The 111180-nt window shown below is 68.1% G+C and carries 112 protein-coding genes, 1 tRNA gene, 21 pseudogenes and 1 riboswitch (2 of these 135 only partly in view); of the genes and pseudogenes, 86 read left to right on the top strand and 48 right to left on the bottom strand.

The features are described from left to right. A protein-coding gene (locus ACHMWU_RS23835; protein ID WP_396047756.1) for a LuxR C-terminal-related transcriptional regulator crosses the window boundary here: on the top strand, positions 1-293 show its final stretch. 439 nt of this gene lie to the left of the window's left edge; the window shows 293 of its 732 coding nt (coding positions 440-732); the start codon falls outside the window, past its left edge; its stop codon occupies positions 291-293. Positions 294-397: 104 nt separating this feature from the next. Here ACHMWU_RS23835 and ACHMWU_RS23830 read toward each other — a convergent pair. From ACHMWU_RS23830 to ACHMWU_RS23780, 11 genes and pseudogenes are all read right to left on the bottom strand, one after another. Continuing rightward, positions 398-2027, bottom strand: a pseudogene (locus ACHMWU_RS23830) (cation acetate symporter). After that, on the bottom strand, positions 2024-2362 hold the full coding sequence (locus tag ACHMWU_RS23825; protein ID WP_396047754.1) for a DUF485 domain-containing protein: 339 nt from the start codon (positions 2360-2362) through the stop codon (positions 2024-2026). The pseudogene ACHMWU_RS23830 and the gene ACHMWU_RS23825 overlap by 4 nt, the downstream one beginning before the upstream one ends. A gap of 196 nt (positions 2363-2558) precedes the next feature. Further along, positions 2559-2891, bottom strand: a complete 333-nt coding sequence (locus ACHMWU_RS23820) for a hypothetical protein (RefSeq protein WP_396049193.1) — start codon at positions 2889-2891, stop codon at positions 2559-2561. Positions 2892-3075: 184 nt separating this feature from the next. Next, a pseudogene (locus tag ACHMWU_RS23815) lies at positions 3076-4050 on the bottom strand (cation acetate symporter); the annotation flags it as partial. Further along, complete coding sequence (locus ACHMWU_RS23810) at positions 4047-4442, bottom strand: hypothetical protein (RefSeq protein WP_396047752.1); 396 nt, start codon at positions 4440-4442, stop codon at positions 4047-4049. The pseudogene ACHMWU_RS23815 and the gene ACHMWU_RS23810, both read right to left, overlap by 4 nt. After that, entirely contained in the window at positions 4439-5173 is a 735-nt protein-coding gene (locus ACHMWU_RS23805; protein ID WP_396047750.1) for a LytR/AlgR family response regulator transcription factor, read from the bottom strand. The genes ACHMWU_RS23810 and ACHMWU_RS23805 overlap by 4 nt, the downstream gene beginning before the upstream one ends. A 53-nt stretch (positions 5174-5226) precedes the next feature. After that, entirely contained in the window at positions 5227-5643 is a 417-nt protein-coding gene (locus ACHMWU_RS23800; protein WP_396049192.1) for a sensor histidine kinase, read from the bottom strand. A 27-nt stretch (positions 5644-5670) separates the two neighbouring features. After that, a pseudogene (locus tag ACHMWU_RS23795) lies at positions 5671-5742 on the bottom strand (hypothetical protein); the annotation flags it as partial. Between the two features lie 610 nt (positions 5743-6352). Beyond that, positions 6353-7234 (bottom strand): energy-coupling factor transporter transmembrane component T family protein, encoded by an 882-nt coding sequence (locus ACHMWU_RS23790; RefSeq protein ID WP_396047747.1) that lies wholly within the window; start codon positions 7232-7234, stop codon positions 6353-6355. Continuing rightward, entirely contained in the window at positions 7231-7935 is a 705-nt protein-coding gene (locus tag ACHMWU_RS23785; protein WP_396047745.1) for an energy-coupling factor ABC transporter ATP-binding protein, read from the bottom strand. The genes ACHMWU_RS23790 and ACHMWU_RS23785 overlap by 4 nt, the downstream gene beginning before the upstream one ends. Beyond that, positions 7932-8513, bottom strand: coding sequence for a biotin transporter BioY (locus tag ACHMWU_RS23780; protein WP_396047743.1), 582 nt, complete (start codon positions 8511-8513; stop codon positions 7932-7934). Before ACHMWU_RS23780 ends, ACHMWU_RS23785 begins: the two co-directional genes overlap by 4 nt. A 124-nt stretch (positions 8514-8637) precedes the next feature. Between ACHMWU_RS23780 and ACHMWU_RS23775 the strand changes: the two are divergent. Both ACHMWU_RS23775 and ACHMWU_RS23770 read left to right on the top strand, forming a co-directional pair. Further along, a pseudogene (locus ACHMWU_RS23775) lies at positions 8638-8724 on the top strand (TetR family transcriptional regulator); the annotation flags it as partial. Between the two features lie 64 nt (positions 8725-8788). Beyond that, positions 8789-9217, top strand: a complete 429-nt coding sequence (locus ACHMWU_RS23770; RefSeq protein ID WP_396047741.1) for a TetR/AcrR family transcriptional regulator C-terminal domain-containing protein — start codon at positions 8789-8791, stop codon at positions 9215-9217. Here the strand turns inward: ACHMWU_RS23770 and ACHMWU_RS23765 are convergent. Continuing rightward, positions 9207-9704, bottom strand: coding sequence for an acyltransferase (locus ACHMWU_RS23765; protein WP_396047739.1), 498 nt, complete (start codon positions 9702-9704; stop codon positions 9207-9209). The two genes, ACHMWU_RS23770 and ACHMWU_RS23765, sit on opposite strands and share 11 nt — an antisense overlap. Before the next feature lie 86 nt (positions 9705-9790). Between ACHMWU_RS23765 and gmd the strand changes: the two genes are divergently transcribed. From gmd to ACHMWU_RS23745, 4 genes and pseudogenes are all read left to right on the top strand, one after another. Next, positions 9791-10795, top strand: a complete 1005-nt coding sequence (gene gmd / locus ACHMWU_RS23760) for a GDP-mannose 4,6-dehydratase (protein WP_396047737.1) — start codon at positions 9791-9793, stop codon at positions 10793-10795. 52 nt (positions 10796-10847) lie between these two features. Beyond that, the gene (locus ACHMWU_RS23755; RefSeq protein WP_396049191.1) at positions 10848-11060 is read left to right on the top strand and encodes a GDP-mannose 4,6-dehydratase; all 213 of its coding nucleotides are present in this window, start codon (positions 10848-10850) and stop codon (positions 11058-11060) included. Positions 11061-11073: 13 nt separating this feature from the next. Beyond that, a pseudogene (locus ACHMWU_RS23750) lies at positions 11074-11673 on the top strand (GDP-mannose 4,6-dehydratase); the annotation flags it as partial. A 316-nt stretch (positions 11674-11989) separates the two neighbouring features. Beyond that, the gene (locus tag ACHMWU_RS23745) at positions 11990-12733 is read left to right on the top strand and encodes an alpha/beta hydrolase (protein ID WP_396047735.1); all 744 of its coding nucleotides are present in this window, start codon (positions 11990-11992) and stop codon (positions 12731-12733) included. Here ACHMWU_RS23745 and ACHMWU_RS23740 read toward each other — a convergent pair. Genes ACHMWU_RS23740 through ACHMWU_RS23730 form a run of 3 tightly spaced genes read right to left on the bottom strand, consistent with a single transcriptional unit; the run spans position 12728 to position 14988 of the window. Continuing rightward, the gene (locus ACHMWU_RS23740) at positions 12728-14014 is read right to left on the bottom strand and encodes a glycosyltransferase family 4 protein (RefSeq protein WP_396047733.1); all 1287 of its coding nucleotides are present in this window, start codon (positions 14012-14014) and stop codon (positions 12728-12730) included. The two genes, ACHMWU_RS23745 and ACHMWU_RS23740, sit on opposite strands and share 6 nt — an antisense overlap. Before the next feature lie 9 nt (positions 14015-14023). Continuing rightward, positions 14024-14224, bottom strand: a complete 201-nt coding sequence (locus tag ACHMWU_RS23735) for a hypothetical protein (RefSeq protein WP_396047731.1) — start codon at positions 14222-14224, stop codon at positions 14024-14026. Further along, positions 14221-14988, bottom strand: a complete 768-nt coding sequence (locus ACHMWU_RS23730; RefSeq protein WP_396047729.1) for an NAD-dependent epimerase/dehydratase family protein — start codon at positions 14986-14988, stop codon at positions 14221-14223. The genes ACHMWU_RS23735 and ACHMWU_RS23730 overlap by 4 nt, the downstream gene beginning before the upstream one ends. A gap of 157 nt (positions 14989-15145) precedes the next feature. Between ACHMWU_RS23730 and ACHMWU_RS23725 the strand changes: the two genes are divergently transcribed. The 5 genes from ACHMWU_RS23725 (at position 15146) to ACHMWU_RS23705 (ending at position 18756) form a co-directional block, all read left to right on the top strand. After that, positions 15146-15823, top strand: coding sequence for an acyltransferase family protein (locus tag ACHMWU_RS23725; RefSeq protein ID WP_396047727.1), 678 nt, complete (start codon positions 15146-15148; stop codon positions 15821-15823). After that, complete coding sequence (locus ACHMWU_RS23720; protein ID WP_396047725.1) at positions 15820-16152, top strand: hypothetical protein; 333 nt, start codon at positions 15820-15822, stop codon at positions 16150-16152. The genes ACHMWU_RS23725 and ACHMWU_RS23720 overlap by 4 nt, the downstream gene beginning before the upstream one ends. Before the next feature lie 3 nt (positions 16153-16155). Further along, positions 16156-16284 carry a hypothetical protein gene (locus ACHMWU_RS23715; protein ID WP_396047723.1) on the top strand — a complete coding sequence of 43 codons (129 nt, stop codon included), beginning with the start codon at positions 16156-16158 and terminating at the stop codon, positions 16282-16284. Positions 16285-16428: 144 nt separating this feature from the next. Next, a complete protein-coding gene (locus tag ACHMWU_RS23710; protein ID WP_396047721.1) occupies positions 16429-17031 on the top strand; it encodes an FkbM family methyltransferase in 603 nt (200 codons plus the stop codon). A gap of 18 nt (positions 17032-17049) precedes the next feature. Continuing rightward, positions 17050-18756: a methyltransferase domain-containing protein gene (locus tag ACHMWU_RS23705; RefSeq protein ID WP_396047719.1), complete on the top strand. Its 1707-nt coding sequence runs from the start codon at positions 17050-17052 to the stop codon at positions 18754-18756. A 181-nt stretch (positions 18757-18937) separates the two neighbouring features. On the opposite strand, the gene ACHMWU_RS23700 is transcribed toward ACHMWU_RS23705, so the two are convergent. The 5 genes and pseudogenes from ACHMWU_RS23700 to ACHMWU_RS23680 form a co-directional block, all read right to left on the bottom strand. Continuing rightward, positions 18938-19342: a hypothetical protein gene (locus ACHMWU_RS23700; protein WP_396047717.1), complete on the bottom strand. Its 405-nt coding sequence runs from the start codon at positions 19340-19342 to the stop codon at positions 18938-18940. Further along, positions 19333-20046: a lipopolysaccharide biosynthesis protein gene (locus ACHMWU_RS23695; protein ID WP_396047715.1), complete on the bottom strand. Its 714-nt coding sequence runs from the start codon at positions 20044-20046 to the stop codon at positions 19333-19335. The genes ACHMWU_RS23700 and ACHMWU_RS23695 overlap by 10 nt, the downstream gene beginning before the upstream one ends. Before the next feature lie 4 nt (positions 20047-20050). After that, positions 20051-20641, bottom strand: a complete 591-nt coding sequence (locus ACHMWU_RS23690) for a tyrosine-protein kinase family protein (RefSeq protein ID WP_396047713.1) — start codon at positions 20639-20641, stop codon at positions 20051-20053. Beyond that, on the bottom strand, positions 20638-21210 hold the full coding sequence (locus ACHMWU_RS23685; protein ID WP_396049305.1) for a hypothetical protein: 573 nt from the start codon (positions 21208-21210) through the stop codon (positions 20638-20640). The genes ACHMWU_RS23690 and ACHMWU_RS23685 overlap by 4 nt, the downstream gene beginning before the upstream one ends. An 88-nt stretch (positions 21211-21298) precedes the next feature. Then, positions 21299-21484, bottom strand: a pseudogene (locus ACHMWU_RS23680) (Wzz/FepE/Etk N-terminal domain-containing protein); the annotation flags it as partial. 692 nt (positions 21485-22176) lie between these two features. Between ACHMWU_RS23680 and ACHMWU_RS23675 the strand changes: the two are divergent. The 4 genes and pseudogenes from ACHMWU_RS23675 to ACHMWU_RS23660 form a co-directional block, all read left to right on the top strand. Beyond that, the gene (locus ACHMWU_RS23675; protein ID WP_396047711.1) at positions 22177-22947 is read left to right on the top strand and encodes an O-antigen ligase family protein; all 771 of its coding nucleotides are present in this window, start codon (positions 22177-22179) and stop codon (positions 22945-22947) included. Then, a complete protein-coding gene (locus tag ACHMWU_RS23670; protein WP_396047709.1) occupies positions 22944-23753 on the top strand; it encodes an FkbM family methyltransferase in 810 nt (269 codons plus the stop codon). The genes ACHMWU_RS23675 and ACHMWU_RS23670 overlap by 4 nt, the downstream gene beginning before the upstream one ends. A 163-nt stretch (positions 23754-23916) precedes the next feature. Next, positions 23917-24453, top strand: coding sequence for a DUF222 domain-containing protein (locus ACHMWU_RS23665; protein WP_396047707.1), 537 nt, complete (start codon positions 23917-23919; stop codon positions 24451-24453). Continuing rightward, positions 24372-25082: pseudogene (locus tag ACHMWU_RS23660) on the top strand (DUF222 domain-containing protein); the annotation flags it as partial. The gene ACHMWU_RS23665 and the pseudogene ACHMWU_RS23660, both read left to right, overlap by 82 nt. Positions 25083-25086: 4 nt before the next feature. Here the strand turns inward: ACHMWU_RS23660 and ACHMWU_RS23655 are convergent. The 3 genes and pseudogenes from ACHMWU_RS23655 to ACHMWU_RS23645 all read right to left on the bottom strand — a co-directional run bounded on the left by ACHMWU_RS23655 (position 25087) and on the right by ACHMWU_RS23645 (position 27966). After that, a complete protein-coding gene (locus ACHMWU_RS23655) occupies positions 25087-25641 on the bottom strand; it encodes a TlpA family protein disulfide reductase (protein ID WP_396047705.1) in 555 nt (184 codons plus the stop codon). 159 nt (positions 25642-25800) lie between these two features. Further along, a pseudogene (locus tag ACHMWU_RS23650) lies at positions 25801-27200 on the bottom strand (GuaB1 family IMP dehydrogenase-related protein). Between the two features lie 85 nt (positions 27201-27285). Beyond that, the gene (locus ACHMWU_RS23645; RefSeq protein WP_396047703.1) at positions 27286-27966 is read right to left on the bottom strand and encodes a class I SAM-dependent methyltransferase; all 681 of its coding nucleotides are present in this window, start codon (positions 27964-27966) and stop codon (positions 27286-27288) included. Between the two features lie 264 nt (positions 27967-28230). Here ACHMWU_RS23645 and ACHMWU_RS23640 point away from each other — a divergent pair, with 264 nt between their 5' ends. After that, a complete protein-coding gene (locus ACHMWU_RS23640; RefSeq protein ID WP_396047701.1) occupies positions 28231-28731 on the top strand; it encodes a hypothetical protein in 501 nt (166 codons plus the stop codon). Positions 28732-29054: 323 nt separating this feature from the next. On the opposite strand, the gene ACHMWU_RS23635 is transcribed toward ACHMWU_RS23640, so the two are convergent. Then, positions 29055-29858: an HAD family hydrolase gene (locus ACHMWU_RS23635; RefSeq protein WP_396047699.1), complete on the bottom strand. Its 804-nt coding sequence runs from the start codon at positions 29856-29858 to the stop codon at positions 29055-29057. Between the two features lie 170 nt (positions 29859-30028). On the opposite strand from ACHMWU_RS23635, the gene ACHMWU_RS23630 reads away from it, so the two are divergent. From ACHMWU_RS23630 to ACHMWU_RS23595, 8 genes and pseudogenes are all read left to right on the top strand, one after another. Next, positions 30029-30664: a hypothetical protein gene (locus tag ACHMWU_RS23630; protein ID WP_396047697.1), complete on the top strand. Its 636-nt coding sequence runs from the start codon at positions 30029-30031 to the stop codon at positions 30662-30664. Beyond that, positions 30631-30894 carry a hypothetical protein gene (locus ACHMWU_RS23625; protein WP_396047695.1) on the top strand — a complete coding sequence of 88 codons (264 nt, stop codon included), beginning with the start codon at positions 30631-30633 and terminating at the stop codon, positions 30892-30894. Before ACHMWU_RS23630 ends, ACHMWU_RS23625 begins: the two co-directional genes overlap by 34 nt. Positions 30895-30999: 105 nt before the next feature. Then, positions 31000-32141, top strand: a pseudogene (locus tag ACHMWU_RS23620) (TadA family conjugal transfer-associated ATPase). Between the two features lie 150 nt (positions 32142-32291). After that, positions 32292-32498, top strand: coding sequence for a hypothetical protein (locus ACHMWU_RS23615; RefSeq protein WP_396047693.1), 207 nt, complete (start codon positions 32292-32294; stop codon positions 32496-32498). After that, complete coding sequence (locus tag ACHMWU_RS23610) at positions 32476-32928, top strand: type II secretion system F family protein (RefSeq protein ID WP_396047691.1); 453 nt, start codon at positions 32476-32478, stop codon at positions 32926-32928. Before ACHMWU_RS23615 ends, ACHMWU_RS23610 begins: the two co-directional genes overlap by 23 nt. Then, the gene (locus ACHMWU_RS23605) at positions 32925-33623 is read left to right on the top strand and encodes a type II secretion system F family protein (protein WP_396047689.1); all 699 of its coding nucleotides are present in this window, start codon (positions 32925-32927) and stop codon (positions 33621-33623) included. Before ACHMWU_RS23610 ends, ACHMWU_RS23605 begins: the two co-directional genes overlap by 4 nt. Before the next feature lie 115 nt (positions 33624-33738). After that, positions 33739-34341, top strand: a complete 603-nt coding sequence (locus ACHMWU_RS23600; protein ID WP_396047687.1) for a TadE family type IV pilus minor pilin — start codon at positions 33739-33741, stop codon at positions 34339-34341. Then, on the top strand, positions 34338-34706 hold the full coding sequence (locus tag ACHMWU_RS23595; protein ID WP_396047685.1) for an Rv3654c family TadE-like protein: 369 nt from the start codon (positions 34338-34340) through the stop codon (positions 34704-34706). The genes ACHMWU_RS23600 and ACHMWU_RS23595 overlap by 4 nt, the downstream gene beginning before the upstream one ends. A 131-nt stretch (positions 34707-34837) precedes the next feature. Here ACHMWU_RS23595 and ACHMWU_RS23590 read toward each other — a convergent pair. The 3 genes and pseudogenes from ACHMWU_RS23590 to ACHMWU_RS23580 form a co-directional block, all read right to left on the bottom strand. Continuing rightward, positions 34838-35629: pseudogene (locus tag ACHMWU_RS23590) on the bottom strand (Zn-binding domain-containing protein); the annotation flags it as partial. Further along, positions 35514-36590 (bottom strand): DEAD/DEAH box helicase, encoded by a 1077-nt coding sequence (locus ACHMWU_RS23585; RefSeq protein ID WP_396047683.1) that lies wholly within the window; start codon positions 36588-36590, stop codon positions 35514-35516. The gene ACHMWU_RS23585 and the pseudogene ACHMWU_RS23590, both read right to left, overlap by 116 nt. Positions 36591-36660: 70 nt before the next feature. Further along, positions 36661-36921, bottom strand: a pseudogene (locus ACHMWU_RS23580) (DEAD/DEAH box helicase); the annotation flags it as partial. A 116-nt stretch (positions 36922-37037) separates the two neighbouring features. On the opposite strand from ACHMWU_RS23580, the gene ACHMWU_RS23575 reads away from it, so the two are divergent. The 4 genes from ACHMWU_RS23575 to ACHMWU_RS23560 all read left to right on the top strand — a co-directional run bounded on the left by ACHMWU_RS23575 (position 37038) and on the right by ACHMWU_RS23560 (position 40953). Further along, the gene (locus tag ACHMWU_RS23575) at positions 37038-37379 is read left to right on the top strand and encodes an STAS domain-containing protein (protein WP_396047681.1); all 342 of its coding nucleotides are present in this window, start codon (positions 37038-37040) and stop codon (positions 37377-37379) included. 101 nt (positions 37380-37480) lie between these two features. Next, positions 37481-39607 carry a sodium-translocating pyrophosphatase gene (locus ACHMWU_RS23570; protein ID WP_396047679.1) on the top strand — a complete coding sequence of 709 codons (2127 nt, stop codon included), beginning with the start codon at positions 37481-37483 and terminating at the stop codon, positions 39605-39607. Continuing rightward, entirely contained in the window at positions 39516-39881 is a 366-nt protein-coding gene (locus tag ACHMWU_RS23565; protein ID WP_396047677.1) for a sodium/proton-translocating pyrophosphatase, read from the top strand. The genes ACHMWU_RS23570 and ACHMWU_RS23565 overlap by 92 nt, the downstream gene beginning before the upstream one ends. Positions 39882-39966: 85 nt before the next feature. Beyond that, the gene (locus ACHMWU_RS23560; RefSeq protein WP_396047675.1) at positions 39967-40953 is read left to right on the top strand and encodes a methyltransferase; all 987 of its coding nucleotides are present in this window, start codon (positions 39967-39969) and stop codon (positions 40951-40953) included. A gap of 521 nt (positions 40954-41474) precedes the next feature. Here the strand turns inward: ACHMWU_RS23560 and ACHMWU_RS23555 are convergent. Next, positions 41475-43166, bottom strand: a pseudogene (locus ACHMWU_RS23555) (MFS transporter); the annotation flags it as partial. 111 nt (positions 43167-43277) lie between these two features. On the opposite strand from ACHMWU_RS23555, the pseudogene topA reads away from it, so the two are divergent. The 5 genes and pseudogenes from topA to ACHMWU_RS23530 all read left to right on the top strand — a co-directional run bounded on the left by topA (position 43278) and on the right by ACHMWU_RS23530 (position 51039). Continuing rightward, positions 43278-46046 (top strand): annotated as a pseudogene (gene topA / locus ACHMWU_RS23550) (type I DNA topoisomerase). A gap of 147 nt (positions 46047-46193) precedes the next feature. Then, entirely contained in the window at positions 46194-47213 is a 1020-nt protein-coding gene (locus ACHMWU_RS23545; RefSeq protein WP_396047673.1) for a low temperature requirement protein A, read from the top strand. A gap of 120 nt (positions 47214-47333) precedes the next feature. Continuing rightward, entirely contained in the window at positions 47334-48365 is a 1032-nt protein-coding gene (tmk, locus tag ACHMWU_RS23540) for a dTMP kinase (RefSeq protein ID WP_396047671.1), read from the top strand. Beyond that, the gene (locus ACHMWU_RS23535; protein WP_396047669.1) at positions 48362-49513 is read left to right on the top strand and encodes a DNA polymerase III subunit delta'; all 1152 of its coding nucleotides are present in this window, start codon (positions 48362-48364) and stop codon (positions 49511-49513) included. Before tmk ends, ACHMWU_RS23535 begins: the two co-directional genes overlap by 4 nt. Beyond that, a complete protein-coding gene (locus ACHMWU_RS23530) occupies positions 49510-51039 on the top strand; it encodes an alpha/beta hydrolase (protein ID WP_396047667.1) in 1530 nt (509 codons plus the stop codon). The genes ACHMWU_RS23535 and ACHMWU_RS23530 overlap by 4 nt, the downstream gene beginning before the upstream one ends. Positions 51040-51064: 25 nt before the next feature. On the opposite strand, the gene ACHMWU_RS23525 is transcribed toward ACHMWU_RS23530, so the two are convergent. Beyond that, positions 51065-51574: a DUF937 domain-containing protein gene (locus ACHMWU_RS23525; protein WP_396047665.1), complete on the bottom strand. Its 510-nt coding sequence runs from the start codon at positions 51572-51574 to the stop codon at positions 51065-51067. Positions 51575-51620: 46 nt separating this feature from the next. After that, positions 51621-51908 (bottom strand): chorismate mutase, encoded by a 288-nt coding sequence (locus ACHMWU_RS23520; RefSeq protein WP_396047663.1) that lies wholly within the window; start codon positions 51906-51908, stop codon positions 51621-51623. Positions 51909-52003: 95 nt separating this feature from the next. On the opposite strand from ACHMWU_RS23520, the gene ACHMWU_RS23515 reads away from it, so the two are divergent. The 7 genes and pseudogenes from ACHMWU_RS23515 (at position 52004) to ACHMWU_RS23485 (ending at position 58017) form a co-directional block, all read left to right on the top strand. Continuing rightward, a tRNA-Thr gene (locus tag ACHMWU_RS23515) sits at positions 52004-52077 on the top strand. A 144-nt stretch (positions 52078-52221) separates the two neighbouring features. Continuing rightward, positions 52222-52976 (top strand): annotated as a pseudogene (locus ACHMWU_RS23510) (ABC transporter ATP-binding protein). Positions 52977-52983: 7 nt separating this feature from the next. Continuing rightward, positions 52984-53421 carry a hypothetical protein gene (locus ACHMWU_RS23505; protein WP_396047661.1) on the top strand — a complete coding sequence of 146 codons (438 nt, stop codon included), beginning with the start codon at positions 52984-52986 and terminating at the stop codon, positions 53419-53421. After that, the gene (locus tag ACHMWU_RS23500; RefSeq protein ID WP_396047659.1) at positions 53418-53600 is read left to right on the top strand and encodes a hypothetical protein; all 183 of its coding nucleotides are present in this window, start codon (positions 53418-53420) and stop codon (positions 53598-53600) included. Before ACHMWU_RS23505 ends, ACHMWU_RS23500 begins: the two co-directional genes overlap by 4 nt. 78 nt (positions 53601-53678) lie before the next feature. Beyond that, positions 53679-55487, top strand: coding sequence for an ABC transporter permease (locus tag ACHMWU_RS23495; protein ID WP_396047657.1), 1809 nt, complete (start codon positions 53679-53681; stop codon positions 55485-55487). A 97-nt stretch (positions 55488-55584) separates the two neighbouring features. After that, a pseudogene (locus tag ACHMWU_RS23490) lies at positions 55585-56888 on the top strand (phosphoketolase); the annotation flags it as partial. 67 nt (positions 56889-56955) lie between these two features. Then, a complete protein-coding gene (locus ACHMWU_RS23485; protein WP_396047655.1) occupies positions 56956-58017 on the top strand; it encodes a hypothetical protein in 1062 nt (353 codons plus the stop codon). 15 nt (positions 58018-58032) lie between these two features. On the opposite strand, the gene ACHMWU_RS23480 is transcribed toward ACHMWU_RS23485, so the two are convergent. Next, positions 58033-59190, bottom strand: coding sequence for an acetate/propionate family kinase (locus ACHMWU_RS23480; RefSeq protein ID WP_396047653.1), 1158 nt, complete (start codon positions 59188-59190; stop codon positions 58033-58035). A 346-nt stretch (positions 59191-59536) separates the two neighbouring features. Between ACHMWU_RS23480 and ACHMWU_RS23475 the strand changes: the two genes are divergently transcribed. The 3 genes from ACHMWU_RS23475 to ACHMWU_RS23465 all read left to right on the top strand — a co-directional run bounded on the left by ACHMWU_RS23475 (position 59537) and on the right by ACHMWU_RS23465 (position 61749). Next, on the top strand, positions 59537-60082 hold the full coding sequence (locus tag ACHMWU_RS23475) for a GrpB family protein (protein WP_396047651.1): 546 nt from the start codon (positions 59537-59539) through the stop codon (positions 60080-60082). Positions 60083-60188: 106 nt separating this feature from the next. After that, on the top strand, positions 60189-60533 hold the full coding sequence (locus ACHMWU_RS23470) for a YciI family protein (RefSeq protein WP_396047649.1): 345 nt from the start codon (positions 60189-60191) through the stop codon (positions 60531-60533). Positions 60534-60696: 163 nt separating this feature from the next. Further along, entirely contained in the window at positions 60697-61749 is a 1053-nt protein-coding gene (locus ACHMWU_RS23465; protein ID WP_396047647.1) for an RNA polymerase sigma factor, read from the top strand. A 6-nt stretch (positions 61750-61755) separates the two neighbouring features. On the opposite strand, the gene ACHMWU_RS23460 is transcribed toward ACHMWU_RS23465, so the two are convergent. Continuing rightward, entirely contained in the window at positions 61756-62082 is a 327-nt protein-coding gene (locus ACHMWU_RS23460) for an ArsR/SmtB family transcription factor (RefSeq protein ID WP_396047645.1), read from the bottom strand. Positions 62083-62156: 74 nt separating this feature from the next. Here ACHMWU_RS23460 and arsB point away from each other — a divergent pair. The 7 genes and pseudogenes from arsB (at position 62157) to ACHMWU_RS23425 (ending at position 67256) form a co-directional block, all read left to right on the top strand. Next, a pseudogene (gene arsB / locus ACHMWU_RS23455) lies at positions 62157-63219 on the top strand (ACR3 family arsenite efflux transporter). Then, entirely contained in the window at positions 63216-63629 is a 414-nt protein-coding gene (locus ACHMWU_RS23450; protein WP_396047643.1) for an arsenate reductase ArsC, read from the top strand. The pseudogene arsB and the gene ACHMWU_RS23450 overlap by 4 nt, the downstream one beginning before the upstream one ends. Beyond that, a complete protein-coding gene (locus ACHMWU_RS23445; RefSeq protein WP_396047641.1) occupies positions 63626-64939 on the top strand; it encodes an NAD(P)-binding domain-containing protein in 1314 nt (437 codons plus the stop codon). Before ACHMWU_RS23450 ends, ACHMWU_RS23445 begins: the two co-directional genes overlap by 4 nt. A 157-nt stretch (positions 64940-65096) precedes the next feature. Beyond that, a pseudogene (locus ACHMWU_RS23440) lies at positions 65097-65342 on the top strand (MFS transporter); the annotation flags it as partial. A gap of 22 nt (positions 65343-65364) precedes the next feature. After that, positions 65365-66015 carry an MFS transporter gene (locus tag ACHMWU_RS23435; RefSeq protein WP_396049190.1) on the top strand — a complete coding sequence of 217 codons (651 nt, stop codon included), beginning with the start codon at positions 65365-65367 and terminating at the stop codon, positions 66013-66015. Beyond that, positions 66012-66503: an MFS transporter gene (locus tag ACHMWU_RS23430; RefSeq protein ID WP_396049189.1), complete on the top strand. Its 492-nt coding sequence runs from the start codon at positions 66012-66014 to the stop codon at positions 66501-66503. The genes ACHMWU_RS23435 and ACHMWU_RS23430 overlap by 4 nt, the downstream gene beginning before the upstream one ends. Positions 66504-66506: 3 nt before the next feature. Continuing rightward, positions 66507-67256, top strand: coding sequence for an acyl-CoA thioesterase (locus ACHMWU_RS23425; RefSeq protein ID WP_396047639.1), 750 nt, complete (start codon positions 66507-66509; stop codon positions 67254-67256). Here ACHMWU_RS23425 and ACHMWU_RS23420 read toward each other — a convergent pair. Next, the gene (locus ACHMWU_RS23420) at positions 67239-68408 is read right to left on the bottom strand and encodes a pyridoxal phosphate-dependent aminotransferase (RefSeq protein ID WP_396047637.1); all 1170 of its coding nucleotides are present in this window, start codon (positions 68406-68408) and stop codon (positions 67239-67241) included. The genes ACHMWU_RS23425 and ACHMWU_RS23420 overlap by 18 nt on opposite strands. A gap of 189 nt (positions 68409-68597) precedes the next feature. On the opposite strand from ACHMWU_RS23420, the pseudogene ACHMWU_RS23415 reads away from it, so the two are divergent. The 3 genes and pseudogenes from ACHMWU_RS23415 to ACHMWU_RS23405 all read left to right on the top strand — a co-directional run bounded on the left by ACHMWU_RS23415 (position 68598) and on the right by ACHMWU_RS23405 (position 71300). Beyond that, positions 68598-69702, top strand: a pseudogene (locus tag ACHMWU_RS23415) (DUF1800 family protein). Next, on the top strand, positions 69656-70006 hold the full coding sequence (locus ACHMWU_RS23410) for a DUF1800 family protein (RefSeq protein WP_396047635.1): 351 nt from the start codon (positions 69656-69658) through the stop codon (positions 70004-70006). The pseudogene ACHMWU_RS23415 and the gene ACHMWU_RS23410 overlap by 47 nt, the downstream one beginning before the upstream one ends. A 40-nt stretch (positions 70007-70046) precedes the next feature. Then, complete coding sequence (locus ACHMWU_RS23405) at positions 70047-71300, top strand: DUF1501 domain-containing protein (protein ID WP_396047633.1); 1254 nt, start codon at positions 70047-70049, stop codon at positions 71298-71300. 65 nt (positions 71301-71365) lie between these two features. Here the strand turns inward: ACHMWU_RS23405 and ACHMWU_RS23400 are convergent, their stop codons facing one another. Beyond that, a complete protein-coding gene (locus ACHMWU_RS23400) occupies positions 71366-71557 on the bottom strand; it encodes a hypothetical protein (protein WP_396047631.1) in 192 nt (63 codons plus the stop codon). Here ACHMWU_RS23400 and ACHMWU_RS23395 point away from each other — a divergent pair. From ACHMWU_RS23395 to ACHMWU_RS23380, 4 genes are all read left to right on the top strand, one after another. Continuing rightward, positions 71547-72518 carry an MFS transporter gene (locus ACHMWU_RS23395; RefSeq protein WP_396047629.1) on the top strand — a complete coding sequence of 324 codons (972 nt, stop codon included), beginning with the start codon at positions 71547-71549 and terminating at the stop codon, positions 72516-72518. The two genes, ACHMWU_RS23400 and ACHMWU_RS23395, sit on opposite strands and share 11 nt — an antisense overlap. 164 nt (positions 72519-72682) lie before the next feature. After that, a complete protein-coding gene (locus tag ACHMWU_RS23390; RefSeq protein WP_396047627.1) occupies positions 72683-73411 on the top strand; it encodes a sortase domain-bontaining protein in 729 nt (242 codons plus the stop codon). A gap of 4 nt (positions 73412-73415) precedes the next feature. Continuing rightward, positions 73416-74063 carry an orotate phosphoribosyltransferase gene (gene pyrE, locus ACHMWU_RS23385; protein ID WP_396047624.1) on the top strand — a complete coding sequence of 216 codons (648 nt, stop codon included), beginning with the start codon at positions 73416-73418 and terminating at the stop codon, positions 74061-74063. Next, positions 74060-74662, top strand: a complete 603-nt coding sequence (locus tag ACHMWU_RS23380; protein WP_396047622.1) for a TrmH family RNA methyltransferase — start codon at positions 74060-74062, stop codon at positions 74660-74662. The genes pyrE and ACHMWU_RS23380 overlap by 4 nt, the downstream gene beginning before the upstream one ends. A 45-nt stretch (positions 74663-74707) precedes the next feature. Here ACHMWU_RS23380 and ACHMWU_RS23375 read toward each other — a convergent pair whose 3' ends face one another. After that, positions 74708-75631: a hypothetical protein gene (locus ACHMWU_RS23375; protein ID WP_396047620.1), complete on the bottom strand. Its 924-nt coding sequence runs from the start codon at positions 75629-75631 to the stop codon at positions 74708-74710. 113 nt (positions 75632-75744) lie between these two features. Here ACHMWU_RS23375 and ACHMWU_RS23370 point away from each other — a divergent pair, with 113 nt between their 5' ends. After that, on the top strand, positions 75745-77109 hold the full coding sequence (locus ACHMWU_RS23370; protein ID WP_396047618.1) for an FAD-dependent oxidoreductase: 1365 nt from the start codon (positions 75745-75747) through the stop codon (positions 77107-77109). Positions 77110-77182: 73 nt separating this feature from the next. Continuing rightward, entirely contained in the window at positions 77183-78202 is a 1020-nt protein-coding gene (gene fbaA, locus ACHMWU_RS23365; protein WP_396047616.1) for a class II fructose-bisphosphate aldolase, read from the top strand. Between the two features lie 4 nt (positions 78203-78206). Here fbaA and ACHMWU_RS23360 read toward each other — a convergent pair whose 3' ends face one another. Further along, on the bottom strand, positions 78207-78590 hold the full coding sequence (locus ACHMWU_RS23360; protein WP_396047614.1) for a MarR family winged helix-turn-helix transcriptional regulator: 384 nt from the start codon (positions 78588-78590) through the stop codon (positions 78207-78209). Positions 78591-78709: 119 nt separating this feature from the next. Between ACHMWU_RS23360 and ACHMWU_RS23355 the strand changes: the two genes are divergently transcribed. Together ACHMWU_RS23355 and ACHMWU_RS23350 are read left to right on the top strand one after the other, a co-directional pair. Next, a complete protein-coding gene (locus tag ACHMWU_RS23355) occupies positions 78710-80176 on the top strand; it encodes an MFS transporter (RefSeq protein ID WP_396047611.1) in 1467 nt (488 codons plus the stop codon). A 22-nt stretch (positions 80177-80198) separates the two neighbouring features. After that, a complete protein-coding gene (locus ACHMWU_RS23350) occupies positions 80199-80612 on the top strand; it encodes a DUF3151 domain-containing protein (RefSeq protein ID WP_396047609.1) in 414 nt (137 codons plus the stop codon). Here ACHMWU_RS23350 and ACHMWU_RS23345 read toward each other — a convergent pair whose 3' ends face one another. The 3 genes from ACHMWU_RS23345 to ACHMWU_RS23335 are packed head-to-tail and all read right to left on the bottom strand — an operon-like array spanning position 80613 to position 82495. Continuing rightward, on the bottom strand, positions 80613-80831 hold the full coding sequence (locus ACHMWU_RS23345) for a hypothetical protein (RefSeq protein ID WP_396047607.1): 219 nt from the start codon (positions 80829-80831) through the stop codon (positions 80613-80615). Beyond that, on the bottom strand, positions 80831-81496 hold the full coding sequence (locus ACHMWU_RS23340) for a diacylglycerol/lipid kinase family protein (protein WP_396047605.1): 666 nt from the start codon (positions 81494-81496) through the stop codon (positions 80831-80833). Before ACHMWU_RS23340 ends, ACHMWU_RS23345 begins: the two co-directional genes overlap by 1 nt. Before the next feature lie 9 nt (positions 81497-81505). Further along, positions 81506-82495, bottom strand: a complete 990-nt coding sequence (locus tag ACHMWU_RS23335; RefSeq protein WP_396047603.1) for an EamA family transporter — start codon at positions 82493-82495, stop codon at positions 81506-81508. Between the two features lie 175 nt (positions 82496-82670). On the opposite strand from ACHMWU_RS23335, the gene ACHMWU_RS23330 reads away from it, so the two are divergent. Continuing rightward, positions 82671-83069 carry a CGNR zinc finger domain-containing protein gene (locus tag ACHMWU_RS23330; protein WP_396047601.1) on the top strand — a complete coding sequence of 133 codons (399 nt, stop codon included), beginning with the start codon at positions 82671-82673 and terminating at the stop codon, positions 83067-83069. A gap of 92 nt (positions 83070-83161) precedes the next feature. Further along, positions 83162-84445, top strand: coding sequence for an adenylosuccinate synthase (locus tag ACHMWU_RS23325; protein WP_396047598.1), 1284 nt, complete (start codon positions 83162-83164; stop codon positions 84443-84445). A gap of 74 nt (positions 84446-84519) precedes the next feature. Here the strand turns inward: ACHMWU_RS23325 and ACHMWU_RS23320 are convergent, their stop codons facing one another. Beyond that, positions 84520-84912: a nitroreductase family deazaflavin-dependent oxidoreductase gene (locus ACHMWU_RS23320; protein ID WP_396047596.1), complete on the bottom strand. Its 393-nt coding sequence runs from the start codon at positions 84910-84912 to the stop codon at positions 84520-84522. A gap of 127 nt (positions 84913-85039) precedes the next feature. On the opposite strand from ACHMWU_RS23320, the gene purD reads away from it, so the two are divergent. From purD to purQ, 8 genes and pseudogenes are all read left to right on the top strand, one after another. Further along, the gene (purD, locus tag ACHMWU_RS23315) at positions 85040-86311 is read left to right on the top strand and encodes a phosphoribosylamine--glycine ligase (protein ID WP_396047594.1); all 1272 of its coding nucleotides are present in this window, start codon (positions 85040-85042) and stop codon (positions 86309-86311) included. Then, positions 86308-87726, top strand: a pseudogene (gene purB, locus ACHMWU_RS23310) (adenylosuccinate lyase). The gene purD and the pseudogene purB overlap by 4 nt, the downstream one beginning before the upstream one ends. Before the next feature lie 48 nt (positions 87727-87774). Further along, the gene (locus ACHMWU_RS23305) at positions 87775-87993 is read left to right on the top strand and encodes a hypothetical protein (RefSeq protein WP_396049304.1); all 219 of its coding nucleotides are present in this window, start codon (positions 87775-87777) and stop codon (positions 87991-87993) included. Further along, the gene (locus ACHMWU_RS23300; RefSeq protein ID WP_396049188.1) at positions 87894-88160 is read left to right on the top strand and encodes a DUF3592 domain-containing protein; all 267 of its coding nucleotides are present in this window, start codon (positions 87894-87896) and stop codon (positions 88158-88160) included. Before ACHMWU_RS23305 ends, ACHMWU_RS23300 begins: the two co-directional genes overlap by 100 nt. A gap of 13 nt (positions 88161-88173) precedes the next feature. Next, positions 88174-89076, top strand: a complete 903-nt coding sequence (locus ACHMWU_RS23295; protein ID WP_396047592.1) for a phosphoribosylaminoimidazolesuccinocarboxamide synthase — start codon at positions 88174-88176, stop codon at positions 89074-89076. A 56-nt stretch (positions 89077-89132) separates the two neighbouring features. After that, complete coding sequence (locus tag ACHMWU_RS23290) at positions 89133-90914, top strand: long-chain fatty acid--CoA ligase (RefSeq protein WP_396047590.1); 1782 nt, start codon at positions 89133-89135, stop codon at positions 90912-90914. Beyond that, on the top strand, positions 90812-91054 hold the full coding sequence (gene purS, locus ACHMWU_RS23285; RefSeq protein ID WP_396047588.1) for a phosphoribosylformylglycinamidine synthase subunit PurS: 243 nt from the start codon (positions 90812-90814) through the stop codon (positions 91052-91054). The genes ACHMWU_RS23290 and purS overlap by 103 nt, the downstream gene beginning before the upstream one ends. Continuing rightward, positions 91051-91722, top strand: coding sequence for a phosphoribosylformylglycinamidine synthase subunit PurQ (purQ, locus tag ACHMWU_RS23280; protein ID WP_396047586.1), 672 nt, complete (start codon positions 91051-91053; stop codon positions 91720-91722). The genes purS and purQ overlap by 4 nt, the downstream gene beginning before the upstream one ends. Before the next feature lie 19 nt (positions 91723-91741). Here purQ and ACHMWU_RS23275 read toward each other — a convergent pair whose 3' ends face one another. The 3 genes from ACHMWU_RS23275 to ACHMWU_RS23265 all read right to left on the bottom strand — a co-directional run bounded on the left by ACHMWU_RS23275 (position 91742) and on the right by ACHMWU_RS23265 (position 93191). Further along, positions 91742-92062 carry a hypothetical protein gene (locus ACHMWU_RS23275; protein WP_396049303.1) on the bottom strand — a complete coding sequence of 107 codons (321 nt, stop codon included), beginning with the start codon at positions 92060-92062 and terminating at the stop codon, positions 91742-91744. After that, a complete protein-coding gene (locus ACHMWU_RS23270) occupies positions 91984-92748 on the bottom strand; it encodes a transposase (protein WP_396049187.1) in 765 nt (254 codons plus the stop codon). The genes ACHMWU_RS23275 and ACHMWU_RS23270 overlap by 79 nt, the downstream gene beginning before the upstream one ends. A gap of 110 nt (positions 92749-92858) precedes the next feature. Then, positions 92859-93191 carry a hypothetical protein gene (locus ACHMWU_RS23265; RefSeq protein ID WP_396043399.1) on the bottom strand — a complete coding sequence of 111 codons (333 nt, stop codon included), beginning with the start codon at positions 93189-93191 and terminating at the stop codon, positions 92859-92861. A 380-nt stretch (positions 93192-93571) separates the two neighbouring features. Here ACHMWU_RS23265 and ACHMWU_RS23260 point away from each other — a divergent pair, with 380 nt between their 5' ends. Further along, positions 93572-93883: a nuclear transport factor 2 family protein gene (locus ACHMWU_RS23260; protein WP_396047584.1), complete on the top strand. Its 312-nt coding sequence runs from the start codon at positions 93572-93574 to the stop codon at positions 93881-93883. Between the two features lies 1 nt (position 93884). Here ACHMWU_RS23260 and ACHMWU_RS23255 read toward each other — a convergent pair whose 3' ends face one another. After that, positions 93885-95168, bottom strand: coding sequence for an MFS transporter (locus ACHMWU_RS23255; RefSeq protein WP_396047582.1), 1284 nt, complete (start codon positions 95166-95168; stop codon positions 93885-93887). Positions 95169-95276: 108 nt separating this feature from the next. Here ACHMWU_RS23255 and ACHMWU_RS23250 point away from each other — a divergent pair, with 108 nt between their 5' ends. From ACHMWU_RS23250 to ACHMWU_RS23205, 10 genes and pseudogenes are all read left to right on the top strand, one after another. Continuing rightward, positions 95277-95744 (top strand): winged helix-turn-helix transcriptional regulator, encoded by a 468-nt coding sequence (locus ACHMWU_RS23250; RefSeq protein ID WP_396047580.1) that lies wholly within the window; start codon positions 95277-95279, stop codon positions 95742-95744. Positions 95745-95755: 11 nt separating this feature from the next. Beyond that, the gene (locus ACHMWU_RS23245) at positions 95756-95974 is read left to right on the top strand and encodes an SCO4848 family membrane protein (RefSeq protein WP_396047578.1); all 219 of its coding nucleotides are present in this window, start codon (positions 95756-95758) and stop codon (positions 95972-95974) included. A 14-nt stretch (positions 95975-95988) separates the two neighbouring features. Further along, positions 95989-96267: a GNAT family N-acetyltransferase gene (locus tag ACHMWU_RS23240; protein ID WP_396047576.1), complete on the top strand. Its 279-nt coding sequence runs from the start codon at positions 95989-95991 to the stop codon at positions 96265-96267. Positions 96268-96430: 163 nt separating this feature from the next. Next, complete coding sequence (locus ACHMWU_RS23235) at positions 96431-97828, top strand: DEAD/DEAH box helicase (protein WP_396047574.1); 1398 nt, start codon at positions 96431-96433, stop codon at positions 97826-97828. Between the two features lie 172 nt (positions 97829-98000). Further along, positions 98001-98224: riboswitch (cobalamin riboswitch) on the top strand. A 120-nt stretch (positions 98225-98344) separates the two neighbouring features. Next, positions 98345-99592: a ribonucleotide reductase N-terminal alpha domain-containing protein gene (locus tag ACHMWU_RS23230; RefSeq protein WP_396047572.1), complete on the top strand. Its 1248-nt coding sequence runs from the start codon at positions 98345-98347 to the stop codon at positions 99590-99592. Beyond that, on the top strand, positions 99589-100905 hold the full coding sequence (locus tag ACHMWU_RS23225; protein ID WP_396047570.1) for a hypothetical protein: 1317 nt from the start codon (positions 99589-99591) through the stop codon (positions 100903-100905). Before ACHMWU_RS23230 ends, ACHMWU_RS23225 begins: the two co-directional genes overlap by 4 nt. A 133-nt stretch (positions 100906-101038) precedes the next feature. Next, positions 101039-102040: pseudogene (locus tag ACHMWU_RS23220) on the top strand (ribonucleotide-diphosphate reductase subunit beta). Between the two features lie 14 nt (positions 102041-102054). Beyond that, positions 102055-103269 carry an Nramp family divalent metal transporter gene (locus ACHMWU_RS23215; RefSeq protein ID WP_396049186.1) on the top strand — a complete coding sequence of 405 codons (1215 nt, stop codon included), beginning with the start codon at positions 102055-102057 and terminating at the stop codon, positions 103267-103269. A gap of 17 nt (positions 103270-103286) precedes the next feature. Further along, on the top strand, positions 103287-104147 hold the full coding sequence (locus ACHMWU_RS23210) for an Fpg/Nei family DNA glycosylase (RefSeq protein ID WP_396047568.1): 861 nt from the start codon (positions 103287-103289) through the stop codon (positions 104145-104147). Between the two features lie 26 nt (positions 104148-104173). Next, positions 104174-104803, top strand: coding sequence for a hypothetical protein (locus tag ACHMWU_RS23205; protein ID WP_396047566.1), 630 nt, complete (start codon positions 104174-104176; stop codon positions 104801-104803). A gap of 6 nt (positions 104804-104809) precedes the next feature. On the opposite strand, the gene ACHMWU_RS23200 is transcribed toward ACHMWU_RS23205, so the two are convergent. Genes ACHMWU_RS23200 through ACHMWU_RS23190 form a run of 3 tightly spaced genes read right to left on the bottom strand, consistent with a single transcriptional unit; the run spans position 104810 to position 107329 of the window. Further along, positions 104810-106216, bottom strand: coding sequence for a hypothetical protein (locus ACHMWU_RS23200; RefSeq protein WP_396047564.1), 1407 nt, complete (start codon positions 106214-106216; stop codon positions 104810-104812). Next, entirely contained in the window at positions 106146-106784 is a 639-nt protein-coding gene (locus tag ACHMWU_RS23195) for a hypothetical protein (RefSeq protein WP_396047562.1), read from the bottom strand. Before ACHMWU_RS23195 ends, ACHMWU_RS23200 begins: the two co-directional genes overlap by 71 nt. Next, a complete protein-coding gene (locus ACHMWU_RS23190; RefSeq protein ID WP_396047560.1) occupies positions 106781-107329 on the bottom strand; it encodes a hypothetical protein in 549 nt (182 codons plus the stop codon). Before ACHMWU_RS23190 ends, ACHMWU_RS23195 begins: the two co-directional genes overlap by 4 nt. 193 nt (positions 107330-107522) lie before the next feature. Here ACHMWU_RS23190 and ACHMWU_RS23185 point away from each other — a divergent pair, with 193 nt between their 5' ends. From ACHMWU_RS23185 to ACHMWU_RS23175, 3 genes and pseudogenes are all read left to right on the top strand, one after another. Beyond that, positions 107523-108143, top strand: coding sequence for a hypothetical protein (locus tag ACHMWU_RS23185; RefSeq protein ID WP_396047558.1), 621 nt, complete (start codon positions 107523-107525; stop codon positions 108141-108143). Between the two features lie 9 nt (positions 108144-108152). Beyond that, positions 108153-110421: pseudogene (purL, locus tag ACHMWU_RS23180) on the top strand (phosphoribosylformylglycinamidine synthase subunit PurL). Positions 110422-110438: 17 nt separating this feature from the next. Then, positions 110439-110789: a sterol carrier family protein gene (locus tag ACHMWU_RS23175; protein WP_396047556.1), complete on the top strand. Its 351-nt coding sequence runs from the start codon at positions 110439-110441 to the stop codon at positions 110787-110789. A gap of 1 nt (position 110790) precedes the next feature. Here the strand turns inward: ACHMWU_RS23175 and ACHMWU_RS23170 are convergent, their stop codons facing one another. Then, on the bottom strand, positions 110791-111180 hold the 3' portion of the coding sequence (locus ACHMWU_RS23170; RefSeq protein ID WP_396047554.1) for a glycerophosphodiester phosphodiesterase. It continues 333 nt past the right edge of the window; only the last 390 of its 723 coding nucleotides appear in the window; its start codon lies off the right edge, out of view — the gene reads right to left on this strand; the stop codon is at positions 110791-110793.

Here is a 111180-nt window from a genome sequence, read left to right as displayed (position 1 = left end):
GCGACGCCTTCGCCGAGATGCGAATCATCGCTCGGGAGACGACCGATCCGGCGACCCGTGCGCGGATCGAGGCGTTGCTCGATCCGTCGACCGGCGCCGTGATCTTGACCGAACGGCAGCTCGACGTCATGGGCCTGGTCGCGATGGGCTGCCGCAATGCCGAGATCGCCGACCGGTTGGGCCTGGGCCGCGAGACCGTCAAGAGCTATCTGCGCAGCGCGATGGCCCGCCTCGGTGCCCGGTCGAGGCACGAGGCCGTCACGAACGCTCGCCGCGCCGGCCTCCTGCCCTAACGCTGAGGAGGGGGTTGTCGCCCTCCGGCGAGAGGGTTTCGGCCCTCGCCTGGGGCGGTAACCGCCTCCTGGTGGGGCCGTAACCCCCTCCTCAGCGTGGGGGGTCACTTCTCTGATCCGGCTCCGGTCATCGACCGGACGTCCAGCTCGACGTAGCGCGCTTCGGCATCGTGGTCGCGGGCCGTCACGGTGCCCAGCCAGCCGAAGAAGAAGCCCAGCGGGATCGAGATGATGCCGGGATTGGCCAGCGGGAACCAGCTGAAGTCGGCCCCGGTGATCATCGCGGTCTCCGAGCCGGAGACGACCGGCGAGAAGATCACCAGCCCGACGCACGAGATCAAGCCGCCGTAGATGCTCCACACCGCACCCCGCGTGTTGAACCGGCGCCAGAACAGGTTGAACAGCAGCGCCGGGAGGTTGGCCGACGCAGCGACCGCGAAGGCCAGTGCCACCAGGAACGCGATGTTGAGCTTCTGGGCCGGGATCGACAGCGCGATCGCGATGCCGCCGATGATGAAGGCCGCGATGCGAGCAACCTTGACCTCCTGCTTCTCGGTGACCTTGCCCTTCTTCCAGACGTTGGCGTACATGTCGTGAGCCACCGACGATGCAGATGTCAGGGTGAGGCCAGCGACCACCGCGAGGATCGTCGCGAAGGCGACCGCCGAGATGAAGGCGAGCAGCAAGGCGCCACCGGTCGAGCCGGATCCTCCGCCCACGGCCTCGGCCAGCAACGGAGATGCGAGGTTGCCGCCCGAGTCGACGATGTCCTGCTTCTTGTCGCCCTTGACGAGTGCAGCCGCACCGAAGCCCAGGACGAGCGTCATCAGGTAGAACGAACCGATCAGGCCGATCGCCCAGAGCACCGACTTGCGCGCCTGCCGGGCCGTCGGAACTGTGTAGAAGCGGATCAGGATGTGCGGCAGACCTGCCGTGCCGAGCACGAGGGCCAGGCCGAGCGAGATGAAGTCGATCTTGGCCTCGGTCGAGACGCCGTACTTGAGTCCGGGCTCGAGGAACGCCTTGCCGGCTCCGCTCTCCTCGGCGGCCGTCCCGAGCATGTCGCTGATGTTGAAGTTGAACTTCGCGAGCACCAGCACCGTGATCAGCACCGTGCCGACCATCAGCAGGACCGCCTTGACGATCTGCACCCAGGTCGTGCCTTTCATGCCACCGACCGTGACGTAGAAGATCATCAGCACGCCGACGCCGATGATCGTGAGGTTCTTGGTGGTCTGGCTGTCGGCGCCGAGCAGCAGCGCCACCAGCGCACCAGCACCGACCATCTGTGCGAGCAGGTAGAAGATCGAGACGACGACGGTCGAGGTAGCAGCAGCCGTGCGCACGGGACGCTGCCGCATCCGGAACGCGCAGCTGGTCGGCCATCGTGAACCGGCCGGAGTTGCGCAGCAGCTCGGCTACCAGCAGCAGGGCCACGAGCCAGGCGACCAGGAAGCCGATCGAGTACAGGAAGCCGTCATAGCCCGACAGTGCGATGGCTCCGGAGATGCCCAGGAACGAAGCGGCGGACATGTAGTCGCCGGCGACGGCGAATCCGTTCTGGACGCCGGAGAAGCTACGTCCGCCCGCGTAGTAGTCGGCGGCGGTCTTGTTGTTGCGGCTGGCCCAGAAGGTGATGCCGACCGTGATCAGCACGATCACGACGAACAGCGAGCCGGTCAGTGCCTGGTTGCCGTCGTCGCTCGCGGCGAGGAGCGTGTCTGCGGTCCTCATCGCTCGATCTCCTGCTCGTACTCCTCACGCAGGCGATCTGCGATGGGGTCCATGCGGGACGCCGCGAACCGGGCGTACCAGATCGCGATGCCGAAGGTCGTGACGAACTGCAGCAGGCCGAACACCAGGGCGACGTTGATGTTGCCGAACAGCACGTGGCCCATGAAGGCATCCGCGTAGTTCGACATCAGGACGTACAGCAGGTACCACGCCATGAAGGCGATGGTCAGGGGGACGACGAAGCCGAGGTACGAACGCTTCAGCTGGGCGAAGTCGTCTGACGCGTGGATGCGTTGATAGGCCGCATTGGCCTCGTCGGAGATCGTCTCGCGCATGGTGACACCTCTTCTGGTCCGGGACGGCGCGACATGCGCCTCCTGTCCAGAACGCTAGGGATGTTCGGGGGTGTGAGCCAGGTCACCGGGCAGCCGATGCGCCGGGGCGGGGATGCGGTGCGACGTGCGGTCGTGGACGGTCGATAAACGGTCGTTCTCGCACGACGAACGGCCCCGGTGTGGTGCCCCCGGCGGGTCAGGGGTGGCGGTCGACGTCGATGTGCTCGGGGGTGTGCAGCCGCACCATGGTGCGCGCGACGGTGCCCGGAACGGCCGAACGGGTCAGCAGTGACACCCCGATCATGAGGCCGAAGCCGACCGGGACCGACCATGCCGCAGGCTGGCTGATCAGCACACCGAGCCATCCGTCCGGCCCCCAGGCGATCGTCATGACGGGGGCGACACCCGCGCACAGCCCGCCGCCGACGAGACCGGCGATCGCGCCCGGGGCGGTGAGCCCGCGCCACCAGATGCCGAGCATCAGCAAGGGGCAGAACGTCGAGGCGGCGAGCGCGAAGGCGAAGGTCACCGAGCTGGCGACCGAGATCCGCTCCGACGACAGCGCCAGCGCGAGTGGCACCAGTACCCCACCGGCTGCCGCGAGTCGCAGCGCCGTGATGGTCGACAGCTTGCCCGCGTGCGATCCCTTGGCCGATGACTCCGGCGATCGACATCGTGAGTCCAGACGACGTCGACAAGAATGCGGCGAACGCGCCCGCCGTGAGGAGGGCGGCGAGCAGCTCGCCGGCGCTTCCGCCGATGACCCGCGACGGCAGCTCGAGCACCACCGCGTCGGTCCGACCGGAGTCGATCAGGTCGCTGGCGTAGATGCGGCCGAGGACGCCGTAGATCGTCGGCAGCAGGTAGAACGTCCCGAGCAGGGCGAGCACGATCAGCGTCGTGCGCCGGGCCGCGCGACCGTCCGGATTGGTGTAGAAGCGGACGACGACGTGCGGCAGGCCCATCGTGCCGAGGAATGTCGCGACCATGACCGAGTACGTCAGGTACAGCCCGGGGCCATCGGTCACCGTGAACGGGGCGAACCAGGCCTCGGATGCCACCGGCGATGGTCTGCCGTCGCGCAGCCACGCCTGAGCCAGGAAGAACACGGGGATCAACAGGGCTGCGAGCTTGAGCCAGTACTGGAACGCCTGCACGAACGTGATGCTGCGCATGCCGCCGGAGACGACGTTGATGACGACGATCACGGCGACCAGCACGGTGCCGACCCAGGTTGGCGCGCCCGTCACGGTGCGCAACGTCAGTCCGGCCCCCTGGAACTGCGGCATCAGGTAGAGCCACCCGACGGCCACGACCAGGACGCTCGCGACCTGCCGCACCCGCACCGACTGCAGCCTGACCTGGGCGAAGTCGGGGATCGTGTAGGCGCCCGACCGGCGCAGCGGGGCCGCGACGAAGACCAGCAGCATCACGTATCCGGTCGTCCAGCCGATGGGGTACCAGAGCATGTCGGCGCCGTGCGCGAGCACCAGGCCGGCCACGCCGAGGAAGGATGCGGCCGACAGGTACTCGCCGCCGATCGCAGAGCTGTTCCACACCGGGCTGACCGACCGCGAGGCGACGTAGAAGTCGCTCGTGGTGCGGCTGAGTCGCAGACCGAACGCACCGATGCCGAGCGTGGCCAGCGAGACGAGCGTGACCGCGACGACGCCGTACGTGGAGTTCATGGTCCGTCGGGCTCGACGAGCGCCGTGAAGTCGCGCTCGGCCCGTTCGGCCTGCCGGATGTACACCCAGCCGAGCAGGAACAGCCCCGGATAGACCGCCACGCCCAGGATCAGCCACGGGGCCGGAACACCCAGCACGTGGAACTCGGTGACGGCGTCGAAGCTCAGGAACACCAGCGGCAGCGCGCCGATCGACAGCACCAGCGTCAACGTCACCGTCAGTGCCGCGCGCAGCTGCGAGCGGATCAGCGACCGCATGTAGATCTCGCCGATCGCGGTGGACTCGTCGATCTCTTGGTGCACGCTGCGGCGCACATGAGCCGGCGCCGAAGTGAGCGGGTTGGTGACCCGGACCCGTCCGGTGTAGACCGGTGGCTCCTCGGGGTCGCTCACAGCGCCCGCTCGTGGATCAGGTCGCGCAGGGTCCGGGTGTGCCGGCGAGCCACCTGCAGCTTCCAGCAGGGTGTCGCCGGAGGGGACGACGACGCTGCACCGTCCGGCTTGCATGCGCACCTCGCGGACGTGGCGAGGTTGACCAGGAGGCTGCGGTGGATGCGCGCGAAGCCGGCCGCGGCCCATTCCTCGGCGAGGGTGCCGAGCGGGATGCGGACCAGGTGGCTGCTGCCGTCGGTGACGTGCAGCCGCACGTAGTCGCCCTGCGCCTCGGCGTGGGCGACGGAGGTGCGGGAGATGAAGCGCGTGACACCGCCGAGCTCGACGGCGATCTGCTCGTCGACCGACGGGTGGACGTGCTGGTCGTCGGCGCAGGCCCGCCGGACGCTCTCACGCAGTCGTTCCTCGCGGATCGGCTTGAGCAGGTAGTCGACGGCGTTCATCTCGAAGGCCTCGACCGCATGGGCTTCATGGGCCGTGACGAACACGATGCTGGGCGCGTCGCGGAACCGACCGAGCAGCCGGGCGATGTCGAGACCGCTGAGTCCGGGCATCGCGACGTCGAGGAAGACGAGATCGATCCCGCCCTGCTCGAGGATCCGCAGGGCGTCGGATCCGTCGTTGGTCGCCCGCACCGACGCGATGCGGTCGTCGCGCTCGAGCAGCCACACCAGCTCGTCGAGGACAGGCTGCTCGTCGTCGACGACCAGGGCATGGAGCGCGGCGGTCATGGGGTGATCCTTGCCGAGGGTGACCTGGGCCACAAGTCCTGATGGGGCGCTCGTCAGGTCGTGGGGTCGACGGCGGGCGAGAACTTCGGCACTCGCAGCGTGACCTTGGTGCCATGGCCTGGTGCGGTCTCGACGACGATGCCGTACGCGTTGCCGTAGACCGTGCGCATCCGTTCGTCGACGTTGGCGAGACCGACAGACGCGCTGGGGTTGCTGCCTGACAGGGCGGCCCGGACGATCTCGGGGTCGACGCCGGCACCGTCGTCCTCGATCGTGATGACGCACTCGTGACCTGCGTCCTTGGCCGTCAGGGTGATGGTCCCGTCGCCGGCGCGGCTCTCCAGTCCGTGCCTGACCGCGTTCTCGACGAGGGGCTGGACCGACAGGAACGGCAGGGTCACGTTGAGCACCTCGGGAGCGACCAGTGTCACGACGCGCAGCCGGTCGCCGAAGCGGGCCTTCTCCAGCACGAGGTAGCGCTCGATCGAGCGAAGCTCCTCGGCCAGTGTCGTGAACTCTCCGTGCTGACGGAACGAGTAGCGGGTGAAGTCGGCGAACTCGAGCAGCAAGCTCGCGGGCGCGTTCGGGGTCGGTGCGGACGAAGGAGGCGATCGCGCCCAGCGAGTTGTAGATGAAGTGCGGCGAGATCTGGGCTCGCAGGGCTCGCAGCTGCGGCCTCCATGAGCGCGGTGCGCGAGGTCGCCAGCTCGGCGAGCTCCAGCTGGCTCGACATCCAGCGCGCCACCTCGGTCGTCGCCCTGGCCAGTCCGGCGGAGGCCTCGTCGGCCATGATCACGACGCTGCCGACGACATGCCCCTCGATCGCGAGCGGCGCGACGATCATCGCGCCCGAGGCCTTGGTCGTCCCGCTGCCGATCGCCGCGTCCATCAGCTCGGCGACGTCATCGGGGCTGCCGGGGCCGTCCCAGGCCAGCGGACCGCGGGTGTCGGTGATCGCGACGGTGCGCGCGCCGAGCAGGGTCCGGACGTGCGGCAGCGCGCTGGCCGCGCTCTCGGCGTCGAGGCCGCGGCGCAGTGCGGGGGCTGCCAGCGACGTGGTGTGCAGGGTCTCGTACGTCGCCCGGTCCTCGGCCGTGCCGAGGCTGGGTCGCCGTGACAACAGCCACCAGCGGGCGAACCCTGCGCCGGCCACGAGCACCGCGGCGGCGATGATCGCGGTCAGCAAGTTGTCCATGCGTGGACGGTACCTGCAAACGTCGCCCTCGCGGGCGCGGTGGATCTGCAACCTGTGGCGGTCGTCTTCGCTCTGGCGCGGTGGTTTATCAACCTGTGGCGGTCGTCTTGGCCCTGGCGCGGTGGTTTATCAACCGCATTCAGCGGGATGAGGTTGCTGAGACACCGGCCCGGCGGGATGAGGTTGCTGAGACACCGGCCCGGCGGGATGAGGTTGCTGAGACACCGGCCCGGCGGGGCGGGGCCAGAAACAGTCAGTCGTCGGCGATGCCGCGCGCGTGCAGGGCGTCGCCGGTCTCGTAGGCCCGGGCGACGGTGCGGATCGCCATCGGCACGAGCAGCGCTCGGGGACTGCGTTCGAGGCCGCGGGCCTTGGCGGCGGCGCGGGTCTCCTGGGCGATCTCGAGGATTCCGGGGGATCGCGCGGATCATGAGCGAGAACGCGAGGGCGACCTTCTCGGGATTGACGCCGAAGCGGCGGAACGGTCCCAGCCCTCGGGTGATCGCGTCGAGCATTGCGTCGATGGGAGTCGTGCCGGTGAACACGAGGGCCGCGATCACCAGGGCCAGCAGGTCGCCGATGACATGGATCGCGGTCGGCCATCCGCGCTGCCAGACCTGGAACACCGTGACGAACGTGATGACCAGCAGCAGCGGTCGCATCGCCCGCAGGATCGAGCGCAGCGGCAGGCGCGCCCACGCGACCAGCAGCAGCGAGAACGCGACGAAGCCGAGGGCCGTCCACGGGCCTTTCGCCACGACCGTGACGACGCCGTAGAGCGCGAGCAGGCCGATCTTCGGGCCGGCCGGGATCTTGTGGAGCAGGGTCGTGCCGGGCCGGTAGGCGCCGAGCGGCGACGTGATCACGCGTCGACCAGCGAGCGGTAGAACGCGACTGCCTCGCGGGGGTCGCCGTCGAATGCGACCCGCGCGTCGTCGACGACGAGCACCCGGTCGCAGCGTTCGGCCAGGTCGAGGTCGTGGGTGACGAGCACGAGCTGCTGGGACAGCCCGAACAGGCGATCGGCGACGAGTCGGGTGTTGCGCAGGTCGAGCAGGGTCGTCGGCTCGTCGGCGACGACGATGCGTGGTTCGGTCGCGAGCACCCCGGCGAGTGCGAGCATCTGCTTCTGGCCGCCCGAGAGCGCGTGCACCGTCGTGCTGGCCTTGTCGGCGAGACCCAGCTCGGCCAAGATCTCGACGGCGCGGGCCTGCCGAGCCGCCTTGTCCTTGATCGAGCGTCGCAGCGACAGCGCGATGTCCTCGGCGCACGTGGGCATCACGAGCTGGGCGTCGGGGTTCGTGAACACGAAGCCGACCTGGCGGCGTACCGCCGGACCGTCCTTCTGGGTGTCGTGGCCGTTGACGACGACGCTCCCGGCCGTTGGTTCGACCAGCCCGTTGAGCAGGCGGGCGAAGGTCGACTTGCCCGATCCGTTGCTGCCGATCAGGGCGATGCGCTGCTCGTCCAGGTGCAGCGTCGTGGGGTGCAGCAGGACGAGGTCACCGTCTGGTGTGTCTACCGAGACGGTGACCTCGTCGAAGTGGATCGAGCTGGGCTCGCTCAACGGCGCGACGTCAGTTTCGGGAACGCGCGGAGCACCGCAGCGGCAACGATGGCGGCCAACACGCCCTTGACGATATCTGCCACGAAGAACGGGGTGGCGTAGCCCCAGGCGACGGCGAGGCTGACGTCGAACTTCCACGCCATGCCGAGGGTTCCGAGGGTGCCGACGACGGCAACCGTCACGATCGCGGCGGCGATCGAGACCACGACGACGAACGACGCCGGATCGCGGCGCGCGGCACGGTGGGCGACGAATCCGACGATCAGTGCCGCGATCGGGAAGGCGAGCAGGTAGCCGACGGTCTCGCCAGCCCAGACGGCAGGACCGGCGGCTCCCTTGGCGAAGACCGGCAGCCCGGCGGTGCCGACCGCGAGGTACAGCACCACGGTGAGGAAGCCCCGCAACGCTCCGAGGATCGAGGCGGCGAGGAAGATCGCGAACATCTGGAGCGTGAAGGGCACGTTGATCGATCCGACGGTCAGCTGTGCACAGACCGCGATGAGGGCGGCGAACGTCGCGACGAGGGCCAGGTCGGTCGTGCTCAGACCGGCGCTGCGCTTGAGGGTGGCATTGCTCATGGGTTCTGCTCCTGCACGGAAAAGTGGGGGAATCGCATTCCTGAACGGTGCTCAGGTGAACGGTGTTCAGGTTAACCTATAGACTTCGAGCGCTGTCAATGTGACGTACCCGACCGGAGGCCCCATGCGCTATCGCCGCACCGACATCGTCGAGCGTGCTGTCGACATCCTCGACCAGTACGGACTGTCAGACCTGTCGATGCGCCGCATCGCGTCCGAGCTGGGTCTGCAGCCGTCGGCGCTCTACCACCACTTCGGCAACAAGCAGGAAGCTCTTGGCAGCGGTCGCCGACGAGGTGCTCGAGCGCGGGACCCGGGCCGCACGACCCGACCAGGCGTGGGACGAGCAGGTCGGGTCGCTGAGCCGCGAGCTGCGCGACGCGATGCTGGCTTACCGCGACGGCGCCGAGCTCGTCGCGACAGTGCACGCCTTCGGGCTCGGCAGCCGCTCGCCGTCGACCCGGCTGGCCACCGCCATCGAGTCCGCCGGCTTCGACGAAGCCTTCGCGCAGACCGCCGCGATGACCGTCCTGCACTTCACCTTCGGGCACGTCTCGGACGAGCAGACCCAGCTGCAGGCCAACAGCGTCGGCGCGATCGACGCCGACCCGTTGACGCCGTCGGGCGCCGAGTCGTTCGACCTGGGGCTGGGCCTGATCCTCGACGGAATCCGGCAGCGCCAGCAGGTCGAGGTCAGTCGCTGAGGTCCTTGACCCGTCGAGCCGGAGCGCCGGCGTAGAAGCCGTTGGGCGCGCAGTCGCTCGTCACGACCGAACCGGCGCCGATGATGCAGCCCTCGCCGATCGTGACCCCCGGCTGGATGATGACGTTGACCCCGACCCACGTCCCGTCGCCGATCGTGATCGGCAACGACTTCTCGGCGCCCATGCGGCGTGCCGACGGGCCGACGTCGTGCGTCGTGGTGATGAGCTGGGAGTAGAAGCCGATACCGCAGTTGTCGCCGATCGTGATGCGCGCGCCCGCCTCGAACAGGACGCACCAGTTGATCGTCGTGTTCTCGCCGATCGACACGTTGGGGCTGCTGAACACGAACCGCGGGTGGATCTCCTTGCTGCGGGTGTCGACCCCCCATGCCCGCAGGAGGCGGTAGCGGACGCCCCGCGGCATCAGCTGGGCCGCGACGACGGAGTTGACGAAGGCGCGGACGACGACGCGCAGCACGTTCTTCACGGCGGCGACACTACCAATCGTCCCGGGCGGACGGGGTGTTCTGCGCGTGGTCGTCACCTCGGAGCGGTCGAGTCGTTAGGTAGGACATGAAGCGTGCGTTCATCACGGGGATCACCGGGCAGGACGGCTCCTACCTGGCCGAGCTGCTGCTGTCCAAGGGGTACGACGTGCACGGCCTCGTGCGCCGTTCGTCGTCGTTCAACCGTGGCCGGATCGACCCCATCTGGGCCTCCGAGCCCGCTGCGGCCGAGCACCTGCACCTGCACTACGGCGACATGACCGACGGTGTCAGCCTGGTCAACCTGATCCGCGACATCCGCCCCGACGAGGTCTACAACCTGGCCGCGCAGAGCCACGTCAAGGTCTCGTTCGAGATGCCCGAGCACACGGCTTCGGCCGATGGCGTCGGCACGATCCGGCTGCTGGAGGCGATCCGCGCAGCAGGTCTGACGTCGCGGTTCTACCAGGCGTCGACGTCGGAGATGTTCGGCGCGACCCCGCCTCCGCAGGACGAGAAGACGATGTTCTACCCGCGTTCGCCCTACGGTGCAGCCAAGCTCTACGCGCACTGGGTCACGGTCAACTACCGCGAGGCGTACGACATGTTCGCGGTGTCGGGAATCCTGTTCAACCACGAGTCGCCCAGGCGGGGCGAGACGTTCGTGACCCGCAAGATCACCCGGGCTGTCGCGCGCATCAAGGCCGGGACGCAGAAGGAGCTCGTGCTCGGCAACATCGACTCGGTCCGCGACTGGGGCTACGCCAAGGAGTACGTCGAGGGCATGTGGCGGATGCTTCAGCAGGACGAGGCGAGCGACTACGTCCTGGCGACCGGCACCGGCACGACGGTGCGCGAGTTCTGCGACCTGGCCTTCTCGCACGCCGGTCTCGACTGGCGCGACTACGTGACGTACGACGAGCGCTACGAACGTCCGACCGAGGTCGACGCCCTGCTGGGCGATCCGTCCAAGGCCCGTGAGGTGCTGGGCTGGAAGGCCGAGACGTCGACACCCGAGCTGGCGGCGCTGATGGTCGAGGCCGACATCGACGAGCTCGCGCGCGGAGGGGCACAGGTCGAGCCGGCACGATGACCTATCGTCCTACGGCTCTGATCCTGGGTGTTGCAGGCCAGGACGGCACCCTCTGGCCCGCCAGCTGATGGCGTCCGGCCGGCAGGTCGTCGGCACGGTGCGCCCGCGCAGGGGACTCGCCCGAGCGGCCTACCTGCACGGTGTCGACGTCGTGCCGCACGACGTCCAGGACACTCCAGGCTTCACCCAGCTGTTGCAGGTGTATCGACCCAGCGAGGTCTACAACCTGGCCGGCCTCACCTCCGTCGCGGCGAGCTTGGAGTGACCCCGACGGCGTCATGGCGGTCAACGGCGACGCGGTCGACGCGATGCTGGAGGCGATGCTGCGCTACCGGGACGCGACCGGTGCAGCACCACGGTTCTTCCAGGCCTCGAGCTCGGAGGTCTTCGGTCCGGGTCGGGTCGAGGCACATGACGAGTCGTCGCCGCACGATCCGCGCAACCCGTACGGCAGGTCGAAGAGTCGAGCGCATCGCTCCACCCAGCGAGCACGGGACGTCGAGGGGCTGCACGCGAGCGTCGGCATCCTGTTCAACCACGAGAGCCCGTTGCGGGGTGCGGGCTACGTGACGGGCAAGATCACCCGCGCGGCGGCCGAGATCGCGGCAGGGGTGCGTCCTCACGTGCGACTGGGCAACCTCGACGTCTCCCGCGACTGGGGCTGGGCCGATGACTACGTCGCGGCGATGGTCGCGATGGTGAGCCACGACCAGCCCGCCGACTACGTCCTGGCGACGGGGCAGCGGCACACCTTGGCGGATCTTCTCGAACGGGCATTCTCCGACGCGGGCCTCGACGACCCGTGGTCGTACGTCGTGCACGACCCCGAGCTGGTCCGGCCGGTCGACGGACCTGGTCCGATCGGCGACCCGGGGCGGGCCGAGCGAGACCTGGGCTGGCGGCACACCGTCGACTTCGACGAGATGGTCCGGCACATGGTCGCCGCCGACATCGTGCGGGTGCGTACCGGCATCGAAGAGAGCTCCGCGTACCTGCCGCCGAGCTTGTGTCGTCGCGCAGGGCAGGTGAGTCGTGCTGGATCTACGGCCCCCGTCGGTGCGCTACTGGGCGCTGGGCGTCGGTGCGGCAGTCGTCGCGTGCGCGATCTTGCTCGCCTACCTGCTGGGACCGTGGCGCGATGCGTACCTGGAGCAGAAGCGGGCGCAGCGTCCCGTCTCGCCGATGAGCCAGTTCGTGCCCGAGGGCGTCACGGGTCGTCAGAACCTCGCCTACGGCGACGACGACCGCGAGACGTTGGACGTGTGGTTCCCGGCCGATCTGGCCGCGACCGAGGCGCTGCCCGTCATCGTGTGGGTGCACGGTGGCGGGTGGATCGGCGGCAGCAAGGACGACATCGCGCCGTACGCCCAGATCTTGGCGAGCAGGGGGTTCACGACGATCGGCGTCAACTACTCGCTGGCCCCGGGGGAGCGGTATCCGCGCCAGGTGCAGCAAGCTAACACGGCGCTGGACTTCGTGACCCGTCGTGCCGGCGAGCTGCATGTCGACCCCGCACGCATCCTGTTGGCCGGCGACTCCGGCGGAGCGCACATCGCGGCCCAGCTCGCCGCCGGGATCACCGATCCGGCGACGGCTGACGAGCTGGAGCTCGTCCCGGCGGTGCAGCCGCAGCAGGTCGCCGGCCTGCTCCTGGCGTGCGGCGCCTTCGACCTTCGAGCGCTCGTCGACGATGTGGGCGGTGTGGTCGAGCAGTACGTCGATGCCTATCTCGGCACGACCCTGCTCGACTCGCTGCTCGGGAAGGCATCGGTCAATCGGGGGGTGACCGATGCCTTCCCAGCGACGTGGTTGACGGGGGGAAACGCCGATCCGCTGACGCCGCAGGTCAAGGCGTTCGCGGCGACGCTGCAGGACAAGGGCGTCGACGTCGAGACCCTCTTCTGGCCAGCGAAGCACTCACCGCCGCTGGGGTCATGAGTTCCAGTTCGATCTCGGCCTGACGGAGTCCCAGCAGGTGCTGGACGAGATGACGGCGTTCGCCCGCGCCGTCACCGCTCCGGGGCGGTGAGGATCGCCTCGAACGTGCGGGTGACCTGGTCGACGTCGAACTTCCGTTCGGCGGTGGACCGGGTCCGTGCGCCGATGTCGGCGACCCGGCCTGCGTCCTCGGCCAGCTCCGACGAGCCAGGCCGTCGCCGACTTGGCACCGACCTCGGTGGGGTCGACGACGATCCCACCACTGTCGAGGATGTCGAGCGCGGCGGGGTTGTCGTCGGGCATCAGGCCGAGGATCGGGCGTCCAGCTGCCATGTACGACAGCACCTTGCTGGGGATCGAGAACTTCGTGGCGTCGGGCTCGAGCAGCGCCACGAGGACGTCGGCAGAGCCGAGCACGTCCGGGAGGTTGTCGGCCGGCTGGAACGGCAGCACTCGCAGCGGCAGGCTCGGATCCTGGCGAGCGATCTCGGCGAGCGCATCGGCGGCCTCGCCCTCGGAGATGACCGCCATCGATGCTTCGACGCCGTTGTCGAGGGCGTGCCGCAGCAACGAGACCAGCAGATCGGGATTGTGCTTGCGCCCGATCGTCCCGGCGTAGACGAGCCGCAGCGCCTCCTCGTCCTCGAACAGGTGGGCCGAGCGCCGGTTGGTCCGGCCGACGGGGAACACCTTGTCGAGCGGCGCCCAGTTGGGCACGACCGAGACCCGTTCCGGCGTGACCCTCCAGCCCGGGTACACCGCGCGGAAGGCTTCGCCGATCGCGACGACATGGCTGGCCTTGCGCGCGCAGTACGCCTCCATCCGGCAGAACGCGCCCGCGCCGATCGCCGCCATGGGCCGCGGCAGCTTGCGGCGCAGCTCGTCGGCCAGGCCGTAGCTGTAGATGTCCTGGTGCCAGAAGACGTACGGCAGCCGGGTGCGCCGGGCGAACATCGCGAACATGAACATCGACAGCAGAGGCAGGTTGCAGGCGATCACGGCATCGGGTCGCTGCGCCCGCACATGCCGGATCCAGGCTCGGCCGTAGGCGATCTCGAACCTGAGCCTGGCCAGCGGGGCGTACTTCTGGAACGGCAGGCTCAGCACGATGCCGTGGAAGCTGAACGTCGGGCTGTCGTCGGGCTGACGATCCAGGTGCCCCTTGCCAGAGACGTACTGCTCGGCGAAGACGTGCTCGACGTCGTGACCGCGGCCGGCCAGTCGCCGCGACAGCTCGACCTGGAACGGGTGACCGGAGAAGTCGTGCAGCTGGATCTTCATGACCGGGTCCTAGCCGCGGGCTGCGAGCTGGTCGTAGATCCAGGAGTACGTCCGTTCGAGACCTGTGCGCAGCGAGATCGACGGTTCCCAGCCGTAGATGCTGCGGAAGAGCTCGTTGTCGCTGTTGCGGCCACGGACGCCCTGAGGTGCTGACAGGTCGTGGTTCTTGGTGACCGTGATGCCGGCGATGTCTTCGAGGATCGCGATCATCTGGTTGATCGTGACGGCTCGGCCGATCCGAGGTTGACGGGCTCGACGTTGTCGCCGGCCAGGATCTCCTGGGTGCCGCGCACGCAGTCGTCGATGTACATGAAGCTGCGGCTCTGCTCGCCGTCGCCCCACACCTCGATCGTGTGGTCTCCGCTCAGCTTGGCCAGGGCGATCTTGCGTGACAGTGCTGCCGGGGCCTTCTCGCGTCCGCCCTCGAACGTGCCGTCGGGGCCGTAGACGTTGTGGTAGCGAGCGACGCGGGTCTGCAGGCCGAAGTCCTCGCGGAAGTGTCGCGCCATCCGTTCGCTGAACAGCTTCTCCCAGCCGTAGCCGTCTTCAGGATCGGCGGGGTAGGCGTCGGACTCCTTGAGTGCCGTCACGTCGGGGTTGGTCTGCTTGTCTCCGGCGTAGACGCACGCCGAGCTGCTGTAGAAGAGTCGCTCGGTTCCGGCGTCGCGGGCGGCGACCAACATGTGGGTGCTCTGGAGCACCGAGAGCATGCACTCGGCCTTGTTGTTCTCGATGAAGCCCATGCCGCCCATGTCGGCGGCGAGGTTGTAGATCGCATGCGTGCCCACGGCGATCTTCTGGGCGTCGCCCAGGTCGGCGCAGTCGGCTTCGAGGTTCTCCGCGTCCGCGTGCACCTGGTACCACTGGTTCTGCGGCTTGACGTCGACTGCTCGGACCTCCCGACCCTGGGCCAGAAGATCCTTCACGAGGTGTCCGCCGATGAAGCCTCCGGCTCCGGTCACCAGAACGGTCATGCTGCTCTCCATCTCGCTGTCGGCCCCCGGTCGGCGGGCTCGTTCTGCATCCCCAACGAGCATTAGGGCATTAGGTCCCGAACTTTTCGGGACGGAAGGCCCGCGAGATGCGTAACCACGGTGGAAGTCGCGTCGTTGAACCGCCGTGGTGCCGAAGATGCCGACCTTGCCGTGGATGGACTCCATCCGCGCGCTGGCCTGTGCCGCCGTCATCGTGTGGCACGGCTTCTTGACGATCGTGCCGGTCGCGCCGACGAGCGGTCAGCAGCTCGTCAGCCTGCCTCTCGGCGCGGCGGCCAGGGAGGCAGTCGTGGTCTTCGTGCTGCTGTCGGGCTACCTGCTGGGACGGCACTGGCGCGGCGGCTTCTCGCGCGACGACCTGGGCGCGACGTTCCGCACCTACATGCTGCGCCGCACCTGGCGCATGGTGCCGGCCTACTGGGCCGCCTTGGCGCTGGCGGTGCTGCTGATGCTGGTCTTCGGGCTCGACCAGGCGCAAGGCACCCACTGGGACACCGGCCTGCCGCTGACGGGATGGCGGGTCGCGACCGACTTCCTGATGATCAGCGACGTGCTGGGCCACGTGCCGGTCAGCCACCAGCTTCTGGACCGTCCCGATCGAGTACCACCTCTACCTCATCGCGCCGCTCGTGATCCTGATCCGGCGCCGCACCCTGGTGCTGCTGATCGGGGCCGCGCTGACCGTCCTGGTCACGTTCGCGCTGCCGTACTTCCATGCGCCGTTCTTCATCTTCGCCTTCATCTGCGCGTTCTGGGTCGGTGCGAGGCGACAGGGGGCTGCGCGGCGCACGACTGGTCGACACGGCACGCATGATGGCTCCCGTGGTCGCGGTGAGCCTGCTGCTGGCCGTCGTCGTGATCGTCTTCGCCCCGCTGCCGCAGAGCCCCGGCCGCTACTTCGTGCTTGACGCCGTGGTGAGCCCGCTGTTCCTGGCCTGGATCTTCCACGCCGACGTCACGGGCAGCCAGTCGTTCCTGATCCGGATCCTGAGCTGGCGGTGGCTGCGCTGGCTCGGACAGCGCTCGTACTCGCACTACCTGGTGCACGCCGTGGTGCTCGAGATGCTCTGGCGGTTCGCCGTCCGGCCGCTCGATCTTTCCGGCGACACCGCCAACATCTGGGCCATGGTCGTCGTGGGCTGATCCGTGACCCTCGCCGCCGCCATGGCGTTCTACCGGGCGGTCGAGCTTGCCGACCGCCATCAGGTCGAGCCGTGTGGGCTCGTCCGCACACGGCCTGTACGCACCGATCGAGTGACCACGGAGGCCACGTGAACGACCAGGGACTCAAGAACCGCCTCCGCGAGGGCGCCAAGCTCGGCGTCCGCAGAGGTCTGCAACGCGCCGACCTGTCGATCGGGGCGCGATCCGTACGTCCGGCGACTAGTCCGGACCCTCGACAGCGCCGGCATCGACACGGTGCTCGACATCGGCGCGAACGTCGGCCAGTTCGGGCGGATGGTCCGCACCGCAGGATTCGGCGGCAGGATCATCTCGGTCGAGCCGCTTGCCACGGCCTACCGTCAGCTGTCACGGCGGGCCGCTGCTGATCCGCAGTGGCAGTGCATCAGCTCGGCGGTCGGCGCCGCGCCGGGTGCGACCCAGATCAACGTCTCGGCCAACTCCTACTCGTCGTCGTTGCTGACCATGACCCGCCAGCACCTGGCGGCAGATCCCGAGTCGCACGTCATCGGCACCCAGGACGTCGACGTCGTGACCGTCGCCGACCTGGTCGCCGCCCACGAGGTGGAACCGGCACGAACACTGCTCAAGATCGACACCCAGGGCTATGAGCAGCAGGTCATTGACGGTGCGGGAGCTCTCGTCGACGAGTTCGCTGCCATCCAGCTCGAGCTGTCGTTCGTCGAGCTGTACGAGGGTCAGCGACTGTACGGCGACCTCGTCGAGCAGATGGCGGGCCACGGGCTGACGATGTGGAGCATCGAGACCGGCATCTCCGACGACGCCGGACGGCTCCTGCAGTGCGACGGACTGTTCCTGAGGAGCAACCATGGGCGTTGAAGCTTCACGCCGGATCCGGTGTTGCGCCGGCTGTACCCCGAGGCCGCAGTCGGAGGGTTCTCCCGGCTCGACGGCCAGATCGAGTTCTACACGCGGATCAACGCGCTGGTCGACGAGAAGAGTCGGGTGCTCGACTTCGGCGCCGGACGTGGACACTGGGCCGTCGACCCGATGCCGGAGATGTCACGTCGGCTGCGGATGCTGCGGGGCCGGGTGGCGGAGGTCGTTGGCACCGACGTCGATCCGGCGGTCCTGACCAATCCGGCGCTCGACACCGCCCAGGTCGTGCCCCTGGGGGACAGGCTGCCGTTCGCGGACGACTCGTTCGACCTGGTGATCGCCGATCACGTGCTGGAGCACGTCAACGCAGATGATGCGCAGGACGTGGCCGACGACGTGCTGCGAGTGCTGCGGCCAGGCGGCTGGCTCGCGGCCAGGACGCCCAACAAGTGGGGCATGATCGGCATCGGAGCCCGGGCCGTCCCCAACCGCCTGCACGTGCGGATGCTGCGGCGGCTGCAGCCGGACCGCAAGGCAGAGGATGTCTTCCCGACCCGCTACACGATGAACACCCGCCGTGACCTGGGGCGGCTTTTCTCGGAGCACGCTGCACGTCTACGGCCACACGAGCGAGCCGACGTACTTCGGTCGGTCGCCGCTCGCCTGGCGACTGGCGGCAGGACTCGGCCGGCTCACCCCGCCACGGCTCGCACCGACGCTCATGATCTTCGTGCAGAAGCGGCCGTGAAGATCCTGGTCGAGGCGATGTGCGCCGAGTTCGGCGGCATCCGCACCTACGTGGAGCACCTGCTGGCGAGATGGTCCGAGGTGTACCCGGACGACGCTGCACGTGATCGTGCCAGTCGGCTCGTCGCTGCCCACCGCGGGGCACGTGCGGCACGAGGTCGCGGTGCCCCGACCGTCGACCCTCGGCCGTCCCTGGGCGCAGACCCGCTCGCTGCGTCGGCTGACCCATCGGCTGCGACCCGATGCTGTGCTCGCGACCCTGCCCTCCACGACCGTCCTGCATCCAGGACGTCCCCTGGCGGTCGTGCTCTACGACCTGCGGCACGAGCCGAGGCCCGAGCAGTTCAGCCGCAAGCGTCGGCTGCTGCGCCGGGTCTCGTACTCGCGCGGGTACCGACTGGCCGACGGCATCGTCTCGATCTCGCAGCGCAGTCTCGACGACCTCCACGCGGTCACCCGTCGACCTGTGCGATCCCGTCAGCTGTCGCCCATCTCGGCGCCGATCACGTCGAGCAGTGGCCCGCGCCGAGCGCGGTGGGGCCGTGCGTGACGTTCGCGCACCACACCAACAAGAATGTCGGCCTGCTCGTCGGGGGTTGGTCAGAGCTCGTCCGGCGCGGCCACGACGTCCCGCCCCTGCTGATGCTCGGGGTGCCCGGCGCGCAGCGCGACGAGCTGGTCGCGCAGCTGGCGGCACACGGTCTGTCCGATCACGTGCAGCTGGCGCCATTCCTGCCAGAGGAACGCTTCCAGCAGGTCATGGCAGAGGCGGAGATGATCGTGTTTCCCCACCGACTTCGAAGGCTTCGGACTGCCGGTCGTCGAAGGGATGCTCCTGGGATCACCCGTCGTGATCGGGCCCGAGCGGGCGACCAACGAGGTCGCCGGCGGGCACGCCACCGTCATGGCGGACTGGTCGGCGACCGCCTTGGCCGACGCCGTCGCGACCGCCAGCGGCCGGACGTCGGTCCAGCGTGACGAGGCCCGCGCGCATGCGGCCGAGTTCACCTGGGCGCGGACGGTTCGGCAGACGAGAGCGCTGCTGGAGCAGCTCGCGGCCGCAGGATCATCACGAGGCTCGTGACGGTCGCGACGAGGCCAGCGAGCAGCATGACGAAGCACGAGCCCTCGACCCCCCACGCGCGGCTCAGCGGGAAGATCAGGACGACGAAGACCCCGAACCCGGCGAGCCGGCCCACGTCGCCGACAGAGGACGTCCCATCCCCTGCAGCATGCCGGCCGTGAGGCGTCGCAGGCCGAGAAACAGCCCAGCCGTCACGAGGATGCGGGTCGCAGGGACCGCTGCGGCAGCCTCCGAGCCAAAGGCCGGCTCGAGCCCCGGATCGATCACGAGCTGGATCGCTGCGACGACGGCCAGCCCGATCCCGCTGCCGATCACGAGCCACCGTCGGCAGTGCGCTCGCTGGGCTGCAGGATCGGCGATCGACGCGACGGTCGGGGCGCAGACGCTCGTGAGCGCCAGCATCACCAGCACCGGGCCGGTCTCGAAGGCCAGTGCCACGACGTACAGCCCCAGCTCGGTGTGCGACAGGATCAGGCCCACCGCGGCTGGTCGATTCCGAGGTTGTCGATCGGTGCCGCTGCGGTGACGAAGGCTCGCCGCGCGTACGAGCGCAGCGTCGTCAGGGCGGGGACGTACGGGGACGCCGGGGGACCGCCTCGGCGCACGAGCCAGACACCGATGACCGCGACCGCGAACCAGCTGACGAAGAACAGCACCAGGATGCCGATGATCGAGGCGTGGCCGATCATCGCGACGACGATGATCGCTGCGGTGTCGCTGAGCCCCGGGACGGCCTGCAGCACCGCGAGCTCGTTGAAGCGCTGCGCGCCGGTCAGGCAGGCCAGCGCGAGCACCGCCACCATGATCGAGGCGATGCCGGTCATGGCGAGCAACGCCTCGGCGAGCGGCTCGGTCAGATCGGTCGCGAGCCGGGAGGCGGCCAGGATCCCGACCGCCCCGAGCAGCGCGATCAGTGCGGTCTTCCTCAGGTAGCGGCTGAGGTAGGCGTCCAGCAGCGCGCGCGGCTCGGCGTCGCCGCGGGCGATGAAGTACGCGAAGGCCTGGGGCAGACCCCACGGTCCGACCTGGCTGATCAGCAGCACCGTCGCGACGATCAGCGCGACCTCACCACGATCCTCGACCCCCAGAAGCCTGACCGTGAGCGGCCCGGTGACGACCAAGCCGGCCTGGGTGATCAGCGACGAGGCAAGAACCCGCGTCGCCGGGTGCCGGAGGCTCGGCACGAGGCTACGACTTGACGCGCTTGGCGGTGCGGTCGGACGGCTGGTAGGTGCTGTAGCCGTACTGGTCGTAGTCGCCCTGCCCCTTGGTGGGTGCCCGGTTGAGGATCACGCCGAGGACGTTTCCGCCGACGTCGCGCAGGCCCTTGACGGTGTCGGCCAGCGGACCCTTGCGGGTGTGGCGGTGGCGGCTGACGACGATGGATCCGTCGACCAGCGAGGTCAGCTGGCGGGCATCGGCGAACATTCCGGCCGGGGGACTGTCGAGGATCACGATGTCGAAGTCGTTGGCGAGCTCGTCGAGCACCTCGGCCAAGGCGTCGGTCGACAGCACGTCCGCAGGATTGGGCGGCAGCGGGCCCGACGACAGCAGCATGAAGTTGTCGTCGTTGACCGGCTGGAGGGCCTCCTCGATGCTCGCCCGGCGCAGCAGCACCGACGTGACGCCGACCGAACGTTCGAGGCCGAGCCGTTCGGCGAGCATCGGACGCCGCAGGTCGAGGTCGACCAGCGCGACCCGCAGACCTGTCGCGGCGTAGACGGCAGCGAGGTTGGCGCACACGAACGACTTGCCCTCACCAGGTCCGGTCGAGGTCACCAGGAAGCTTGCGGGGCTGGCGGTCGAGCGAGGCGAACTGCAGGTTGACCCGGAGCTGGCGGAACGCCTCGGCGGCCGGGGTGTTCTCGTTGAACGAGATCAGGGTGCTGGGTGCTTCGCCGTTGCGGCCGCGCTTCTTGACCGACCGGGTCGGGATCGGGCCGAGTGTCGCGAGGTCGATGTCCTCGAGGTCGCCGACCGTCTTGACGGTGTCGTCGAGCAGGTCGCGCAGGGCAGCCAGGGCGATGCCCAGCAGGAAGCCGGCGAACAGCGCGGCGATGATGTTGAGGCCGATCTTCGGCGACGTCGGAGAGGTCGGCAGGGTCGGGGGTCTCCATCGTGCTGACCGTGATGGGCGATGACTCGCCGTCGGCGACGTCGACCTCGGCGACGACCCGGTTGTAGTTGCTGATGATGGAGTTGGCGATCGCGCTGGCGCGTTCGGCCGACTCGTCGGTCACGACGATCGTGACCAGGACGGTCCCGAACTCGACGGAGGTCTTGACCTGGCTGGAGATCTCGGCCGGTGAGACATTCAGGTTGAGGTCTTGGATGACGGCTTCGGCCATCTTCTCCGAGGAGGCGATCGCCGCGTAAGCTCAGCACCTTCTGCTGGGCGTAGATGCCGGCGCCCAGAGCACTGCTGATGTCTTGGTTCTGGCCGGAATTGGAGACGAAGACGCGCGCACGGGACTCATAGGTCGGGGTGATCAGGAGCGTGATCACGGTGGCCAGCACGACCAGGACGGCCATCGTGACAGCGATCACCCGCCAGCGCCCGGCGATACGGCGGACGTAATCGGTCAGCGTCACGAGCGGTGTCCTCCTCAACGGCCAGAACATATCGGGCCTGCGGGACAAAAGTATGTCACTGAGCGGGACTTAAGGCCTAGGATAGGCGTGCAGTTGGCCCTTCTTTTTTGCCCGCTGTGCGCTCAGCACAGTGCAGCCCGTCCGCAAGCACCGTCTCAGGAGCGTCGTGTCCCTTGCCATGGTGAGTCGGCTGGACCCGGATGCTCGGCTGCGTTGCGCTGCCCTGGGTGTCAGCGCCTGCGCGTTCATCGCGCTGACCTTCCGGCTCTCGGCGTCCTTGGCACTCCTGATCAGCGCGGTCCTGGCTCTGGTCGCCCTCGTGATCGGCCTGCACAGCAACCGGCTCATCACTGCGCTGGTGCCGTTCGCGATCGTCGCTGTGCTGCTGCCGCTCAACGGCCTCCGACCGACGACCGGGGTGTCGATCGGCGACATCGCGCTCGTCCTGGCGGGTGTTGCGACGCTGCCGTTCGCGCGCCGCGCCACACCACCGGGCACCGTCATGGTCGTCCTGCTGGGCACGTTCCTGGTGACGGCCGGGGGGCTGCTCGGCATGACGGCCTCGCAGGACTGGGCCGGGACGGGGCAGATGCTCAAGTTCATCGCCGGTGCCCCCATGGTCATCATCATCGTGACGTTCATGAACCCGCGGCAGAAGGTCGCGATCATGCTGCTGCTGTTCTACGCGCTGGGCGGGTTCATCAGCTTCCGTCGCGGCGCTGATGGGGCGCAACGACCCCGCGCTGCAGCGGGCGTCGGGCTTCGGGGCCCACCTGGGGCACCTAGGACTCGCCGCGATGTTCGGCGCCTTCGTGTTCCTGGGCTGGTTCCTCTCGACGTCCAGCTACCTCGTCCGGATCGTCTCGGCCGTCATGGGTGCCGTGTGCGTCTACGGGATGCTGCTGACCGGTATGCGCTCGGCGGTGCTGGGCGTCGTGCTGGGCGTCATCTTCATCGCCTGCTGCGCCCGGCTCAAGGGCATCGCGCTCGCGATCGGCGGGGGCATCCTGGGCTTCGCGCTGCTGTTCGCGTTGATGCCGTACCTGCCGGCCAGCGAGAACCTGCTGCGCATCGTCGGCCGCGGCGAGCGCCAAGGTCTGCTGAGCGCCAGCAACGACGCCCATGTGCAGGTGTTCTGGGATTCGCTGCACGTCATCGGCACCCATCCGTGGACTGGCGTCGGATTCGGCGAAGCCTTGGCGGCGCACAACCTGGTGCTGCAGACCCTCAACCTCGGCGGGCTGATCGCGCTGGTGGGACTACTCGTCATCTGGGTGACGTTCTTCCTGGTCGCCTTCGACCGGTTCCGGGTCGGGATGACCAAGGCCAACGCGATGCAGACCTGCCTTCTGGCGGCCGTGATCGGCTACTTCGTGATCGCCCAGTTCGAACCGTTGATCTGGGACCGCCATCTGTGGTTCTTCATCACCCTCACGTTCTTTCGCCCAGCGACCAGATCGGGTCACGGGGCCGGCCGAAGGAGCCGAGCATGAGCCAGCGCCCGCGCACGTCTGAGAACCTCGCGCAGCGAGTCGTCCGCCGCATCGGCTGGGCGGTACGCGATGCCTGGCCCGACCGGGCTGTGCGTCGCCACGTGCAGGGGGTCGACCTGTGGCTCCCGTGGTCGCACCGACTGCCTGACTACGCTCGACTTGCACCGTCGTACGGTCAGAACCTGGTCGATCTCGCGGCGCTGCTCGCCGTCGACGGCATACCGCTGACGGTCGTCGACGTCGGCGCCAACGTCGGCGACTCGACCCTGCAGATCCTGAACGCCGTGCCGTCACGGGTGCTGTGCGTCGAGGCCGACGGGTTCTTCCTCGACTACCTGCGGCGCAACGTCGGGGACGATCCGCGGGTCACGATCGAGGCGTCACTGCTCGAGCCCGACTCCGGTGCCGAGGCCGTGCAGATGGCGCCGGTGCGCGTCGGCGGGACGACCCGGTTCGAGCCGGGCACCTCGACCGAGACCGCACCGACCGTCTCGACCGTCGAGCTGCGCCGACGTCATCCCGAGCTCGACCGGCTGCGGCTCGTGAAGTCCGACACCGACGGCTATGACGTCACGCTCGTGCCTGCCCTGGCGCGCACCTGGTCGGACTCCCGGCCGGTGCTGTTCTTCGAGTACGACCACGTCCTGTCGCGGCTTGCGGGCAACCACCCGTTGGTCGTCTGGGACGAGCCTGGCCGCCCTGGGGTACAGCGAGGTCGCGGTGTGGGACTACAGCGGTCAGCCGCTGGGACGGCTGGCCTTGGACGACGTGGCGATCGCGGCGACGGTGCTGGACAGCCGGCCTGATGACGACTCCCACATCTACTGGGACGTCGCCGTCGCCCACCAGGACGACGCAGTGGCACTTGCTGCGTTGCGCCAGCTCGTCCCTGGCACCCTGATCTGACCCCTGTGGACAAAGTCGTTGCACCGGAAATCGGGTGTCGGTGGCTGTTTCTAGGTTGGAGGTATGGCCACAGTCCTCGACCCCGCAGACGCGCTCCTCGAGCAGATCGCGTCGCTGGAGGTCGCGCGTGCTCAGGCCGAAGCCGCCGTGGCGGCCAGGATGTTGCAGTTTCAAGACCTGCGCCGCCGCGAGGCCGAAGCCATCGCTGATCCCGAACGACGCCGGTTGACCGCGGCCTATGCCGCTGACGAGCTGTCCCAGGTGCTGCTGCAAGCGCCCCGCAGCGTGCAGTGCCGCCTGGCCGACGCCCGCCGGGTCCGCAACCGGTTGCCGTTGACGTGGGAGGCCTTCACCGCCGGCAAGATCGACGGGTACCGCGTCCGGCTGATCGCCTCAGCTCTCGACAAGCTTCGTGACAACCACTCGGTCATCGAGCCGACCACCGCGTCGGCTCCTATGCCTCGACCCACACCCCGGCCCAGGTCAAGGGCTGGCTCAATCGGTTCGTCGCCCGGGTCGAGCCCGAGGCCGCCCAGGCCCGTGCCAAGGCCGAGCACGCCAAGCGCGCCGTGTGGGTCAAGCACCAAGACGACGGCATGAGCTATCTGACCGCCTACATCAAGACCACCGACGCAGCGCGGATCGATGCGATGCTCACCGCGATGGCCAAGAACAAGAAGGCGCGCGGGCGCACCCTCGACCAGATGCGGGCTGACATGTTCGTCGAGCGCTTCTTCTCCGCTGGTACTGGTTCCGCTGGTACTGGTTCCACCGGCACAGGCTCCCGCGGCGACAGCACGATCAGCCGCCGAGCGGTCATCGGTGTGGTCGTCCCGGTTACCTCACTGGCCGGTCTGACGAATGAGCCCGGTGAAGCTGTGGACGGGTCGTACGCCCTGCCAGCCGACATGGTCCGCGACCTCGCCGACGAGCCCGGCACGATCTTCTACCGTATCCTGAAGAATCCTCTCGGCAAGATCCTCGACATCACTGAGATCGGTTACCGGCCCTCCACCAAGCTGCGCCGAGCCGTCGAGCTGCGTGACCGCACCTGCCAGTTCGCCACGTGCACCCGACCAGCCACCGACTGCGACCTCGACCACCGCATCCCCTGGCCGCACGGACCCACCGCCGCTGAGAATCTCCACACCTTGTGCCGCCGACATCACCAGATGAAGACCCACCTCGGCAGCATCAACCTCGGCAATCCTGAAGACGACGCTGCCTGACGGTCTAGCCCTCGCTGATCACGTCATCGAGCAGGCCGGAGAGTGTCGCTTTGGTCAGCGTGGGGTCGGCGATCCTGACGGCGACCTTGCCGTGGCTGTCGATGATCCACGTAGTGGGAACAGCCTGGGTCGGCAGACTGTCGTTGAAACCCATCTCGAGGCGCCCTGACTGGTCGGCGAAGTTCGGGTAGGTGATGTCGTGGTTGCGGTTGAATGCGGAGGCTTCGTCTGCTTTGGCGTCGTTCACGATGCCGACGAACTGCACGTCCTGGTCGGCGTACTCGGCAGAGACCTTGCTGAGCAGAGGCGCCTCCGCACGGCAGGGTCCGCACCACGGCCCCCACAGGTTCACGACCATCGTCTTGCCGGCGAAATCGGCAGTGGACAGGATGTTCCCGGACAAGTCCTCACCGGACAGGACGGGTGCGGTCTTCCGTTCGGCCGGCTCAACCACGGTGATGTAGGGGTCCAGCGGCGCCGATGGACTGGCTGACGTGCCGGTCGAAGAACACCCCGCCACCACAACAACCACCAACCCGGTCACCATGAGACGCAGCACCGTGCCACCCTAAGCGGACTGCTCCACATGACCAACGAAAGGGCTCTGCACACCATCGAACCTCTCGTCCCACCCACAACGAGCGAAGCGAGCAGGCCGCCCCGTGCGAGCGAAGCGAGCACGGAAGCGAGCGGCGAGGCACGAGCCGCGTGCGGCCTACTACCAAGAAACGTTCAGCGGGCGTCCTTCGTCGTAGCCGGCTGAGCTTTGCAGGCCGACGGTGGCGCGTTCGCGGAAGTCGGGGATGGACCGGGCTCCGGCGTAGGTGGCGCTTGACCGGACGCCGGCGATGATGGAGTCGACGAGGTCTTCGACGCCGGGGCGTTCGGGGTCGAGGAACATGCGGGACGAGGAGATGCCTTCTTCGAACAGGGCCATGCGGGCTCGTTCGAATCCGGCGGCGTCGCGGGTGCGGTTGGAGACGGCGCGGGCCGAGGCCATGCCGAACGACTCCTTGTAGGGACGCCCGTCGGGACCGACCTTGAGGTCGCCGGGGCTTTCGAGCGTCCCGGCGAACCACGATCCGATCATGACGCTTGCCGCCCCGGCGGCGAGGGCGAGGGCCACGTCGCGGGGGTACCGGACACCGCCGTCGGCCCAGACGTGCGCACCGAGCTCGCGGGCGGTGTCGGCGCACTCCAGGACGGCTGAGAACTGGGGGCGTCCGACGCCGGTCATCATGCGGGTCGTGCACATCGCGCCGGGCCCGACGCCGACCTTGACGATGTCGGCACCGCGGGCCACGAGGTCACGGACGCCGTCGGCCGAGACGACGTTGCCTGCCGCGATGGGGATCCGGCGACCGGTGCTGGCGGCGTGGGCGTCTCGGGCGGCGACGACCAGCGGTAGTGCGTCGAGCATCTTGACCTGGTGGCCGTGAGCGGTGTCGACGACGAGGACGTCGATGCCCATCGCCAGCAGCGCGGCGGCCTTGCCCTCGACGTCGCCGTTGATGCCGACGGCGGCGCCGATCACGACTGGCCGTTCGGGTCGATCGCCGGGTCGTAGATCGTCGATCGCAGGGCGGACTTGCGGGTCAGGACGCCGACGAGCTGGTCGCCGTCGACGACGGGCGCGAAGTCGATGTGACGGGCCGACATCTCGTTGAAGCTGGTCTGGGGATCGGCGCCGACCTTGAAGGTCAGCATGTCGGTCGACATGACTTCGCGGACCTGGGCGAATCGGTCGATCTCGGCGCCGTCGCGCTCGGTCACGACACCCAGCACTCGACCGTGCTCGACGACCACGACGGCTCCGTGGGCCCGCTTGGGGATCAGGCTCATGGCTTCACCGACCGTCGTGGTCGGCCCGACCGTGACGGGCGTGTCGTAGACCGTGTGGGCGTCCTTGACCTGCTTGATGGTCGCTTCGACGATGTCGAGCGGAATGTCTTGGGGGATGATCGCGATGCCGCCGCGCCGGGCGATCGTCTCGGCCATGCGCTTGCCTGAGATCGCCGTCATGTTCGCGACGACGAGCGGCAGGGTCGTGCCGGTGCCGTCCTCGGTGCTGAGGTCGACGTCGAAGCGGCTCGTGACGTCGGAACGTCCCGGCACCATGAACACGTCGTTGTACGTCAGGTCGTACGAGGGCGTCAGGTCATTGAGGAACTTCACCCTGCAACTCTACGGGGGCGCTGGGCGGTCAGCGGAAGTCGAGCAGCATCGTGTCGGGCGGCTCCGCTTCTTGGCTCATGCTCGACTTGTCGACGCGGGCGCGGGTGCAGAACGTCTCGTGGCGCAACCGCAGGAATCCGGTCTGGCCGGCGTAGCTCATGAACAGCTCGCGTACTTGTCCGAGCGCTGTCTCACCGACGGACGGGTGCTTGGTCGCTGCAGCGAAGCGGAGCAGGCCCGGCAGGTCGAGCTTCTCCCACGAGCCGAGCGCATGGCTCTCAGGTTCACGGAACAGTCCCGAGGCGCTGAACGTGTCGACCGAGGCGGCACCGGCCTCGCGGGCGCCGATGATCTCGCGCAGCTTGCGCATCCAGGGAATGGAGTCGTCGTGACGTCGCGAGATCGTCGACAGCAGGCCGTCGGGACGCAGCACCCGGGCGTACTCGGCCAGCGCCGTCGGCGACTCCCGCAGCTCGGGGACGATCACGGCGTCGAAGGCGTCGCCGACGAACGGCAGTCGCTCACCGCTGCTGCGGACGTACTGGATCTCGGGGTGCCGGCTCTGGATCACGTCATCGCCGGCGACGACGACCTCGTGGCCTTGCTCGGCCAGCCGGTAGGCGAGTGATCCGTCGCCGAGGTGCAGGACGCAGGACAGGCGATCCCCGACCAGCCACTTGGCCGTGCGGTCTTCCGGGGAGTCGTTCATTGTGTGAAGGCTACCGCTACCCGTATGAGGCGGCCGGTACGCTTCGGGCGTGTCCGATCCGTTCATCTCGGCTGCCCTGCTCGAAGGCATCCCATCGACCTATGCCGGCGCCCGCGACGGTCTCGACGGAATTCTCCGTGACCGCGGGCTCCGCCGCAGCACCCCCGACGACACGGCGCGTGCGTTGCTGCTCGGCGCCGCCGCGACCGCGAGTCTCGAAGGCAGCACCTACGACGTCGACGAGCCGCGTCGGGTGGCGGCGACGTGCTCGCCCGTGGCGCGGTGCGTTTGTCGACCGAGCTGCTGGGCCTGCTGCCGGTCTGGAACCGTGCCCCTGTCCAGGCCCTGGCGCGCATCCATGCGTTGGCCGCGGCTGGTTCGGTCGACGATGCGGATCTCGGCCGTCCGGTCAATCCCGATGGTGTCGCCCGGCTGACCGAGCTGGCCTGGATGCTGGGCCAGCCCACCGAGGCGCCCGGGCTGGTCGTCGCGGCCCTCGTCAATGCCGAGATCACGTCGGCCGGTGCCTTTGCGACCCACAACGCGATCGTCGGCCGGGCCGCCGAACGGCTCGTGCTGGTGGCCAAGGGCGTCGACCCGGCATCCGTCCTGGTGCCCGAGGCCGGCCACGCCGCCGAGCCGGAGGGATACCGATCGGCGCTCGCGGCATACGGCAGCGGCAAGCCGACCGGCGTCCACCAGTGGCTGATGTACGCGGCGCAGTCGTTCACCCGGGCGGCCGAGGCCTCACCGCTCGCCCGCTAGGGCGTCCGCCGCAGAGCAGCTGGCTCTACACAGAGCGATGGCGCCGACTCTCGGAGGAATCGACGCCATCTGGCCAGCAATGCTCGGCTACCATGCGTGCAGGATCTGAGTCGTCGCGGCTCCATGGTTCCTGAGTGGGCTGGAGTCCTGCGAGCGGCTTTCCCATTGAGACGGGTGATCGCCGCGTGGGTACCGGATGCTGTGCCGCTGTGGAGTTGTCATGTACAACTGACTCCTGTCTACGCCGACGGCTGGCGAAACAAAACCCCTACTGACGCGTAATGTTCTGCGCCTTCGTTCACAAGCGGCTGATGTGATCGCCGTCAGGCGCTCGGCCGGAACTTGCGGCGAGATGCCACCGCGACGGCGATCGCACCTACGGCGCTGACGGCGGCCGTCGCTGCTGCGGCCTTGCCGACCTTGGTCGACAAGCCGAGGCGGGGTCGCAAGGCGACCGGTTTCGCGAACACCAGGATCGGCCAGTCCTTCTCCTGCGCGATCTTGCGCAGCGCCTTGTCGGGGTTGACCGCGAAGGGGTGGCCCACGGCCTCGAGCATCGGCACGTCGGTCTCAGAGTCGGAGTACGCATACGACTCCGACAGGTCGTACCCGCGCTCCTCGGCCAGCTGCTGCATCGCGACCGCCTTGTGCGGTCCGTAGGCGTAGAAGTCGACCTCGCCGGTGTACCGGCCCTCGTCGGCCACGAGCGTCGTCGCGATGACGTGGTCGACCCCGAGCATCGCGCCGATGGGCTCGACGACCTCGGCACCGGACGCGGAGACGATGATGACATCTCGTCCGGCGGCCTGGTGCTCCTCGATCAGGCACACCGCCTCGTCGAACACGATGGGGTCGATGATCGAGTGCAGCGTCTCGGCGACAGCCTGACGGACGACCTCGACATCCCAGCCCTTGACCATCTGAGTCAGGTAGGCGCGCATCTTCTCGAGCTGGTCGTGGTCGGCGCCGCTGATCGAGAACATGAAGTTCGCGTAGGCGCTGCGCAGCACGGCACGTCGGTTGAGCAGGCCGCCGTCGTAGAAGGGCTTGCCGAAGGCAAGCGTGCTCGACTTGGCGATGATCGTCTTGTCCAGGTCGAAGAATGCGGCGGTCCGTGTGGGGCTCACCCCTTCAGGATAGGGCGGTCCACAGCATCGTGGGGCATCTCGGCCTGTCCACAGGCCGTCGTCGGCCGCTTCCGGCCACGTACCGCACGTCGGCATCGTCGAGACATGACCGAGGTGAGACCGCCCCTGATCGCAACGGCTGACGAGGCGCTGCGCGACCGCGCGCAGCGGTGGTGTGCCGCCATGGGCTCGACTCCAGACTGGCCCACGACCTTGCCGGCGTCCGGCGCACGTGGCGGCAGGCCTCGGGCGTCGTCGTCGGCGAAGATCTCGTCTCCGAGGTCGCCGACGCCGGGCTCGCGCGACGCGAGCACGTCATCGTCCTGGCCCGCGAACCGTCCGCGCACTGGCCGGCCGCCATCGCGCTGGGGGCCGAAGTCGTGTGCGGTCCCGACGAGGAACGCCGCATCCTCGACGTCTTGGCCGCTGCGCTCGACGGCCGTGACGAGGCGTGCGTCGTGAGCGTCATCGCCGGGTCCGGGGGAGCAGGCGCATCGACCCTGGTGGCGGCGCTCGCCGTGACGGCAGCTCGACGAGGTCTGCGGTCGCTGGCGGTCGACGCCGATCCGCTCGGCGGAGGTCTCGAGCTGCTGCTCGGTCCGAGCGCAGCGACGGTCTGCGCTGGCCAGACTTCGCCGCCACCCGCGGACGGATCGACGTCGGCTCGCTCGTCGACGTGCTGCCACAGCACCGCAGCGTCTCCACCCTGTCGTGGGGCCGGGACGAGCGGGGGCCGCTGCCGGAGTCGTGGCCCGGCGTGCTCGCGGCGGCGGTGCGCGGATTCGACCTGCTCGCCGTCGACCTGAGCCGGCACCACGACGATCAGACGGCCGGGCTGCTGGGCCGCTCGATGTTGACCCTCGTCGTGGTTCCTGAGGAGATCAGCGCGGTGTCGGCTGCGTCGGGTGTCCTCGCGCAGGTGCGGCGATCTGCACCGGCCGTTGCCGTGGTCAGCGTGGCCAGGCGGGGGCGGGATCGGGCCGGTCGCAGTGTCCGAGGTGCTCGGGCTGCCTGTGCTCGCACGCATCCGACCTGATCATCGGCTGCGTGCTGCGATCGACCGCGGGCACGGTCCTGGCCAGTCGAGATCGCTGCGCCGTTCGGCATCGACCGTGCTCGACGCTCTGGGGCTGGAACGGTCGTGACGGTGCCACCGCTGGTGGAGCGGGTGCGGCGACGGCTCGCGGCGGAGACTTCCGAGCCGACCCCGCACAGCGTGGCCGCGGCGCTGCGCGCCGAGCAGCAGCTGGCGGGCAGCGAGACCGTGCTCGCGCTGGTCGACCAGCTGCGGAGCGAGTCGTGTGGCGCCGGGCTGCTCGATCCGCTGCTGGCACGTCCCGGGGTGACCGATGTGCTGGTCAACGGGCCCGATGCGGTCTATGTCGACTGCGGGGCGGGCCTCGAACGTACGTCGGTGCAGTTCGCCGACGAGGCGCAGGTGCGACGGCTGGCCCAACGGCTTGCCGCGCAGGCCGGGCGGCGGCTCGACGACGCCAGCCCGTGGGTCGACGCCCGCCTGGTCGACGGCACCCGGCTGCATGCGGTGCTGTCACCCGTCGCCAGGCCTGGGACCATCGTCTCCCTGCGGGTGCCGGCCCGCCGGTCGTTCACGCTCGACGGCTGCACCAGGCCGGTTCGCTCTCGACCGAGGCATGGCACTGCCTGCGAGACCTGGTGCGGTCGCGCGCAGCGTTCGTGATCTCCGGCGGGACCGGAACCGGCAAGACCACACTGCTCGCGGCACTGCTGGCCGAGGTCGATCCTGGTGAACGCATCGTCGTCGTCGAGGACGCGACCGAGCTGCGACCCCAGCACCCGCACGTGGTCGGTCTGGAGGCGCGGCCAGCCAATGTCGAGGGGGTCGGCCTCGTGACGGTCCGCGACCTGGTCCGTCAGGCGCTGCGCATGCGGCCCGACCGACTGGTCGTCGGCGAGGTGCGCGGGGCAGAGGTCGTCGACCTGCTGGCAGCGCTCAACACCGGGCACGAAGGCGGCTGCGGGACGGTGCACGCCAACTCACCTGCCGACGTCCCGGCCCGGTTCGAAGCCCTGGGGGTGGCGGCCGGGCTGCCTCGCGCCGCAGTGCACAGCCAGCTGGCAGCGGGCATCGACGTGGTCGTCCACCTCGGGCGACGCGCCGACGGGCTTCGCGTCGTCGAGCAGGTCGGCGTCATCCGCCGCGCCTCGACAGGCTCCGTCGAGTGCGTGACGGCGCAGACGTTCGGCGTCGGCGGCTCGGTCGGTGGGCCGGGGCGTGATCGACTGCGCCAGGTGCTCCGGTGACCTGGCTGGCTGCTGGATCAGCTGCTATCGCGATGCTGTTGTGGCGACCGTCGAGCCGGTGGCTGCTGCGCGGTCGCCTGGGGTGTCGGACGATCTGCCCTGACACGTCGACTGCCCGCGCTGGCAGTGGCCGGGCTCGCGCTGATCGGCGTGAGTCGACTGCCCGGGCCGAGGCTCGTCCTGGCCGTGACGCTGCTCGGCCTCGGCGTCTTCGGGGTTCGCCAGGTCCGTGCGGCACGGGCACGCGACAGCGTCCGAACCAGGCGTCGGATCACCGCCGAAGTACTGGCGCTCATGGCGGCCGAGCTGCCGGACCGGTCAGCTTCCGGTGCAGGTGCTGACCGGGTTGTCCCGTGAGCACGCGTTCCTGGTGCCGGCGGCGCAGGCAGCCGATCTGGGTGCCGATGTCGCCGCGGCCCTGCGCGATGCGGGGAGCGCGCCCGGCCGAGAGGCCCTGCGCGACCTCGGGGCGGCCTGGCAGGTCGCCGACCGCGCAGGCGCACCGCTCGCAGCAGTCCTCGGTCGGCTGGAGCAGTCGGTGCGAGACGATCACGACCTCGAACGCGAGATCCAGGCCGGCGTAGCGCCGGCTCGGGCGACCGGCCGGCTCATGGCGATCCTGCCGGTCGTGGGTCTCGTGCTGGGGTCAGGTCTCGGCGGTAGCCCGTTCTCCATGCTGACGAGCACGTGGCCAGGATCGATGTGTGCGGCGGCGGGCTGCGCCCTGGCCTGCCTGGGAGTCGTGTGGATCGAGCGCATCGCCACGTCGGCAGAGCGACCACCGTGATCTCGGCGCTGCTGGCAGCCATGGCGATGTGGTGCCTGGTCTCTCGACCACCTGTGCAGCGGATCAGGTGGATGCGTGGCGCCAGGCGCGCCGGAGTGCAGGTCGACCTGCGGATCGTGGCGGCGTCACTCGTGCCGATCGCTGGCGTCATGCTGCTGGGACCAGCACCCGGTCTGATGCTGGGCGCGGCGTCGGCACCCGTGGTGTGGCGTGCTGTCGGACGGCTGGAGTCTGCGGCAGACAGGCGTCGGGCAGCTGAGCTGGCTGCGGCCCTGCCCACGGCGCTCGACCTCATGGTCGCTGCGCTGGAGGCCGGCCGGCCACCGGTCCTCGCGCTGTCGGTGGTGGCTGAGGCGACGGTGCCGCCGCTCGGACCCGAGCTTGCCACCGTGGCGAGTCGTCTGGCGATCACCGCCGACCCGCAGACCGTCTGGTCGGCGCTCGCCGCCGATCCGGTCCTCGGCGCATTGGGCAGAGCATTTGCCCGGGCTGAGGGATCCGGGATGCCGGTAGCCGAGGTCGTGGCGGGTGTCGCGGCTGAGCAGCGCCGTGAGCTGGTCGCACGTCGTCGTCAGCACGGTCGCAAGATCGCCGTGCAGACCGCGGGTCCGCTGGGGGCCTGCTTCCTGCCGGCGTTCTTCCTGATCGGCATCGTGCCGACGATCATGTCGTCATTCGCCTCGTTCCTGCCGTGATGTCCACAGGGCGTCCCAGCACCCGAGTTGTCCCCAGGGCCAAAGTTCGTTCGCAGAAAGCCGACGCAGCAGCACATCTTCTCGATGACATTCACCCATCAGGAGAGGACGACACATGGTCAAGCTGCGCAAGAGGAATGAAGCCGGCATGAGTACGGCGGAGTACGCCGTAGGCACGGTGGGGGCGTGCACGATCGGCGGGGTGCTGGTCAAGATCGGCCAGTCCGAGTGGTTCGGCGACTTGGTCAAGGACCTGCTCGACAACATCCCCCAACATCCTGCCGTTCTGACCCGTCCCGGGGCGGCACCCAGGTGCCGCCCCGGCCCACCGAGAGGGGATTGCATGAGATCAGTCCGAGCACCTCGCCAGCGACGAGAACACGGCATGGTCACGGCCGAGCTCATGACGATCGCGCCGTTGGGCGTCGCCTTCGCCTTCCTGATGCTGTGGATCGTGTCGCTGGGCGTGACCCAGGTGCGCATCGCGGATGCGTCCCGCGAGTCGGCCCGCATGGTGGCCCGCGGTGAGTCGATCGACGCCGTGCGGAAGGCGGCTCGGCAGCATGCGCCGGCCGGTGCGACGGTGCAGGTCGAGGACGATCACGACCTCGTGGTGGTGACGGTCCGGGTCGAGTCGCGCATGCCGGTGCCGTTCTTCTCTGGCATCGGATCACGCACCCTCGAGTCGACGTCGGTCGCGCTGCGGGAGCAGCCGTGAACGCAGCTGACGAACGGGGTGCGGTGGCCGTGCACGCGGTGTGGATCGCGTTCGCGTTGATCGTGGCCACCTGGGTGGCGGTGCAGGCGACCCAGCCGTCGCGCCTGAGCCACCGGGTGGCTTCCGCTGCCGATCTTGCCGCGTTGGCCGGCTCGCAGGCCAGTGCGCGCGGCGACGACGGTTGTGCTGCGGCACGGTCCGTCGCCCGACGCAACCACGCCCGGCTGGTCGCCTGCCGGATGGACCTCGACGTCGCGACCGTGAGGGCCAGGGCAGCGAGCCCGACGTGGTGGGAGGAGCGGTGGGTCTCGGAGCAGAAGGCACGTGCCGCGCCGGCCGAGTATGTACCGGCTAGGAGTCCTTGAGCAGCGCGTCCAGGCTTGACCGCCCCGGCCTTGTCGAGCGGCTCGTTGCCGTTGCCGCACTTGGGTGACTGGACGCACGACGGGCAGCCGGAGGGGCACTCGCACGCAGCGATCGCGTCGCGCGTCACCTGCAACCACCTCGCCGCCATCTCGTAGCCGCGCTCGGCGAAGCCCGCGCCGCCCGGATAGCCGTCGTAGACGAAGACCGTCAGCGTCCCGGTGTCAGGATGCAGGGCGGTCGAGACGCCGCCGATGTCCCAGCGGTCGCACGTCGCGAGCAGGGGCAGCAAGCCGATCGCGGCGTGCTCGGCGGCATGGGCGGCACCCGGGACGTCATCAGACTCCAGCACGTCGGCGACTGCGGCGGCGTCGAGCGTCCACCAGACGGCCTTGGTGTGCAAGGTGCGGGCGGGCAGGTCGAGCAGGCCTCGCCCAAGACCCGTCCGCCGGTCGTGCTGCGCTTGAGGTACGAGATGACCTGGTTGACGACCTCGACCGCAGCCGAAAGAGATCGCCGCATCGCCCCAACGCACTGTGCGATCGGTCGCGATGACGGCGATCTCGGTGGTCGAGCGCGCGGAGGTCGAGTAGTCGGGGTCGGCGCGGTGGACGATCGCGGCGCCGTGCTCGACGTCGTACTCGTCGACGACGTGGATGTCGCCTTGGTGCACGTAGACCGCACCCTCGTGGACCGTCGAGTCGGCCGACCCGGCATCGACGGTGCCGATCAACCGACCGGTGGCGGCGTCGACGATCTGGACCGGCGCGCCGCCGCTCGAACGGATGTCGGCCAGGTCGCTGGCGCGTTCACGCTTGGTCCAGAACCAGCCGGCCTGGCGCTTGCGCAGCCAGCCGGCTGCCTCCAGAGCCGCGACGCCCTCGGCCGCCCGGGGCCCGAACAACGCGAAGTCGTCCTCGGTCAGCGGGATCTCCTGGGCGGCGGCAGCGAGGTGAGGTCCCAGGACGTACGGATTGTCCGGGTCGAAGACCGACGCCTCGACCGGCGCTCCGAGGAGAGCCTCGGGATGGTGGACCAAGAACGTGTCGAGCGGCTCGTCCCGTGCGATCAGGATGCCGATCGAGCCGCCCGACCGTCCGGCCCGGCCGCAACTGCTGCTGCAGCGCAGCGCGGGTGCCCGGAAATCCGACCGTGATGACGGCATCGAGCCCGGCCACGTCGATGCCGAGCCGAGCGCGTTTGTGCTGGCCAGACCGAGAAGGTCGCCGCTGCGGAGCCGCTGCTCGAGCTCGCGTCGCTCCTCGGGCAGATATCCGCCGCGATACGTCGCGACCCGGCCCACGAGCCTGGGTCGACCTCGCCCAGACGTCGTTGCGCCGTGGCGGCGACTGCCTCGGCGCCGCGCCGCGACCGGACGAAGGCAAGGGTGCGCACCTTGCCGATGACCAAGTCGGTGAGCAGCTACCGGCCTCGGTCGTCGCCGAGCGGCGGACCACACCTTCCTTGTCATCGCCGATGCCCGGGATGATCGGCGGCTCCCAGAGCGCGATCGTGCGGGCGGCGTGGGGCGAGGCGTCGTCGGTGACCGGGACGACGTCCAGGCCGGTGAGCCGGGCAGCGAACACCTCAGGTTCGGAGACCGTCGCCGACGACAGCACGAAGACCGGATCTGCCCCGTAGTGCGCGCAGATCCGCCGCAGCCGCCGCAGCACGTGAGCCACGTGGGCCCCGAACACGCCGCGGTAGTGGTGGCACTCGTCGATCACGACATGGGTCAACCCCGCCAGCAACCGGGTCCAGCGCGGATGCGCCGGCAGGATCGAGTGGTGCAGCGTGTCGGGATTGGTCAGCACGTAGTTGGCGTGATCGCGAGCCCAGGAGCGCTCCTCGCGCGAGTTGTCGCCGTCGACGGTCGCGGCGCGCACGCAACGCCGACGCCCCCGCGAGGCGTCGGTACTGGTCGGCGGCCAGGGCCTTGGTCGGGGCGAGGTAGAGCACGGTCGGCATCCGGTTGCCGCGCAGCGCGCTGCCCGTCCGTCCGGCCTGCAGCTCGGTGAGCGCCGGAACCTGGAACACCAACGACTTTCCCGATGCGGTTCCCGTCGAGATGACGGTATGGCGGCGGTGGTGCAGATGGTGCAGCGCCTCGGCCTGATGACCCCACAACGCGGTGATGCCTTCGGCGGCGTACAAGGCCCGTACGTCGGCGTCGACCCACTCGGGCCACGGCTCGACGACGGCCTCACGGGCCGGCACCTGCTCCACGTGCGTCACCCGTTCGCCGTAGCGCAGCACGAGGTCAGCGGGATCCACGTGCCGAGTCTCGCAGAGAGCAACAGGCGAGGTGCCAATGGTCGTGGTTGAATGCGTGCATGGAGCTGGCACTGACGTCCCGTACGGATGGTGATTTCGAGATCATCGAGGTCGGTGGCGAGATCGACGTCTACACGGCGCCCCGGTTGCGCGAAGGCATCGTCGCCGCCGTCGACGCGGGGCACACCCGGCTCATCATCGACGTGCGGAAGGTCGACTTCCTCGACTCGACGGGCCTTGGAGTCCTTGTCGGCGCGCTCAAGCGCGTGCGCGCAGACGGCGGATCGCTCGACATCGTGTGCACGCAAGAACGCATCCTCAAGATCTTCCAGATCACGGGCCTCGACAAAGTCTTCGGGCTACATGCGTCCCTCGAAGAGGCACAATCCGTCGCGAAGTGAGCGAGATCACACACCAGGGGTCCCTCGGCATGTAACGTGCGTCACGCGGTCTGCCCGCCAGTCCGCAGCAAGTTCATGTCTGAACCTCTGGAGGATTGTTCATGGCGAATGTGACGCTCGTTGCGGCAGCCGGCGACTTGGAGCTTCGCGGACGGCAACACCTACTGGGTGATTGGGGTCGCGGTTGTCGGAGTCATCGCGCTGATCATGGCCGGGTGTTCCGGGCCGAAGTGCTGAAGGCATCCGAGGGCACCGCGAAGATGCAGGAGATCGGCCAAGCCGTCCAAGAGGGGGCGGCAGCGTACCTCGGACGCATGTTCAAGACGCTCGCCGTGTTTGCCGTGCTGGCCTTCGGCATCTTGTTCCTGCTGCCGGGCGACGCCGAGATCCGGATCGGCCGGTCGATCTACTTCCTGCTGGGTGCCGGCTTCTCGGCGATGATCGGCTACATCGGCATGTGGCTCGCGACGCGCGCCAACATCCGCGTGGCCGCCGCCGCCCAGAACGAGGGCCGCGAAGCTGCCATGAGGATCGCCTTCCGCACCGGCGGGACCGTCGGCATGCTGACCGTCGGGCTCGGCCTGGTCGGTGCGGCATCCGTCGTGCTGATCTACGAAGGCGATGCCCCGCGGGTGCTCGAAGGCTTCGGCTTCGGCGCGGCGCTGCTTGCCATGTTCATGCGAGTCGGCGGCGGCATCTTCACCAAGGCCGCCGACGTCGGCGCCGACCTGGTCGGCAAGGTCGAGCAGAACATCCCCGAGGACGATCCACGCAACGCCGCCACGATCGCCGACAACGTGGGCGACAACGTCGGTGACTGCGCTGGCATGGCCGCCGACCTGTTCGAGTCGTACGCCGTCACGCTGGTCGCCGCCCTGATCCTCGGCTCGGTCGCCTTCGGCCAAGAAGGCCTCGTGCTCCCGCTCGTCATCCCGGCGATCGGTGCGATCACAGCTCTGCTGGGCGTCTACTTCACGCGTCCGCGCGCCGGCGAAGGTGGGCTCAAGACCATCAACCGTTCGTTCTACCTGTCCGCCGTGATCTCCGCAGTCGCGTCGAGCGCCTTCGCCTGGTTCTACCTGCCGTCGTCGTTCGACGGGCTCAACGGCGCAGGCGGCACGACGTCGATCGAAGAGCTCTTCAGCCAGACCGGTGTGCCGCTGCAGACCGCTGTCGACAGCGATCCGCGACTCATCGCGATCATCGCAGTGCTGATCGGCATCGTGCTGGCCGCCGTGATCCTGGCGCTCACGGGCTACTTCACCGGCACCGAGACCCGTCCGGTGCAAGACGTGGCCAAGACGTCGCGCACGGGTGCGGCGACCGTTGTCCTGTCCGGGCTGTCGGTCGGTTTCGAGTCGGCGGTCTATACCGCGCTCGTGATCGGCGCAGCGGTGTTCGGCGCCTTCCTGCTCGGCAGCGGCTCGATCATCGTGTCGCTGTTCGCCGTGGCGCTGGCCGGTTGCGGTCTGCTCACGACCGTCGGCGTCATCGTCGCGATGGACACGTTCGGCCCGGTCAGCGACAACGCCCAGGGCATCGCCGAGATGTCGGGCGATGTCGACGAGGCCGGCGCGCAGATCCTGACTGAGCTCGACGCCGTCGGCAACACCACCAAAGCCATCACCAAGGGCATCGCGATCGCCACGGCCGTCCTCGCGGCCACGGCCCTGTTCGGTGCGTTCACCGATGCGATCAAGGACTCGATCGCCGACCTCGGCGAAGCCGGGTACCAGTCGACGTTCAAGATCGGCGACCTGTTGGCGACGCTGGGAGTCTTCAACGTCGCCGATCCAAGCAACCTGGTCGGGCTGCTGATCGGCGCTGCGGTCGTGTTCTTGTTCTCGGGCCTGGCGATCAACGCCGTGGGTCGCGCGGCCGGTGCCGTCGTGTTCGAGGTGCGCCGCCAGTTCCGCGACATCCCCGGCATCATGGAGGGCACGGGTCGTCCCGAGTACGGCAAGGTCGTCGACATCTGCACCCGTGACTCGTTGCGTGAGCTGGCGACGCCAGGCGTCCTGGCGATCTTCGCGCCGATCGCGGTCGGCTTCGGTCTCGGCGTCGGACCGCTCGGCGCCTACCTGGCCGGTGCGATCGCGACAGGCACCCTCATGGCCGTGTTCCTGGCCAACTCCGGTGGTGCCTGGGACAACGCCAAGAAGCTCGTCGAGGACGGCAACCACGGCGGCAAGGGATCGTTCGGCCCACGAGGCGACGATCATCGGTGACACGGTCGGCGATCCGTTCAAGGACACCGCCGGTCCGGCGATCAACCCGCTGCTGAAGGTCATGAACCTGGTGGCACTGCTGATCGTCCCGCTGGTGATCAAGTACTCGTACGGTGACGATGCGAGCGACGCGCTGCGTTACTCGATCGCGGGCATCTCGGTCGTGATCATCGTGGTGGCGGTCGGCATCGCGCGGTCGCGTCCCATCGCCCTCGACCCGTCCGAGGTAGCTGGCGACAGCGAGGACGTCACCGAAGAAGAGGCACCCGTCTAAGACCTGCGAGTGGTGCACGGTGGCTTGATCTGCGTTCCGAGGTCGACCATTTTGCGCCACTCGCGGGGTCTGGGAGGGTTGCCTCGTGCTTCCTTCCTCTGTGACCTCGCTGCTTCGCCTCGCCCTGACCCGGGCCGGATTCACCGTCGACGCCGTGTACGCGTTGCTGGGAGACGACGCCCATCGGGCGCTCGGACGCAATCAGAGCGTCCCGGCCCTGCGAGCCACCCGAGGGGGCGGTGACCTCGCGACGCTCGTGCGCCTGTTCGCCCTGCAGGTTCCGGTCGACCGATCCGCCGCCGACGCCGCACTGCCAGGACTGGTCGAGCCGCTGGCCGCCGCCGGGATGCTGACCGCGAGTGCCGGTGAGGTCACCGCACTCGTCGACATTCGTCCCTACGGCGACGAGGACCACGACTGGTGGATCGTGTGCGACCCGACTCCCGGTCTCGACGGACGACAGGCGCCCATGGACCCGTCATACGTCCTCGGCATCAGCGAGGCATCGTCGTCGCTGGCGCAGCTCACGATCCGTGAACCCATCGGCAAGGCGCTCGACCTGGGCACGGGGTGCGGCGTGCAGGCGCTGCACCTCGCTCAGCACGCCCGGCAGGTCGTCGCGACCGACGTCAACCCGCGCGCTCTGGCGATGGCCCGGCTCACCGCCGAGCTCAACGAGGCCGGCATCGACGTCCGCGACGGCAGCCTGTTCGACCCGGTCGCCGGCGAGACGTTCGACCTGATCGCGACCAATCCGCCGTTCGTGATCTCGCCTCCCGGCAGCCAGGTGCTGGTCTACCGCGACTCCGGCATGCCCGGCGACAGCGTCGTGCGACACCTCGTCGAGAACGCCGACGCCCACCTCAACCTCGGTGGCTGGTGCCAGATCCTGGCCAACTGGGCCCACCGTCGCGGGCACCGACTGGGAGGACGAGCTGGGGCAGTGGCTGGTCGGACGTCCGCTCGACGCGTGGATCCTGCAGCGCGAGCTCGTCGACCCGGCGGCCTATGTCGAGATGTGGCTCGCCGACGCAGGCCTCGCCACCGCCCAGGACTACATCCAGCGCTATGACGCCTGGCTCGACTGGTTCGACGCCGAGGGCATCGAGGCGATCGGCTTCGGCTGGCTGAGCCTGCGCAAGACCGATCAGACGCCGGTTCACCGGCTCGAGGAGTGGACCGGCGAGATCGCCCAACCGGTCGGTCGAGGCATCGAGGCCTGGGGCCGTCGGACCGATGCCCTGCGTGGAGCCGACGATGCCGCCCTGCTCGACCGGCCGCTGCGTCAGGCCTTCGACCTCGTCCAGGAGACCAGGGGTCCCGCGGGTGCGGACGATCCCGAGAGCATCGTGATCCGGTTGCAGCACGGCGTGCGGCGGAGCCGCCAGCTCGACACGATCGAAGCCGGTCTGGTCGGCGCGAGCGACGGCGAGCTGACGTCGGGACAGATCCTCGACGCACTGGCGTCACTGCTCGACCGCGACCCGGCCGAGCTGCGCCAGACCTACGCGTCGTCGGTGCGCGGCTGGCCGAAGAGGGATTCTTGGTCTGATCGATCTCGACCATGCGCTGCATGCAGACCAGGTCGAGCCACTCGCCGAACTTGATGCCGACCTGAGGGAAACGGCCGACCTCGACGAAGCCGTGCTTGGCGTGCAGCGCGATCGAGGCGGTGTTGGAAGCCTCGATCGCCGCGATCAGGCAGCGGACGTCGCCGCTGGCCTGGGCGCGCTCGACCAGGGCCGCCAGCAGCGTGTTGCCGATGCCGCGCCCGTGGTGGTCGACGTGCACGTAGAGGGTGTTCTCCATCGTGTGGCGGTAGCCGGTGCGAGGACGCCACGGACCGTAGTAGGCGTAGCCGGCGACCGCGCCGTCGAGCTCGCAGACCAGGATCGGCAGCGCGGCCTGCTGCTGCGCCGCGAACCACTGCGCGCGGTTGTCGAGGTCGACCGCGTGCTCGTCCCAGTTGGCGGTCGTGTTGACGATGGCCTCGTTGTGGATGGCCAGGATCTGCGGCAGGTCGGCGGCCACGGCGTCGCGGATCATGATGCGGTCTCCTCGCGGTGTGCTGGTTCTTCGGGCTGGTGTACTGCGGCGACGGGCTGTGCCTCGACCGGCTGGGGCCGGAACGCCGGGATCAACCGACCGCTCAGCGACACGATCGCGATGCCGGCTGCGACTGCGCCGCCCAACGCGAATCCACCCCAGGCGCCGACCTCGTCGATCGCCGAGCCCACCACGGGAGCGCTGACGGCGCCGCCGAGGGTGAAGGCCGTGCCCTGCCAGCCCATGGCCTCGCCGCGGCGATGCTCGGGCACGAAGCTTGGCGATCCACTCTCCGGCGGCGGTCATGGTCGGCGCGCACAGCAGGCCAGCGGGGATGACCCACAGCGACAACGACCAGACTTGGCTGCCGAGGCCCACCGGGATCGTGGTGAGGCCCAGGGCCAGCAGCAGGTAGGTAGGCCGGATCGAGGTGTGCCACGCGCCGTAGACCAAGCCGCCGACCAACGAGGACAAGCCCCACAGGCCGTACGCGATCCAGACCGAGCCCACCTCGTCGAGCTCGCGCAGCTGCGCGACGATGCCGAGGTCGGTGGCCATCAGCGCGATCATCGCGCCAGCAGAGATGAAGAACAAGAAGCCCAACGGCACCGACATCCACTTCGTGACGTCGTCGGACACCGGAGCATCGGCGCTGGGTGCGGACTTGGTGGGCGGGTTGAGCCACAGGAACAGCAGTCCGGCGATGCCTTCACACAGGCCGATCGCGATGAGCGCCGGACCACCGCCAGCGGTCGTCACGATCACGGCGCCGACAGCGGGACCGATGATGAAGCTGGCCTCGGCGATGACGCTGTCGGCCGAGAACGCCGTGCGGCGCTGGTCTTCGTCGACCATGACGGTCAACGCGAGCCGCACGATCGAGAAGATCGGGATCAGGAAGATGCCCATCAGGAAGGCCAGCGGGATCAGCCAGGCGTACGACGCGATCGTCGCGAGCGGGTAGAGGATGACCACGGCGATGACCGACGGCACGACGGCCCGTCGCATGCCGAGCCGGTCGATCAGGCGTCCACGCCACGGGGCACCGATCGCCATGCCGACCGTGCTGGATGCTGCGATGACGCCGGCCTGGGCGTAGGTGCCGCCCAGCTCGTCGACGACGTGCAGGGTGAGCACCAAGGGTGCTGCCATCGCGGGGATGCGTGCGAAGAACGCCGCGATGTACAAAGAGCGGATGGACCGGTCCGCCCACAATCGCGCATATCCTGAAAAAGCCACAGACTATCTTCGCATCGACTTCAGACACTGTTTGACCGCTGCTGCGGAGAACCTGTCGCACATCACACCAGGCCGTGCGGTGCGCGAAGGCTTGACATCACGCGTTAGCGTATGCCCGACCGCCCACTACAGGAGTTCCTCTTGACCTCGCTCGTCATCGTCGAGTCCCCCAACAAGGTCCGCAGCATCGCTGGCTACCTCGGGGACGGCTACGTCGTCGACTCGTCCGTCGGCCATATTCGCGACCTTCCGCGCGGTGCCGACGAAGTGCCGGCAGCGTTCAAGGGTGAGCCGTGGGCCCGTCTGGGCGTCAACGTCGACTCCGACTTCGAACCCATCTACGTCGTCTCTGCTGACAAGAAGTCGCAGATGACCAAGCTCAAGAAGCTGCTCAGGACGCCGACGAGCTCGTGCTCGCGACAGATGAGGACCGCGAGGGCGAGGCCATCGCGTGGCACCTGTACGACGAGCTGAAGCCGAAGGTGCCGGTCAAGCGCATCGTCTTCAACGAGATCACCAAGGACGCGATCCAGTACGCCATCACGCACCCCCGCGACATCGACATGGACCTCGTCGACGCGCAGGAAGCCCGCCGCATCCTCGACCGCCTCTACGGCTACGAGGTCAGCCCGGTGCTGTGGAAGAAGGTCATGAGCGGCCTGTCGGCCGGTCGCGTGCAGTCCGTCGCGACCCGGCTCGTGGTCGAGCGCGAGCGCGAGCGCATGGCGTTCAAGGTCGCGTCGTACTGGGACCTCGAGGCGACGTTCGACGCCGGTGAGGGCTTCGACCCGCAGCAGTTCCCGGCCAAGCTGTTCAGCATCGACGGCAAGCGCATCGCGTCGGGCAGCAACTTCGACAACACCGGCGCGCTGACGTCCGACAAGGTCGCCCACCTCGACGAGGCGCAGGCCGGTGCCCTGGCCGACGCCCTGGCCGAGCAGCCGTTCACGGTGCGCTCGGTCGAGGAGAAGCCCTACACGCGTCGTCCGTACGCGCCGTTCCGCACCACGACGTTGCAGCAGGAAGCCTCCCCGCAAGTTCGGCTTCGGTGCAGCCCGCACGATGCAGGTCGCGCAGCGGCTGTACGAGGGCGGTCACATCACCTATATGCGTACCGACTCCACGACGCTGTCGCAGACCGCGCTGACCGCAGCCCGGGCGCAGGTGCTCGAGCTGTACGGCCAGCCCTACCTGCCCGAGAAGCCCCGCGTGTACGCCAGCAAGGTCAAGAACGCGCAGGAGGCGCACGAGGCGATCCGACCGGCGGGCGAGAAGTTCACGACGCCGAAGCAGACCGGGCTCAGCGGCGATGAGCTGCGGCTCTACGAGCTGATCTGGAAGCGCACGATCGCCAGCCAGATGAACGACGCCAAGGGCAACTCGGTGTCGATCCGCATCGGCACCACCGCCAGCACGGGCGAGGACGTGGTCTTCGGCTCGTCAGGACGCACGATCACGTTCTACGGCTTCCTCAAGGCCTACGTCGAGTCCAATGACGACGCCGATGCCGAGGGCGACGACCAGCAGACCAAGCTGCCCAACCTGTCGGAGGGCAACACGGTCACTGCGGCCGAGCTCGGCAAGGCCGGCCACGAGACCAAGCCGCCGTCGCGATTCACCGAGGCCTCGCTGATCAGCGAGCTGGAGACCCGCGAGATCGGGGCGCCCCTCGACGTACGCGTCGATCGTCGGCACGATCCAGAACCGCGGCTACGTCTACAAGAAGGGCACCGCGCTCGTCCCGGCCTGGATCGCGTTCAGCGTCATCCGGCTCATGGAGCAGCACTTCGGCCGGCTCATCGAGTACTCGTTCACCGCCGAGCTCGAGGACGTCCTCGACGAGGTGGCCGGTGGTCGCGAAGAACGGGTCAACGTCCTCAACGGCTTCTGGACAGGATCAGGCGAAGGCGACACAGGTCTGAAGCGGCTCGTCGAGAACTTGCCGACATCGACGCACGCGGTCTTGCGACGTTCCCGCTGGGCGAAGACATCAACCTGCGCGTCGGTCGCTACGGCCCGTACGTCGAGGGGCCGCCGTTCACCGAGGACGCCGAGGGCAAGAAGGTCCCGACGCGCGGCAACGTGCCCGACGACCTGCCGCCAGACGAGCTGACCCTCGAGAAGGCCAAGGGAGCCTTGGCCAATCCGTCAGGCGTCGAGCGCGTGCTCGGCACGCACCCCGAGACGGGTCTCGAGATCACCGCCAAGAGCGGCCGCTTCGGCCCGTACGTCACCGAGGCGTTGCCCGAAGGTGCGAAGAAGGCCGACAAGCCGCGCACCGCGAGCCTGTTCAAGAGCATGGATCTCGACACCGTCACGCTCGAGGATGCCGTGCGCTCGTTGACGCTGCCCCGGGTCGTCTACGTCGAGGACGGCGTCGAGGTGACCGCGCAGAACGGTCGCTACGGCCCGTACCTGAAGAAGGGCACCGACTCGCGGTCGCTCGAGCGTGAGGAGCAGCTGCTCACGATCACCGAGGACGAGGTCAAGGCGATCTACGCCCAGCCCAAGACCTACGGACGCAAGGCCGCTGCGGCGCCGCTCAAGGAGCTCGGCAACGATCCAGTCAGCGGCAGCCCGGTGGTCGCCAAGGACGGTCGCTTCGGCATGTACGTGACCGATGGCGAGTACAACGCGACGCTCCGCAAGGACGACTCGTTGGAGACCCTGACCCCGGAGCGGGCCTTCGAGCTGCTGGCCGAGCGTCGGGCCAAGGGGCCGGCCAAGAAGGGCGCGAAGAAGACCACCAAGAAGTCGACCGCCAAGAAGGCCACGACCAAGAAGACGGCTGCCAAGAAGACGACGACGAAGAAGGCTGCCACCAAGACGACGGCAACCAAGAAGACAACCGCCACCAAGGCAGCCGCCAAGAAGGCCTGACGACCAGCTGGTGGTGCAGGATGGGCGCATGGTGCCCCCATCCTGCGGCCAGTTCGTCCGCGCGACCCGCACGAGCAGCACCGCGTCGCCTCGCCGCTCGAGCTCTTCACTGACCTTTGCTACGTCGTCGCGATCGCGCAGGCCGCGTTGGGACTTCACCACGAGATCACCCACGGGACAGCCGGACACGGGCTGGTGTGGTTCTGCGTGGCGTTCTTTGCGATCTTCTGGGCCTGGCTCAACTTCGCCTGGTTCAACTCCGCCTACGATCCCGACGACACGGTTCACCGCGTCCTGACGCTGCTGCAGATATTCGGCTCGCTGGTCGTGGCGGCCGGGGTGCCGCGGATGTTCGACCAGGAGTTCACGCTCGTGGTCGTGGGCTACGTCATCATGCGCATCGGGCTGGTGCTGATGTGGTTGCGCGTCGCGCAGGGACATCCTGACGGTCGACGGACGGCGCTGCGGTACGTCTACGGCTTGATCGCGGCGCAGGCGGCGTGGGTCGTGGCGCTGCTAGCGACGGGTGGAGACCTGCCGATCTGGTTGTTCTTGGTGCTCGCGGTGATCGACTTCGCGGTGCCCTCATGGGCCGAGCAGACGGCAACGACGCCGTGGCATCCGCACCATATCGCCGAGCGTTACGGATTGTTCTTCATCATCGTGCTCGGCGAGACGATCCTGTCGGTGACCTTGGCCTTGCAGGCCGCGTTCGACGGCGAGCGGCCACCGGCCGAGCTCTGGTTCGTCGTCGCTGGCGGCGTGCTGGTGACGTTCAGTGCGTGGTGGCTGTACTTCGCCCGCGAGAACGGCGACGTCCTGACGAGCAACTCGGTCGGCTACCTCTGGGGCTTCGGGCACTACCTGATCTTCGGTGCAGCGGCCGCCGTCGGCGCCGGCCTGGCGGCCCGGGTCGAGTTCTACGACCACCACGTCGAGGTCTCCGACCTGGTCAGCAGCGCCTTCGTCACCGGTCCCATTGCAGTCTTCCTCGCCGCACTGTGGCTCATCAGCATCCGGCTGCACGACTCATCGATCCGCACGGCTGGACCGTTTGGGCTCGCGATCGCGGCGCTGGTCGCGGTGACGTTCGTGCCGAAGTCCGAGCTGTGGGCCGGGCTCATCTGCGTGGCCCTGCTGGTCGTCGAGCTTGCGGTTGACCGCTGACGACCGCGAACGTTGATCTCGATCTTGTTCCGACCTAGCCTGTCGACGGGGATCGCCGTGTCAGTGCCAGGTCCTAGCATCGGGGCATGTCCGATCTGCCTCCAGAAGCTTCTCGACCGGGTGCGGTCGATCTGCCTGGCACTGCCCGAGGTCTACGAAGAGACCGCCTGGATCGGCGTGCGCTGGCGGGTCCGCAAGCGCACCATCGCGCACCTGTTGTCGGTCGACGAGCGGGAGACTTCCGTGCTCAAAGGAGCTTTCGATGTCGATGGCGAGGTCGTCGCCGTCACGTTCAGGGTGCCCGGCGAAGAGCCTGGCGCTGCGAGAGACCGGCTATCCCTTCGCCTATGCGGGCTGGGGACGCGATGTCATGGCGATGCACGTGACCGAGCAGACCGACTTCGACGAGCTGGCCGAGCTGATCACCGAGAAGCTTCTGCCTGCTGGCCCCGGCCAAGCTGGTCGCCCGGGTCGAACGCCCTTCAGCCCTCGACGGATAGGCTCGGCTCCATGGATCCGCTCTTCACCGACCACGGTGTGTTTCTGGCGCTGGAGGGCGGCGAAGGTGCTGGCAAGTCGACTCAGGCGGCGCTGCTCGTCGACTGGCTCGAAGGCCTCGGGCAGCGGGTGCTGCTGACCCGTGAGCCGGGTGGCACCGAAGTCGGTCAGATCTTGCGTCGCATCGTGCTGTCCAACGAGACCGGCGAGCTGTCGCCACGCACCGAGGCGCTGATCTACGCCGCCGACAAGGCCGAGCACGTCGACCGGGTCGTGCTGCCTGCCCTGGCTGAGGGCACCGTCGTGCTGACCGACCGTTACGTCGACTCGACGCTGGCCTACCAGGGTGCCGGTCGCGCCCTCGATATCGCCGAGCTGGAGCCGATCGCGCGCTGGGCGACGTCCAACCTCCGTCCGCACCTGACGATCGTGCTCGACATCGACCCCGAGATCGGCCACACCCGGTTCGAGGGCGCCGACCGGATCGAGTCCGAGCCCCTCGAGTTCCACCAGCGAGTCCGCCAGCACTTCCTCGACCTCGCCGCCGGCGACCCCGAGCACTACCTGGTCGTCCCCGGCGGAGGCACGCCCCAGCAGATCCACGACCTCATCCGTGCGGCAGTTGAGCCGTGGCTGAAGCAGGCCGTGCGGTGACCGCCACCGACGTGTGGTCCGACCTCGTCGGCCAGGAGCCGGTCGTCGAGACGCTGCGCGCAGCCGTCGCCTCGGCCGGCGGCGACGGTCGTTCGATGACCCATGCGTGGCTCTTCACAGGCCCGCCAGGTTCGGGACGATCCAATGCCGCACTGGCCTTCGCGGCCGGTCTGCAGTGCGAGCTCGGCGGATGTGGCCAGTGCCAGTCGTGCACGACGGCGCGGGCCGGCAGCCATCCCGACATCACCGTCATCACGACCGAGGGACTCTCGATCGGCGTCGACGACATCCGCGAGTACGTGCGAGCGTCGTCGTTGCGCCCGGCACTCGGCCGTTGGCAGCTGTTGATCGTCGAGGATGCCGACCGGTTGACCGAGAAGGCGGCCGGTGCCTTGCTCAAGGCGATCGAGGAGCCGTCCAAGCACACCGTCTGGATGCTGTGCGCCCCCTCGGCCGAAGACGTCATGATCACGCTGCGGTCGCGCTCGCGGTCGGTGATCCTGCGGACGCCCGGCACCGCCGCTATCGCCCGGTTGCTGGTCGAGCGCGACGGCATCGAGCCGTCGATGGCGCAGGCCGTCGCAGCCGCGTCACAGGGGCACATCGGTCGAGCCAGGGGGCTGGCCCGAGATCCGGCCGCGCGCGAACGGCGCAAGCTGATCTTGTCGATACCGGCCTCGATGCACGACTTGGGCGACTGCCTGCGGGCTGCAGCGCAGATCAATGAAGAGGCTCAGGCCAGGGCCAAGGACTACTGCGATCCGCAGGACGAGAAGGAGATGGAGAACCTTCGCGCGGCCTGGGGCGTCGAAGAGCGCGGGCGCCGACCAGCCGGTTACGCCGGAGCGCGCTCGACGCTGGAGAAAGATCAAGACCGCCGCCGCAAGCGGATGGCCCGCGACGCGATCGACGGGGTGCTGCTCGACCTGCTGTCGTTCTGCCGCGACGTCCTGGCTCGCCAGTGCGCCACCGGCATCGACCTGGTCAACGCCGACGTCGCCCGTGACATCGACGAGATGTCACAGGTGTGGACGCCTGAGTCGACGATTGCCGCGATCGATGCCATCGTCGAGTGCAGGACCGCGTTGACTGCCAATGCCGCTCCGCTCCTGGCTCTCGAACGCATGATGATGGGACTTCGCCGGTGACCCGTGCCCGCACGACTGTCATGCTGTCCCTCGCGCTGGCCCTGCTGATCGGCATCGCGGTCTACGCCGCTTTCGCAACCCGCAACGGCACGGCGTTCGTGAAGCCCTCGCCGGTCGACGAGCCGGCGCCCCAAGGTCTGCAAGCGTTCTACACCCAGAAGCTCGACTGGTCACGGTGCGGTTCCGGTGCCGCGCAGTGCGCCTGGGTCAAGGTCCCGATCGACTACGCCGCTCCTGACGGCGAGACGACCCGCATCCGGGTCAAGGTGCATCCCGGCGACGGCGCGACCCGCAGCCTGCTGGTCAACCCCGGCGGGCCCGGCGGATCAGCGATCGACTTCTCCAACACGATGTTCAACCGGCTACCCGCCGAAGTTCTCAAGATGTACGACGTCGTGGGCGTCGACCCCCGTGGAGTCGGTCTGAGTTCGCCGCTGGAGTGCCTGTCCGACAAGCAGTTCGACGAGTTCATCGCGACTGACTCGACGCCCGACGACGCCGCCGAGCTCGCGGCCATGCGGCAGAGCAGCACCGAGCTGGGCCAGGCCTGCCAGCAGAACTCCGGGCCGCTCGCTGCCCACGTCTCGACCGTCGAGGCAGCCCGCGACATGGACATCGTGCGGGCGTTGCTCGGACGCAGCGAGCTCGACTGGTTCGGTGCCTCCTACGGGACGCTGCTGGGTGCTGTGTACGCCGATCTGTTCCCCGCCCAGGTCGGTCGGATGGTCCTCGACGGTGCGGTCGACCCCAGCGAGACCCCGGTCGAGGGCAGCTTCGCCCAGACCGAGGGCTTCCAGCGCGCGCTCGACGCCTACGCCAAGGACTGCGTCAAGTCTGACGACTGCCCCCTCGGCGACGACGCCGACGCTGGCATCGACAAGATCGTCGACCTGCTCAAGCAGCTCGACGGCGCTCCTATCGAGGTCGGCGACCGCACCCTGACGGAGAGCAAGGCGTTCTACGGCATCGCGGTGACGTTGTACGACCAGGAGACGTGGTCGATCCTCAGCGATGCGCTCAAGGCCGCCTTCGATGGTGACGGCGGTCTGTTGCTGCAGCTGTCAGATGCCTACTTCAGCCGCAACAGCGATGGGTCGTTCGCCAGCAACGCCGGCCAGGTCATCTACGCGATCAACTGCCTCGACGCAGGGCAGGGGATGACGATCGAGCAGACCAAGGCCGAGATCCCGCGGTTCACGAAGGAGTCGCCGGTGTTCGGCCCGGCGCTCGTGTGGGGTGCGTTGGGCTGTGCTGACTGGCCCATCGAGGCGACCAACCCGATCCCGAAGATCGACGCCGACGGCGCAGCGCCGATCCTCGTGATCGGCACGACCCGCGACCCGGCCACCCCCTACGAGTCAGCCGAGGCGCTGGCCGACCAGCTGACGTCGGCTGTGCTGCTGACTCGTGAGGGCGACGGGCACACGGCGTACTTCTCTGGCAACAGGTGCATCTCCGACGCGGTCAACACCTATCTCCTCGAGGGCAAGGCGCCCGCCGAAGGAACGACCTGCAAGGAGTCGTAGCCGTCGTCAGCGTCCCGCCCTGGGGCTAACGGCCGAAGATCGCGCCGAGGATCGACCCGATGTCAGGCGAGCTCGCCTTGGCCTCGGAGTTGGCCTTGCTGACGACGTCCTTGACCGTGCCGGTGTCTGCCTTGCCGCCGCTGGTGGCCTTCTTGGCCAGGAACGCCATGACGAGCGGTGCGACGATCGCCAGGATCTTCTGCACGTCGCCGCCGGACACGCCGTCCTTGTTCTTGGCGATCGCGTCGGAGACGTCGGGTGTCGACCCGCCGAGCACCTTCTCCAGGATGCCGCTGCCGAGAGCGCCGCTGATCAGTCCGCCGAGGTTGCCCAAGGGGTTGGCATCGGCGTGCGCCCCCAAGGCGTTGGCGAGAGATGCGGCGCCGTCGTCGCTCTGCACGTTCTTGTCCATGCCGCCGAGGAGAGCCGGCAGGCTGTCCTGGATGACGGACTCGACCTGGTCGGGCGAGACGCCCACCTGGTCGGAGATCTGCTGGAGCGGGAGCTGGGTGAGGATGTCGTCTACGAGAGCCATGTCAGCACACTAGTGCTCAGATGACGGGCCAGACCAGAGCCAGATGTCAGCCGCGGACGTCCTCGTGGTGGCGGATGACCTCGGCGACGATGAAGTTGAGGAACTTCTCGGCGAACGCCGGATCGAGGTCGGCCTCGATGGCCAGCGCCCGCAGTCGGGTGATCTGACGTTCTTCGCGAGCCGGGTCGCTCGGCGGCAGGTCGTGGTCGGCCTTCAGGCGGCCCACCCGCTTGGTGTACTTGAAGCGTTCAGCCAGCACGTGGATGAGGGCAGCATCGATGTTGTCGATGCTTGCGCGGATCTCTTCGAGTTCAGCCTGCGTCGCGTCAGTCACGCGGGTGATTCTACGGGGGTGGGTCGGTGACGCGTGCTCGCGACCACCCGGTAGACTTTCTTTTCGGTTCACCGGGCGATCCTCGGCGAACCTTGGCCGCCTTAGCTCAGTCGGTAGAGCGTTTCACTCGTAATGAAAAAGGTCGTCGGTTCGATTCCGACAGGCGGCTCCCCGAAAGTCAGACCCTCGGTCCCCGGTCTGGTCCGTCCCCTTCGTGCCGGACCGCGCGTGATCGCCACGTCCTCGACGTCGCGCCGATGCCCCCGGACTCAACTACTGTGTGTGCCTCGACGTCATCACGACGAGGAGACTCATGACCGCCTCAACGCAGACACCGGTCCGGGCCGCAGCCGCCCGTGCCGTCGACGCCCGCAAGACATATGGCGAGGGCGATGCCGCTGTCCACGCGCTCGCTGGGGTGACGGTCGACTTCCCTGAGCGTGAGTTCACCGCGATCATGGGGCCGTCCGGGTCAGGCAAGAGCACGCTGATGCAGTGCGTCGCCGGGCTCGATCGCCTGACATCGGGCTCGGCCTATATCGGCGACACCGACATCTCGAAGCTGAACAAGAACCAGCTGACGCTGCTGCGACGTGACCGGCTGGGGTTCATCTTCCAGCAGTACAACCTGATTCCGTCGCTGAGTGCCCGCGAGAACATCTTGCTGCCGCTGACACTGGCCGGCACCAAGGCCGACGACGCGTGGTTCGACGAGATCGTGCGGACAGTGGGGCTCACCGATCGGCTCGACAACCTGCCGAGTCAGCTCTCGGGCGGCCAGCAGCAACGGGTCGCGGGTCGCTCGCGCCCTGGTGCCCAAGCCCGACATCATCTTCGCCGACGAGCCGACTGGCGCCCTCGACTCCCGCACGGGCATCGAGATCCTGACGTTCATGCGTCGTGCGGTCGACGAATCCGGACAGACGATCGTGATGGTCACCCCACGACCCGCACGCCGCGTCGTACGCCAACCGGGTGCTCTTCCTCGCCGACGGGCAGATCGTCGACTCGATGGACGACCCGACATCGGACCGCGTGCTCGACCGCATGAAGCGGTTCGAGGGCTGATCGCGCCGTGATCAAGCTCGTCCTGAGCAGCGTGCGCCACAACCTCGGGCGCTACCTCGCGACGCTCGTGGCCATCATCGCCGGCGTGGGCTTCTACACCGCCGTCAGCGTCATCTCCGACGGCGTCATCGACTCCCTCGAGGGCAACATCGATGACCAGTACGGCAACGTCGACGTGGCTGTCGTCCCGGACGACCCCGCGACGGTGGAGAGCACGGGCGCACAACCCGACCAGCTCAAGGTGCCGCAGTCTGCGGTTGACCAGCCGTCGCGCTCCCGGGGGTCGACGGAGGGGCCGGCATCCTCACGGCGCCCGTCGCCTTCCAGAACGGCAAGGGCAAGCCGTTCGCCACCTCGGCCACTGGGCGGTTGTGGATCACTGACAAGGATCTCAACCCGCTCTCAGTCGTCGACGGTGAAGCGCCCAGCGCTGCCGGTGAGGTGACCGTCGACCAAGGGCTCGCGGGCGACGAGCACCTGAAGGTGGGCGACCAGGTCACCTTGCTGACGCTGGCGGGCGGCCAGCCGGTCCAGGTGGTCGGCATCACTGAGTTCGGCGACTGGACGCCCTTGACAGCGGCGGGACCGTCTCGATCGGTGAGGCGGACGCCTTCGCCTGGCTGAGCGGGGAGGCAGGAGTTCAGCCCCTTCTACCTGCGCGGCTCGAACTCGCCCGGTTACCTCGTGGCTGAGGCCGGAAAAGTGGCGCCTGACGGCTTCTCCGTCCAGACCGGCGACGAGTTCCGTGAGGACCAGCGTGCGGCGAACGGGTCGTTCGCCCAGACGCTGAAGAAGGCACTGCAGGCGTTTGCAGTGCTCGCCCTGCTCGTCGGTGGGTTCGTCATCTACAACACGTTCAGCGTCATCGTGGCCCAGCGCCTGCGTGAGCTCGCGGTGCTGGCCGCCATCGGTGCGACTCCTCGTCAGCTCAAGCGGTCGCTGCGGATGGAAGGACTCGTCCTCGGCGTTCTCGGGTCGGTCCTCGGTGTCGTGGCGGGCTACCTCCTGACGCTGGCGTTGCAGGGTGTCCTCGAGCCCACCGGTAACAGCCTGCCTGGCGGAATCTCCTTCAGCTCCTCGAACCTCGTCAGCGGCCTGATCCTCGGCACCGTCATCACCGTGATCTCGGTGATGATCCCGGCGCGGCGCGCGGGACGGACGGAGCCGATCGAGGCGATGCGGGACGCCGCCACCGAGTCGGCGTCTTTGGGGCGTCGTCGCGCGATCATCGCCCTGGTCCTGGGAGTCGTCGGGCTGGCTGGGATGCTCATCGGCTCGAGCCTTGCGTCCATCGGCGGGGGTGCTGTCGCATTCGTCGCCTCGGTGTTCGTGGGGGCTCCGTACCTCGCCCGACTGGGCGCTCGGGCGGCTCGCCCGCTGCTCGAGCGCTTCGGCCTGGAGGGGCGCCTCGCAGTCGACAACTCCATCCGCAGTCCAAAGCGGACCGCGACCACCGCGAATGCCCTGCTGATCGGCGTCTTTCTGGTGACTCTCGTCGCCGTGGCCGGGGCCAGCATCCGCGACTTCGCCGTCCAACAGGTCAACGACGTCCAGTCGGCCGACTACCTGGTGGTCAGTCAGGGCGGCACCATCGACGACGCCTTCGTGACGAAGCTCAGCGCGATCAAGGACGTCAACGAGGTTGTGCCCTTCAAGCGCGTTGCGGCCACGGTCGACGGGACGGCCTCGACCATCTCATCCGGTGATGTGGCCGAGATGAAGAAGATCGCCAGCATCACAGTCGACAAGGGCAGCCTCGACGACCTGGGGGTCGGAACCATCGCCGTGCTCGACCTCGGTGACGGCAAGGCACCCAAGGTGGGCAGCGCCGTGACGGTGAAGGACGCCCAGGGCAAGAAGGTGGATCTGCGGGTCGCGGCAACGCTTTCGGCGACGCAGGACACCGGTCAGACCGGCAGCATCGTCGACGCGAAGACCTTCACGACGCTGGCTGGCGACGCTGCCCCCACAGTCGCGTTCGTCGACGTGGCCTCAGGCGCTCAGGGCAGCACCAAGAACGCGATCCAGGACCTCGCCGACCAGCGGCCGGACATCACGGCGCAGGAGGGCAATGCGGTCGGCAAGCTCATCGGGACGGTCTTCGACTTCCTGATCAAGGCTGTGACCGGGCTGCTGCTGATGAGCGTCCTGATCGCCCTGATCGGGATCATCAACACCATGTCGTTGTCCATCCTGGAACGCCGCCGTGAGCTCGGGCTCCTGCGCATCATCGGCATGACCGACAAGCGGGTGCGCCGGATGATCACCCTCGAGTCGATCGTGATCTCGCTGCTCGGCACCCTGGGTGGTCTCCTCACGGGCCTGATCGTGTCGCTGCTGCTCGTGCTGTCGTTCAACCGGCTCAGCGAGGCCACGATCACCCCCAGCATCCCGTGGACCGAGCTCATCTCGATCCTGGTGGCCGGGATGCTGCTCGGAGTGCTCGCAGCCCTGCTGCCGGCGCGTCGTTCGACCAAGATGGAAGTGCTGGACGCAATCGCCAGCAGCTAGATGGTGGGCATCGGTCATCGAGTCGGTCTGGCGGTTGCGCAGTGGCCGAGTGGGTGGAAGATTGCGATGCGACAGCAGATCACACCTTGGGGGATCCATGGCCAGTGACATCAAGCCAGTGCTCGACGCCGCAGAGCTGGATCTGATCGACCGGTGGTGGCGTGCTGCCAACTACCTGTCGGTGGGCCAGATCTACCTGCTCGACAACCCCATGCTCGAGCGGGGACTCGTCGCCGAGGACATCAAGCCGCGCTTGCTGGGGCACTGGGGGACCAGCCCAGGCCTGAACCTGGTGTACGCCCACCTCAACCGGCTCATCCGCACCCGTGACGTCAACGCGATCTTCTTGGCCGGTCCGGGGCACGGTGGTCCGGCGGCGGTGGCGAATGCCTACCTGGAGGGGACCTACAGCGGCTCTATCCCCGCATCGGGCTCGGCACCGACGGGATGCGGGCCCTGTTCCGGCAGTTCTCGTTCCCCGGTGGCATCCCGAGCCATGTCGCGCCTGAGACCCCAGGATCGATCCACGAGGGTGGCGAGCTCGGCTACGTCCTGTCGCACGCATATGGCGCGGCGCTGGACAATCCCGACCTCGTGGTCGCTGCGGTCGTAGGCGACGGAGAGTTCGAGACCGGCCCGCTCGCCGCGTCGTGGCACAGCAACAAGTTCCTCAACCCCGTCACCGACGGTGCCGTCCTGCCGATCCTGCACCTGAACGGCTACAAGATCGCCAACCCCTCGGTGCCCGCCCGCATCCACCGACACGAGCTCGAGAGTCTTCTTCGGGGCTACGGACACGAGGTGATCACGGTCGAGGGGGATGATCCGGCCGACGTGCACCAGCAGATGGCTGCGGCGATGGACCGCGCTCACGACACCATCAGCGAGATCTGGCGCGCCGCCCGCGAGGACGGAGACGTCGAACGCCGACCGTGGCCCATGATCCTGATGGTCACTCCGAAGGGCTGGACCGGTCCCAAGGTCGTCGACGGTCTGCCGGTCGAGGGAACCTGGCGCGCTCATCAGGTACCGCTGGCTGGTACCCGCGAGAACGACGAGCACCGAGCCCAGCTCGAGGAGTGGATGCGCTCGTACCGTGCCGAGGAGCTGTTCGGTCCCGACGGGGTCTTGGACGAAACGCTGAGAGACCTTGCTCCGCGAGATACCCGCCGGATGAGTGCCAACCCCCACGCCAACGGCGGCCTGTTGACCAAGCCGCTCGTTCTCCCTGACTTCCGCGACCGCGCCGTCGAGGTGACGGCGCCGGGTGCCTCTATCCACGAGCCGACCAAGGTGCTGGGCGAGTACCTCATCGACGTCGTGCGGGACAACCCGACCAACTTCCGGATCTTCGGACCTGACGAGACCGCGTCGAACCGGCTCAACCCGGTCTACGAGGTCACCGACAAGGTGTTCGCCGGCCGCATCCTGGAGACCGACGAGCACCTCAGCCACGTCGGGCCGCGTCATGGAGATCCTGTCGGAGCACACGTGCCAGGGCTGGGTCGAGGGCTACACGCTGACCGGGCGCCATGGCCTGTTCAGCTGCTACGAGGCGTTCATCCACCTGGTCGACTCGATGTTCAACCAGCACGCCAAGTGGTTGAAGACGACGCGGGACATCCCATGGCGACCGCGCGTGCCGAGTCTCAACTACCTGCTCAGCTCGCACGTGTGGCGACAGGACCACAACGGCTTCTCGCACCAAGACCCTGGCTTCATCGACCACGTGGTGAACAAGCGGGCCGAGGTCGTCCGCGTCTACCTCCCGCCGGACGCCAACACGTTGCTGTCGACGATGCAGCACTGCCTGGAGAGCCAGCACTACGTCAACGTCGTCGTGGCGGGCAAGCAGCCGTCTTACGACTGGCTGACGGCCGACGAGGCCGATCTGCACTGTGCGCGTGGTGCAGGTATCTGGGAATGGGCGTCGAATGACGAGGGCAGGCCCGACGTGGTCATCGCATGTGCCGGTGACGTCCCGACGCTGGAGGCGCTCGCCGCGGTGAGCATCCTTCGGGCGAAGCTGCCGGAGCTGCGGATCAGGTTCGTCAACGTCGTCGACCTGATGAGGCTTCAGGACGAGACCGAGCACCCCCACGGCATGGCCCAGCGCGACTACGACAACCTCTTCGGCACCGACGTGCCCGTGATCTTCGCCTACCACGGCTACCCCTGGCTCATCCACCGATTGACCTACCGACGAGCCAACAACGATCACCTGCACGTCCGCGGCTACAAGGAGGAGGGCACGACGACCACGCCCTTCGACATGGTGATGATGAACGACATGGACCGGTTCCACCTGGTCATGGACGTCATCGACAGGACGCCTGGACTCGGCTCCAGAGCGGCGTCGTTGCGGCAGGAGATGGTCGACACCCGACGGCGGGCGCGGCAGTACACGCGGGATCATGGCGACGACCTGCCGGAGGTCCGCGACTGGGAGTGGACGTCCCACGGGGAGCGCCCAGAAGCGGGGAGCTCGCCGTCGGTCACGGCTGCGGCGTCGACCAGCGCTGACTTCTGACGACGAGGTTGGCACCTATTCGGGGCTGATCGTGGCCATGACGTCGCGGGCAATCGCGAGCTCTTCATTGGTGGGGACCACCAGCACCTGCACGGGGGAGCCATCCGTGGAGATCCGCCGAGGCTCGACGCCCTCGGCAGCATTGCGGTCTGGGTCGACGACGATTCCGAGGGGCTCCAGGCCCTGCAGGCACGACGCCCGGATGCCAGAGTTGTGCTCGCCGACCCCGGCGGTGAACGTGATCACGTCGGCGCCCGACAGGACGGCAAGGTAGGCGCCGACGTACTTGCGAAGACGGTGCACGTAGACGTCGCGGGCGGCGAGTGCTGCCCGGTCACCGGCGTTGGCCGCTCGGTCGATGTCACGGAAGTCGGTCATCCCCGACATCCCCTGCATCCCTGATCGGTGGTGCAGCAGATCTTCGACACCGTCGACGTCGAGCCCGCCGTGACGGAGCAGGTGCAGAATTATGCCGGGGTCGAGGTCGCCGGCTCTGGTCCCCATCACGAGACCCTCTAACGGCGTCATCCCCATGGAGGTGTCAGCCGGGCGGCCACCCCTGATCGCCGAAGCGGACGCTCCGTTGCCCAGGTGCAGGACGATCTGGTCGATCTCGTCGACGGGCCGGCCGACGAAGTCTGCTGCGACACCGGCCACGTACCGGTGGCTGATCCCGTGAGCCCCGTAGCGGCGGATGCCGTGCGCCTCGGCCAGCTCGTCGGAGAGGGCATACGTTGCGGCAGCAGCCGGGAGATCGGCGAAGAAGGCGGTGTCGAAGACCGCGACTTGAGGCAGGTCCGGGTAGCGCTCCCGCGCGCGGCGGATACCTGTGGCAGCCGGTGGATTGTGCAGTGGTGCCAGCTCGGCGAGATGGTCGATCGTCTGCAAGACCTCGTCGTCGAGGATCACGGGGTCGACCAACGCCGTCCCGCCGTGGACGACCCGGTGGCCAACTGCGATCAGCGACTCGGTGGCCACGCCGTGCCGCTCGAGGTCGGCATGCATGTCATCCAGGGCGGCGCCATGGTCAGGCACGGTCTCGCCGATGCGCTCGACGATGCCCCGGACCTCAGCGTGCCCGCTTGCCGGGTCGACGACCTGGTACTTGAGTGATGAGGACCCGGCGTTGATGACCAGGACGAGAGCTGGCTCGACGTGGGGGTGCAGGTCCATGATCCGAGCCTGCCCTGTGGCGGCCGTAGAACAGCGACCTGCGACGGCGTGTCGCATTGTGGCAGGTGTCGGTCGACTCACTACCCTCCAGCAGCCGGCAATCCCCCTCGTGCCCAGCCACGCGAGGGGGGTTCCGGATTCTCGCTGAAATGACGGCAGCTGTGGGTTGAGGCGCGTTGCATTGAGATCTACTATCCGAAGTAGATGACATCGGACGTCACAGGTGTCCGGTCGGGGCGTCAGGACAACGTCGTTGCGCACGACGTGACTTACCGTCCGGGCTGCGGGGCCGTGCGGGCTCAGCGCACGGCCCCGCGTTCACGTGGCGCAGCGCTAGCATCGAATGGTGCCTGTTGACGTCGTCCCGTACTCGTCGTCGTGGCCACTGCAGTTCGAGCAGGTTGCCGATGACCTGCGGAGAGTGCTGCAAGCGGTTCCTTCGGCAGTCGTCGAGCACGTCGGTTCGACGTCGGTGCCCGGCTTGGCGGCCAAGCCGATCCTCGACATCGACGTCATCGTCGCTGCCCGTGACGTCGAGGCTGCGATCGCCGCGCTGGCCTCGGTGGGCTACGTCCATCGCGGCGACCTGGGCGTCGTCGACCGGGAGGCGTTCGAAGCCCCCGACGACCGCCCACGGCGGAACGTCTACGTCTGCATCGCAGGAACCCTCAACGTCCGCAACCACCTCGCTGTTCGAGATGTCCTGCGGGAGCGGGCAGACCTGCGTGACGAGTATGCGTCCGTCAAGCTCACGCTGGCGGCCGATCCCGGCATCGAGATCGACACCTACATCGCCGGCAAGTCGGGGGTGCTGCAGAAGGTGCTTGCCGCATCAGGTCTGACGGTCGACGAACGTCTGCAGATCCTGCGCCTCAACGACCCCTCTGCCTGATCGGATCGTCGTCGATCTCGAAGCGGATGTCGAGAATTGGCAGGCGGTTCCGTCCCAGGTGTGAAGGTGACCACAATGGGTCGCACCAGCATCGAGGAGAACCATCATGGCCAAGTACCTGTTGCTCAAGCACTACCGCGGCGCTCCGGCGGCGGTCAACAACGTCCCGATGGACCAGTGGACGCCCGATGAGATCTCGGCGCACATCCGGTACATGCAGGACTTCGCCGACCGGCTCCAAGCAGCCGGGGAGTTCGTCGACGGTCAGGCGCTGGCACCCGAGGGCCAGTGGGTGCAGTACGGCGGCGAGGGCAAGCCGCCGGTCACCGACGGGCCGTTCGCCGAGACCAAGGACCTGATCGCCGGCTGGATGATCATCGACGTCGACAGCCATGATCGTGCGGTCGAGCTCGCCGGGGAGCTGTCCAGCCGCCCCCGGTGCAGGTGGTGAACCGATCCACGAGTGGCTCGAGCTGCGTCCGTTCCTGACCGAGCCGCCGACCATCACGGAATGAGCCTGACGGTGGACGAGGGCCTGCTGCGCAGTCTCGTCCCGGAAGTCTTGGCGGTCCTCGTCCGCCGCGGAGCTCGATTTCGCGGCGGCCGAGGACGCTGTGCAGGACGCGTTGGTCGAGGCGGTCCGCGCGTGGTCCGACGATCCGCCGCGCGATCCGAAGGGCTGGCTCGTGACGGTCGCGTGGCGCCGATTCATCGACGCGACCCGGTCAGAGGTCGCTCGGCGGCGCCGGGAGGACCTCGTCGACGACGAGCCGCTGCCAGGACCGGTGTCGGGCGTCGACGACACGCTCCAGCTCTACTTCCTGTGTGCGCACCCCTCGCTGACCGCGTCATCGGCAGTGGCGTTGACACTGCGTGCCGTCGGCGGTCTGACGACTCGTCAGATCGCCGAGGCCTACGTCGTGCCGGAGGCCACGATGGCCCAGCGGATCAGCCGGGCCAAGCGGACCGTCTCCGGTGCGCGGCTCGACCAGCCGGGTGACGTGGCCACGGTGCTGCGCGTCCTCTACCTGGTGTTCAACGAGGGCTACTCGGGTGACATCGACCTGGCGGCGGAGGCGATCCGGCTGACCCGGCAGGTGGCCGCGTCGATCGACCATCCAGAGGTCGCCGGGTTGCTGGCATTGATGTTGCTGCACGACGCACGCCGTCCGGCCAGGACGTCGACAGGAGGCACCCTGGTGTCGCTGGCCGATCAGGATCGCAGCCTCTGGGACACCCGGACGATTGCCGAGGGAGTCGAGATTCTGCAGCGCGCACTAGCCCGCGAGCGGCTGGGCGAGTTCCAGGCGCAGGCGGCGATCGCGGCGCTCCACGCCGATGCGCAGAGAGCCGAGGAGACCGACTGGGTGCAGGTCGTCGAGTGGTACGACGAGCTCGTGCGCCTGACGGACAGCCCGATCGTCCGGCTCAACCGCGCCGTGGCGGTCGGCGAGGCGGACGGGCCACGTGCCGGGTTGGCGGCACTTGCTGCGCTCGACGACTCGCTGCCCCGCTACCGGGCCGTCGAGGCCTATCTGCGCGAGCGGGACGGCGATGTGCTGACAGCCGCGCGGCTATACGTCGAGGCCGCGAGCCGGGCGTCCAACCTGGCCGAGCAGGAGCACCTGACCCGTCAGGCCGCGCGCCTCAACGCTCGCCGGGGCTAGCGGTGGTCAACGTTGCGGCCAGCTCTTCGAGCGATCCTGGAACGAGGGCGTAGTCAGCCAGACGCCGCGCTTGGTCCGGCTGAGCAGCCCCGCGTCGACGAGGATCTTGAGATGGTGGCTCACGGTCGGCTGGCTGAGGCCGACGGGTTCGGTCAGATCGCACACGCAGGCCTCGTTGCCGTCGTGTGCCGCGACCATCGAGAGCAGCCTGACGCGGGTCGGGTCGGCCAGCGCCTTGAACTTGGCCGCCAGCGTCACGGCGTCCTCGGCGGAGATCGACTCGGTCACCAACGGTGCGCAGCAGGCGCTCAGCGCGGTCTGGGTCGTGGGCATGCCTCGATCGTACCCAACGCATTGACATTCGTCGATGGATTGCTATCGTCATCCCATCGACAAACTTCGATGGGATGACAGTGACGCACTCTCCACGCCTCTCCACGCTCGACCGGTTCCTGCCCGTCTGGATCCTGGGCGCCATGGCTGCCGGCCTGCTGCTCGGTCGTGCCTGGCCCGGCATCGCCGACGTCCTCGACGCGGTCACGATCGGTTCGGTCTCGCTGCCGATCGCGGTCGGCCTGCTGGTCATGATGTATCCGGTCCTGGCCAAGGTCCGTTATGACGAGACAGGCACCGTGCTCGGCGATCGTCGCCTCATGGCGGCCTCGATCGTCCTGAACTGGATCGTCGGCCCCGCCCTCATGTTCGCGCTCGCCTGGCTGCTGCTGCCCGACCTGCCCGGAGCTTCGCACCGGACTGATCATCGTCGGCCTGGCGCGCTGCATCGCGATGGTGCTGATCTGGAACGACCTGGCCTGCGGCGACCGCGAAGCCGCAGCTGTTCTCGTCGCGGTCAACAGCGTCTTCCAGGTCGTGGCCTTCGGCGCCCTCGGCTGGTTCTACCTGCAGGTGCTGCCCGACTGGCTGGGCCTGTCGACGACCAGTGCCGAGTTCTCGGTCGCCACGATCACCGTGAGCGTCCTGGTGTTCCTGGGCATCCCCCTCGTTGCCGGCTACCTGACGCGCACGCTGGGCGAACGTCGCTGGGGCCGCGAGGCGTACGAGGCGCAGTTCCTGCCGCGCATCGGACCGTGGGCGCTGTACGGCCTGCTGTTCACGATCGTCGTCCTGTTCGCGCTGCAGGGCGATGCCGTGACCAGCCAGCCGCTCGACGTGGCGCGCGTCGCGCTTCCCCTGCTGCTCTACTTCGCGGCGATGTTCGGGCTCGGCATGACCGCCGGCTGGCTGCTGAGCCTCGGCTACCGGCGCTCCACGACGCTCGCCTTCACCGCAGCCGGCAACAACTTCGAGCTGGCGATCGCAGTGGCCATCGCGACCTTCGGCGTGACCTCCGGCCAGGCACTCGCCGGAGTCATCGGCCCGCTCATCGAGGTGCCCGTCCTGGTCGGGCTCGTCTACGTCGCGCTGCGCCTGCGGCACCTGCTCGACACTCCCGAGAAGGTGAACCGATGACCCGGCCCGCCGTGCTGTTCGTCTGCGTGCACAACGCCGGCCGTTCGCAGATGGCCGCAGCATTCCTCGCTGCCGTCGCGGGTGACCGCATCGAGGTGCTGTCGGCGGGCTCGCAGCCCGGCGCGACAGTCAACCCGGTCGCCGTCGCCGCCATGGCCGAGGTCGGCATCGACATCGCCGCAGCACAACCCAAGATCCTGACGCCGGACGCCGTCCAAGCATCCGACGTCGTCATCACGATGGGCTGCGGCGACGAGTGCCCGTACTTCCCTGGCAAGCGCTACGAGGACTGGGTGCTCGACGACCCCGCCGGCCAAGACCTCTCGTTCGTCCGTCGCGTCCGCGACGACATCTCGACCCGGGTCGATGCGCTCGTCGACTCACTCATCCCGAAAGAGGACGCCTCATGACTCAGCCCAGCTCTCTACCCGTCGTCGTGATCGGCGCAGGCCCCATCGGACTGGCTGCGGCCGCCAACCTCGCTGCCTACGGCGTTCCGTTCGTGGTCCTCGAAGCAGGTTCGTCCGCAGGGTCTGCGGTGTCCGGTTGGGGGCACGTCAGGCTGTTCTCGCCGTGGTCCGAGCTCGTCGACCCGCGCGCACGCCAGCTGCTCGACGTCACCGGCTGGGACGCTCCGCCCCTCGACGAGTACCCCACCGGAGCGGAGTGGGTCGACACCTACCTGGCGCCGCTCGCAGCCGCCCTGGGGCACGTTCTTCCCGAGCATCGGGTGATCGCCGTCTCCAAGGCTGGACGTGACGTGCTGGTCGACGCCGATCGCGACACGACCCCCTTCATCGTCCACGTCGAGGGGCCAGACGGTCCTCGACAGCTCGCAGCGCGCGCCGTCATCGACGCATCAGGCACCTGGCACGGACCCAACCCGCTCGGCAGCGACGGGATCGCGGCATCGGGAGAACGCGCGCACGCCGACCGCATCTCCTACCGGATCCCCGACCTGGCTGACACGACAGCTCGTGCCCGCTATGCCGGCAAGCACGTCGTCGTCGCCGGGACCGGCGCCTCGGCGAAGACTGCGATCGTGGGACTTCGCGCGCTCGCCGCGGCAGACGGGACGCGGGTGACCTGGTTGATCCGTCGCGGCAGCGCATCGCCAGCCTATGGCGGAGAGGAGGCCGACGAGCTCGCACAGCGCGGTGCACTGGGCAGCGATGCACGCCGAGCCGTCGAGGACGGGGCCGTGACGACGGTGACCGGGTTCCACCCCGTCGCGGTCACCGCAGACGGCGACGGAGGGCTGCGGATCGAGTCGGCCGACGGCAAGGCCGTCGATGCGGTCGACGAGGTCATCGCGCTCACCGGGTTCCGGCCCGACCCGACGGTGCTGGCAGAGCTGCGCCTCGACCTCGATCCTGTCCTCGGCGCACCTCGCGACCTGGCCCCGCACATCGACCCCCGCTTCCACTCGTGCGGATCCGTCCAGCCGCACGGAGTGGACCTGCTGTCCCACCCCGGAGACCGACGTCTTCGTCGTCGGCATGAAGTCGTACGGCCGCGCCACGTCATTCCTCGCGCTGACCGGCTTCGAGCAGGTCCGTTCGATCGCCGCCCACCTCGCCGGCGACGAGGCTGCAGCGGCCGCAGTCGAGCTCACCCTGCCGGAGACCGGGGTGTGCGGTGGCGCAGGAGACTTCGGCGACAGCCAGCCGGTCGGGGGCTGCTGCGCGAGCGTGTGACGACGTCGATCTCGGCGACGTGAGCCTGGTCGCGTTGCGCGCGGCAACCGTCAGGAGCGCGGTCGCCAGCGACTAGGGTGCAAGCGGAGGCGAACACACGTGGCGAGCAGTACCCAGCTGAAGAGCGGCAAGATTCCATGGGCAGAACGGCCGTGGGCCAGCGAACGACGAGGCCGGATCATGGTCATGATCCTGGCGTTCTCCGGCATCCTCGCCGCGCTGATGCAGACCATCGTGATCCCGTTGGTCGGCGACCTGCCCGAGCTGCTCGACACGTCCAGCAGCGATGCGTCATGGGTCATCACCGCGACTCTGCTGTCGGCTGCGATCACGACACCGATCAGCGGCCGCCTCGGTGACATGTTCGGCAAGCGCCGCATCCTGATCGTCTGCGTCGTGATCCTGACGATCGGCAGCGTCATCTGCGCCGTCAGCAGGCTATCTGCCGGTGTTCCTCGTCGGTCGGGTGCTGCAAGGTGCCGCGATGAGCGTCGTCCCCCTCGGCATCAGCATCCTGCGCGACGAGCTGCGACCCGACCGGGTGCCGACGGCGATCGCCCTGATCAGCGCGACGCTCGGCGCCGGAGCCTCCATCGCCTTGCCCTTGTCGGCCTACCTCGCCCAGAACTTCAACTGGCACATCATGTTCTGGGCTGCTGCGGGCGTCAGCGTCATCGCGCTCGTGCTCATCGTGATCTTCCTGCCAGAATCACCGACGACCAATCCGGCCCGTTTCGACCTCGTGGGAGCGGCCGGCCTGTCGGCTGGACTCATCCTGTTGCTGCTGCCGATCACGAAGGGCTCGACGTGGGGCTGGGACAGTCCGATCGTCATCGGCATGCTGGCGTCCAGCGTCGTCGTGCTCGTGGCCTGGGTCTGGTTCGAGACCCGCGTCGACAACCCCATGGTCGACATCCGGGTGTCGTCCTCGCGGCCTGTGCTGCTGACCAACATCGCCTCGGTGCTCGCCGGCTTTGCGATGTTCACCAACAACCTGATCCTGCCGCAGCCCTGCAGTCGCCGGAGTCGACGGGGTACGGGCTCGGGCAGACGATCTTCGTGGCTGGCCTGTGCCTGGCGCCTGGCGGATTCGTCATGATGCTCCTGTCACCCCTGGCGGGACGCCTGTCGACCCGGCATGGCCCGAAGGTGACGCTCATCGCCGGCCTCGCGATCATCACCGCCGGGTACACGCTGGCGTCGTTCTTCATGTCCGAGGTCTGGGAGCTCGTGCTGCTGTCGGCGATCAACGGTGCCGGCGTCGGACTGGCTTATGCCGCGATGCCAGCCCTCATCATGTCGGCTGTGCCCTCGACCGAGTCTGCGGCCGCCAACGGGCTGAACACCCTGATGCGTTCGATCGGCACCTCGGTCTCGAGCGCGGTGCTCGCGGTCCTGCTGACGTCGATGACCCGCGACGCAGGCGGCTTCCAGGTGCCGACCGAGCAGGCGTTCCGGCTCAGCTTCGTCGTCGGCGCGGGGGTTGCGGCGTTGGGAGTCATGGTCGCGTTCTTCATCCCGGTCAAGAAGTATGAAGTCGAAGAGGTGCGCCCACGGGTGCGCCAGCTGATCGAAGAAGGGTTCTGACACGTGGTCGAGCACGAGATCGCGATGCGGTGGGGCGACATCGACTCCTACGAGCACGTCAACAACGTCCGGTTCCTCGACTACGCCGCCGAGGGCCGCGAGCGCTTGATGCGTGACGGAGCGCTGGCGGAGGACTCGCGGGTCGCCGCAGTCACGATCGACTACCTCGTGCCGGTGCTCCTGAGCACGCGGCCAGTCGTCGTGACCAACGAGCTCGACGGCGACGTGCTGCGGCAAGAGATCTGTGTCGACACCGAAGGCGGTCGGGTCGTCAACGCCCGGGTGGTGAGCCGGTTCGGCTCGATCCCGTCCGCGGCACCGGCCAGCCAGGTGTCGGATGCGGTGCAGGTGCCGGTCGCGATTCGGCTGCACGACATCGGCCCCGGCGGCGTCGTGACCCCGGAGCGGACCGCCGACGTCGTGCAGGAGCTGCGGATCGCTCAGCGAACGGCGGCAGATCCCGACCGGGTGTGGGGAAAGAGTGTCGTCGCCTCGGTCGCGATCGACTTCCACGGCCCCATCCGTCATGGCGTGCCAGACCTGTCGGCACGCTGCTGGACGTCACGGGTCGGCATCTCCTCGTACACAGCCGAGGCCGAGATCAGCGACGGTCGCGGCGTCCTGGTGCGAGCATCGAGCGTCATGGTCGGCTGGGATCCGCTGACCGGGAGCTCGCGGCCCATGACGGAGCAGGAACGGGCCGTGCTCGTCAGCGCGCCAGCACCTGCAGGCGGCTCAGCGCCTCGGCGATGACAGCAGGTTGCTTGCAGAACGCCCAGCGAACCAGTGGCCGACCCGGATTCCTCTCGGCTCCTGAGCTGTCTCTGCTCCCTGGCTTGTCGAAGGGTCGTAGAACACCTGGTGCGGGATCGCGACGACCCCGGCGACATCGGGCAACGAGCGGCAGAACTCGATGCCGTCGCTGAAGCCGAGGGGCCGGATGTCGGTCGTCGCGAAGTAGGTGCCCTCGGGCACGAACACCTCGAAGCCGATGTCGGCCAGTCCTTCGCAGAGCTGGTCGCGCTGCGACTGCAGCTGCGACTTGAGTCCGGCGTAGAAGGCCTCATCGGCTTCCAGCGCCTGCGCGATCGCGGGCTGCAACGGTGATCCCGAGGTGTAGGTGAGGAACTGCTTGACGCCGAGCAGCGCGTCGACGAGGGTTGCCGGTCCCGTCGCCCAGCCCACCTTCCACCCCGTGAACGAGAACGTCTTCCCGCCGCTGCTGATCGTCAGGGTGCGCTCGGCCATTCCCGGCAGGGTCGCGATCGGGATGTGCGGCACGTCGTCGAACGTCAGGTGCTCGTACACCTCGTCACTGATCACGACCAGGTCGTGCTCGATCGCGAGGGCGGCGACGGCTTCCAGCTCGTGGCGACGCAGCACCGCCCCCGTCGGGTTGTGCGGCGAGTTGAGCAGGATCGCGGTCGTGCGTGGCGACACCGCGGCCCGCAGCTCGTCGATCGGCAGCCGGAAGTCGGGAGCCCGCAACGTCACCGGTCGACGTACGGCGCCGGCCATCTGCATCATCGCGACGTACGAGTCGTAGTACGGCTCCAGCACGATGACCTCGTCGCCCGGGTCGACCAGGCCGAGCAGGGCTGCAGCAATCGCCTCGGTGGCGCCTGTCGTGACGGCGACTTCGGCGTCGGGGTCGACGGTCAGCCCGTAGAAGCGGTGCTGGTGCGCTGCGATGGCGTGGCGCAGCTCGGGCACACCTGCTCCGGGCGCGTACTGGTTGCGGCCGCTGCGCAATGCCTCGACGGCATGCTCGACGACCTGGTCGGGCCCATCAGTGTCGGGAAAGCCCTGCCCGAGGTTGACCGCCCCGGTCCTGGCGGCGAGAGCGCTCATCTCGGCGAAGATCGTCGTGCCGAGCCCGGCGATCCGGGCGCTGGAAGTCTTCACGTCCAGACTCTAGCCGCGGCCGACCCGCGATGATTTTTCTGGCCGGAATGGCAGACGCTGACGGCGCCTCAGCATATTCTCGGGGAAGGTCAGATCGCGCAGGACCCGTCGGTGGGCTGGGAGTCCTTCCGGAGCAGCAGTTCTCGCGCGGTCGAGGGAGAGACCAAGGGGAAGCTTGTGAGTACTCGCATGTCTGCGGCGACCACGCCGCGTCTGCTGCGTGCGTCCGATCTGCATCTGGTGCGCCGTTTCACGTTCGGCGTCAACGAGCAGGCCTGTGCGGACTTCCGCTGGTCGAAGACCGCCAAGAAGTGGTTCGACCGCCAGCTGGCACCCAGCCGGATCTCCGACAAGCGAGCCGACGTGATCGCCGGGTGGTTCCCGCGCCTCAAGGACTCGCCCGAGGCAGCGTGGGCGAATGCCAAGAAGGGCAGCTTCAACAGCTGGGAGTACGGCCTCAGCTTCGCGCAGTACACGACAGCCAGACGGATCATCTCGCGCCGCCAGGTGCACGAGGTGATGACCGACTTCTGGTCCAACCTGCTCTACATCCCGGTCGGCGAGGACAGGTCGTTCCCGTGGCGGATGTCGTACGACAAGGCGATCCGCGCCCATGCCCTCGGCACCTACCGGGGACTGCTGCGCGCCACGATCGTCCACCCGGCGATGTCGGGGTGGCTCAACAACTCGGTCAACACCAAGCACGGGATCAACGAGAACCTCGGCCGTGAGCTCCTCGAGCTCTACACGGTCGGCCGCGCCAGCAGGTACACCGAGGACGACGTCAAGAACTCGGCGCGCATCCTGACCGGGTTCAAGGTGCGGGTCTTCGACGGCTACGGCGCGAGCGTACCAGCCCCGGGACCACTTCGTCGGCAAGGTCAAGGTGCTGGGCTTCACGCACGCCAACACCAACCCCGACGGCCGCGCGGTCGTCAACGCCTACCTCGACTACCTCGCCCGGCATCCGGCCACGGCTCAGAAGATCGCGCGGAGGCTGTGCGTCCGCTTTGTCTCGGACAATCCTTCGGCCTCGATCGTCAACGCCGTCGCCAAGGCGTACCGGACCTCCGACACCAACATCAGGACGACGTTGCGCGCGCTCGTCAACCATCGCGACTTCCAGGCCTCCAAGCGCACCAAGGTCCGCACGCCGGTCGAGGACGTCATCAACACGATCCGGGTGCTCGAGCTGCGACCGACCGGGGTGTCTTCTCGACGACTCGCTGCTGCGGCAGTCGATCTGGATGTCGCAGGGACTCGGTCAGTACCTGCACTCCTGGCCACGCCCTGACGGCTTTCCCGAGACCTCGTCGACCTGGACCTCCCCGGCACGGGTGCTCCGGGGCTGGGACATCCACTACAGCCTGGCCGGGAAGTGGTGGAGTCCCAAGCAGTACTACACACCGGCTCGGGCCAAGCAGCTGCCGACGGCCTGGCCACGGACGCTGGGACAGCCGTCGACCACCAGTCGCGGATGCTGCTGGGCCGCGCGTCGACGGCAGACCTGCGCGCGTCGGTCGCCTCGGCGCTCAACCGCAGCCAGGCCTCGAAGTTCCGATCCGCCAAGGAAGTCAGCGACTGGACCTGGACCGTGATCCGCGGCAACGTGCTCAACGCTCCCGACGGGATCGTGCGATGACTGCTCCGCAGGAGTGCTGCGCTGACTACGAGGTCAGCCGCCGCTCCGTCCTGAAGGCAGCTGGCCTCGCGGGGATGGCCGGTGTCGTCACGTCGATGTTCGGCGACGTCATGACGTCGACGGTGTTCGGCAGCGGCGAGTCCAACATCCTGGTCGTGGTGTCGTTGCGTGGCGGAGCGGACGGGCTCTCGATGGTCGTGCCGCACGCCGAGCCGGCCTACTACGCAGCCCGGCCGACCACGGCCATCGCACCGAGCAGGCTCTTGTTTCCCGATGCGACGTTCGGTCTGCATCCGGCATTCGCAGCCCTCTCGCCGGCGTGGCTCCTCGGCCAGGTCGCGGTCGTCCACGCAACCGGCATGGCCGTCCCGAACCGCAGCCACTTCGAGGCGATGGAGGCGGTCGAGGACGCCGATCCCGGCACTGCGGCGCGGGTCGGCTGGCTCAACCGCATGATCGGCGGTCTGGCGACGAGCCCCGACCTCTTCGACGGCGTCAGTCTCGGCAACGCGATCATGCCGACCGCACTTCAGGGGCCGTCCCCGGCCCTCGCGACCGAGGAGTTCGCCTCCTTGAGAGGTCCGTTCGCCACTGACCCGGTGCTGCGCAAGCGGATCACCGACAGCCTGCACACCCAGTACCGCAAGCACGGTGGCCTGGTCGGTCGGGCCGGGGTCGGTGCGCTCGCCCTGACCCAGCGAGCCTCGGCGATCGCCGGCACGATCGACGATGGCCCGCACTCCGGCGCCCTCTACCCGAAGGACTCGTCGCTGTCCGAAGCGCTGAAGACCACCGCCGGGCTCATCCGCGCCGGTGTCGGTGTCAAGGCGGTCGCGGTCGACTCGGGAGGATGGGACCAGCACGTCGAGCTCGGCTACCGCGTCGACATGACGATCAAGGACCTCGCCAAGAGCCTCGCCGCCTTCTTCGTCGACCTCGGACCGCACGCAGGACGGGTCACCGTCGTCACCGTCAGCGAGTTCGGCCGACGGCTGCAGGAGAACGGTGCCGGCGGCGTCGACCACGGCTACGGCAACATGATGCTCGTCATGGGCGGCGGCGTGAAGGGTGGCCGGTACTACTCGCGGTGGCCCGGTCTCAGCGCCGGCAAGCAGGTCGATGGCGACCTGGCCGTCACGACCGACTACCGCAGCGTCCTGGCCGAGATCCTGCGATCGAGGTTCAGCGCACTCAACACCTCGAAGATCTTCCCAGGACTGTCCTACGATCCCTTGGGGTTCATGTCCTGAGTTCCGCCCCCGGCCGGGCCTACCATGACGAGATGACCGAACTCCGGCGTACGCGCATCGCCGTCTCAGCCGGCTTCTTCCTCCAAGGACTCGTGTTCGCGGCCATCGTGACCCAGGCCCCGCGGATCAAGGACCGCTTCGACATCGGCGACGGTGGCCTGACCGGCATCCTCGTCCTGGTGGCCGTCGTGTCGGGGATCGGCAGTGTCGTCGCCGGAACTATCGCCGAAACGCCGCACGAGCGCCGTGGCATTCAAGATCGCGCTGTTGACGATCGGGACGGGCGCCCTGCTGGTGGGCCTCGCCCCGACGATGCCGCTGCTCGTCGCGGCCTTCGTGCTCTACGGGCTCGGCGTCGGCGCCGTGGATGCCGGCATGAACATGCAGGGTGTCCGCACCCAGGTCGCCGCCGGCAGGAGCATCATGGCGAGCTTCCACGGCATGTGGTCCGTCGGCGGCATCATCGGCGCGCTGTATGCCGCCGGGGTCGCGCACGTCGACGTGCCATTCGGTCTCTCCTTGGGCCTGGTCGCCGTGGTGACGTGGATCGTCGCGCTGTTCGCCGCGCCGCACTTCATCGCGGCGCAGGAGCACGATGCGGGGCTGTCGGCGAAGGGACTCGACCTGCCTTGGCGGCCGGTCCTCGTCTTCGGCCTCGTGGTGCTGCTGTTCTACTCGGCCGACACCGGGATCCTGACCTGGAGCAGCGTCTACCTCGAGGACGCCCTCGACGCCTCGACCACGGTGGCGCCCCTGGCCTACGGCGCCTACCAGGCCGGTGCGCTGATCTCCCGGTTCGGCGGCGACCTGCTGGTGCGTCGCATCGGCGCCGTGCGAGTCGTCGTCATCGGCACGGTGACCGGCATCGTCGGCCTGGCCCTGGTGGTCTCGGCGGCCGCGCCCGTCATGGCGATCGTCGGCTTCTTCGTCGTCGGTGTCGGCCTGGCGATCCTGGCGCCGCTGGCCTTCGCGGGCCTGGCTGGCGCGGTGCCCGCGGCCTCGCTCGACGTCGCGATCGCGCGGATGAACATCGCCAACTACGTAGGCGCGATCTTGGGTGGCGGGCTGATCGGGGCGGCGGCGTCGGCCGACCACCTGCGGTGGGCGTTCGTCATCCCGCTGGTGCTCGTGCCCGTCGTGCTGCTGTGCGCGCGGTCGTTCAGGGCGGCTGACGACCTGGCCGGAGATATAAGTCGGCCCACCGTTCTCGGGGGGTGAAACGGTGGGCCGACAACAGGCGCCGACGGCTCGAGGCACATCGACCCTGCGTCGAAAATAGTACTGGATGAACGGGTCACCTCGGTGGCTTTTGAGAAATATTTCAACTTCTTTTCGGGTGGCTTCTGATCAGCGGCAGGTGTGCGGGTGACACAATCGCTGGCATGACTGCCGACCGCACGCACCGACGTCGCGCCCGGCGTAGTCCCGTCCGGCGTGTCGCGACGGGGCTGGGGATCCTGATGATCCTGGGCGGTCTCGGTGTCATCTCCTGGGTGGGCTGGCAGTACTTCGGCACCAACATCGTGTCCAAGCACAAGCAGGCCGAGATCAAGCAGTCGATCAAGATCGACTGGGGCAAGGGCATCGACTCCGATGCGATCGGGCTGCTGCGGGTCAAGCGGTTCGGCAGCGGCTTCGAGATGCCGATCGTCAAGGGCATGGACTCCGGCGCGTTGTCCCGCGGAGTCGGCTGGGACACCAAGAGTGCCAAGCCAGGACAGGTCGGCAACTTCGTGCTGGCCGGTCACCGGGTCACCCACGGCGAACCCTTCGCGAAGTTCCCGAAGCTGAAGGCCGGTGACCTCGCGGTCGTCGAGACCCGCACGGCGATCTACACGTACAAGCTGCGCAACTCCGGCACGTCGATCACGGTCGACTTCACCGAGGGCTGGCCGCTGTGGAACGTCCCAGACCCTGACGGGAGGGGCAAGGTCGCCACCACCGAGACCCTGACGATGGTCACGTGCTCCGAGCTGTTCCACACGCGCAACCGCAGCGTCGTGATCGGCGACCTGGTCAAGACGGTCAAGAAGACCACCGAGAACACCAAGACCGACAAGACCGACCCACCTGCCAAGGGCAGCAAGACCGACAAGACCGAGACGGACTGAACACATGCACGACTACCAACGCGAGTTCATCGAGCTCGCACTCGACCACGACGTCCTGCGCTTCGGCGAGTTCACGCTCAAGTCGGGACGTACCTCGCCCTACTTCTTCAACGCGGGGCTGTTCAACTCCGGCGCGCGGCTGGCGGGGCTCGGCCGCTTCTACGCCGACGCGATCGTCGCCAGCGGGGTCGACTTCGACGTGCTGATGGGACCGGCCTACAAGGGCATCCCGATCGCGTCGGCGACCGCGGTCCAGCTCGCCGAGCACCACCAGCTCGACGTGCCGTGGTGCTTCAACCGCAAGGAGGCCAAGGACCACGGTGAAGGCGGCTTGATCGTCGGATCATCGCTCGCCGGACGCGTCCTGGTCGTCGACGACGTCATCACCGCCGGCACGGCGATCCGGGAGGTCATGGAGATCCTGACTGCGAACGACGCGAGCTGTGCTGGAGTCGTCGTCGCCGTCGACCGTCAGGAACGCGGTCAAGGCAAGCTGTCGGCCATCCAGGAGGTCGAGCGCGACTTCGGCATCCCCGTCATCTCGATCATCGACTTCGACCAGATCATCGAGTTCGTCGAGGAGTCTGGCCGTCACGCCGAGCACCTCGAGGCGATCCGCGGGTACCGCGAGGAGTTCGGCGTCACCGCATGACCGAGCTCGTAGGAGTCGGACCGTGGCAGGGGGAGTGGCCCGACGAGGACCACTACGACCCCGAGCTGCTGCGTGACGGTGATCGGCGCAATGTCACCGACCAGTACCGCTACTGGACACTCGAGGCGATCGTCGCAGACCTCGACCTGCGACGGCACCCCTTCCACGTCGCGATCGAGAACTGGCAGCACGACTTCAACATCGGCTCGATCGTGCGCACGGCCAATGCGTTCGCGGTCGCCGAGGTGCACATCATCGGCAAGAAGCGCTGGAACCGGCGCGGCGCCATGGTCACCGACCGGTACCAGCACGTGCGTCATCACGAGACCGTCGAGGTGTTCACCGGCTGGTGCCGCGACGCGGGGCTGACCGTCCTGGGCATCGACAACGTCGATGACTCCGTGCCGATCGAGACGGCATCCTTGCCGACCGACTGCGTCCTGGTGTTCGGCCAGGAAGGCCCCGGCCTCTCCGACGAGGCCAGGGCTGCGTGCGAGCAGACGTTGTCGATCGCCCAGTTCGGCTCGACGCGGTCGATCAACGCCGGAGCGGCTGCGGCCATCGCGATGCACACCTGGATCCGCCAGCACGCACTCTGACGGCTCGGTGAACCATGCCGTCACGGCAGAGCAAGGACGATGGCGTCATACCTGCAGACCTGTGTATCGGCGGAGCGCTTCCTTGAAGACGGGGATGTTGGCGATGCCCGTCTCCTTGACCTTGGCGCGTGGCCGGCGCCGCCGATCTCGCACCACGACATGGGTCCAGTTGTTCTCTCCGTCGTGCTCGTAGGTCACCGAGTCGATCTCGCCCCACCTGATGGGCACGCCCTCGACCACCAGGACAGCTGGCTGGAGGGTCACGGCGCCCAGGTCGATCGACTCCCCACACCGCAGACGGTCTTCGAACGTGGCGAGCCCGGCCGCGATGGCCGACTCCTTGATGCGCGTCCCCACCTCGTCACGGACACCCGCCCGGTCAGGCTTGCCCTCGATACCGACCTGCCCGCTCTCGAAGTACAGTACCTTCGACCAGGAAGCCGTCTCGAGTCTCCCGCGGCGGATCATCCGAACTCCGTCCGCGTGCACACCGACGTACTCACAGCCACGCCAACGCACGAACAACCCGACCGTGACGGCCACGGTGCCCATCACCACCGGGGTGATCCAGCCCCATGCCGCACCCTCGGCCGCGGAGGGCACGATCACGATGCCGAGCACCACGATGGTCACCGCGATCAAGAAGCTCCAGACGGAGACGTAGCCTTCGTAGAACATGGTCGCCCCGCCGTCGGCGCACTCGGGACGATCGTCGGCGACGAGCGGAGCCGCCCTCACATCTCGCCGCCACACCACCACCAGCGCGACCAGGAATGCCAGCGAGACCAGCACGAGGCCTGCGCCGACACCAAGACCGATCAGCTGCACCTGCTCGCTGCTGCTCGTGCCGAGCGTGGCCGCGTAGACGACACCGCCGACCCCGATCAGTCCCAGCCACACAGCCGAGCCGACCGAGAACCGGGTGAGAGCACGCAGCGCCGCGGTGTGGGAGTCGGTGTCCGCAGTCATACGCCACGGTAGCCATCGGTCTTCTGGCGATGTCAAGCGGTCGGGGACCGGTCTCGTGACCCGCGACTCGGGGTGGGGGATGCGCCGATCACGTCGTTCCATAGGGTCGGGGTATGGGTAGACGAGTCGTCATCATCGGTGGAGACGCGGCTGGCATGACGGCTGCATCGGCAGTGCGACGGCGGTTGCCGGACGCCGACGAGGTCATCGTCCTCGAGCGCGGGCACCGGACGTCATACTCCGCGTGCGGTATCCCGTACTGGGTCGCCGGCGAGGTGGAGTCGGCCGATGCACTGGTCGCCCGCACCCCCGAGCAGCACATTCAGAACGGGATCGACCTGCGACTCGGAGTCGAGGCCACCGCGATCAACCCGAAGGCACAGACCGTCACGGTGCACGGCGGCGAGACCGTCTCGTACGACCGTCTGGTCATCGCGACCGGTGCAGAACCCATCCGGCCCAACCTGCCCGGCATCTCGGGTGACGGCATCTACGGCGTCCAGTCCCTCGACGACGGACAGGCGCTGATCGACGGTCTCGCCGACGGCCCGCGCCGCATCGTCGTGGTCGGCAGCGGCTACATCGGCCTCGAGATCGCCGAGGCCTGCGTGACCCGTGGCTTCGACACCACCGTCATCGAACGCGCAGACACCCCGCTCCGCATCGTCGAGACCGAGCTGGGTGAGCAGATCGCCGACGCCATGCGGGCCGGCGGCATCCACTTGCGAGCCGGCGCCAGCGTCACAGGCTTCGAGCTCGACCCGTCAGGCTGCGTCGTGGCAGTCAAGACCGACGCCGGCCCCGTGCCCGCCGACCTGGTCGTGCTCGGGCTCGGCGTCACCGCCCGGTCGGGGCTGGCCGCCGATGCGGGTCTGCCGCGCGGGCCCAAGGGCGGCATCGTCGTCGACGAGCACCAGCGCGTCGAAGGCTTCCCCCAGATCTGGGCGGCCGGAGACTGCGTCGCGACCCGCATCCGAGTCACCGGTGAGCCGTCCACCTGCCGCTGGGCACCCACGCCAACAAGCAGGGGATGGTGGCCGGCGACAGCATCGTGGCCGCAGCTGCTCGGCGAGGAGCCGCAGCTGTCGTTCCCGGGCGTCGTCCAGACCGCGATCACCAAGTTCTGCTCGCTCGAGATCTCGCGCACCGGGCTGGGTCGCGAGCAGGCTGTCGAGGCCGGATTCGATCCCGTCGTGGTGTCGATCGAGACCACCAACTTCGCCGGCTACATGCCGTCGCCGGGCACCATGACGGTCCTGATGATCGCCGACCGGACGTCACGTCGCCTGCTCGGCGCGCAGATCGTCGGCGCAGAGGACTCGGCCCTGCGCATCGACGTGGCCGGGACGGCGCTGGCCGCTGCGATGACGGTCGACGACGTCGTGATGCTGGATCTCGCGTACGCACCGCCGTTCTCGTCGGTGTGGAGCCCCATCCAGGTGGCGGCCCGCGCGATGGTCAAGGCCCTCGCGGGGTAGACCCGGCGTCCGCCCAGCGGGGCGGCTGGGATACTGACAAGGTCTGCCACCTTTCCGTCCACAGGAGATTCGCATGCCCGTCGCCACACCCGAGGTCTACGCAGAGATGCTCGACAAGGCCAAGAACGAGTCGTTCGCCTACCCGGCCATCAACGTCTCGTCCTCGCAGACCCTCAACGCCGCCCTGGCCGGCTTCGCCGAGGCCGAGAGCGATGGCATCATCCAGGTCTCGACCGGAGGCGCGGAGTACTTCTCCGGTCCCACGGTCAAGGACATGGTCTCCGGCTCGCTGGCGTTCGCCGCATTCGCCGAAGAGGTCGCCAAGAAGTACCCGGTCAACGTCGCGCTGCACACTGACCACTGCCCCAAGGACAAGCTCGACGGCTTCGTCCGTCCGCTGATCGCCGCCTCCGCCGAGCGCGTCAACGCTGGAGGTCTGCCCTACTTCCAGTCGCACATGTGGGACGGCTCGGCTGTTCCGCTCGACGAGAACCTCGAGATCGCCAAGGACCTGCTGGCTCTCTGCTCGGCGGCCAACATCATCCTCGAGGTCGAGATCGGCATCGTCGGTGGCGAAGAGGACGGTGTCGAGGGTGGCATGGGCGAGCACCTCTACACGACCCCTGAGGACGCGCTGGCCACGGCCGCAGCGCTCGGCCTCGGCGAGAACGGTCGCTACCTGACCGCGCTGACGTTCGGCAACGTGCACGGTGTCTACAAGCCCGGCAACGTCACGCTGCGTCCTGAGATCCTCAAGGCCGCGCAGGAAGCTGTCGCGGCGCAGTACGGCAAGGATGCGCCGTTCGACCTGGTGTTCCACGGCGGATCGGGCTCGCTGCCCGAGGAGATCTCGGCCGCCGTCGACTACGGCGTCGTCAAGATGAACGTCGACACCGACACCCAGTACGCGTTTACCCGTCCGGTCGCGGCGCACATGTTCAGCAACTACGACGGCGTCCTGAAGGTCGACGGCGAGGTCGGCAACAAGAAGACCTACGACCCGCGTGCGTGGGGCAAGGCCGCCGAGGCTGGGATGGCCACCCGTGTCGCCGAGGCGTGTGCGGCTCTGCGCAGCGCCGGCACCAAGCTCTGACCTGCTACTTCTCCGGTAGCAGGACCCCCGTGGCGAGGCCGGTGCACTCACCGGCCTCCTCACGGAGGATTGCGCGCTGTGTGGGTCGCGCCTCGGCGTAACGCCGTTTGCCGTCGGCAGTGATCGACGTCCACTGCGCGCGTCGGTCATCGCTGCACGTGTTGCGACAGACGAGGCCGTCCTTCTCGAGCCGGGTCACGAGGCGTGACAGGGCGCTCTGGCTCAGGTGTGCGTGCTCGGCGAGGGCGGCCATGCGTACCTGGTCGTCCTCCGCGGCATCGAGCAGCTGCAGCACCTCGAACTCACTCGACGTGAGGTCGTGCGCAGCCCCGAGCTCGCGATCGAGCCGGCAGCCAGCTGGTTGTACCGGCCCCTGAGCTCGTGCCACGAGGCTGCGAGCAGATCATCGGACGCTTTCGGCACGTGTGAAGCATATCACCGCGTCTGCATAAGATGTTCATGCATTAGTTGCTTGCGCATTAAATGCATATGCATAAGACTCGTCGCATGACCTCTACGACCTTCCCGGCGTCCACGGACTCCCGGCTGCACGTCACCGAGGGGCGCGGCTGGTCCGCGTCCACCTGGGTGCTTCTCGTCGTCCTCGGCGGCGCGCTGTTCCTTGACGGCCTCGACATCTCGATGGTCGGCGTCGCGCTGCCGTCGATCGGTGCGGACCTCGGCATGTCACCTTCTGCCCTGCAGTGGATCGTCTCCGGATACGTCCTGGGCTACGGCGGGCTGCTGCTGCTGGGCGGTCGCGCTGCCGACCTGCTCGGGCGCCGTTCGGTGTTCCTCGTCGCGGTGGCTGCATTCGGCATCGCCTCGGTGGTCAGCGCGTTCTTGAGCAATGACCTGGCGATCATCGCGCTGCGGTTCCTCAAGGGCATCGCCGCGGCGTTCACGGTCCCTGCCGGACTGTCGATCATCACGACGACCTTCGCCGAAGGGCCAGCCCGCAACCGGGCGTTGAGCATCTACACGATCTGTGGGGCCAGCGGCTTCTCGATGGGGCTCGTCTTCGGCGGCGTCCTCACCGAGCTGGGGTGGCGGGCGACGTTCCTGCTGCCCGGACCCGTCGCGATCCTGCTGTTCATCGCCGGTCTCAAGGTCATTCCGCATGCGGCACGTGAACGGGTGAGCCTCAAGCACTTCGACCTGGTCGGAGCGTTCACGGTCACGGCGTCGCTGCTGGTGCTGGTCTACGCGGTCGTCGAAGCGCCTGAGCGCGGGTGGACGGCGCCCTCGACGATCGTGCTGCTCGTCGCGAGCGTCGCGTTGGCGGCGACGTTCATCGCAGTGGAGCGTCGGCACGACCATCCGCTGGTGCGCCTGGGCATCCTGAGATCGGCGCACGTGGTTCACGCCAACGTCGTGGGGGCCGTGATGTTCGGCGGCTATGTCGCGTTCCAGTTCGTCGTGACGCTCTACCTGCAGAACTCGCTCGGCTGGTCGCCGATCGCCATGGCGCTGGGCTTCCTCCCGGCAGGCATCCTGGTGGTTGCGAGCGCCGTGAAGATGGATGTGATCCTGGAGCGGTACGACACGCGGTGGATCATCGCGATCGGTCTCGCGGCCTTCGTCGCCGGCTATGCGTTGTTCTTGAGGGTCGAACCCGGCATGTCGTACGTCAGTCTTCTGCTGCCCACGATGCTCCTGCTGGGTGTCGGCTTCGCGCTGTGCTTCCCGTCGATCAACTCGCAGGCCACAGCCGGTGTGGCGGACCATGAGCAGGGCCTGGCCTCGGGACTGGTCAACACCAGCGTCCAGATCGGAGGGGCGGTGATGCTGGCTGTGGTGTCGGCCATCATCGGCACCGGACCGGCACAGTCCGGAGAGCTGCTCCCGCACATGACGACCGCGATCGCGGCCGTGGTCGGGCTGACGAGTGTGGGTCTCATCGGGACCCTGGCGGTGCTCGGTGCACGGCGGGCGCCCGCGGCTGAGGTGGTCGAGCCGTGCGTCGCGTGCTGAGCCCGCACCGTAGGGTTCGGGTATGACCAACCTGTTCGGTGAACCCCCCGCGACGTACCTGCCCGAAGATCCCGGAGCGGCCGAGCTCGCCGCAGGAGACAGCCCGCAGACCGTGGCGACGTTGCACCCCGACTCGGCGCTTGCGTGGGTGACTCTCGCGGAGCAGGCTCTCGTCGAGGGCAAGGACCTCGAGGGCTACGCCTTCGTCCGCACCGGCTACCACCGTTCGCTCGACCTGCTGCGCCGCAACGGCTGGAAGGGCCACGGTCCGCTGCCGTGGGAGCACGAGCCCAACCGTCCGTTCCTGCGTTCGCTCGCAGCGCTCGCAGACGCGTCAGAACGACTCGGTGACGAGGGTGAGGCGCACCGCTGCCGCGAGTTCCTGCACGAGTCGAGCCCCGAGGCCTACGCCGCGCTCGTCACCCAGCGAAGCTGATCAGCGCCACATCGTCAGCGCGCCCGGCAGGATCCGCCAGGCGTGCTGCGGCTGCGGCTCCTCGAGCTCGCCGTCGCTCGTCGACGCCATCGGGTCGCCGACGACCGTGACCTCGGTGCCGCGGCGGTAGACGACGTCGGCGTGGCTCTTCTGCTCGCCCTTGCGCAGCTTCCAGGCGTAGGCGATGCGCCGGTGTCGGGGACCTGCATACGTGACCATCAGATCGAGCTGCCCGTCGGAGGGATCGGCGTCCGGCAGCAGCCGCCGCCCCCACCGACGTAGCGGCCGTTGCCGACGGCGATCTGCAGGACCCTGCCGTGCGGGAGGTCGTCGGACCCGTCGAGGGTCACGACGGCCCGGGCCCCGGGCGACCCGAGGGCCTTGCCGCTCGCGATGACGGCTCCGGCGACGTACCCGAGCGGGCCGAGGGTCTTCTTGAACGGTCGCGCTGCGACCGCAGCCTCGGCGCCGGCACCGATGTGGGCGACGTTGACGACGACGTTGTCGTTGCCGTCGACGATCAGGTCGACGGGGGATGGATGGTCGGCTCCGACGAGCTTCGCGGCCTCGGTCGGATCGCTCGGCAGCCCGAGTGCGGCGGCGAAGTCGTTGCCGGTGCCGAGCGGGATGAGCCCGATCGGCAGGCCCAGGCGGTCAGCCGACCGCAGAGCATCGACCACGGCGTGCAGGCTGCCGTCACCGCCCAGGACGATGACGCCGTCCACGTCCGGATGTTCCCGCAGCGCGTCGTCGAGATCTTCCGGCGACGACGTCCTGGCCAGGGCGACGTCGAACTGGTCACGCAGAACTCCGAGCGCGGCGTCGATGGCCTGGTCGTCAGCGGTTCCGGCGGCGGCATTGGCGATCGCAAGCAGTCGGGTCACCCACGGAGCCTACGTCGCGGTCGGAATCGGTGCCTCCTGGGCGATCCGAGGTTCACCGAGCCGCACCGCGATGACGCCGGTCAGGACGAGCGCGCCACCGACGAGCTGGACGCCGCGGGGGGCCTCGCCGAGCAGGAGCCAGGCCATGATGACGCCGAGGACCGCTTCGGACAGTCCGACGAACGCCGCGAGCCGTGAGCCGAGTCGGCGGACCGCAGCGATGCCGAGGACGTAGGCCAGCGCGGCGGTGACGATGCCGAGCCCGCCGATCGCAAGCCACCACGGCAGGTCGGTGTCGGCGAGGACGACGTCATTGCTCGCGACCGCGAACGGGACGATCCCGACGAGCCCGGCGAGGAGCAGGACGATGCCACCGGAGAGGAGGCCGCCGGCGGCGAGCACGAGTCCGGGCAGCCCGGAGCTGTCGTCGGCGGAGATGATCCAGTACGACGCGGCGCCGAGCATCGCGCCGATGGCCCAGACGACTCCGAGGCCGTCGAGGTCGGCGCCCGAGACGAGGTCGAGCACCAGCACCATGCCAGCGACGGCCGTCGCGGCGCCCGCCACGGTCAGCCTGCTCGGACGTTGCTGGTGCCGCAGCCACATCCAGGTCAGCACGACCACGGGCGACATGAACTCGATCAGCAGGGCGACGCCGACCTGCATGCGGTCGACGGCATTGAAGTAGGCCAGCTGGCAGCCGGCGACGGCGAGGAGGCCGTAGGCGAGGATGAGGCCGGCGTTGCGGCGCAGCAGCGACCACCGTCCGCGCAACGTCAAGATGGCGGGGACGAGCAGCACGGCTGCGGCGATCAGGACGCGGACCGTCACGGCCGCCCCGGCAGTCCATCCCGCGTCGATGAGCCCCTTGGCCAGCGGACCGGACAGGCTGAACGCCAGGGCCGAGCCCAGTGCCAGGCCGATGCCCGAGGTGGTGCGGGACAGCGGCGCTCTCGCGCTGGCGCGAGCCACCACGCTGTCATGAGTCAAAGGGGCCATGACATGTGACATTAAGGTCTGCGTGTGTAAGGTGTCAACATGGTCTTTGGTCATGACACCGAGGAAGCGATGCTCTCCGCCGTGGCGCTGGTCAACTCGGCGCAGGAACCCGACACCCTCAGCGAGGTAGCTTGATCTCAGGGCGTTCCTCGACGCATTCGACTACACCGGCCTGATGACACGAGACGAGACCGAGCTCGCTCAGGTGCGAGCGATCCGGCCGCAGCTCCGCGAGCTCCTCACCGCCGACCGCGACGAGGCTGTCGAGATCGTCAACGGCATCCTGCGCGATGCGCAAGCGCTGCCGCGCCTCGTCCGCCATGAAAGCACCGACTGGCACCTGCACGCCGTCGAGGACGATCGTCCGCTCGCGGTTCGGATCGCCGTCGAGACGGCCATGGCGATGATCGACGTCATCCGTGCAGACGAGCTGTCACGGCTCGACGTCTGCGCCGATCCGGACTGCGACGGACTCGTGCTGGACCTCTCCCGGAACCGGTCCAAGAGATTCTGCAGCTCGACGTGCGGCAATCGTGCTGCCGTTGCGGCGTATCGCGCCCGTCGGTCGGGATGAGCTGTCCGGGACAGCGTGAATTCCGATACAATGCGTTGGTAAGAGCCCCGAGAGACCGGGGCTTGTCGCATGTGTGAGGGTGGTGCATTCCCATGCCCGCAGTAGTCATCGTCGGAGCCCAGTGGGGCGACGAAGGCAAGGGCAAGGCCACAGACATCCTGGGTAGCCGGGTTGACTACGTGGTGAAGTTCAACGGCGGCAACAACGCCGGTCACACGGTGGTGATCGGTGATCAGAAGTACGCCCTGCACCTGCTGCCCAGCGGCATCCTGAGCCCCGGCTGCGTCCCGGTCATCGGCAACGGCGTCGTCGTCGACCTCAACGTCCTGTTCCAGGAGATCGACGGGCTCAACGAGCGCGGCATCGACACCTCCAAGCTCGTGATCAGCGCCAACGCCCACGTCATCGCCGACTACAACCGGACGATGGACAAGGTCGCCGAGCGCTTCCTGGGCAGCCGCAAGATCGGCACGACCGGTCGTGGCATCGGACCCACGTACGCCGACAAGATGAACCGCCTCGGCATCCGCATCCAAGACCTCTTCGACGAGAAGATCCTGCGCCAGAAGGTCGAAGGAGCACTCGACCTCAAGAACCAGATCCTGACCAAGATCTACAACCGTCGGGCGGTCGAGGTCGACGAGATCGTCGACGAGCTGCTGTCGTACGTCGACCGGCTCCGCCCCATGGTCGCTGACACCCCGTTGCTGCTGCACGATGCGCTCAAGGCCGACAAGACCGTCCTGCTCGAGGCCGGCCAGGCCACGCTGCTCGACGTCGACCACGGCACCTACCCGTTCGTGACGTCGTCCTCGGCGACGACCGGCGGTGCGTGCACCGGATCGGGCATCGCCCCGACCGAGATCACCCGCGTCATCGGCATCGTCAAGGCCTACGCGACCCGCGTCGGCGAGGGCCCGTTCCCGACCGAGCTGTTCGACGACGACGGCGAGCAGCTGCGCAAGAACGGAGCCGAGTTCGGCACCACGACCGGACGTCCGCGCCGGTGCGGCTGGTACGACGCCCCGATCGCCCGCTACGCCGCCCGGATCAACGGCGTCACCGACTTCGTGCTGACCAAGCTCGACGTGCTGACCGGCTGGGAGCAGATCCCGGTGTGTGTCGCGTACGACGTCGACGGCGAGCGCGTCGACGAGATGCCGATGACGCAGACCGGGTTCCACCACGCCAAGCCGATCTACGAGTACTTCCCCGGCTGGTCCGAGGACATCTCGGGCGCACGGACCTTCGAAGACCTGCCGAAGACGGCTCAGGAGTACGTCCTGGCGCTCGAGGCGATCTCGGGTGCTCGCATCTCGACGATCGGTGTCGGCCCCGACCGCGAGCAGTCGATCGAACGGTTCGACCTGCTCTGAGCTGCCCCCGGGACGTCATCACGTTCGTGCTGTCGCACGTGCCCACGCCATGACGTCCCGCCGGGCGGCGACGACTATTCGACTGGCGTGAGCAGGAAGACCGGGATCAGACGATCGGTCTTGGTCTGGTAGTCCGCGTACGCCGGCCAGGCCTCGACCGCCCGCGCCCACCAGGTCTCACGCTCTTCGCCGGAGAGCTCGCGCGGTGTGTAGTCCTTGCGGACCGGACCGTCCTGAAGCTCGACCAGCGGAGCATCGACGACGTTGTAGTACCACGTCGGATGTTCGGGGGCTCCGCCCTTGGACGCGACGACGAGGTATTCGCCGTCATGCTCGACCCGCATGAGGGGAGTCTTGCGGATCTTTCCGCTCTTGGCCCCCAACGTGGTGAGCACGATGATCGGCTTGCCCTGCATCTCGTTGCCCTCAGCGCCGTTGGTGCGCTCGGAAGGACTCGGCCTGCTCACGCGACCAGTCGACAGGGCTCGGTGCATATTCTCCTGAAAGTGGCATGGGTCCATCGTGCCTCTCCGATATCGCTTCGACAATGGGAGCGTCACGACCACTGCGTCGTTGGCGATAGGCTCGACTCCTGTGAAGACGCTTGTGATCGGTACCGGCGGGCGCGAGCACGCCCTGGCCCTTGCCCTGTCTCGTGACCCCCAGGTCACCGAGGTCCACGCTGCGCCCGGCAATCCCGGAATCGCAGCCTTCGCCGACCTGCACGACGTCGATCCGCTCGACGGTGACGCCGTCGCGGCATTGGCGACCTCGCTGGGCGTCGACCTCGTCGTGGTCGGACCCGAGGCACCGCTGGTCGCCGGTGTGGCTGACGCCGTGCGGGCCGTCGGCATCGCCTGCTTCGGCCCGTCCAAGGACGCCGCGCAGATCGAAGGTTCCAAGGCGTTCGCCAAGCAGGTCATGGCCGCCGCCGAGGTGCCGACCGCGCTGGCGCACGTGTGCGAGACGCCGGAGCAGGTTGCTGCCGCACTTGACGCCTTCGGCCCGCCGTACGTCGTCAAGGACGATGCCCTGGCCGCTGGCAAGGGGGTCGTCGTGACGAACGACCGTGCCGAGGCTGTCGATCACGCCGCCGCCTGCGACCGGGTCGTGATCGAGGAGTTCCTCGACGGACCCGAGGTCTCCCTGTTCGCGATCACCGACGGTGAGACCGTCCTGCCGCTGCAGCCGGCCCAAGACTTCAAGCGCGCCTACGACGGTGACGAAGGGCTCAACACCGGCGGCATGGGTGCCTACACCCCGCTCGACTGGGCACCTGACGACCTCGTTGCCGAGGTGTCCCGCCGGGTCCTCGTGCCGACCGTCCAGGAGATGGCCCGGCGCGGCACGCCGTTCCAGGGTCTGCTGTACGCCGGCCTCGCGCTGACCAGCCGCGGTGTTCGGGTCATCGAGTTCAACGCCCGCTTCGGCGATCCCGAGACCCAGTCGATCCTGGCCATGCTGAAGACGCCCTTGTCGGCGTTGCTGCACGGGGCCGCGACCGGCTCGCTCGCCGAGGTCGGCCTGCCGCAGTGGGAGAAGGCCTCGTCCGTCACGGTCGTCGTCGCAGCTGACGGCTACCCCGAGGCGCCGGTCAAGGGCGACGTCATCGAAGGGCTCGACGACGCCAACGCCCTCGACGGCGTCGACGTCATCCACGCCGGCACCGCCGTCGTCGACGGTCAGGTCGTCACCGCCGGCGGCCGGGTCCTGTCCGTCACCGCGATCGGCGCCGACCTCGCCGAGGCACGCCGCCGGGCCTACGAAGGCGTCGACAAGATCAGCATCCGCGGCTCCCACCACCGCACCGACATCGCCCTCGCGGCCGAGCAGGGCCTCGTGCACCACGACAGGAACGAACTGTGACCACCCCCAACGTCCTCGCCAATCGCTACGCCTCCCCGGAGGTCACCCGCATCTGGTCGCCCGAGCACAAGATCGTGCTCGAGCGCCGCCTCTGGATCGCTGTCCTGAAGGCGCAGAAGGACCTCGGCATCGAGACGCCTGACGGTGTCATCGAGTCGTACGAGTCGGTCGTCGACCAGGTCGACCTCGCCTCGATCGCCGCCCGCGAGAAGATCACCCGCCACGACGTCAAGGCCCGCATCGAGGAGTTCGCGGCCCTCGCCGGCACCGAGCACATCCACAAGGGCATGACCTCGCGCGACCTGACCGAGAACGTCGAGCAGCTGCAGATCAAGGCATCGCTCGAGCTGCTGCGCGACCGCAGTGTCGCCGTCCTCGCCCGCCTCGGCCGCCTGGCCACCGAGCACGCCGAGCTCGTCATGGCGGGCCGCAGCCACAACGTCGCGGCCCAGGCCACGACCCTCGGCAAGCGCTTCGCGACGGTCGCCGACGAGCTGCTCGTGGCGATCGACCGTCTCGACGACCTGATCGCCCGCTACCCGTTGCGCGGCATCAAGGGGCCGGTCGGCACGGCCCAGGACCAGCTCGACCTCCTCGGCGGCGACGAGGCCAAGCTCGCCGAGCTCGAGCAGCGCGTCGCGACCCACCTGGGCTTCACCAAGGTGCTGACGAGCGTCGGCCAGGTCTACCCGCGTTCGCTCGACTACGACGTGGTCACGGCGCTGGTCCAGCGTGTCGGCGCCGTCCAACCTTGCGACCACGATCCGCCTCATGGCTGGCAACGAGATCGTGACCGAAGGCTTCAAGCCGGGCCAGGTCGGCTCCAGCGCGATGCCGCACAAGATGAACACTCGGTCGTGCGAACGTGTCAACGGCCTCGCAGTCATCCTGCGCGGGTACTCCTCGATGGTCGGCGAGCTCGCCGGCGACCAGTGGAACGAGGGCGACGTGTCGTGCTCGGTCGTCCGCCGAGTGGCCCTGCCAGATGCGTTCTACGCGGCCGACGGCCTGTTCGAGACGTTCTTGACGGTCCTCGACGAGTTCGGCACCTTCCCCGCAGTCATCCAGCGCGACTCGACCGCTATCTGCCGTTCCTGGCCTCGACCAAGGTCTTGATGGCCGCAGTGCGCGCGGGCAAGGGCCGTGAGACGGCCTACGACGCGGTCAAGCAGCATGCCGTGGCGGTGGCCCTCGAGATGCGTGAGCGTGGAGCAGCCGAGAACGACCTCTTCGTGCGTTTCGCGGGCGACGAGCGCCTGGGCCTGTCCGAGGCAGACCTGGCCAGCCTCGTCGCCTCCCCGATCGAGTTCACGGGAGCTGCAGTCAGCCAGGTCAAGGCAGTGGTCGGGCGCATCGAAGAGCTCGTCGCGGCCAGTCCGCAGGCCGCTGCCTACGCGCCGGGCTCGATCCTCTAGCTCCACGACCGATGGGCGCTCACCCGCCCGTCGGCCTAGGGTCGAGGGATGTTGGTCTCGGTCATCCCGTTCGCCCTGATTGCCTTGGGCGGCTGGTTGACGTGGTGGGGCGTTCGGCGGCGCCGGGACGCTCGGCCCTGCCTCAGCACTGGAACCGCGTCACCGGAGTGGTGGTCGACGTCGGTGAAGTCGGGCGGCGAGAGCCTCGGATCGAGTACCGCGCGCCCGGTGGCCGCCGCCTGCGGATTCCTGGACCATCGTCGGTGACGTACACGATGGGCCAGCAGGTCGCGGTACTGATCGACCCGCTCGACCCGTCGCGGGCCCGCCTCGACGTGACCGAGCGCGAGGCCGAGCTGGTCGTCACGATCCTCCTGGTCACCGGCAGCATCGTGCTCGTGATCGGGCTGGTCACGGGCGTCGTCCTGATGTGACTAGGCTGAGCGCGTGCCACTCGACATTCCTGGAGCCACTCACCTTCACTCGGGCAAGGTCCGCGACCTCTACGAGGTGGACCCTTCGGCCGGCTCAGGGAGCGGCGGCCTGGCTGGTTCAGGCGACCGGCTGCTCATGGTCGCGTCCGACCGCATCTCGGCCTTCGACTTCATCCTCACGCCGGGCATCCCCGACAAGGGCGAGATCCTGACCCGGATGTCGTTGTGGTGGTTCGACCAGCTCGCCGACCTGATCCCCAACCATGTGGTCTCCACTACGGTCCCCGAGCGGGTCCGGGGCAGGGCGCTGATCGTCGAGAAGCTTGACATGTTCCCGGTCGAGTGCGTTGCTCGCGGCTACCTGACCGGATCGGGCCTCATCGACTACGAGGCGACCGGCGAGGTCTGCGGCGTCCCGCTGCCGGCCGGGCTGGTCGACGGCTCACGGTTGCCCGAACCGATCTTCACCCCGGCGACCAAGGCCGACCTCGGCGATCATGACGAAAACGTGTCGTTCGAGCAGATCACCGAGACGATCGGCCTGGAGACCGCGACGGCGCTCAAAGAGCTGACCCTCACGATCTACGCCCGCGCCGAACAGATCGCACGCGAGCGCGGCATCATCCTGGCCGACACCAAGTTCGAGTTCGGGGCGCGCGCAGACGGCACGATCGTGCTCGCCGACGAGGTGCTGACCCCTGACTCGTCGCGGTTCTGGCCGGCCGATTCCTGGCAGCCCGGGCGCTCGCAGGCCTCGTACGACAAGCAGTTCGTCCGCAACTGGCTCATCTCCCCCGAGAGCGGTTGGGACCGGCACGGCGACCAGCAGCCGCCGACGTTGCCCGCCGAGATCGTCGAGAAGACCCGTGCACGCTACGTGCAGGCGTACGAGCAGCTGACCGGCCAGACCTTCTGACACCTGCTGGTTACCGCCCAGTAGTGTGGGACTCCCGTCACATTCAAGGAGTCGTCGTGGCCAATCTTGCCGCCCTGCTGGAGAAGTCTGCTGCCGAGTACGCCGATCGCACGGCGATCGTGTTCGGAGACACTCGTCTGTCGTACGCCCAGGTCAACGGCGCCGCCAACCAGGTGGCGAACCTGTTGGTCTCGCGCGGCATCAAGCCCGGCGACAAGGTGGCGCTGTCGTCGCCCAACCTGCCGTACTTCACGATCATCTACTACGGGATCCTCAAGGCCGGCGCGACGGTCGTGCCGCTCAACGTGCTGCTGCGTCCGCGTGAGGTCGCCTATCACCTCGCCGATTCAGATGCGAAGGCCTACTTCGCCTTCGAGGGCACACCCGATCTGCCGATCGGCGAGAACGCCTGGGAGGGCTTCCAGGCCACCGACACCTGCGACGAGTTCTTCCTGATCCGCATGGACGCCAAGTGGCCGGCGCCGCTGTCGCCGCCGGAGTACTTCGCACCGCTCGTCGCCGAGCAGCCGCCGACGTTCGAGATGGTCGAGCGCGATGACGACGACACCGCCGTGATCCTCTACACGTCCGGCACGACCGGTCAGCCCAAGGGCGCCGAGCTGCGTCACCGCAACATGCGCGACAACGCCCTGGCCGGTGCCGAGCTGTTCGGTGCCGATGCGTCCAACCCCGACACCTACCTGTGCGTCCTGCCGCTGTTCCACTCGTTCGGTCAGACGGTGATCCAGAACGGTTCGATCGCCTTCGGCGGCACCGTCGTGATGCTGCCGCGGTTCGAGGCGAAGGCGGCCCTCGACCTGATGCTGGCCAACAAGGTGACGTTCTTCGCCGGCGTGCCCACGATGTACTGGGGGCTGCTGGCAGCTCTCGACACAGCACCTGACGGGGAGGCAGTCGACGTCGAGACTCTTGCGGCGAACCTGCGGGTCGCCGTCGCCGGTGGTGCAGCGCTGCCCGGTGAGATCCACAAGCAGATCAAGGAGCGGTTCGGCGTCACGATCCTCGAGGGCTACGGCCTGTCCGAGACGTCCCCTGTTGCGTCCTTCTCGGTGTTCGGGCAGGAGCCGCGGGTCGGCTCGATCGGCAAGCCGATCCCCGGCGTCGAGATGAAGCTCATCAACGACGACTGGTCAGACGTCGCCGACGACCCCGACGCGGTCGGCGAGATCGCGATCAAGGGCCACAACGTCATGAAGGGCTACTACGACCGACCTGCCGCGACGGCCGAGGCGATCCGCGACGGCTGGTTCCGCTCGGGCGATCTGGCCAAGAAGGACGCCGACGGCTTCTACTTCATCGTCGACCGCTCCAAGGACATGATCATCCGCGGTGGCTACAACGTGTACCCCCGAGAGCTCGAAGAGGTGCTGATGGAGCACCCGGCGGTGTCGTTGGTCGCAGTCATCGGCGTGCCGAACGACCAGCACGGCGAGGAGATCAAGGCAGTCGTGGTCAAGGCGCCCGACAGCGACGACGTCTCCGAGGCCGATCTGGTCGCGTGGGGCAAGGAGCAGTTCGCGGCGTACAAGTACCCGCGCGTCGTCGAGTTCCTCGACGAGCTGCCCATGACCTCGACCGGCAAGATCCTCGAAGCGCGAGCTCTCCTAGTACCCGGGCCGCGCTCCTCCGCGGCTCCGCCGCTGCCCGGCTCGCGTGCTCCGCACGCGCATGGTCGGGTAGCGGGGGGTGGCTGGGGGTCCAGTAGGATTCGGGTATGCCCCGCGTCATCGTTGATGTCATGCCCAAGCCCGAGATCCTCGACCCGCAGGGCAAGGCCGTTCACGGCGCGCTCCCGCGTCTTGGCTTCAACGCCGTGACCGATGTGCGGCAGGGCAAGCGCTTCGAGCTCGAGGTCGCCGAGGCCGACGAGTCGACCCTCGCAGAGATCCACCAGCTGGCCGAGACCTTGCTGTCGAACCCCGTGATCGAAGACTTCGTCGTCCGGGTCGACGCATGAAGATCGGGGTCGTCACCTTCCCCGGTTCGCTCGACGACACCGACGCGCAGCGCGCCGTCCGTCTGGCCGGTGGTGAGGCTGTCGCACTGTGGCACGGCGACCACGACCTCAAAGGCGTCGACGCGGTCATCCTGCCAGGCGGCTTCTCCTACGGCGACTACCTGCGCTGTGGCGCGATCGCCCGCTTCGCCCCGGTCATGACCGAAGTCATCGCAGCGGCCAACGGCGGCATGCCGGTGCTGGGCATCTGCAACGGCTTCCAGATCCTGTGCGAGTCGCACCTGCTGCCCGGTGCGCTGATCCGCAACGACCACCGCACGTTCATCTGCCGCGACCAGGTCCTGCAGGTCGAGAACGCTGAGACGTCCTGGACGTCGGACTACACGACCGGTCAGCAGATCACGATTCCGCTCAAGAACGGCGAGGGTGGTTTCGTCGCCGACGAAGCGACGCTCGACCGGCTCGAGGGTGAAGGCCAGATCGTCTTCCGCTACGTTGGCGTCAACCCGAACGGCTCGCTGCGCGACATCGCCGGCATCACGAACGAGCGTGGCAACGTCGTCGGTCTGATGCCGCATCCTGAGCACGCGGTCGAGGACCTCACCGGTCCGGGCACCGACGGTCTGGGCTTCTTCACCTCGGCGGTCAAGGCGCTGACCTCAGTCTGAGCCGCGGGCTGAATCCAGGTCAGGACGCTGAGGGAGCAGCCGGCAACCGGGTCGAGATGTCGTAGGTTCGGTTCTCCAACGAGATCAGCCGGGTCTCGACTCTGCCGATATCGGCCTTCAGCTCGGCCTTGGTGTCGGCGATCTCGCGCTTGAGCTCGGCCTTGGTGTCCGCGATCTCGGTCTTGAGCTCGGCCTTGGTGTCGGCAATCTCGGTCTTGAGCTCGGCTCTCAGACCGCCGATGTCGGCCTTGAGGTCACGCTTCATGGCCGTGAGGAAAGCGATGAGAGCCAGTCCGAACCCGGCAAGCCCCGCGAGGGTCGTCCATGTCTGTTGGTCCATCGATCTCTCTCACAGGTTGCCGAGCTCGGGTCTGAGTCCTCTGCAAATCTAGGCGGTGCTTCGAGGGGAAGGCAACGGGATCGAGCGGTCCTGATGCTCCTATAGATCGTCAAGCGGCGATCGGGGTTGGTTGGTCCTGGTCCTGCTGATGCGGGGCGGGCTGGGCGAGTGCTTCGCGGATGACGGGGAGGAGCTCCGCGGGCTATGTAGCGTTTGAGGCAGCGCATGATTTCGGGTTTGGTCAATCCCTGCGTGGTGCGTCGTTGGACGTAGGCGCGGGTGCGCTCGTCATAGCGCATGCGGACCATGGTCACGGTGTAGAGCGCGCAGTTGGCGGCCCGGTCTCCCCCGCGGTTGAGGCGGTGGCGGTCGGTGCGGCCTGAGGAGGCGGGCAGTGGTGAGACCCCACAGAGCGCGGCGAATGAGGCTTCGGACTTGAGCCGGTCGGGGTTGTCACCAGCGCTGACCAGGAGCTGGCCGGCGACTTCAGGGCCAACTCCGATCTGTTCGAGTAGTCGGGGCGCGGCCAGCGTGATCAGTGTCTTGAGGTCAGTGTCGGCATCGTCGATTTCGTCGGCCAGATATTGGCAACGTTTGGCCAGTCGACGCAGCGCCAACTTGAGGGCTTGGTGTGGGTCGTGTAGGTCTGTTGTCGGGCGTAACCGCGCACAGGTTTCTACCAGCATTTTGCTGCGCATCGAGGTCAGCTTTCCCCGCTCGAGCCCCGGGGCGGTGATGACCATCTGGTGCAGCGTGTTGACTGCGGCGGTATGTGCTTTGAGCGCGCCGCGTCGTGCTACCCGTAGTGCGCGGATCGCCTCGACGATGCCGTCGCGGGTCTTTGGTGTCCCGGTTGCGACACCGGACTGGACTGCGCGGGCTGCGGCGATCGCGTCGGCGGGGTCAGATTTGCCGTGTTTGCGGCGGGCACGACGATCGGGGCGGTCAACCTGACCAGGTTGATGCCGTGGGTCCGTAGAAACCGTGCCAGTGCGGCACCGTAGGAACCGGTGCCTTCGATACCGACCATGGCGATCTGGCCATGGTTGGCCAGCCAGGCCAGCAGGTGCGTGTAGCCGGCCCGGGTCGTGGGGAATGTCGCCGTGTCCCAGCAGCCTTCCTCGTTCATCTAGCGCTGCCGCGGTGTGGGTGTCGGCATGGGTATCGACCCCGCCGGTGATCTCGTGCTGGACCGATTGCGTCTCTAACATTGGAAGTGATCCGTTCTCTCGTACCGATAGGACGGCACACACCGCCGGTCGGGCGGACAGCACAGTGACGAGGCGCGGCCAAGCTCCTATCAGGTCACGCTCCGTCCGGCCGGTGCGTGCGCCCCCAGACGCCGACGGATCAGGTCAAAGACACGAAGCCAGTGGACAACAGGGTCAGACGCCCGAGGACTTCCGCACCATTCTGCCGAACTATGCGGCCCCACCATCATCACTGTGGACAACTGCCGGTCCCCCGCGGTCGCTGCGAACTGTCAGTGGGGACGGGCATTCTTGGCTCATGAGCATCGAGCTGGTCGACCGCTACTTCGCGCTGGCCCCGTCCCATGATCGCGAGGCCTATTTCGCGCTGTTCGCCGACGACGCGATCGCGCTCGACGACGGTCATACCTATGTCGGCATCGAGGCGATCAGGTCGTGGCGGGCCGAGGTGCCGCCGGTGACCTACACCCGCACCGACGTGTCGGAGGTCGACGGTCGGCTAGTGGCGACGGCCGACATCGCTGGTGACTTCCCTGGCAGTCCGGTCGCCTTGCGCTTCGCCTTCGAGTTCGACGACGGCGTCATCACCCGGCTCGTCATCTCACCGTGAATCAGGGCCGAAGCGCAGTGTCTGCCGTCAGCTTCGTGGCACGTCTCGCCGATGAGCCGACCGCCCACGACAAGATTGCCGCGATCGCGCACAGCCCTGCCCCGCCGAGCCACGCCAGCGAGTAGCTGCCGGTCTGGTCGCGGATGACTCCCGCGACGAGGGCGGCTGCCGCGGCGCCGATCTGGTGGGCGGCGAAGACCCAGCCGAAGACGATCGTGCCTTCCTCTCCGAAGATCTCGCGGCACAGCGCGACGGTCGGCGGAACTGTCGCGACCCAGTCGAGTCCGTAGATCACGATGAACGCGATCATGCTGGGGTGCACGGTTGCCGACAACAGGGTCGGCAGCAGCACCAGGCCTACTCCCCTGAACGCGTAGTAGCCGGCCAGCAAGATGCGTGGGTCGTACCGGTCGGTGAGCCAGCCTGAGGCGATCGTCCCGACGATGTCGAAGATCCCGACGACGGCCAGCAGCCCGGCGGCGGTCGTCTGGTCCATGCCGTGATCGTGGGCCGAGGGGATGAAGTGGATCCCGACCAGCCCGTTGGTGGTGGCACCGCAGATCGCGAACGCTGCCGCCAGCGCCCAGAAGGCCGGCACTCGACCCGCTCGGCGAAGGCCGCCGATCGCGCGGCTGGCTGCTCCGCCGCTCTCCCGAACAGGTGCGACCCAACCGTCGGGCGCGCCGTACGGTGCCAGGCCGCGGTCCTCGGGAAAGTTGCCGATGAACCTGATGACCAGGGGGACGACCGCAAGAGCCGAGCCCGCGATGACGAGCGATGCCGTCCGCCAGCCGACCGACTCGGCCAGTGCGGCGACGATCGGCAGGAAGATCAGCTGTCCGGTCGCGCTGCCAGCGGTGAGTATGCCGACGACCAGGCCGCGTCGTTCGACGAACCACCGGTTGGCGATCGTCGCGGCGAACACCATCGCCATGGAGCCCGTGCCGAGGCCGATCAGCACGCCCCAGGTGATGAGCAGCTGGAACGACTGCGCCATGAAGACCGTGAGCCCGCTGCCGAGGGCCACGAGCGCGAGAGCTGCGGTCGTGACGTTGCGGATGCCGAACTTGTCCATGAGGGCAGCGGCGAACGGGGCGGTCAATCCGTACAGCAGCAGGTTGATGCTGACTGCGAGCGACATGATGCTGGTCGACCAGCCGAACTCCTCGTGCAGCGGCACCATCAGCGCACCGGGTGCGGCCCGGAAGCCCGCGGCCCCGAGGAGGGCGACGAATGCCGTAACGGCTACCCACCAGGCGGGGTGAAGACGAGCTCGGGCCATCATCTGACTTTCTTGAGAAAAGCAATTCCGTGGAGCATACTGTTACTGACTTTCCCGAAGCAAGTGAGGTGTGTCATGCCGCTGAGGTCCGACTGGTCCGAAGCCTGCCCCATGCGGCGCGGGCTGGACGTGCTCGGCGACCCGTGGATCATGCTCGTGATGCGCGACGTCCTGCACGGTCGGAGCCGGTTCGAGCAGATCCGCGACAGCATCGGCATCTCCGACGCCGTCCTCAGCCGTCGACTGAAACTCCTCGTCGACGAAGGGATGCTGCGCAAGGTCGACTACCGGGCCGACCGCCGCACCCACAGCGAGTATGTCGCGACCGAGGCTGGCGCCGACCTGCTGCCGATCATGCATGCGGTGTCGATGTGGGCCGAGAAGCACACGCCGATGCCTGCAGGGGGAGCCCACATGGCCCTGATCCACGAGACCTGTGGCGCGGAGACGACATCGGCTGACACGTGCACCTCGTGCGGCGACTCGCTTCGACCGCAGGATGTCAGCTGGGACAAGCCGTGGAAGGCCACGCGTGAGCGGCTCGTGGGTGCCGTGCCGACAGGAAGCGCCGGTACGTGACAATGGCGTCCATGGATCTTCCGATTGCGTGGTCGCTGCTCCTGCTCGTCGCGGGTCTCTGGAACGTCGTGATCTGGCCGCAGTTCTGGCGCCGGATCGTTGCGGACGAGCGCTCGCGCACGGCCGCGGGTGGCACGACGACGTTCTACCGCGTGCACGCCGTCATCATCGGACTGTCTTTCGTGCTCGGCATCGCGGTGCTCGTGCTGGGAATCCTGACGTTGTTCTGAGCGTTGCCACCAGCATGAGCAACGAGATCGTGCACAACGCCGAGAAGCAGCGCTACGAGATCCACGTCGACGGGACGTTCGCCGGCTTCACGCAGGCCAAGCCCGATGGCGACGTCGTGGTGTTCCCGCACACCGTCGTCTTCGACGAGTTCGAGGGCCAGGGCCTGGCCTCCCAGCTCGTGACGGGTGCGCTCGACGACGTGCGTGCGCGTGGGCAGAAGATCGTCGCGGAATGCCCGTATGTCGCGCGATTCGTCGAAAAGCACCCCGAATACGCCGATTTGCTGGCCTGAGAGGCCCGTCACACGCAGGCGAATCGTCGTCTGCGGGTGGCGAGTGCTAGCATGTGAATACGTGAACGCGCACTTTCCGCGCTGTTCCGGCCCGACGAAGTAGCGTGATCCAACGCGAATTGGCTTTCGGGCACCATCCCGAAATGTCTGTGAGTACTGCTCTGTGAGCAACCCCGTAAATTCGTCTGCCCCTACCTTCGCCGCCCTCAAGCTTCCTGAAGCGCTCGTCTCGACGCTCGCGCGTCAGGACATCGTCAACCCCAGCCCCGTCCAGCTCGCCGTCATCCCTGACGCGCTGGCCGGCAAGAACGTTCTCGGCCGTGCCCGCACCGGCTCCGGCAAGACGCTGTCCTTCGGCATCCCCGTGCTGGTTCGTCTGGCGGGTCGCACCAGCCGACCCAAGGCTCCTCGCGGCCTGATCCTGCTGCCCACCCGCGAGCTAGCGACCCAGGTCCGCTCCGCGATGGAGCCGCTCGCCCAGAAGATGGGGCTGCGGCTGACCACGGTCTACGGCGGCGTGCCGATCAACAAGCAGATCAACACGTTGAAGAACGGCGTCGACATCGTCATCGCGACGCCCGGCCGTCTGACCGATCTGCTCGATCGTCGCTGCATGACTCTCGATGACATCGAGATCACGGTTCTCGACGAGGCCGACCACCTGTGCGATCTCGGCTTCTACAAGCCGATCGACGCGATCCTCGGCAAGACGTCCGAGCGCAGCCAGCGACTGCTGCTGTCGGCGACGCTCGACGGCGACGTCAACAAGCTCGTCAAGCGCCACCTGCCGCAGCACGTGCTCCACGAGCTCGACTCCGGCGAGAGCGCTGTCGACACGATGGAGCACCACGTCCTGGTCAGCGCTGCGACCGAGAAGTCGAAGGCTGCCTTCGACCTGCTGCGCGCCAACCCTCGCAGCATCGTGTTCACCCGGACGCGTCGCGGCGCGATGCGCCTGGCCAAGCAGCTGACGCAGAACGGCATCGAAGCCGTCGACATGCACGGCGACCTGTCGCAGCGGCACCGTGAGCGGAACCTCGAGGCCTTCAGCAGCGGTCGGGCCAGCGTCATCGTGGCGACCGACGTAGCCGCGCGCGGCATCCACGTCGACGGCATCGGTCTGGTCGTGCACTACGACGCTCCCGCCGAGCACAAGGCCTACCAGCACCGTTCGGGTCGCACGGCGCGTGCCGGTGAGTCCGGAGCGGTGGTCACGATGACGACGCCCGATGCGCTGCGCGACGTCATGCAGCTGCAGAACAAGGCCGGTGTCACGGCTCGTCATCACGACGCGCGTACTGCGCCCTCGCCCATGACGGTCGAGGCGCTGTCCGGCGCTGGCACCGAGGCGCCGCACGCCTCGGCTGTGCGCCAGGGCGCTCGCAGCAGCGGCGGGGGCGGCGCCAAGCGCGGCGGCTCCGGCGGATCGCGTCCCCAGGGTGGCTTCCGCGGCAATGGCGGCGGACGTCCTCAGGGCGGCGGCGGCAACCGCGGCGGTGGCGGCGGACGCCGACGCAGCGGCGGCTCGGGCGGTTCGACCCGCGTCTACTCGTCTTCCTGAGGCTTTGGCACTGAGTCACTAGTGCTCTGAATCAAGATCAGCGCCCAGCGGCGCCATCCCAGGTACGCCCGGGGGTGGCGCCGTGCTGTGTCTGCAGGGTTCCGCGCGCGTCAGGCTGCAGCGTGACACGCCCTACAAGATGTGGGGGTTACATCAATGTGATTCACCAGATACAGTGGTCGACGCAGCTGGTTCGCCTCCTCAGCCAGGGGAGTCGTGGCAACAGGGAACCCGGTGTAAATCCGGGACTGCCCCGCAGCGGTAAGTGGGAACGACCTCCGTCATCAGCACTGGGAACTGCCTGATCTTCAGGTGCCTGGGAAGCGACGGACAGTAGGCGGCACCTATGTGCCTGGCCCGTGAGTCCGAAGACCTGCCAGTGCCTTGACGCCCCGATGGTGTCAAGGGTCCGCGACCTCGTGGGAAGGTCAGGGGATCGGTCTCGCTGTTCCGTCATCCCTTCACCCCTCGCGCTCGTGGGCAGCATCTGACCCGAGTTCACGAGGGGTGAACTGCATGTCCATCACTGTCATCAAGCGCGACGGCACCCAGGCTCCGTACGACGGCTACGAGATCGCACGGTCGATCGAAGAGGCCAGCGTCGGTCTCGACGACCAGATCGCCCGCGTCACCCAGCTGCAGTCCGAGCTGGAGATCACGCTGTTCGACGGCATCACGAGCGAGCAGCTCGACGAGGCCGTCATCCAGGTCGCGCTGCAGAACGTCAAGGACGACCCGGCCTTCGACACGATCGCCTCACGGCTCCTGGTCAAGACGCTCTACAAGAAGATCTTCGGCGAAGGCGTCACCCGCGACGAGGTCTACAGCTTCCACGGACCGGCGTTCGTCGCCTCGATCCTGCGCGGAGTCGAGCTGAACCTGCTCGACGCGCGACTGGCAGAGCTGTTCGATCTCGAGGTGCTGGGCGCGGCGCTCGACCCCGATCGAGACGACCTGATCCGCTACATCGGCGCGCAGACGATGCGCACGCGCTACATGCTCTGCGAGCCAGACGGCACGCCTCTGGAGGTGCCGCAGTTCTTCTGGATGCGCGTCGCGATGGGGCTGGCGCTCAACGAGACCGATCCCACCGGAGCAGCGCGCCAGTTCTACGACAAGATGTCGCGCCTGGAGTACCTGGCGGCCGGATCCACGCTGGTCAATGCGGGCACCTCGTACAGTCAGCTCTCCAACTGCTTCGTGATGCAGATGGAGGACGACATCGAGCACATCGCCAAGAGCGTCCGCGACGTCATGTGGCTGACGAAGGGCACCGGCGGCATCGGTCTCTCGGTCAGCAAGCTGCGCTCCGAGGGCTCGCCGATCCGCTCCAACAACACGACGTCCACCGGCCCGATCCCGTTCATGCACACGATCGACTCGACCCTGCGAGCCATCAGCCGCGGTGGCAAGAAGTTCGGTGCGCTGTGCTTCTACATGGAGAACTGGCACCTGGACTTCGCCCAGTTCCTCGACCTGCGGGCCAACTCCGGTGATCCGTACCGCCGCACCCGCACGGCCAACACCGCAGTGTGGATCTCCGACGAGTTCATGAAGCGCGTGCAGGACGACCAGGACTGGTACCTGTTCGATCCGCTGGAGGTCGGCGACCTGGTCGAGCTGTACGGCGCGGCCTTCTCCCAGCGCTACGCCGAGTACGCCGCGATGGCCGATGCCGGTCAGCTGCGTCACAAGAAGATGCGTGCACGGGAGCAGTTCCGTGCCATCTTGACTGCGCTGCAGGCGGCTCGCACCCGTGGTTGACCTGGAAGGACACGATCAACACCCGGGCGTTGAACCACAACACCGGCACGATCCACCTGTCCAACCTGTGCACCGAGATCACGTTGCCGCAGGACCGCGAGAACGTGGCCGTGTGCAACCTGGCGTCGATCAACCTGTCGCGGCACGTCACAGGGCGGCGCCAGCAGGCCCGGGTCGACTGGGAGCGCCTGGCCGAGTCGACGCGCCTGGCAGTGCGGCAGCTCGACAACCTGATCGACATCACGATCTCGTCGGTGCCGGAGTCCGAGCGATCCAATGAGCTCAACCGGGCTCTCGGCCTCGGCGTCATGGGCTTCACCGACATCGTCGAGCGTTTCGGCTACTGGTACCAGTCGAAGGAGTCGTACGAGCTGATCGACGAGATCATGGAGTTCGTCAGCTGGCATGCGATCGACGCCTCCGCCGATCTGGCCCGCGAGCGCGGCGCGTACCCCAACTTCGAGGGCTCGCGCTGGAGCCAAGGTCTCGTGCCGATCGACTCGCTCGACCTGCTGGAGGATGACCGTGGCGTCCCAGTCGAGGTCGATCGGACCGCCCGCCTGGACTGGAAGTCGCTGCGAGGCAAGGTCTCGGCCGGCATCCGCAACTCGACGCTGATGGCCATCGCACCGACAGCATCGATCGGTCTCGTCGCCGGCACCACACCGGGTCTGGACCCGCAGTTCAGCCAGATCTTCAGCCGTGCGACGAGCTCGGCAAGTTCCTCGAGGTCAATCGCAACTTGGTCGAGGACCTGCGGCGTCTGGGTCTGTGGGAGCAGGTGCGCGAAGACCTGCTGCGCCATCAGGGTGACCTGTCGAAGGTCGACGGCATCCCCGACGAGGCTGCAGCAGATCTACCGCACGAGCTTCCAGCTCTCGCCCTATGCCTTCCTGCAGGTCGCAGCGAGGGCGCAGAAGTGGATCGACCAGGCCATCAGCCGCAACATCTACCTGCAAAGCCGTGATGTCGGCGAGATGGTCGAGCTGTACGCCGCCGCGTGGCGGATGGGCGTCAAGACGACCTACTACCTGCACATGATGCCGCGGCACACCGCAGAGCAGAGCACCGTCAAGGTCAACAAGGCCGAGCAGGTGGCACCGGCCGGCGGTGCCCCGCGTCGGGGATTCGGCGCGGCGGCTCCGAAGGCCGCGGCCCCCGCCCGGGGGTTCGGTGCGGTCGCCGCTGCGGTGGCCGAGGCCGAGCCGGTGGTTCCGGCCGACGTGGACGAGCTGGAGCAGGTCGACGTCGTCGACGGTGCGGCGTGCCCGATCGACCCGCAAGAGCGCCTGCAGTGCGACTCCTGCCAGTGACCCACCCCTAGCCCCGCTGAGGAGGTGGTTGTGGCCCCTTGAGGAGCGGCTTGCCGCCCCGCGTCCGGGCAGTAACCCCCTCGTCAGGGGGCCATAACCCCCCTCGTCACCGAACTTTGGAGAAGGACTTTTCATGACTGACATTGCAACTCGGCCCGGGATTCTTGGGACTGGGATCCAAGAAGGGCTTTTGCTCAAGCCTGTCACGTATCAATGGGCCATGGACCTGTACGACCAAGCCGTCGCCAACACCTGGTTCCCCAACGAGATCCAGCTCGGGAGGATCTCGGCGACTTCGAGCGGATGAGCGAGGAGGAGCGTCACGCGTTGACGTTCCTGATGAGCTACTTCAACCCCAACGAGCTTCTGGTCAACAAGGCGCTCGCCTTCGGGGTCTACCCGTACGTCAACGCCGCCGAGTGCCACCTCTACCTGGCCAAGCAGATGTGGGAGGAGGCCAATCACTGCATGAGCTTCGAGTACGTGCTCGAGACGTTCCCGATCGATCGCGAGGCCGCCTACGAGTCGCACGTGACGGTGCCGTCGATGGCCGCGAAGGAGGCCTTCGAGATCCGCTACATCCAGCGGATGACTCGAGCAGACCCTCGACATCACCACGACCGAGGGCAAGCAGGACTTCGTCCGCAACCTCGTCGCCTACAACGTGATCCTGGAAGGCATCTGGTTCTACTCCGGCTTCATGGTCGCGCTGAGCTTCCGGCAACGGAACCTGCTGCGCAACTTCGGCTCGTTGATCGACTGGATCGTGCGGGACGAGAGCCTGCACCTGAAGTTCGGGATCAACCTGATCCTCACGGTCCTCGACGAGAACCCGGACGTCGCGACACCGGAGTTCGCCGACGAGATCCGCCAGATGATCCTCGATGGCGTCGAGATGGAAGAGGCGTACAACCACGACCTGCTCCCTGGCGGGATCCTGGGCCTCAACGCCGACTACATCAACCAGTACGTCCGCTACCTGGCGGACCGGCGGCTGGAGGAGCTCGGCTTCGAGCCGCACTACAACGCCGTCAACCCGGCCAAGTGGATGGCGACGGCGAACGACACCTTGCAGCTGGTCAACTTCTTCGAGTCGACCAACACCTCCTACGAGGTCAACGCCAAGTCGTCGTAGGAGATGATGTGGACATGCTCGTGAAGGAACGCCTGCCGCGGATCGGACTGCTCGGTCCGGCCTTCATCGCGGCGGTCGCGTACGTCGACCCGGGCAATGTCGCGACCAACGTCACGGCGGGCTCGGAGTTCGGCTACACGCTGGTCTGGGTCGTCGTGATGGCGAACGTGATGGCGGTGCTGGTGCAGTACCTGTCGGCGAAGCTCGGCATGGTCACAGGTCAGTCACTGGCCGGCCACATGGGCGAGAAGCTGCCACGCGGTCCGCGGATCTTGTACTGGCTGCAGGCCGAGGCGATCGCGATCGCCACCGACCTGGCCGAGGTGGTCGGTGGCGCGATCGCGCTCTACCTGCTGTTCGACCTGCCGCTGATGCTCGGCGCGGTCATCACGGCCGCGGTCGCGATGCTGATCCTCAAGATCGGTGACGTCCGTGGCCAGAGCGCGCTCGAGCGCGTCATCATGGGCTTCTTGGTGCTGATCGCGGTGGGGTTCATGGCCGGACTCTTCATCGATCCGCCAGCGGCTGGTCCGCTGGCCGGCGGCCTGGTGCCGAGCTTCGAGGGCACCGAGAGCGTCCTGCTTGCCTCGGGAATCATCGGGGCCACGGTCATGCCGCACGTCATCTACCTGCACTCGAGCCTCACGACGACCCGGCTCGGTGCGCGCGGCGAGGGGCAGTCGATGCGGCAGCTGCTCGCCGCGACCCGCACCGACGTGGTGCTGGCGCTGATCTTGGCGGGCATGCTCAACCTGTCGCTGCTGGTCGTCGCCGCGACGAGTCTCGACGGTCTGCCGGGGACCGACACCTTGGAGGGCGTGCACGCCGTCGTGACGTCCGAGCTGGGTGCCGGTGTCGCGCTGCTGTTCGCGGTCGCGCTGCTCGGCTCGGGCCTGGCGTCGACGTCGGTCGGCAGCGCCGCCGGTGCGGAGGTCATGCAGGGGCTGCTCGGCGTCCGACTCCCGGTCCTGCTGCGCCGGGTCGTCACCCTGATCCCGGCGCTCGTGATCCTGGGTCTCGGCGCAGAACCCAGCCGGGCCCTGGTCGTGTCGCAGGTCGTGCTCTCGATCGGCATCCCGTTCGCGCTGATCCCGTTGGTGGTCCTGACCGCGAGCAAGGACGTCATGGGCGATCACGTCAACCAGCGACCCACCACGGTGGCGGCGTGCGTCGTCGCGGCGATCGTCATCGCCCTCAACGTCTCGCTGCTCTGGCTGACGTTCACCTGATGCACCATGATTGAGGCATGCCGGAGCTGCCTGAGGTCAACGCACTGGTCGAGTTCCTGAACCAGGAAGTCACCGGTTCGGTCGTCGCTGCGGTCGAGCTGGCGTCGTTCTCGGTGCTCAAGACCTATGATCCGCCGGTCGCGGCGCTGCAGGGTCTCGAGGTGTCGGGCGTGTCCCGGCACGGCAAGTTCATCGACTTCGACGTCAGCGGGCTGCACGTCGTGGTGCACCTGGCCAAGGCCGGTTGGCTGCGCTGGTCCGATCATCTGGCTGAGACCAAGCTGAAGCTGGGTGCGAGCAACATCGCCGCCCGGGTGCGTCTCGACCGGGGCGATGGCCCTACGGTCGGCTTCGACGTCACGGAGGCCGGCACCCGCAAGGGGCTCGCGATGTACGTCGTGGCGTCGCCGTCCGACGTGCCCGGCATCGCGGCGCTGGGTCCTGACCCGCTCGCCCCGGGCTTCGAGCTGCGACCGTTGCTGGCGCGTCGCATGCAGGTCAAGCGGCTGCTGCGCGACCAGAAGATCCTGGCCGGGGTCGGCAACGCGTACAGCGACGAGATCCTGCACGCTGCCAAGCTGTCGCCGTTCGCGATCGCCGAGAGCCTCGACGAGGACCAGGTCGTACGTCTCGAGGTCGCAGTCCAGGAGGTCTTGCGGGAGGCAGTCGAGGAGGCACGCGGCAAGCCGGCCGAGGAGCTGAAGGACGACAAGCGCACGCGCATGCGGGTGCACGGGCGTACCGGCGAGGCGTGCCCGGTGTGCGGTGACACGGTGCTCGAGGTGACCTACTCGCAGTCGTCGTTGCAGTACTGCCCCACGTGCCAGACCCATGGTGCCCCGTTGAAGGACCGGACGACGTCCAAGTTCCTCAAGTAGGTGGAACAGGCCCGTAGGCTGGAGCCATGTTCAGGCAGAGTCGCAACCTCGGTAGCCAGACCAATCAGGCTGTGCGGGGACTCACCGAGAAGATCGACGGCCAGACGGCCGACGTGGCAGGTCGAGCCGCCAAGACGATCGTGGTGGCGGTGCGCCTCCTGAGGATCCCGACGGCTGCCGTGGGCCTGATCTCGTTGCCGTTCATCGTGACGACATTGGCGCTCGGCTGGCTGGCCGATGGCGCAGACGGTCTCGTGATCCTGCTGGCGGGCGCGGCCATGGCCGTCGTCAACGGGCTCTACTGGTGGCGCCGCCATCGCATCATGACCGCGGTTGCTGAGCCCGACCAGCTGGCCACCGAGCTGGGCATCCTGGTCAGCATGAGCGGCAAGGTCGACGAGACTCGTGGGGTCTTGGCGCAGGTGGCCGGCGGCGGTGGCTGGCGAATCATGAATCGTCTGCGCGGTGCGTGGTCGAGTGCCCACCTGGCAGGGCACTGGATCGAAGGCGTGGGAGACCTGAAGCGGGCGCGCTACTTCGCGCCCCCGAAGATCGGCACGACCGTGACGCTCGCCATCTCGGCGCTGTGGCTCATTCCGGTCTCGATCGTGGTGGCGCTGTTCGTGCTCGTGGCGACGGCGGCCGGGACTGTGTGACCTGCTCTACGTCGGTGGGTGCGCGAGCAGGTCGAGTCGTTCGCGTTCGGCGGCGGTGAGGTCGGTCGCGCGTCGACCTGAGTCGAGGGTGAACTGGGCGAACCGGCTGGCCGAGTTGGTCTGTCCTTCGGCGACGAGCTCGTCGATGAGCTCGATGAGGCCCGCGAAGTCGTACGACGCGGCGAGCGGTGCGAACTTCTTCCACATCGCGGGCATCCCGGACGGGGCGACCAAGTCGTCGACGGCACCGACGAGCTGAGGGGCCCGACTGGGTCCGTCGATCAGGACGATCATGCCTCGCGCGTCGAGCTCGACGAGGGTCAGCCCGTGCGCGTGTGCCTCGTCGGCGACGTCGGTCAGGATCTCCAGGGCGCGGTCGGGATCGGCCAGCGAGTCGTGGACGTAGGCCTGGGTCAGCCGCCGTTCGAGGTCGAACTGGCGCATGCCGGGCAGTGCGTCGAGCTCGGAGGACGCCAGCAGCTGTTCGGCCTCGTCGGCGCGTCCGAGGCCTACCAAGGCCTGGGCGGCGAGCGCCTGGACCCAGCCGCGCGTGTGCAGGACGTCGCGGTCGGGCTGCTCCTCGAGCAGCAGGTGGAGACTGACGATCCCGTGCTGGGGACGGCCGCGATGGAACTCGAGCGCCCCGCTCATGGCCGGCCCGAGACGACCCGGCCGGCCATAGCGCGCGCCCTCGGCCTGGTACTGCCCGAGCACCCGCTCGGCGCCGTCGAGGTCGTGCTCGCCGAGCAGCGACATGAACAGGGTCTCGCGGGCGGGGTCGAGCTCGGGCGCGCTGGCGAGGATGTCGGGTGACTGCAGCATCTCGAGCGAGATCGCGGCAGCGTGCACTGCTTCGGACGTCCGAGCGGCGTGGCGCAGGAGGCATGCCAGAACTGTGTGTGCCATGGCGCTGTCGACGGGGGAGAGCGATCCGGAGAAGAGCAGCGCACGTACCCGGCGGACGTGCTGGTCGCCGGACTCGTTGAGGGCGAGCAGGAGCAGCTCGGCGAGGTCGACCGCGGCGGCTCGCTGGTTCTGCTCGGCGACGGGACGGGCTTCGGGGCCGATGGCCCGTTCGCGGAAGGCAGGCCTATCTTCGGCGGGGATCATCCGGATCGCCCAGCGCGTGAACGCCATCAGCTCGTGGCTGGGCACCGCGGCCGGGTCGATCGTGCGGAGCAGCTCGGCGAGCCCGTCGGTGTCGCCGATCTGGATCAGGGCGTGCGAGCGCTGATGCTGGGTCTCCAAGGGTGTCGCGGCGGTGTTCTGAGTCGACGAGTAGGCCGTGGCACGGTGGTAGAGGCCACGTCGGTTGGCCTCCCTCGCGGCGATCGGGGCAAGCTCAGCCGGGATCGGTGAGCCGCTCTCCAGGTACCACCGGGCACCCCTGATCGCGCTCTCCGTCCTCTGCACTGAGCGTCGGGTGAAGGGTGCGTACTTCTCCCGAGAGCTCGACCATGCGGGCGGCGCTCAGCCCGGCGACGAGACATTCGGCGTCGACGGGGTCGGTCATCGTCACGGCTCCGTCGACCTCGCGCAGCGTGCCGTGGAGCACCGCCAAGGCGACGTCGGCCGGGCTGCTGCAGGTTACGGCTTCGTCGAGCTCGACCTCGCCGATGACCGAGACGAGATCGAGCAGGTCGATGATGCCGGGGGTACCACCGAGGCGGCTGGCGGCGCTTGAACTGCGGCGCTCTGGCAGCGCCTGGCGGAACTGCTCGAGCCGGCTCGGCTTGAGGATCAAGGTGTCTTCGACCGAGGTGATCGCGCCGGACTCGGCCAAGGCGTCAGCGAGCTGGCACAAGCTGGCGTACCCGCCGTTCGACCGTTCGTGCAGGAACCGCACGAGGATGTCATGCGGTTCTGCGTCGAAGCGTGCTCGGAGCAGGTCACCGACCGTCGATGCCGTCAACGGTTCGAGGTCGATCCGTTCGGCGATCGCAGCGAAGCCCGGGGCCAGGGGGACGGTCTCAGCGGTCATGGCCGTGATGATCCGCAGGTCCCTGCTCTCTGCGAGTGCCGACAGCGAGTCAGGCTCTCGGGGGACGCGAAGCTGGCGTCGTCGAGGATCAACGTGGGTGGGGTTGCGTGGCGCGTGCGGATCAGGCGACGGATCTCGTCGAGCACCTCGTCAGCTGGAAGGTCGTCGCGTCCACCGAGGTCGACCAAGACGCGCGAGAGCAGCTGATGAGGGCGATCGGCGTCCCCGATCGCGCACACGTGATGCAGCACGACCCCGTCGTAGTCAGGAGACGTCACGATCTCTGCGCCGAGGCGGTGGCGATGGGATCCGGGAGATCCCACGACGAGCAGGGCGCTGTGGCGTTCGAGCATGGCTCGGGCCGCCGAGATGAACTCTGGAGAGAACGCAGGGGGCCAACGAGCGTCGATCGCTGGCGTGAGCGGTGCGATGGCGGATCCTGCCTCTCTGGAGTGCCGGTGCGTGAAGGGTGCGACGGGGAGATCGACAATCTGGATCTTGGTGATGTTCTCACGTCCGGGGTGTGCGCGGCGAGCCGATCTCACCGATGCGATGACCTGCTGTTACTCCCCGACCCGCACGGTCGTGACATCGCGGATGTCGCGTTCTACTGTTCGGGCATGGACCTTCGCGGATTTGCCCTCCTGCCGGTGCGTGTCACGGTCGCGGCGACGCAGGCCACGCTGGGCCTGGGTCAGCTGGCCTCGCCGAACGGACCAATCCTCCGCGAGGGCGGGTATGCCGCGCGGTTCGCGCAGCTTCGCCGAGGAGGGGCTGCTCGACCAGGTCGGCAAGATCCTGGCCGATGAACGTGGTCCGATCGGCCTCGCGAACACCCTGGCTGACCTGACGGCCGATGACCGTCCGATCGGCAAGGCGCTCGCCCGCGACGGTCTGCTCGACCGGATGGCCGACGAGGACGGACCGTTCGTGCGGCTCCTGGAGGCCGGCGGCCCGCTCGACCGGGCCCTGGCCGAGGACGGTCCGTTGTACCGCTTCCTGGCGCCGGGCGGAGCGCTCGACCGGTTGCTGGCCGAAGAAGGGGCGCTCGACCGGGTCCTGGCCGAGGGCGGTCTGCTGGAGCAGCTGCTCGCCGAGCAGGGGATCCTCGAGAAGCTCCTGGCTCCAGGCGGGACCTTGGACCAGCTGGTGTCGCTGGGTGCGACGTTCGATGCGATCGTGCCGCGCCTCGAGGCGTTGGGACATGCGATTCCGACCCTCAACAGCGCGGTGAACGTGCTGAGCGGGGGCGGTCGAGCCGCTCGGGCAGCTGGCCGGACGGCTGCCGGGCGGTCGACGTCGTCCTGCTGTCGAGGGAGCCCCCTGACCGCACTGCGCGACTGGTTGACCAGTCGATAGGATCAGGGGGTGACTGAAGCCCGCCAGCTCGACACCGTTGCCCTCGCCTCCACGACCCCGGATCGGTCGCAGCCGTGGGCCGAGCTCGGCCTCAAGCCCGATGAGTACGCCAGCATCCGCGAGATCCTGGGTCGCCGTCCCACCGGCGCCGAGCTCGCGATGTACTCCGTGATGTGGAGCGAGCACTGCTCGTACAAGTCGTCCAAGGTGCACCTCAAGAAGTTCGGCGCCTGCCGCAGGAAACTCCGCTGGGCAAGACACTCGCAGGTATCGGCGAGAACGCCGGCGTCATCGACATCGGTCAGGGCTATGCCGTGACGTTCAAGGTCGAGTCGCACAACCACCCCTCGTACGTCGAGCCCTACCAGGGTGCGGCCACCGGAATCGGCGGAATCGTGCGCGACATCCTCGCGATGGGCGCGCGTCCCGTCGCGGTCATGGACCCGCTGCGCTTCGGCCCGCTCGATGCCGAGGACACCCGTCGCGTGCTGCCCGGCATCGTTGCGGGCGTCGGCGGCTACGGCAACTGCCTCGGACTGCCCAATGTCGGCGGGGAGGTCGTCTTCGACGAGACCTACGTCGGCAACCCTCTGGTCAATGCGCTGTGCGTCGGCGTCCTGCGCCACGAAGACCTCCACCTCGCCTTCGCGAGCGGCGTCGGCAACAAGGTCGTCCTGTATGGCGCTCGCACCGGTGGCGACGGCATCGGCGGCGTCTCGGTGCTCGCCTCCGAGACGTTCGAGTCGACTGGCCCGTCCAAGCGGCCCGCGGTCCAGGTCGGTGATCCGTTCATGGAGAAGCTGCTGATCGAGTGCACGCTCGAGCTGTTCGCAGCCAAGGTCGTCAACGGCATCCAAGATCTCGGTGGTGCCGGACTGTCCTGTGCGACCAGCGAGCTGGCCTCGGCCGGCAGCGGCGGCATGCGGGTCGAGCTCGACACCGTCCCGCTGCGCGACTCGACGCTCTCGCCCGAAGAGATCTTGATGAGCGAGTCGCAAGAACGCATGATGGCGGTCGTCGAGCCCGAGCACCTCGACGAGTTCATGGCGATCTGCCAGAAGTGGGACGTCGAGGCTGTCGTGGTCGGCGAGGTCACCGACGGAGACCACCTGGTCATCGACTGGCACGGCGAGACCGTCGTCGACGTGCCGCCGCGCTCGGTCGCGCACGACGGTCCCACCTACAACCGGCCCTACGCCCGCCCGCAGTGGCAGGACGCCCTGCAGGCCGACGCTGCCGAGCAGCTGGCCCGCCCGTCCTCGGGCGACGAGCTGCGCGATCAGCTCGTCTCGGTCGTCAGCTCGCCCAACATGGCCGACAAGTCGTGGGTCACCGACCAGTACGACCGGTACGTGCAGGGCAACACGGTCCTGGCCCAGCCCGAGGACGCCGGCGTCATCCGCATCGACGACGAGACCCATCTCGGCGTCGCGGTCTCGACCGACTGCAACGGCCGCTTCGCCAAGCTCGACCCGTACGTCGGTGCGCAGCTGGCCCTGGCCGAGTCGTACCGCAACGTCGCGATCACCGGCGCACTGCCGCTCGCGGTCACCGACTGCCTCAACTTCGGCTCGCCCGAGAACCCTGATGTCATGTGGCAGTTCGAGCAGGCGACCCACGGCCTCAAGGACGCCTGCGCGGTGCTCGGCATCCCGGTCACCGGCGGCAACGTCTCGTTCTACAACCAGACCGGCGAGACCCCGATCCTGCCGACGCCTGTCGTCGGCGTCCTGGGTGTCATCGACGATGTTCGCCAGCGCATCACGCAGGGCTTCACGGGCGAGGGTGATCACATCCTGGTGCTCGGCGAGACCCGCGAAGGCTGTCGGGCTCGACGTGGGCGCATGTCGTCCACGATCACCTCGGCGGACGTCCGCCCGTCGTCGACCTGGCCGCTGAGTGCGCGCTGGCCGACCTGATGGTCGAGGCCGCGAAGTCGGGCATCGTCTCCTCCGCTCACGACCTGTCTGACGGCGGCCTGGCGATGGCGGTCGCCGAGGCGGCGTTCCGCAACGGTGTCGGCGCGACGGTCGATCTCGACGACCCGTTCCTCGAGCTGTTCAGCGAGTCGGCCGCCCGCGCGATGGTCGTGGTCGCCGAAGAGCGTCACGACGAGTTCGTCGCACTGGCTGAGAAGCACGGTGTCGAGCTCGCATCTGTGGGACGCACCGGCGGCGACACGATCGAGGTCGCAGGCCAGTTCAGCATCGGCGTCGCCGAGCTCAAGGCTGCCTGGCAGGCCACCTTGCCGGCGGTGCTCGGCGCCCACCTGGCCTGAGCTCCTAGGCTGACGGCATGGCCCGCTACGCCGCCCTGACGCACGAGGAGTTCGCCGAGATCTGCGCGCGCCTCGACGCAGGGGAGTCGACGCGCGCCGATCTCAAGTCGGCGACCAAGCACCTCGCCGCGCTGCTGGTGCACCGGGCTCCGGGCGCCAGCGTCGAGGTGCGGATCCCGCCGTTCGCGGCAGTGCAGGTCATCGCAGGCGCACGGCACACCCGTGGCACACCGCCCGCGGTCGTCGAGATGGATGCCACGACCTGGATCGCGCTGGGTCGGGGTCAGCTCGCCTGGGCTGACGCGACGGTCCGCGCATCGGGCGAACGGTCCGACCTGTCGCCGTACCTGCCGCTCGACGTGGCCTGACTCAGGTCCGCGCGGCGAGCGCGATCTCGGGGTAGTTGGTCGTCACCATCCACACGTCGGGGTCGTTGACCCAGCGGGCGAGCTCGTCGGGCCGGTCGACGGTCCACACGAGCAACGGCAGCCCGCGTCGGCGTGCGTACCGTTTGAGCGACCAGGTGGCGATGGACTTGTGGGCCACGATCAGGTTCGCCCTGCTCAGCCGGACGCGTGTGCGCGGGAAGGCCGCTTCGATCGTGACGATACGACGTGCGAGCCAGTGTGTCCGCCAGCTTCGGCGGCTCGACGACAGACCGACGAGGAGCCCGGGCGCGTGCTCCTGCGACCAGCGCACGAGTCGGCGCACCGACGCGTCCTCGGCTGTCGTCAGGATCGCGCCGTCGACACCGAGCCG

The organism is Aeromicrobium sp. UC242_57 (assembly GCF_044452305.1).
GTDB lineage: Bacteria > Actinomycetota > Actinomycetes > Propionibacteriales > Nocardioidaceae > Aeromicrobium.
This window is presented reverse-complemented; position numbering and strand designations above follow the sequence as displayed.

What these genes read in the sequence shown, in the direction of transcription:
- ACHMWU_RS23675 (WP_396047711.1), top strand. Translation starts at nt 22,177, where the DNA reads ATGGGGCGCAACGACCCCGCGCTGCAGCGGGCGTCGGGCTTCGGGGCC.
- ACHMWU_RS23240 (WP_396047576.1), top strand. Translation starts at nt 95,989, where the DNA reads ATGAGCAACGAGATCGTGCACAACGCCGAGAAGCAGCGCTACGAGATC.
- ACHMWU_RS23350 (WP_396047609.1), top strand. Translation starts at nt 80,199, where the DNA reads ATGACCAACCTGTTCGGTGAACCCCCCGCGACGTACCTGCCCGAAGAT.
- ACHMWU_RS23735 (WP_396047731.1), bottom strand. Translation starts at nt 14,224, where the DNA reads ATGATCGCGATCCTCGAAGACATCGCCGGCATCACGGTCACCAAGAAC.
- fbaA (WP_396047616.1), top strand. Translation starts at nt 77,183, where the DNA reads ATGCCCGTCGCCACACCCGAGGTCTACGCAGAGATGCTCGACAAGGCC.
- ACHMWU_RS23345 (WP_396047607.1), bottom strand. Translation starts at nt 80,831, where the DNA reads ATGGTCACGTATGCAGGTCCCCGACACCGGCGCATCGCCTACGCCTGG.
- ACHMWU_RS23275 (WP_396049303.1), bottom strand. Translation starts at nt 92,062, where the DNA reads ATGGACCAACAGACATGGACGACCCTCGCGGGGCTTGCCGGGTTCGGA.
- purQ (WP_396047586.1), top strand. Translation starts at nt 91,051, where the DNA reads ATGAAGATCGGGGTCGTCACCTTCCCCGGTTCGCTCGACGACACCGAC.
- ACHMWU_RS23335 (WP_396047603.1), bottom strand. Translation starts at nt 82,495, where the DNA reads ATGGCCCCTTTGACTCATGACAGCGTGGTGGCTCGCGCCAGCGCGAGA.
- ACHMWU_RS23825 (WP_396047754.1), bottom strand. Translation starts at nt 2,362, where the DNA reads ATGCGCGAGACGATCTCCGACGAGGCCAATGCGGCCTATCAACGCATC.
- ACHMWU_RS23450 (WP_396047643.1), top strand. Translation starts at nt 63,216, where the DNA reads ATGACCCGGCCCGCCGTGCTGTTCGTCTGCGTGCACAACGCCGGCCGT.
- ACHMWU_RS23375 (WP_396047620.1), bottom strand. Translation starts at nt 75,631, where the DNA reads ATGACTGCGGACACCGACTCCCACACCGCGGCGCTGCGTGCTCTCACC.
- ACHMWU_RS23305 (WP_396049304.1), top strand. Translation starts at nt 87,775, where the DNA reads ATGTTGGTCTCGGTCATCCCGTTCGCCCTGATTGCCTTGGGCGGCTGG.
- ACHMWU_RS23460 (WP_396047645.1), bottom strand. Translation starts at nt 62,082, where the DNA reads ATGCCCACGACCCAGACCGCGCTGAGCGCCTGCTGCGCACCGTTGGTG.
- ACHMWU_RS23245 (WP_396047578.1), top strand. Translation starts at nt 95,756, where the DNA reads ATGGATCTTCCGATTGCGTGGTCGCTGCTCCTGCTCGTCGCGGGTCTC.
- ACHMWU_RS23525 (WP_396047665.1), bottom strand. Translation starts at nt 51,574, where the DNA reads ATGGCTCTCGTAGACGACATCCTCACCCAGCTCCCGCTCCAGCAGATC.
- ACHMWU_RS23720 (WP_396047725.1), top strand. Translation starts at nt 15,820, where the DNA reads ATGATGGCTCCCGTGGTCGCGGTGAGCCTGCTGCTGGCCGTCGTCGTG.
- ACHMWU_RS23480 (WP_396047653.1), bottom strand. Translation starts at nt 59,190, where the DNA reads ATGGACCTGCACCCCCACGTCGAGCCAGCTCTCGTCCTGGTCATCAAC.
- ACHMWU_RS23215 (WP_396049186.1), top strand. Translation starts at nt 102,055, where the DNA reads ATGCTCGTGAAGGAACGCCTGCCGCGGATCGGACTGCTCGGTCCGGCC.
- ACHMWU_RS23205 (WP_396047566.1), top strand. Translation starts at nt 104,174, where the DNA reads ATGTTCAGGCAGAGTCGCAACCTCGGTAGCCAGACCAATCAGGCTGTG.
- ACHMWU_RS23175 (WP_396047556.1), top strand. Translation starts at nt 110,439, where the DNA reads ATGGCCCGCTACGCCGCCCTGACGCACGAGGAGTTCGCCGAGATCTGC.
- ACHMWU_RS23185 (WP_396047558.1), top strand. Translation starts at nt 107,523, where the DNA reads ATGCCGCGCGGTTCGCGCAGCTTCGCCGAGGAGGGGCTGCTCGACCAG.
- ACHMWU_RS23780 (WP_396047743.1), bottom strand. Translation starts at nt 8,513, where the DNA reads ATGAGCAATGCCACCCTCAAGCGCAGCGCCGGTCTGAGCACGACCGAC.
- ACHMWU_RS23740 (WP_396047733.1), bottom strand. Translation starts at nt 14,014, where the DNA reads ATGAAGATCCAGCTGCACGACTTCTCCGGTCACCCGTTCCAGGTCGAG.
- ACHMWU_RS23730 (WP_396047729.1), bottom strand. Translation starts at nt 14,988, where the DNA reads ATGACCGTTCTGGTGACCGGAGCCGGAGGCTTCATCGGCGGACACCTC.
- ACHMWU_RS23230 (WP_396047572.1), top strand. Translation starts at nt 98,345, where the DNA reads ATGTCCATCACTGTCATCAAGCGCGACGGCACCCAGGCTCCGTACGAC.
- ACHMWU_RS23445 (WP_396047641.1), top strand. Translation starts at nt 63,626, where the DNA reads ATGACTCAGCCCAGCTCTCTACCCGTCGTCGTGATCGGCGCAGGCCCC.
- ACHMWU_RS23685 (WP_396049305.1), bottom strand. Translation starts at nt 21,210, where the DNA reads ATGGCCGAAGCCGTCATCCAAGACCTCAACCTGAATGTCTCACCGGCC.
- ACHMWU_RS23380 (WP_396047622.1), top strand. Translation starts at nt 74,060, where the DNA reads ATGACCGAGCTCGTAGGAGTCGGACCGTGGCAGGGGGAGTGGCCCGAC.
- ACHMWU_RS23725 (WP_396047727.1), top strand. Translation starts at nt 15,146, where the DNA reads ATGCCGACCTTGCCGTGGATGGACTCCATCCGCGCGCTGGCCTGTGCC.
- purS (WP_396047588.1), top strand. Translation starts at nt 90,812, where the DNA reads ATGCCCCGCGTCATCGTTGATGTCATGCCCAAGCCCGAGATCCTCGAC.
- ACHMWU_RS23665 (WP_396047707.1), top strand. Translation starts at nt 23,917, where the DNA reads ATGGCCACAGTCCTCGACCCCGCAGACGCGCTCCTCGAGCAGATCGCG.
- ACHMWU_RS23270 (WP_396049187.1), bottom strand. Translation starts at nt 92,748, where the DNA reads ATGCTGGTAGAAACCTGTGCGCGGTTACGCCCGACAACAGACCTACAC.
- ACHMWU_RS23250 (WP_396047580.1), top strand. Translation starts at nt 95,277, where the DNA reads ATGCGGCGCGGGCTGGACGTGCTCGGCGACCCGTGGATCATGCTCGTG.
- ACHMWU_RS23390 (WP_396047627.1), top strand. Translation starts at nt 72,683, where the DNA reads ATGACTGCCGACCGCACGCACCGACGTCGCGCCCGGCGTAGTCCCGTC.
- ACHMWU_RS23600 (WP_396047687.1), top strand. Translation starts at nt 33,739, where the DNA reads ATGGTCAAGCTGCGCAAGAGGAATGAAGCCGGCATGAGTACGGCGGAG.
- ACHMWU_RS23210 (WP_396047568.1), top strand. Translation starts at nt 103,287, where the DNA reads ATGCCGGAGCTGCCTGAGGTCAACGCACTGGTCGAGTTCCTGAACCAG.
- ACHMWU_RS23805 (WP_396047750.1), bottom strand. Translation starts at nt 5,173, where the DNA reads ATGACCGCCGCGCTCCATGCCCTGGTCGTCGACGACGAGCAGCCTGTC.
- ACHMWU_RS23260 (WP_396047584.1), top strand. Translation starts at nt 93,572, where the DNA reads ATGAGCATCGAGCTGGTCGACCGCTACTTCGCGCTGGCCCCGTCCCAT.
- pyrE (WP_396047624.1), top strand. Translation starts at nt 73,416, where the DNA reads ATGCACGACTACCAACGCGAGTTCATCGAGCTCGCACTCGACCACGAC.
- ACHMWU_RS23470 (WP_396047649.1), top strand. Translation starts at nt 60,189, where the DNA reads ATGGCCAAGTACCTGTTGCTCAAGCACTACCGCGGCGCTCCGGCGGCG.
- ACHMWU_RS23355 (WP_396047611.1), top strand. Translation starts at nt 78,710, where the DNA reads ATGACCTCTACGACCTTCCCGGCGTCCACGGACTCCCGGCTGCACGTC.
- ACHMWU_RS23195 (WP_396047562.1), bottom strand. Translation starts at nt 106,784, where the DNA reads ATGACCGCTGAGACCGTCCCCCTGGCCCCGGGCTTCGCTGCGATCGCC.
- ACHMWU_RS23325 (WP_396047598.1), top strand. Translation starts at nt 83,162, where the DNA reads ATGCCCGCAGTAGTCATCGTCGGAGCCCAGTGGGGCGACGAAGGCAAG.
- gmd (WP_396047737.1), top strand. Translation starts at nt 9,791, where the DNA reads ATGAAGCGTGCGTTCATCACGGGGATCACCGGGCAGGACGGCTCCTAC.
- ACHMWU_RS23570 (WP_396047679.1), top strand. Translation starts at nt 37,481, where the DNA reads ATGGCGAATGTGACGCTCGTTGCGGCAGCCGGCGACTTGGAGCTTCGC.
- ACHMWU_RS23255 (WP_396047582.1), bottom strand. Translation starts at nt 95,168, where the DNA reads ATGATGGCCCGAGCTCGTCTTCACCCCGCCTGGTGGGTAGCCGTTACG.
- ACHMWU_RS23670 (WP_396047709.1), top strand. Translation starts at nt 22,944, where the DNA reads ATGAGCCAGCGCCCGCGCACGTCTGAGAACCTCGCGCAGCGAGTCGTC.
- ACHMWU_RS23405 (WP_396047633.1), top strand. Translation starts at nt 70,047, where the DNA reads ATGACTGCTCCGCAGGAGTGCTGCGCTGACTACGAGGTCAGCCGCCGC.
- ACHMWU_RS23370 (WP_396047618.1), top strand. Translation starts at nt 75,745, where the DNA reads ATGGGTAGACGAGTCGTCATCATCGGTGGAGACGCGGCTGGCATGACG.
- ACHMWU_RS23330 (WP_396047601.1), top strand. Translation starts at nt 82,671, where the DNA reads ATGACACGAGACGAGACCGAGCTCGCTCAGGTGCGAGCGATCCGGCCG.
- ACHMWU_RS23265 (WP_396043399.1), bottom strand. Translation starts at nt 93,191, where the DNA reads ATGAACGAGGAAGGCTGCTGGGACACGGCGACATTCCCCACGACCCGG.
- ACHMWU_RS23645 (WP_396047703.1), bottom strand. Translation starts at nt 27,966, where the DNA reads ATGAACGACTCCCCGGAAGACCGCACGGCCAAGTGGCTGGTCGGGGAT.
- ACHMWU_RS23485 (WP_396047655.1), top strand. Translation starts at nt 56,956, where the DNA reads ATGGAGATCCTGTCGGAGCACACGTGCCAGGGCTGGGTCGAGGGCTAC.
- ACHMWU_RS23410 (WP_396047635.1), top strand. Translation starts at nt 69,656, where the DNA reads ATGTCGCAGGGACTCGGTCAGTACCTGCACTCCTGGCCACGCCCTGAC.
- ACHMWU_RS23430 (WP_396049189.1), top strand. Translation starts at nt 66,012, where the DNA reads ATGATGCTCCTGTCACCCCTGGCGGGACGCCTGTCGACCCGGCATGGC.
- ACHMWU_RS23575 (WP_396047681.1), top strand. Translation starts at nt 37,038, where the DNA reads ATGGAGCTGGCACTGACGTCCCGTACGGATGGTGATTTCGAGATCATC.